Raw genomic sequence first — 107,467 nt, 5'->3', positions numbered from 1 at the left:
CGGGTGAATCTGCTCCGGTTGCTCTGCAAGCTCCTGTTATCAACGGCTAGGTTGCAAAGTTAATTTAAGATTTGTCTCCGCTAGGACAATCTAATTAAAGCCTCCTATTTGGGGGGCTTTTTTGCTGTGCGATCGTGTTAGTTTAACAGAAAATCGAGAGCTAGAAGTTTGTTGAAATTTCCCAACGTATGCTCTCTACTTTTCTCTTTCCTTGTCACCTCTTGAGATAGAATCCAATTTATCCAAAATTCTTAAGCCTTCTTCTCGGTTTCCCATAGTTGCCAAGGCTTTAAAGCGAGTATGAGCGTCGAACTCTACTAAAGCAATGGTTGAAAGTTCTTCCATCAATTTATTAACACTCATTCCTCTCGCTTTCGCTAATTCTTTTAACCGCAAATGCTTGTCATCGGGTAAGCGAATTGTTAATGTTGCCATTGTCATCTAACTCCTAATAATTTCTTCAGGTCTTAAAATCGATAAGTTGGGAAAGAGCAAATCTGCATCTTGAAAATCCCTAATATTGTTTGTTGCAATCAGAGAAGCATTACCCGCTACAGCTAACTCAATTATATGGTTATCCGCTTCGTCTCTTAAATTAGGTCGCCACAAATAGTAAATGGAAAACCATTCACTCACGCTCATTAAAGCTGCCAATAAACTCATGATTTCTGCTTCTGAGAGAGGACATCGATTCATTACATCAGTCCTGTTAATCACGGATTCATACTCAAAAAATAAACCATTACTCATTAAAGGTGTATATTCTTTCTTCAAACAACGCCGAATTAATTCGCGACTTGCTCCAGTTTGAGCAATAAGAGCGCTAATAAAAACATTGGTATCGATAACGATTTTGATTGCCATAGTAAGATGATAGCATATAAGCAATCAATTTTACAAAAACAAATTCTTGTAACCTCTTGACTATTTGTAAAAATGCGAATACTATGAAAAAATAGATATATTGAGAGGTAGCCAATGCCTAGAAAGAAACAAACAGAAGATAAACCGATTCGTCTGTCCCCCTTGGATGAGGACGTTCTCACAGTATTGATGGGAGGTCGAGAACTCTACGGGTTAGAGGTTTTAGACGAGTTGAACCTCGATGAACGTCCGGGGGGTGAGTTGGGGTTTGGTTCTTTGTACCCTGCGTTAAACCGCTTGGATAAAAAAGGTCTCATCGACTGGCGATGGGGCAATGAGGATGAGGAAACAGGAGGTGCGCGACGCAAGTATTACAAAATTAATGGCTTGGGTGCGAGGGTTCTCAGCGAAGTTCGCGAGTATCGGAATGCTTTGGCTGCAAAATCACAAGGACAAACAGCGTAAGGAGGAATTTACTATGAATAATGAAAACAAAAGGACAGAAGAGATATTTTGGGTAGAGTTTACTCGCTCGTTTGAACAAGTCAAAGAACGTTATCTATTAAAGCTACAGAAAAGTCTAGAAGAAGATGATTCGACTGTTTCCTTGCAAGAATTATCATTTCTTGGAGATATCTCCATATTTTTTGATAAACAACACAAAGATTTTAAAGATTCTTTTAAGGAATTATCTTTGTTTATCAAAATCCTTGTTATTTTTGTGTTCCTTTTGGCTTTAGGGTTATCATCTTTTTCAAGACTGAATCCTTTTGCGCTTAAAATTTTTTCTACAGCCCTAGCACTGACAACGTTGCTAACAAGTACAGTCCGAGTTAAGAATAATGTAAATATTGTGGAAAATTCATCAATAATCAAAAATTTATTTTCATACTTACCTGAAGATTGGCGAGGAAATCTTGACTCAAAGCACAAAAGATTATTGAGAAGAAAAGTATCTACAAGAAAAATCCGATGGGAGTTATTCAAAACGTTACTAGGGATGTTTTGGGGAACATTATGTAGCAAAATCGAAAATATCCACTTACCCAAACGAAAACCTAAACGAAAAAGCGATGATTAAGAAAAACTTGATTTTATAACTTTAATTAACTCACAATCAACGGAGCAAGAAAATGCAAAACTTTACACCTTCTCAACAAACTCAACCCAAAGAGAAAACTCAAAATTTGCCGATACCCGATCGCACATCTATCCCTATCCTATCCCCACAAAATCCAATGAGTCCGATATCAGACTCATATCAAGAATCCGTGCAAGCATTGCTAGAATTAACAAAAGGGCGTAGCGATTCTACCGCTCATATTGTAATTTTGTCAATCGTTTGGATGTTCACATTACTTGTTATTTCTGGAACTTCTATTGTTATTTTTCTGAATACTCCCTGATTTTAAGCTAACTGTTCGACTCGCTCTTCAGAAGTCAGCAAACCCGACATTTCGAGAATGCGATCGCACTCAAAATCTCTTCTCACTCCTTCTCATTCTTCTTCAGATTCTCGAGCCAAATAATCAGGATTTAACGCATCCTCGGGGCGAAAAGGAGACTCAATAGGAAAAGTATCTAAAAGCAATCCCGTTTCATCTGCGGCGGCTTCTCGTGCGTCTTGATAGCACTCTGCAAAGACTTCCTCTAGATAATTTTTCAGACTGGGACTGGCTTGCAAATCTTTGCGCAGACGACGGCGATGTTCTCGGATACTAGCCTTCCAACTACGCGATCGCAATGCGGGTTGATAGTTCCATTTTAATAGATGGAGTAACACAATAACGAGATTACTTTCAATTGCTCTTTTTTCGCGCTTCCCCATACTGACAATTTCTTCAATTAAGTTTTCGAGATCGAGTTCGGTAAAATTTTTGTTCTGAAGATAGTTGACAGTCTCTTGCAGCCAGAGATAATAATCGCGATCGTACAAAGCTGATGATTTTTGCTGCCGTAATTGAGTCACCATTGTTCAAACTGTTCAGTTAAAAGTATTAAGAGAATTTTGCGATCGCTTATCGCCCATTAGTCATTATTCTAAGACTTCTAATAATCCCACTGTGCCTGTAAAAAAGATGTAGATTCCGGTCGCGATCGCATTTTTCTCTCGGCGAAAAGCAACCAATGTACCGATAATCCCTTCAACTAAATGACTAACCAGTGCAAAAGTCGCAAACCAAAATATCAGTACGAGAAAATGAGGAAATTCTTGCCATTGAGAGCGGTTATAAAACATCCACACCTCTAATGCGATCGCTCCTGCTATTAAAATAGTAGAAAGTACTTTAATTGCCGTTAAAAATTTGCTGTCGATCGCTTTAAGATTCATAGTTTTAAGATTCATAGTTAATTTGAGCAGTTTGCTAAAATCAATCTATCATCCAATTGATAACTGTTCACTGATAACTGCAACCGCATCGCCATAATCCCAACCTAATCGATCGCGAGCGCTACCCCCATTCACGGCAATTTCTACCCATCCGTGACTGCCAATCAGAGTAATTAATTCTCCCACAGCCCGATCGCTATAGGTGTAACCCGCCGGAATTTCTCCCTCCTGCCATTTTACTGTCCAAGATTTCCCTGCAACAGAGGACGCGGGAATATTGCTAATTAAATTACCAAAGCGATCGATATACTGAACGCAACCACGAATCTCTGCACGGATGAATTGTAAGGGAGGAAACTCTAAACGTGCCAAACTGCGAGGATCGATCGCTGTGCCAACTTCCTCTAAGGGTACGCCATTCGCTAAATGCGCCCCGACTGGAGCAAAAATGTCCCGTCCGTGAAACGTATAACTCGGGGATGCAGTGCGCCAATATTTGGGGTTATCCAGTTGTACTACCGCGATCGCTTCCTCCTGTTGCAAAATTCCGCTCAACAGTCCGTTATCGGGGGCAACAAAATAGCGATCGCCAATTTGTAGCGCAATTCCTCGGCGATCGCCACCCACCCCCGGATCTACCACCGCAACGCAAACAGTTTTTGAAGGAAGATAAGGAGAGGCATTCAACAAGCAAAAACGCCCCGCAGCGATATTTTGAGGGGGAATTTCGTGAGTCAGATCGATCGTTATGATTTGAGGGTTAATTTGCGCGATCGCTGCTTTCATTACCCCGACGTAAACATCTTGCAATCCAAAATCGCTGAGCAAGGCAATGATTCCTCCCGCTTTCAATTTCTCCACCCCCCAACTTCGTAAATTTTTTGTAACAATCGATACTCTTTCTTGCAAAGTCACAGTATCATAACAAATAAGCAATCAAACACTTTTCATGCAATCGGACGGACAAATCATGAATAACAATCGCAAAGAAATCTTAAAACAAGCTGCTGCTAACCATCGGGATAGTTTGCGGAAAAGTTTGCAACATCGTATGGAAGCTGCTCGGAGTACGGGTGACGATCGATTATTAAAGAATTTGGAAGCTGAAGCCGCTTATTTAAGAATGAATTAATATTTTCAGAATTCATTTTGCATTGAAAATTTTGTCTTCCAATTTTACCTGCACAGAGGTATTTTTGAGGAAAAGAAGAAAGAGCGATCGCAAGTCTTTCTTCTTTTTCTTTTGCGTATTTTCATTTCTCCTTAACAGAATTGCAGCGAATGGTTCTGATGCCATCGCCTGCGAGTTCGAGATAAATTTCTAAATAAGTGGGCGGCTTATAAGGTAAGCGCTGCGCCCATTCAATGGCGGTAATTCCAGGTGTAACTTCAAGACCTTCCCAATAAATTTCCGGGTTAATTTCCATGACCTCCGCAGAATTTAAACGATATAAATCCAAATGATAAAGAGGCAAACGTCCCTCTAAATATTCATTAATTAAAGTAAAAGTCGGACTGACAATCGGATCGTGAATTCCTAAACCTGCGCCGATTCCTTGGATTAACGTTGTTTTACCGGCTCCCAAATCGCCAATGAGTAGAAGAGTCGTATTTGCAGGTAGCGATCGCCCCAACTCTTGCCCTAACTCTAAAGTTTCCTCAGCATTTTTTAATGTTGAATTTTCCATTATGATTCTTTAAATTTAAAACCATGAGTTCTGCCATACCAGCGTAATAAAACTTTAGCCAGTCGTTGATGATCGTGGCGCACATAAGCCGTTTCGGGATCTTCATCCATAATATTAGCAAGAACGATCCGCCGTCCCAATTGAGTCACGGCTTCGCGATCGAGGTAAACGGGGTGCGAATTATCGCCAGCATAGCGAATTAAAGCTTGTGCCGAAGGAGAGCGACCGTGAACGACAACGGCATCAAATAAGCGGCGATCGCAGATATTATCAATCGCGCGAATGTGATCGGCAACCGTATAACCCCCAGTTTCGCCGGGTTGGGTCATGATATTGCAGACATAGATACGCGGGGCTTTGGTCTTGGCGATCGCGTTACAGATTTCGGGAACGAGTAAATTAGGAATAATACTGGTATAAAGACTCCCCGGACCCATAACAATAAAATCAGCTTCTTCAATGGCTTTGATCGCGGTGGGAAGGGCAGGAGGGTTTTCGGGAATGCAGCCGACTCGCACGATTTTCCCTCCTGCTTCGGGAATATTTGACTCGCCTTCAATGCGCCGTCCGTCGGCAAATTCTGCCCATAAGCGCACGTCAGAGAGGGTGGCAGGCAAAACTCGCCCTTTGACCGCTAAAACCTTAGAACTGGCGGCGATCGCCGTTTCCAAGTCTCCCGTAATTTCACTCATGGCTGTGAGGAATAAGTTCCCAAAACTATGACCGGATAAACCATCTCCGGCATTAAAGCGATATTGAAACAACTCCGTGAGTAATTTTTCCTCTGCTGCCAAGGCCGCAACACAGTTACGGATATCCCCCGGAGGCAGTACGCCAATTTCCCGGCGCAATCGTCCAGAAGAGCCGCCATCGTCCGCTACAGTGACGATAGCGGTAATATTGGCACTATATTCCTTTAATCCTCTCAACAGGGTTGATAGCCCCGTTCCTCCCCCGATCGCAACGATTTTTGGACCTCGGTTCAAGCGACGAGAAGCAGTAAGAACATCGATCAATTCCTCATTGCTTTCTGGTTTGAGGACTTCGGTAATGGTTCCAAAACTGCGGCTTTGTCCCCAAAATACGAGGAAGAGTCCCAAGGCGATCGCAAGGGGTCCAGAGATATAACTGGGAAGAAAGCGGGCGATCGCCTCCAAAATATCGGAAATTAAACCCATTAAACGGTAAATGGGAGTCAGTCCCACCCAAATCGAAAGCCCTAAAACCGTACAGAGAATTCCCGTGACGCTAATCAATAACCAACGCTTGATAAAGAGACCGGGAGCCAGCCATTTAAACCAATGATGCAGGCGTTTGGGAGTTTTGCGACTCACTGCAGCCCAACTGGATTTTTCCATTTTGAAGGAGCGTAGTGCTTGTTCGAGAATATCAACCATTTTGTTATGGGTTATGGGGTTATTCGTGATGGGTTATGGGTCGATCGCGGTTATTTTAGCAATTCCCACCCGCGATCGCTGTTGATTTGAAGATAGCGCGGCACAGTTGTTAAAGTGGCACAAAAGATTATAAAGTTCTCTTGTACTGCGATCGGTTGAATGGTTTTTATGCGAATTTTAGGACTCGATCCCGGTTTGGCGAGTTTGGGGTTTGGCGCGATCGCTTGTCCAGTAGAAACGAATGAGACAACGATACAATTGTTGGAGTTTGGCATTATCGAAACCCAAGCAAAAACACCTTTTGGGGAACGTCTCTGTACGATCTACGAGGACTTGCAGGAGTTGATCCGGGAAGTTCGTCCCGATTTAGTTGCGATTGAAAAATTATTCTTTTATCGTATGGGCAATACGATCGCTGTGGCACAAGCGCGAGGAGTAATAGTATTAGCGTTAGCGCAGGCAAAGTTACCTTATGTGGAGTTTACACCAGGTCAGGTGAAGCAATCTTTAACGGGATATGGTAATGCAGATAAACAGGATATTAAAGAGGCCGTTGCGCGGGAATTTTCTTTAGAATACTTACCTCAACCCGATGATGCTGCCGATGCGATCGCAGTAGCTTTAACCGCTTGGTTTCATCGAGATTAATGAGACTAGAGAAAATCGGATCTTTGCAACGTTTCTGCTAATTTATCGGCAATGCCTTCAATCCATTTTTCGTCTTTTTTGGTGTAGCTGCGAGGCGCATTTGCCCCTAATATTAATACTCCTTCCTTGCCCAAAGGCTGGCAAATCATACCTTGAGTATTTTCCGGTAAATAGTCAAATTCAATGCGACCGGGATACACTTTTAAATCGACTAAATAAACGGGTTTTTGTTTTTCTAAAACCCGCTTTAAAATTACTCCCGGTTGAATTTCTTTTTGCTCGGGCAAAATACCTCGACGCATTAAAACTTTACCTTGATAATAGATAATAATAACTCGCGTTACCGTATTGGTGAGCAATAAATGGGAAGACCATGCGAATTCAATTTTAACATTTTCGGGTAATGTTTCTTCCAGTTCAAATCGTTCTTTCCCAATTAATTCAACCACATCGGGCGATCGCGGTTGGACTTGCTGCCAAATTAATCCCACCAAAATTAATAACGCACTCAGTAAAATCCCCAAAGCATCGGAACGAGATTGAGTTGAAGTCAGTTCTATGGTTAGCGATCGGTTAACCACCAGTAAAATGCCTCCTAAACTGCCCACAACTAAGGGCAATAAACGTAGAATGCGATTGGGATCGGATTTAGCCATGTTTGGATAAAATAAAGTAGAGTGTGTAGATGCGATCGCGTCGCGTGGCTTTAGCCATATTCCTAAGCAGTAACTAATTCATTTAATTGCAACTCGCATTGTTGAAAAATATAGTTTACAGCAGCAAATAAATTATCTAAATCTTGAATAAAATATCGATTTGTATTTTGAGTCAATACTTGTTCTGCTAACTTACCAAATTCCCAATCTTTACCATTAGAAACAATTCCAACATATAGGGATTTTAAATTCGTCATTTAGTCGTTGGGCTGCTACCATTTCAGCCAGACATTGCGCCCATCCTTCAGAAATTTATCTTGTTTGGCTTCAACTAATAAAAAATAAGGCTTCTCAAACACAAATTTTCCGAGAGGAGAACGTTTTGCGAGAATATATTCAGGAAACCCTGAAAGATTCTCATCGTAATTTAGAGATTTATGACCCCATAAAACAAAATTGCTGCGATAACTTTTCCAAACTTCTTTCAGTATCGGATAAATAAGATTCTCGCAAATTGAGAATTCTGAGGAATTCGGAACTCCATCCCGCATAACAGTTTGTAAGTCTTCTCGGAAATAGTCGGAGATATTAAACTCAACTTCATCCATAAAATTAGCTTCAGTATAAGTAATCTGAAATTCTTTGAGAACTTCACCAATATCTTTATAATGAGATGAGTTTGCCAAGAGTTAAACTGTAAGGAATTTGTCACTTTTTTGATATAAGGCGATCGCCGAATTTTTTCAGCAAATTCTTGTCGCAAATCTTTTCCGGGGTCGTCTCAAATATTAATCGCGTTCTGACATCGAGTAAATTTTTCTGACAAATACTGGTAATGAAATTCATTTCAGCACCACAGAGGCGATTCGAGTTATTCGAGAATTCATCTACCGAGAAAAAGATGAAGAATGAGAAGATTTACACCTTCTCCTCTTCTCTTCTTCTTTAAGTTATAACTCTTCTCCTAATTCGAGAATGCGCTGAAACAAATACCCCGTACCCCGTGCCGTGAGAATCAATTCCGGATTGCTGGGATCGTCCTCTAATTTAGCCCGCAAGCGAGAGATATGCACGTCCACTACGCGAGTATCTACATGACGTTCGGGAGTATACCCCCAAACCTCCTGCAAAATCTCCGATCGCGAAAAAGCCTCCCCAGAACGACTGACCAATAATTCCAAGAGACTAAATTCCATCCCCGTCAAGCGGATGCGTTCGTCCCCTTTGTAAACTTGTCTCTTATTGGTATCGATGCGAATCGATCCCACTTGGATTACCCCAGAACTGGGAATCCCCGAACCACCATTTTTATCGACCCGGCGCAGTACCGAACGAATTCTCGCTTCTAACTCTTTGGGAGAGAACGGCTTGACGACATAATCATCAGCCCCCAGTTCTAATCCCGTGATGCGATCGGCCACATCCCCCAAAGCCGTTAACATGATGATGGGGATGTCTGATTCTTTGCGTAACTCTTGGCAAACCCCATACCCGTCGAGTTTAGGCATCATGACATCCAAAACCACCAGATCCGGTTCCATATTGCGAAAAGTTTCGATCGCCTCTTCTCCATCGGCTGCCGTAACGACATCGTAGCCAATCATAGAGAGGCGGGTTTCCAAAATTCGACGAATACTGGCTTCGTCATCAACAACCAAAATTCTTTCTTTATGAGTTTCCAAGGAATTAAGGCTCCTTCTCGATCGCAAATTGATATTGTTTAAACGTAAAAGTTAGTGCGCCAAACACTATTTTTTGCCTAACTTGTTTTTCTAGAATATCCCCGATCGGTACGATCTCAATCGAGACAGCCTCAATTTTAAGAATGATTTCGGTAGTTTTTAAGGTTTGCTTAATTGTTAAGATTTGTTTTATTTTTCCAATTTGCGTTAAGAAAATCTGAGTGCGGTTAAATAGTGATAGAAAGTTTGCCCTCGATCTGCTATGGCTAAGGCGAAAACAATTTATGTTTGTAACGAATGCGGTGCGGAGTCTCCCCAATGGTTCGGAAAATGCCCCAACTGCAGTACCTACGGCGCTCTAGAGGAGGAGATCGTGCCGGCGGGAAACGCCAACAAAAGAACGGGATGGCAGTCTCAACAACAGTCAAATCGTAAAACCAAAGGAGTCTCTGAACCGCGCTCGTCACGGCGCTTCTCGGATATTTCTGATGCGGGAAAAATGCGCTTTCCTTCCGGCTATGGAGAGTTCGATCGCGTTTTGGGAGGGGGTGTGGTTCCGGGGGCATTAATTTTAATTGGTGGGGATCCAGGGATTGGCAAATCGACGCTTTTATTGCAAACAGCCAACCAATTAGCCAGAGAACGGTGTGTGTTATATGTAAGTGCAGAAGAGTCGGGACAACAAGTGAAACTCCGGGCATCGCGTCTGGGGGTAGGTCTTGAAGATATTCTCGAACCAGAACAGGCGGAGTCTAACGGTCATGGGCAGAAGTCCCAACAAACGGCAACAGCAGACAATCTCTATGTGTTGCCAGAGACGGATTTGGAGGAAATTCTCAGGGAATTAGAGTCGCTTAAGCCTAATGTTGCCGTGATTGACAGCATTCAAACCCTTTACTTTGCATCTCTGACTTCTGCTCCCGGTTCTGTGGCACAAGTCCGCGAATGCACTTCAGCCTTGATGCAGGTGGCAAAACGGGAGAATATTACTTTGCTCATTGTCGGTCACGTGACCAAGGAAGGCGCGATCGCAGGGCCGAGAGTCTTAGAGCATTTGGTTGATACCGTCCTCTATTTTGAAGGCGATCGCTATGCCTCTCATCGGTTGTTGCGATCGGTGAAAAATCGTTTCGGGGCGACTCACGAAATCGGCATTTTTGAAATGGTGGAAAGCGGATTACAGGAAGTAACCAACCCGTCGGAGTTATTTCTGGGCAATCGGGAGGAGTCGGCACCGGGGACGGCAACAGTGGTGGCTTGTGAGGGGACGCGACCGATACTATTGGAGTTACAGGCTTTAGTGAGTCCTACCAGTTATTCCTCACCTCGGCGCTCGACCACAGGAGTTGATTACAGTCGCCTGCAACAAATTTTGGCCGTATTAGAAAAGCGAGTCGGGGTACCTTTATCCAAGTTAGATGCCTATGTGGCTTCGGCGGGAGGATTAGTTGTCGCAGAACCTGCCGTAGATTTGGGGATGGCGATCGCGATTGTGGCGAGTTTTCGCGATCGCATTGTCGATCGCCGCACGGTATTAATTGGCGAAGTGGGATTAGGGGGACAAGTGAGGCTTGTATCGCAAATGGAACTACGATTAAAAGAAGCGGCAAAACTAGGGTTTAAGCGAGCAATTGTTCCTCACGGGCAGGCTTATGCCGACGATCTGGGCTTGGATGTCATTCCCGTGAATAAAGTCATCGATGCGATCGTGGCAGCAATTCCCCCGCAACCGCGTTTTGGTAGCACTCCCGAGTTAGAAGAAGAAGAAGAAGAAGAATTTGAGGAAAATTGAATTATTCTTGGGGGTCTCCGAAGCGATCGAGCAATTCCTCGCGGGATAATTGCAAAAGGAGAGGCGTAAATTCTTCTGAGGGGAGTTTCATGATGGGTTTGGCGATCGCAGCTAATTCTTCATCAATTTCCCCAAAACGAACTTGGAAAATATTTTCAATCAAACAGCGAGTCGCTTCTTCTCGACTTTCTTGTTTTCCTTGTTGAAGAAATTCTTCGCGAACTTCTGCCATTGCTTCTTCATACACTCGAAAGGAGAATAGCAAAACTTGACCCGTCCTTCCTACAAAAATAATGGGTGAAGAATGAATTTATTCGGAAGGATAAGAGATAGAGGAGAAAGATGAAGTATGAAAGAGAGGAATGCTCAATCCTTGATTCTTTTCTCCCAACTATCTACCCGTCAATGCCCTAATGACTCACTGGCTCGTCCAAACCGAACGACAAAGCAAACTCTTCCAAGCCATACTCGATCCCCAAGATTTTACAATTCTGTATGGCAATGAAGCATTTTGTCATTTAACCGGATCGATCGCTCCCAATGGGGAAATGAAAGCGCAAAATATATGTTTGTTCGATCTATTTGCCGATTTTGACGCGATCGCCCGAGAAAAACTCGATCGCTTGCATTTATTGCCTTTAGTCTTGCGAGATATTTACGGGATCGAACCCGATCGCTGGCGATCCCTCGAAGAACCGCAAACGGCAATTGTCAAAAGCAACCTCAGTCTCGAACCTCGCATCATTCAATTTTGGCTGCGATCGCAGTATCTCAAAGTCGAACGGATCGATCCCGATCTCGATGAATTTGCCGATATGAATTTGTCAGCAGGACACATCCCCTCTCAACAAGTTTTAGAGGAACAACTCGAACGGGAAAATTATCGCCTGACGGGTAAATTACTCTGGGAAGGATTGGATGTTACCGAAGAAGAAACCCTACGGAATTTAACCCAAACTCTGATTACTTCTCGCAATCTCATCGGCGATCGCGACACTTTTCGCACGGTTTCGGAGTTAATGCAATCGCTTTTTGGCGCTTCGATAACAGCAATTCTCACTCGTACCCAAGGAAGACTACAACTGTCGATTTGTCAGGGCGATCGCGTGGAAATGCTGGAAAACTTAACATCGGAGAGCTGGCAAGATTCCCACCTACAACGGGCAATTCAAGCCAAGCGCATTTGGAATGTTCCTCATTTACAAGCCAGTTGCACCTCGGCGATCGAAATAGAATTACGCCATCGCGGCTGTGAATCTTTACTTTTAATTCCTTTGTTCTGGGAAAAAGAGGTGCAAAATGACAGTCATTTGTTCGGTGCGGTTATTTTGGGCAGCGATCGCCGCGATCGGTTCGATCAAATCGATGCGACTCGCGCCGAAAGTCTGATTCCCACCCTCAAAACAGCGCTGCGTCAGGGCGATCGCGATCGTTTCAATCGGGTGCATCCTTCGGTGACATGGCGTTTCACCCAAGAAGCAGAACGGCGCAGCTTGGGACTCCCCCCCGAACGCATCGTGTTTAAAGGTGTTTATCCCCTCTACAGCATCTCTGATATTCGCGGCTCCTCTAAGATTAGAAATCAAGCCATTCAGAAAGATTTATTGGCACAATTTAACTTAGCCTTGGCGATCGCAGATGCCGCTTTAGTTGCGCGAGAAATTGCCTTTTTGCAACAGTTGCGAACGGATTTACTCGCCTATATGGATCGCCTTGCCAAACAGATTTGCGTTGAAGATGAAATGACCGCCCTAAAATATTTACAAGAACATATTGAGGTTTATTTTCCCTATTTTCGACAGTGCGGGGAGTTGGCGATCGTTGCCGTAGAAGCTTACGAGAAAGCATGCCAAAATACCCATCAATGTATCTACAGCGCTCGAGAAGACTACGATCGCGCCATCGGTCAAATTACAACTCACCTGCGAGACACATGGGAAAAATGGCAAAAACAAATGCAAGAGATTCTCCCTCATTACTGCGATGTCGAAGTGAGCGATGGGATTGATAGCATGCTCTATGTTGGTAGCGCGATCGCAAACCCATTTTCCCTCTTTCATCTCCACAGTTTGCGCTACGAGCAATTACGGGCGATTTGCGATTGCGCTCGTACTTGTTTTAAGATTCAAGACCGCGAGAATCTCCTTTTAGCAGTTTCTCATTTAGTCTTAGTTCAAGACACAACAGTGGATATTTTTCACGACGAAGGAACTGAAAGACTTTTTGATGTGATGGGAACGAAAGACACGCGTTATGAAATTGTTAAAAAGCGCATTGATAAAGGAATTGATGCCAAAAATGGGACTCGCATTACTCAACCCGGAATGTTGACGATCGCCTACTCAACCGAGCAAGAATGGTCGGAATATCATCATTATTTACGCTATTTAGTTCGGGAGGGTTGGATCGACTCTCAAATTGAGTCCGGCACGATCGAACCTTTACCCGGGGTGACGGGGTTGAAGTTTGCGCGAGTCACCATTCTCAAGCCCGATAAATAATAGATAATGCGATCGTCTATTATTGCACTGAATAACATGATAATTTATTTCACTCGTTTGAGACGATTGAAAATACGATGGGCTAATTCTTGTCCGATAATAGGTTTGCATACAAAATCATCACCACCGATCGCAAAAGCACGCTCTCGAGTCGTTGCATCGGTACTCATGCTGAGAAATAAAACGGGTAAATGCTGCCAATACGGATGGCTGCGTAGGACTTGACATAATTCAATGCCGCTAATATGAGGCATTTCGATATCGAGTATTAATAAATCTGGCACGATCGCCCCCAAAACGTCCCAAAATTGTCGAGGATCGTCCAATGTGGTCAGCTTAAATCTCCACGGATGCAGAAGAGAAGGCATGGATTTTAACAACTCGATATCATCATCAACAATCATGACTTTATATTCCGTGCGAGAATGCTGTAAAATCTGCCCAATTGATGCGATCGCTTGCTCGGGAGTCGCGGGTTCTCGGATAAAAAAATACCCTCCTCGACGGGCAACTTCTAAACGATCCTCAAAGGTATCGCGATCGGCAATCGTCAGAATGGGCAACGAAGGCGATCGCAACGCAATTTCTGAAATTTTTGATAGTTTTTCTGCTAAAGTTGGCAAATTTCCTGTCAATTCAGGAGATTCGAGAAAGGATAATTTGAACAAGATGGCATCGGGAAATTGAGGTGCAAAGGGATCGAGAAAAGGTCGAATTTGTCTGGGATGTAACGCGATCGCGGTGCGAATTCCTCTGGCTCTTGCCGCGATCGCTAAAGATTCCGTAAAATGAGTATCGTTGTCGGCAATTAATAATAAAGGCGCATTATCTAAACAATTGTCTGGCTGTTTTTTTTGGGTATTATTCTTGACAAACTCTTGTTTTAATGCTTCTAAGATATTAGGAAACTGAGACAATCGAGGATAATCACCCTGCAAAAAATACTCTAATTTCTGCGCCAATTGAGCGCCTTGTTCCAAACCAAAAATCCCTAAATTTCCCGCCAAGCTGTGAGCTGCCAATCTAGCTTGTTCTTGTTGTTTGGCGTTTAAAGAACCTGTTGCGATCGCATTGGCAACTCGTTCTAACAGTTCTAATTGTTCGCCGCTTTTTTGATGATAGTTTCCCCAAATCACGCCTAACTCTTCGAGATGTCTAATTTGTCGATCTGACCCGGTATAAATTTCTGATTCTAACGGCATTTTTAGACGATACCCGTGTCCTCGCACGGTTTCTATAAAGTCGCGAGGCGCTCCGGCTTGTTGTAGTTTTCGGCGCAAACCTTTCAGATGCGATCGCACGGTTGCTGGGGAAGGTTCTTCTTCGGCATTCCACAAACTCTCAATAATTTCGTGGACATCTAAAACGCTGCGATCGTGATGTAAAAATAATTCTAATAAAGTATATTCTTTGGCAGTAAGAGAGAGTAATTGTTGCTTATAAGTCACTTCCAGACTACAAGTATTGAGTTGTAAATCTCCCCAATGTAAAACCGAGAGAAAATTGCCATTTTCTCTTCGCAATAGAGCGCGAATACGAGCATTTAACTCTTCAAAATCAAACGGTTTAATGAGATAATCATCGCCCCCTGCATCAAGTCCTTGAATCTTATCCGTGCTGGTATTTTTTGCAGTTAAGAAAAGAATGGGCATCTGATAGCCATTTTCTCGGAAGTGCCGACACAAACGAATCCCATCAATATCAGGTAAGATAATATCTAAAATAATGAGATCGTAAGCATAAGTCGAACCATAAGTCCAGCCTTGTTCGCCATTCAAAACAGCATCAACAACATAGTTGTATTCTGTTAAGCTCCTTTTGAGAATTTCAATTAATATTTCATCATCATCAATTAATAAAATTCGCATAATCGATTCTGAATCTATAAATGTTGCCAAGCAAGTTGAATGCGAGCGCGGACGACAAGTTCGGGTTCGATCGCTTGCCAAGTTTGCAAATTTTGGCGAATTTGTTCGGCAAATATGGGTTGCTGGACTGCCAATCCTTGCAATCCTACGATCGCCGCATAACGTACAACCCATTCCACATCCTGCGAGACAATCATCAACGTATCGAGGACTCGAGTTTGTGCGGGTTCTCGTGATTCGGAAGAGAGTTCTGACCAGAGAATATTACCCAACCCTCGAGCGGCAGCGCGACGGACGCTAAAGGAAAAATCTTTTCGAGCGGCTTGTATCAGGGTATCCAGTCCTCGAGGATCGCCAATTCCGGCCAAGGCGCGGACTGCCCAAGCCCTTGCCCCGTAATTATAACCGTCGAGTTGTTCGAGGAGAGAAGAAACGGCTGGAATTCCCACATTAATTAAGCCTTCAACAGCAGCAACAGAAGCTCCGGGGTTATTGTAACCGAGAACCTCAATTAAAGTCGGAATGGCTTCTTTGTGGCACAAGTCCGCCAATGCTTCCACTGCGTCCAATAAACCTTCTGAAGAGTCAGCGAGATCGACCGCTTTAATATAATCTTGAACTGTTATGGGTTGTTGATTGTTAGTGATTAATTGTTGATTACTCATCGATCGCCGTGTATGGGTTATTTTTTAGGTGTTATTGATAACTGATAACTGATAACTGATAACTGATAACTGTTATAAAAGGGAATCCATTAACTCCATGACGCGAATATTATCTTCAGATAGTTGAAGAGATGAGGGAGAAATCTCTTGAAGATGAGATTCTAAAACACCTTTGAGGGCAATTAACTTGAGACTGTTTTCGGCTAGGGTCTCTGCGATCGCTTCGGCTGCGGGTAAATAGCCTACAGCCCCTAAGTCCATTAAAGCAGAACGGCGCAATTGTAGGCGATCGTCTTGCAGTGCCTCGATTAAACGCTGTCCGTATTTATTTTCTCTTGTCAGTTGATACAATGCCCGAGCGGCTGCATATTGAACTTTCTCGACGGGATGTTTGAGAAAAGGTGAAATTGCTACGATCGCTTCTGTTGCTTGTAATGTTCCCAATGCTTCGATAATGGCTTCGTAGGGTTGAACGAGATGAGGTTTTCCCGGTACGAATTGGGCCACTTCGACTCCTCCCTCGAGGAATTTGAGTAAGTGGGGAATGCAACTGCGATCGCCGATCGCTCCCAAGGCTTGAGCGGCAGACTCTCTGACATAAACATCATCACATTTTAAACAGCGCAAAAGTGAGGGGATGGCTGCTGTTGCTTTAAGTTTACCTAGGGCTTTGGCGGCATTGCGGCGTAAGGGATAGCCACCATCGGGAGTACGGCGATCTTCATCTTCGAGGGCTTCAATTAATGCTGCGATCGCTTCTGTTTCTCGCACCCGAAATCTTCCTAGCCACCAAGCGGCATAGTAACGCAAACCCGTATCTGCTTTTTGCTTCAGGTTGGCGATCGCTTTTTCAATCGTGAGGGGTTCGCCATCGGGAGGTGTTAAATTTTCTTCACCAAAATATTCTTGCATTATTCAAGTATCAGTTAATTTAAGGAGAATCAAAAAGCATCGTATTCATGTAGCGATCCGCCCAAGATTCTCCAAAAGAACGTTCTAATACTCGCCGAGTTTTGTCATTTTGACGCTGCTGGCGGCAATAATAATTTTGTCCTTCGAGAACTTCTGCGATCGCTTCTGAATTCGATAAGGGGATGCTTTCCCGGGCAATTTGGCAGTGTAGGGACAAAAAGCGATCCACTCGTTCTAAAAACGCTTCTTCTTCTGACTCGCCAACGGGACGCACGAATAAGCAAAACTCAGAAAAAATATGAGCCCATTCCGGTAACACTCGGGGTTGTGAAAAAGTCGTGTCGGGTAAATCCGCCAACCCTCGACGGTATGCTTCCGACAACGACCGATCGCGAGTCATTGGAGAAAGATCCGCGATCGCTGCACTCACGCCTTTCGTGCTGCCCACAATATCCGTTCCAAATACAGGCAAGGGATAATGTACGCGGGGAAACATTACGCAATGTAAAATATCAACCCGGTTTCCCACCCGTGCCAACTCTAAATGTAACTTGCGAAACTGAGGTGTTTGATAGCAACGATTTTCAATAACGATTTTTTCTGACTCCAAACCGCCTTCTACATAACCCAAATCTTCGGGGATAAGATAAGGCGATAAGGTTAGTGATTCCCGCCATCGGGATTCAATACAATCTGCGAGCTTGCGAACCAAAATATGTTGGCGTTCTCTTAAAGAATAATGAAGTAAATTTACCATTTTCTAGGGATGTATTCTGAGAAGAAACAATCGGATTCAAGCGATCGGAAGCAAAAAACTAATTTTTACTTTTACTCTCATCCGTACAACCTCTCAGAATTTTAACTCATAGTGCTTTCTTTTGTTCCGAGAGGATAAATCTCAATAACAATTGAATTGTTTATCTGAGATTGACTCTACTTTTCCGCCATCTTGCGATCGCACCTCCAATTTTTTCGCATTAACGCAAATTTGTCTAAATTTGACTTGTTTTCAGACGAGGGTGATGCTAGCAATTTTACCGCCTTGGCGATCGATCTGTTGGAGTTTGCTTGATAACTCTTCACAAGGAACGAGAAAAATATCAATCGGCTGGTTGTTATGGGGATAGCGCGATCGTTTTAATCCTGAAACTTCAAGACGATAAAAACGCCGTTCCGAACTCATCCTCTTCCCTTTAGGGTCAGAGGAAATGCGTTCCTCAGAAAAATGATGCGTGGGAGAGCGATAAGCCCATCCTTCCAGACTGCCCGAAGGAATGACAATCGCTGAGGCTCGGTTTTCTGCGAGTTCGTTGACCAATCGAGCCTCACTGCCTTCAAATTGAGCGCGATCGCTATTGGCATAACCGCGATAGAGGCGAAACATCCTAGTGAAACCGACGGTTCTCTGGCCGTGCTGGCTGGCAAAACTTCGATAGTACGGTACGATCGCTTCCCCAAAACTGTCTGCATACTCCACCGAATTAATATAAGAATCAATATCAGCTTCAAAGCCTTCTTTCTGATAGCGATCGAGGTGTTCGGTTACTTCGGATTTGTCGTAGGGAGCGCGTCCCAATAAATGCTTGAAATTCAATTCGACTACGCGAGTTTGCAAATTGCCGTACAAGAATTTTGATTTGTAGAGTTCTGACTTGGCGATCGCCCGCACGAATTCGCGAACGTTTAAAGCGCCATTATATAAATGACATTCACAGTTCGTTAGGCGTTCGGATGCCATAATATAGTCATTGCCGAGAACCTGACGATAAGTTGCTTTAATTACAGCTTTAACATCCTCTTGACGACTATGAGGATGCAATTCGATGGGTTTATGTTCGCTAAAAGCAGTCGTACCAAGACGAGAAGCTGCTACTGTAATGGTCACGAATTTTCCTCTCTCATAATATTCTCCCCAAAATCTTCCTCTAGACAAGGCTCAATTGCTGAAAATATCGATGCGGCGATCGCTGCGTTTCTCTTGTTCTTCCTAAAATATTGCTCGGAACGAGAGAAAACAGTTAACCTTTTGGCTCAACCGCCTTCTGCCATTCCGAGCAAGAGAAAACCCTAGCTCAGGGCATTAATAGCATAGTCAATGTAGGAGTTGGCTTCAACAGCAGGTTGTCCGCTCAATCCATGATTGGCTTTGATGTAGCTGAGAGCTTCAATAAACCAACTGGGAGATAATTCAAAGCTGCTGTTGATTTCATCCAATCCAGCAATGAGGTATTCATCCATCGGACCGGTACCGCCAGAAACGAGGCAGTAGGTGACCATCCGCAAGTAATAGCCGATGTCCCGTACGCACTTGGCTTTACCTTCAGGGGTAGAAGCATAGGTCGGCCCCTGCATCGTGGTGGTGTAGGGGAACTTTTGGTAAACGGCATTAGCAGCACCAGAAGTTAAAGCTGCAGCTTTAGCACTCAGGTTTTTAGCCGCTTCTAAGCCGGCACTAGCACGATTAAAACGACCAAAAGCAGTTTGAACTTCCGAACCGCTTAAGAAACGTCCTTGAGAATCAGCGCTTGCAACAGCTTCAGTCAGGGGAGTTTTCATGGAAAAATTGACCTCTTTAACAATGGTTTGCGAAAAATGTAAAAGAATTTAACAAGTTCTTAACTTGATTAAATAGCAGGCAAATTGCCGGAATATCTCAAAATCGAGAGGCAATCTAAGCAACTGCAGCTGCAGCGCGATCGAAGTAGCTCGCAATTTCAGCCATGAGAGCGCTGCAATCTCCGGAGGTGATACCGGATTTGTCGTTAGCGATCGCAACAGCAGCTTCTTTCATTTTGCTGACACCAGCAGCAACGGAAGCACCGGGGGTTCCTAATGCCAAATAAGTTTCGCGTAAACCATTCAAGCAGCGATCGTCTAAAACGCTTGCATCGCCAGAAAAGATAGCGTAGGTTACATAACGCAAGACAATTTCCATGTCCCGCAAGCAAGCAGCCATGCGACGACTGGTGTAAGCATTTCCACCGGGCGCGATTAATTGAGGCTGTTCGGCAAACAAAGCGCGAGCGGCATTGGTGACGATGGCAGAAGCATTACTGGTAATGCGATTAACCGCATCCAAACGCTTGTTGCTATCTGCAACCATTGCGCTGAGAGCATCGATTTGATCTGCGCTGATATAAGCGCCCCGAGCGTCGGCTTGGGAAACGACCCGCGTAAATGCGTCAAACATTAAAGCATCTCCTAAAACTTGACTGAATAGTAATTTGATTCAGTTTTTTATGAACCAAGATTATTGAAACAAATCAAACGTGCAGATTTTGTGCAGTTTTTTGTAATCTTCTTAAACATTAATGGCGTTTTGTAACGAAAATTTAACAATTGTCATTTTTGTCAAAGTAATGGGGAAAGTTTCCCTCTTTCCCCATTACGCCATTATCCTTTTAGGCCTGCCTTATCTTGGCTGTATTCTTCAATTTCCACTTTGACGGGTTGGGCGCGCCAAATTTCCGTTGCGTATTCGCGAATGGTGCGATCGCTGGAAAATTTACCCATGCGTGCGGCATTGAGAATAGACATTTTCGTCCAATTTTTGCGATCTTTATAAGCCGCGCTGACTCGGTCTTGGCATTCAATATAAGCGCGGAAATCTGCCAAGAGCATATATTGATCGTGATGAAGCAAGGAATCCAGCAAGGGCTTGAATAACTCGCGATTACCATAGGAGAAATAACCCGAGGCAATGCGATCGAGGGTTCCTTTTAACTCCAAATCGCGATTGTAATACTCCATGGGGTTATAACCAGCGGCCTTCATTTCTTTAACTTCCTGTGCGGTTAACCCAAACAAGAAGAAATTCTCGGCCCCGGCTTCCTCGCGAATCTCGATATTCGCACCATCGAGCGTGCCGATAGTTAAGGCTCCATTCATGGCAAATTTCATATTTCCGGTTCCCGAAGCCTCTTTCCCTGCCGTGGAAACCTGTTCTGAGAGTTCTGCTGCTGGATAAATACGCTGTCCGAGAGAAACGTTGAAGTTTGCCATAAAGACCACTTTTAAGCGTCCTCGTACATCGGGATCTTTATTAACCACTTCACCGACGGCATTGATCAACTTAATCACCAACTTGGCCATGAAATACCCCGGTGCTGCTTTGCCGCCAAAAATAAACGTGCGCGGTACAACTTCCATATCGGGATTGTGCTTAATGCGGTTGTAGAGGGCAACGATGTTGAGTACATTTAACAATTGCCGCTTGTATTCGTGAATGCGCTTCACCTGCACGTCAAACATGGAATTGGCATCCACTTCAATATTATTGTGCTTCCAGATATAATCGGCGAGAGCTTGCTTATTGGCTTGTTTGATTTCTTGCCAGCGAGCGTGGAAGACCGGATCTTCGGCATAAGCCTCCAGTTTCCGCATCTGGTCTAAACTTTTCAACCAACCATCGCCGACTTTTTCGGTAATCAGATCGGCTAACTTGGGATTGCACAATAAAATCCAACGACGAGGGGTGACACCATTGGTTTTGTTGACGAATTTTTCCGGCCAGAGTTTGGCAAAATCTTTCAGGGTATCGCTTTGCAGGAGTTGGGTATGTAAAGCGGCTACCCCGTTAATGGCATGGGAACCCACGCAGGCTAAATGCGCCATCCGCACGGATTTTTCGTCACCTTCTTGAATGATAGACAAACGCTCGAGGAGTTCGGGTTCATTGGGAAACCACGTACTGACATCTGCCAAGAAGCGATGATTGATTTCGTAGATAATTTCGAGGTGACGGGGCAGAATATAGCTGAATAAACCGACAGACCAACGCTCTAAGGCTTCGGGGAGGAGGGTGTGGTTAGTATAAGCAAAGGTCTTTTGCGTGATATACCAAGCCTTATCCCACTCCATATCGTGTTCGTCTACCAACAGGCGCATCATTTCGGCAATACTGACGGCGGGGTGAGTATCGTTGAGTTGGATGGAAAAATGCTCGTGCAGGTTGTCGAGACTGGGATGAAGGTGCAGGTGATTGCGAATGATATCTTGTAGGGATGCCGAAACGAAGAAATATTGCTGTTCTAAGCGCAACTGTCGGCCTTGAGGGGTGTTGTCGTTGGGATAGAGAACCTTGGAGATGGTTTCCGAGGACATTTTGCTGGCCACTGCGCCATCGTAGTCTCCTGCGTTAAAGGCATCGAAGTTAAAATGCTGGTCTTCTCCGGCTTCCGATCGCCATAACCGCAAAGGGTTAACGGTGTTGGTGTTGTAACCGGGGACGGGGGTATCGTAGGGAATGGCGGTGACGGTGCGATCGTGTACCCATGTCACTTTGGGGCGACCGCCTTCGTCGTGATAAACTTCCGTGCGACCGCCATATTTAACTTGTACTGTGGCTTCGAGGCGGGGAATTTCCCAAGGATTGCCATAACGCAGCCAGTTATCGGGGATTTCTGCTTGCCAGCCATCGCGGATCTGTTGGTGAAAAATACCGAATTCGTAGCGAATGCCGTAGCCGATCGCGGGAATTTCGAGGGTGGCAAGGGAGTCGAGGAAACAGGCGGCCAAGCGTCCCAAACCTCCATTTCCCAAGCCGGGATCGTGTTCTTGTTCGATGATTTCGTCGAGGTCGAGACCCGCTTCTTTTAAGACTTCGCGGATTTCATCATCAATGCCCAAGTTCACGAGATTGTTGCCCAAATGCCGCCCCATGAGAAATTCGGCGGAGAGATAGCAAACTACCTTGACATTTTGTTCGAGGTAGGTATCGCGGGTGTTGATAAACCGATGCAGGAGGCGATCTCGCACTGTATAAGCCAGTGCCATATAGAAATCGTTAGGAGTTGCCCATTTCTGGTATTTTCCTTGTCCATAAAACAAATTATCGGCAAAGGCACGTTTGAGGGTTTCCAAACTCATGCCCGTGCGATCGTCTTCTACTTTTATTTGAATGTTCTGGGGAGATGAATTTGTCTGAACCACGGGGTCACTCCGCTCCTATAGTAGTTTTTCTGTTTGGTATTGTGACCCCTGTTCTCCTCAATCCCCCCACTTCTTAATAAAATTGTCGCGATCGATCTCCAATGGCGAATCAAATTCGCGATGCTTCGACCTGTTGTTAGTCCACATTCCACCAGCCAAAACCCGGGCCGATAAAGCGGATGGTAATCCAAGCGGCGGCGAGCAGACCAATTCCGAGCCAACTGCCTCGAGTGGTCCATTTCATAAATTGGTCGGCTTGATTTTTGGTGATGGGAATCCACGGCAGAATATTTTTGTCTTTGCCGTATTTATCTCCGAGTGCTTCCTGACGGCGTTTTGATTCACCCATGATCTGTTAGTTGTCTCCCAAGATATAGAGTGTGTATGGAAATTATGATAGCGTTCCGAGTCAATTGCTCGTGCAACAAATCGTGAAGCATCTAACGACAAATTTTTATGACTCAATCCGACTTGCTCGCTTTGGCCAAACAGGGACATCCTCAAGCGATCGCAACATTACTGACCCGTCAATTTCAACCCAAGGGAATTACTGTGGAGGTCACATTGCACGAAGATTGTTTGTATCTGGCGATCGCAGCCCCCCGAGTTCCCAAGCAAACCACGTTTAGCACTTATATCCGCGAATCCTTCAGCAAACTTGCTCCCAAAGGGATCGATCGCATTGAAGTCTTGGGGTATCAACAAGGGGATTCTCAGCCAACGTGGCACAAGGTATTTTCCTTGATATCTCCTTTAACTTCTCCGGTGTCCCCAAGACCCTCATCCTTATCTCAAAAACCGTTATGGTTGCAATGGACGCTCGCTAATCTCAAGGGAATCTTAGTTTTTGTTATCTTGCAGCACATCTTTTGGTTTTTAGGCGTTATTCCTCAACTCTATCGCTCTACGACCCTCGGACTTTTTGGCAGTACTCTCCTCATTGCGATCGTTCAATCCTCGTTTTTACAAAAACGACTTCCTCTTGGGGGTTGGTGGCTGCCGGCCACTCTTGGAGGCTTGGGGGTGGGGGCGATCGCTAATCCTGTTTTATCGCCTTTATTTGATATTGGGATAACGATTGTTGCCAGCACTCTCATGCAGTGGTGGGTGTTGAGGAAATTTCTCCGACAGGATTTACTCTGGATTTGGGGAAATTTAGGCGGGTTGGTCGCGGGGGTTGGGATTGGCTCTATTGTTGTGAAGGTTTTGACGATTGCGAGTTCTGTGGAGGCGATCGCAAATTGGCAGTTAACTTTAGCGATCGCGTTTGGATTTCTTGCCTTTAGCTGTATTCAAGGGGCTACCATTGCTCGCTTGTTGCAGAATCCCAAACGCGGAAAAATGCCACCGCGATCGCGCAAAGATGCTGGCTTTGCGACCCTCTGGGGTTTTGCTGTTGCCTTCGGTTTTTTGCTCTTCATTACCCTTGCAGAGATGGGAGGATCGGGTCTGGATGCTTTATTAGGACATGGATTCTATGGATGCGTTGTTGGTTTGGTGGCGGGGGGATTGCAATTTTGGCTTCTCCAACAAAAATTAAGGAAAACTACTGCCATCTCGGGCGATCGCTGGATCTGGGCAACGATGACCGGATATGCTCTCTTTTTTGGGTTGTCGGGACTGGTGGGAATGAATTTGGATTTCTTTGCTCTTTTTTTGGCAGGAGGTGGGGCGATTGTGGGGACGGTGCAATGGTGGTGGGTTTTGCGAGGACGACTGCCACGATCGCACTGGTGGATTGCCGCGATGAGTTTGGGGGGGTTGCTGACGGGATGGAGTCGTAATGGTTTAAGTGGGGGTTTAATTGCGGCGGGAATGATGCTTTGGTTGTTGCGGAAACGATCGGATTTGAGCAAGGAAATCGGCGATCGCTAATCTTAATGCGTGTTACAACTGCGATGCGATCGCGGGAAAAGTTAAAGAAATATGGAGTTATGGCGAGTAATGTAAAGTTTCCTATTGTTTGTGGCGCGATCGCTCAAAGGAATTGCTAGTATTTTTCCTACTTGAAGCAAAATTATCAATATTTTGTGGCTTTATAGTTGTTCGTACTTCTTCAAAATCTACTCACAAATTGAAAATGAGACATTATCAAGAACAATGGATTGATGAATGGTGTATGGAGAACGGTTGGACGGAGTTATATCGAGAGCGATCGGGGAATTATTGGGCGTTTCCTCCAAATGCGGTAATGCCTCAGCCGATTCCTACTTCTATTCTCAAAACAATTAAGACACATAAGGGATGGTGCTGGCAAGAACAAATAGTCATCGGCACTGCTGTACTCTCTACGTTAGGCAGCATTGGCTTAAGTTTTCTGTTTAAATGTCCCATTCCTTTAGTTTTTGCTTTTGGGATCGGTGCAGTTTCTTCAGCATTACTGGAAATGGACTAAAGAGAGTTTAATCGTTGTTAATTTGGAGAGCGATCGCATTGTTTAGCGATCGCTTTTTTCGAGATTAAGTCTCATCGGGATCGATACCGTTTTCTCGCAGCAAACGAGCGAGGCGATCGGCTCTTTCTCGCTCCTGTTGTGCGATTTGGCGCTCCTGTTGTGCAATTTCACGTTCCTGTTGTGCAATTTGGCGTTCCTGTTGGGCTACTTCTTGGGGGAGTAAAATCAAATTGAGATCGCGATCGTAAAAGCGCAACCATGTTGCTGTTTCTCGGGTTAAGGTTCCTTCCCACGTTCCCAACCACAAGCCCAAACTTTCACACCACAACCATCCTCTCTCGTCTGGCGCGATCGCTTCGTAGCGTTGATTTCTTTCTAAATGCCAGCCTTGTAAGGATTCGCGATCGAAAGGATTATAAACAAAGTAATCTTGCGTTCTGAAAGTTTGTTCGTACAGTCGCTTTTTATTACCGATATCTTCGCTTGCGGTCGAAGCAGACATGAGTTCGACAATCACATCAGGATAACGCCCTTGTTCTTCCCAGACAATCCAACTGCGACGTTCTAGATTACCATCCACATCTAGCACGACAAAAAAATCGGGTCCGCGAAAATCTCTATTTCGCACCTGTTCGCTACTGTAATAGATGAACATATTCCCGCCAGCGAAATAGTTTTCTCGTTCTTGATAGGTTTGATGGATAGAGTCGATCAGAACATTCATGGCGATGCGGTGGCGGTTGCTTTCCAAGGGTTCTCCGTCGTCGTAAGGTAAATCTGTGGGGGGTGTTGGGTGGGTTTCCTCATTGAGGGGTTGAGTTTGCGGGGGGTGTTCTTGAATTGATTCGACTGGCATGGTGGCATTCTCTCGAGGCGATCGGGCAATAACAAGGCTTTTTTATCGTATCGCTTTTTTCGGGGAAAGTTTGGATATGAATACGATATCAATATGATGATCGTTGAAAATGCAAAATTTTCTATAAAAAAAAGTTTTTGTTTTAACAACTATTTTTATCTTTTGCCAAAACAAGAGAGGTTAATTCAAAACCTCTCTTGTTTTAGGTTAAGTTAGAAACAGCACATATTTGCCTGTAATACTCTAGAGAATTCCCAGTTCTTTGCACCGAACCAGGATTGTTAGAGCAGCCGCAGTTATTTGGGCGACAAAAAGTATGGCTGCGATTCGATTATTTGGCATTCGATTATTTAGCATTTTTGTCTCTCCAATGAATTTACATTTGTAACCTTAGAGAGAAGATCGGAAAATTTTGACTCATATCAGAATGAGTTTGAATATTAATCTATGCTCGATCTTCTTTCTGGAGATGGGCATTTTTTTTGCCTTTCTCTCCCAAACTGTGGATTATACTGGGGAGTATGAAAAAAATACTCTGAAAATTATTTTTATATTGGTATTTTATAGTTGGTATAAGTCTTGAGGGACAAGGATCTCAACTGTCAGTCCCCGACAAAGATGTAGCCTGCAATTGCTTTCTTGGCGCAACTAGAGACCTGTCAGGATGGTGAATCTACTTTGCTCAAAGTTGCTCAAAGTTGCTCAAACGGGATGGAGTCGTAATGGTTTGAGTTGCTCAAAACCATACCTTACGGGTCTTTCAATTTACTTGTCTCCAGAGTCTATCGTAAGACTGGGTTTTTTCTCCCAATGCCATTAATTAGCGATCGCCTTCTCCTAAAAAATGATAGGATTAGAAAGAATGTTCTCCTTTTCACGCTATGGTCAACCTCTCCCCAAAGCAGAAAACTCCTTCTCCAAAGGCGGAGAATCTGCCGACAATGTACGATTTACCGAGCGAATTTCCAGAGGAACCCGGTTTGCCAGACCTTTTTCATTGCTTCCAACCTGTCCTATTGAGCCAAACCTGTCGATCGCCTCTCTACTCGAGAGAAAATTATTTAGTTGCCAGTGACTTTAATATCTACTACGATCGCGAACATACATTGTGGCACAAGCGACCGGATTGGTTTGTCGTCTTGGGGGTCGATCGCGGCACGCAACAGCGAGAGTTGCGCTGGAGTTATGTTATTTGGCAAGAATTAGTCAACCCGTATTTGGTAGTAGAGTTATTATCCCCCGGCACCGAAGCAGAAGACTTGGGACAAACCGAACGAGAACGCGATCGCCCTCCGACCAAATGGCAAGTATACGAACAAATTTTACAAATACCGTATTATGTCATTTACGATCGTTACGAGAATCAATTGCGAGCCTTTCATTTGCAAGGCAATTTTTATCAACCTGTAGCACTCCCCGATAATCGTCTCTGGTTGGAAGAATTAGGCCTAGGTTTGGGATTATGGCAAGGAAGCTATGAAAGCATTGAGGGTTTATGGTTGTGCTTTTATGATGCTTCGGGAAATTGGATTCCAACTCCTGACGATCGCGCCGAACAAGAGCGAGAACGTGCCGAACAAGAGCGAGAACGTGCCGAACAAGAGCGAGAACGTGCCGAACAAGAGCGAGAACGCGCCGATCGTCTTCGACAATTACTCCTCGAAAATGGCATCGATCCCGATTCTCTACCCGATAATAGCTAAGTCAACAAGGGAAGAGGAATCGCGATCGCCATTCTCTTCCCTCAATTGCAGCGAAGTTGTTTAGAAAGTAAAAGTCGTTCGCAGGGTAATAATACTCGCTCCCGACTCAATTTGATTAGGACTGGGGAAAAAGATAATCCCCGGAGTAATCGAGACATAATCCGTAATGGGGTAGCGATAAAAGATCTCCAAGTGATAGGGAACCGTACTGTTCCGGAAAGTCAGAGTCGGCGCATCAAAACCCGCAACATAGGGTTGCGCTCCAACGAAAACCCCTAATAAGGCATTATCTTTAAATAAATCGGGGAAGGCGACTCCTAAACCATAAGTCCAAATCTCATAGTTTCCGGCTTCCACTGCTGGCGCGTGAGCATCGATATAGGTAAAAAAGCCACTGAGAGACACCGCATCGCTAATTTTCCAAGCCATTTCAATCCCGTAAGCATTAGTAATTTTAGGGATCGTTGAGCCAGATGATGCGGTATTGGAAAGGGCGCTTCCTACCACTCCTTGACTGCCCAAACCTCCCATATCAAATACGGCGGTATTGCTGGGATGATAGCCGTGATTGTAAGTGAGACCAATCGAGAGATCGTCTGTCACGTCAAAATCCAACTGGGCTAACATGGCATAGTCCCCCCCGAAGAGACCTTCTCTATTTTTCGTGCTTGACGGACCCGCGAGATAGCCCACGGATAGACGTGCAGGTCCGAGGAAAGATTCCAGAAAATCTAAGTCGAAGTTGAAGCCAACCCCTGCACCGCCACCAATGCGATAAATGGGGTTGCGAGATGCAAAAGTGGATAATGCTCCATTACCTCCGTCATAATCTTCAAAATAGGGGTTCAAGGTAGGAACAAAGTCACTCCAAAGTCCGCCATTGGCGAAAACATAAGCATGAATATCCTCTCCAAAAGGCCGAGAATAGGAAACAGAAAAATTGTTAGTTTCAAAGGTGGGGGTATTGAAACCAATATTGAAAGTTTGCGTTGTTTCCCCGGTTAAAGAGTCTGCACCAGTTACACTAACTCCCGTTAATTCGTTGGCATCTTCCAACATCGCCAAATTACTAATATCAAAGCGGATGGTGAGCAGATCTTCTCCCGTAAAACTCGTTCGCAGCCATAGTCGTCCCTTTCCTCCAAAGACGGCATTTGCACTATTATTATCTGTCAGCCCAGCCAATTCAATGCCGTTTAATGTTCCCCGAGAGAGGAAGACGGGATTTTGATTAATGGCGAGATCGCTGAAGGCAAAGGTTACTTCTCCGGTAAGTTTGGTGGTTGTGGAAAATTGATGGTCTTCGAGGTTAATAATCCGGGCTTCGAGATCGTCAACGCGGGTTTTAAGGGTATTTAAGGTGGCGGTTTCTCCTTGTAGGATGGCTTGAAAATCAGCCCATTCGTCTTGTTGTACAAAATCTTCGGTGACTTGAGCCAGTATCCCTTCTATGTTTTGCAGGCAGGCATTGAGGGCGGCGGCTAGTTCGTAGCGAGTGAGGGCGCGATCGCCGCGATAGGTGCCGTTGGGATAGCCCTGCAAGCAGTTGTAGCGTCGTATTAGGTCGTCTAAGGCTTGATAGGCCCACTCTTCGGGGGAAACATCGCCAAATTGTTCGGCTCCTCCGGCTTGTTGTTCGAGTGCCTGTTTTAAAAGCCAATCTTCTTTGATGCCATCATATAAATCTTGCTCTCCTTGCTCGTCGTTGGACAGGGTGGGTAAATCGGTTGCTGAGGTAGACGATGAGGGTAAGGTGTATTCTTGTGCGATCGCTGGACTTAAAGGAAGTAACAACGCAGACAGGGCGAGACCTGTAAGAATACGATGAGTTCTGAACATTTGGACAACCTCCCCACACTTTGGATCTAAAATAGCCCCTGAATTATGGCAAGGAAATGTCAAGATTTAGTCAAGATTTTGGAAAAGTTATTATTTTGAATGCAATGGGTGCAATATTTATATGGCGATCGCTCAATCGATACTGGAATGAGTGAGGAATGTAAGGTTTTGGCGGCGATCGCGGCTTGGTGATTTTCTCCTCAGCCGAAATAACAAATCTCTTCGATCGCTTTACTCAACAGATAGTTTGAGAAGGAAAGCCAATCTGGTCTGGATTGATTCAAGAAGGGACGATCTGCTTTTGGTAACGCTTGCGACTTAAAAACAATAGCCAAAAGGCACTCAACAATAAGAGAACAATATCGCACCTTAAAAGCAGTAAACTCCAACGAGGAATACTAATAAAACGAGGAACAAAGTTGGCTAAGACAACCCAGATTAATAGACCGACTCCGAGAATTTTTTGCCTGTCAATATAAGCCTGAGAATGAGAAAAATGTCGCCAAAATAAAGGGATTAAAATATATAGTAACACTAGATCGTAATAATTGCCAAATCCCAAAATGAGAGAGAAAATTAAGAGAATTCCAAAAATATCTTCAGAGAGGATTTGTTTGCGAGATGTCCAGAGAAATAGTGTCAAAATACATCCTAACAATAATAAATTGGGCAGCGCAAAACCCGTGAGGAGATAAATGAAATTTTGTAAGCGCGTTTGACCATACCATCCCAAACGATTGAAGGATTGTGATTTATACAGTTTTAAAGCAGATAGCCAATGATTTGTTAAGCCGATGGGATTATCGATCGCTAAGGGAACAATACACAATGCGATCGATGTCGCCACAGCAACGCCCAAAATCCCCCAACAACCTTCTAAAGCAAACCAAAGAAAAATAAGTACGCATAATTGAGGTTTAATCGTTGCAACCCCTAAAAACAAACCCGATATTACCCATCTTTTGCGACGATAAAAATACCATCCTCCCATCAAAGCGGCTCCAGCAATTAAACTGGTTTGTCCCATCCAAATCACTTCGGAAGTAAAGGGAGCGCCAATAATCAAAGTGGGAACATACCATCTCAGCCCTAAATCCTTTTTTGAGGCTTGAATAAAATTAATGCTAAAATAGACGATTAGACCTAAACAAATGAGGTTTAATAATGTAAAAATAATCTTAGCTTGTTCCCACGGAAATGAGCCGAGAAACATCGCTAAAAGTGAAATTTGGGGAGGGTAAGCAAAATCATAAATGCGATCGCTTGCTGGCAATCCTGTAACGACTTGCAAAGCCAGTGAAGGATCGTAAGCATTTGTGCCTCCAAGCCAAAGTTTTCCAGCGATGTAAAGAAAGCGCATATCGAATTGACTCCCTAAAGGTGCGCTTCTTCCCCATCCAAGAATGCCAAATCCCAACAAAAAAAGGACGCTAGATGATAATAAAACAATCCGAAAGATAGGATTCCTTAAAAGGCGGTACATTGTTACATAGGTGCATCTTAAGTTTTGCAACAACACTAAAATTGGAAGCGAAAACCTTAATTCTACTGTTGTCTCAATTATCGATTTACAAATTTGAGATGCACCCTGTTACATAGCCGGCTTATTTTATTCTAAAAAAGAATTTTGTTAGCGGCGAATTTCACTCATTCTACCATGACCATTGCCTCATATTTATTCGCAATTTCTGCGACAGTCACTTGTTCGTAATATTCAAAAGGCTGGTGAATCCAAGGATTATCGGGAAGATAACTGACGTAATAATCTGGCGCGATCGCGGAACAGTTTTTATACCAAAGAACACTTGTACGAATCTCTTCAATCTCTGCACAATTCTCTTGCAGCCATTTCACTGACTCGATCAAACTCACCCCAGAATCTACCAGATCGTCCACCAATAGCACTCGACTCCCCAAGGAAGGCATGGTCATGGAAAGATGCTGAGAAAAGGAAATCTCGCCGCGAATGCGATTTTCTTCCCCGTGATAGGAAGCAGCCGAGAGAATGGCTAGGGGGCGATCGTACAAGCGACACAGTAAATCTCCAACGCGCAACCCTCCTCTCGCAAGGCAAACAATACTATCAAACTGCCAACCCGATCGGTAAACTTTCGCAGCTAAGCGTTCAATGGTTTCGCGGTATTCCAACCAAGACACATACATTTCTGGCATAGGGTAGATGGGGATTGAGGGACTAATAATGTTACGACTTATGAAGTTATGGCTCATTTTACGGCAAAAATCTGCTAACTGGGAACTTTTCCTGCTAAAAAGGAGCGTTACAACACTGGAGTCACGATCGTGAATGATGTTTCGAGTCCGAAGAACGAAGGCGAAACCCTTCACCCCCCCGCAACAGAAACGCTAAAATTTACGACTAAATTAGCGTTTGGTGCAGGAGATTTAGGTCCCGCCGTAGCAACAAGCATACTGGTTTTTTTCTTGTTGTATTTTTTTACCAATGTAGCCGGATTATCGGCCGGATTGGCGGGTCTCATTTTAGCAATCGGCAAAATTTCCGATGCGATTAACGATCCCATTATGGGGCTTTTAAGCGATCGCACTCGCACAGTTTGGGGCCGGCGCATTCCTTGGATGTTAGGTGGAGCAATTCCTTTTTGCTTATTATTTCTCTTGCAATGGGTGGTGCCTCAATTTAGCAGCAATCCCGATCTCAATAAATGGTATTTATTCGCCTATTACATTACGATCGGCATTCTTTTTAATTTAGCCTATACCGCCGTTAATTTACCCTATACCGCACTCACGCCAGAATTAACTCAAGATTACAACGAACGCACGGGTTTAAATAGCTTTCGCATGGCTTTCTCCATTGGCGGGAGTATTTTTGCTTTATTTTTGGCAAACATAGTTTTTCTATCTTATGATGACGCTCCTCTGACTCAATATTTCCTGTTAGGTTCAGTAGGTTCTCTAGTGGCAGCGATCGCAATTTTGTGGTGTACATTTCGTATTCAAGAACGGGGCGCACAACCTTTAATCGCTTATCATTGGCGTAAAATGTTAGGGAGAGTACTGGCCTTTGTCGGTTTATTCTTCATCCTTTTTATTGGTATTGCCTTACAAGGAGGGTATTTTAATCTATTTATTAACATTTCTAGCTTATTTTTAGGAGGCTTGATTGCGGCCTTTGGTTGGACATTAATTTTCTCCCAACCGGAATCCCATTTAGTGGATGACAATGCCATCAAAGCGCGATCGTTCTCTCAAAGCGTTCCCACTATTCCTTTTACCGAACAATTAAAGATTGTTTTTAGTACCAAACCTTTTCTCTACGTCATTGGTATTTATTTATTTTCTTGGCTGGCCATTCAGCTTGTTGCCTCCATTTTAATCTACTTTGTCGTCAGTTGGATGGGCATGAAAGAGGGAGATTTTTCTCTCGTTGCTATTGCTATCCAAGGAACCGCCTTAATGATGCTTTTTGTTTGGAAAAAAATTAGCGATCGCGTTGGCAAAAAAACCGTTTATTTCTTAGGGGTATCCATTTGGTTAGTTGCACAAGCAATTTTCTTCTCCATCCAACCCGGTCAAGTTGGCTTATTATATTTCTGTGCGGTTTTAGCTGGACTTGGAGTGTCGGTCGGTTATTTAATTCCTTGGTCGATGATGCCAGATGTTATCGAATGGGACGAGTTAAAAACAGGTCAAAGACGAGAAGGTATTTTTTATGGATTTATGGTTCTGCTGCAAAAAATAGGTTTGGCCTTGGCGTTATTAATGGTCGGTCAAACCTTGGATTTTGCTGGTTTTATCGAACGTTTACCCGGACAACCTATTCCCGTTCAACCCGACAGCGCATTGTTAGCCATTCGCATTGCTAATGCCATCTTTCCAGCTATATTTTTAATTATGGGAATGATTTTGACTTATTTCTATCCCATTACCCGAGAAGTACACGCTCGCATGCGCTTACAATTAGCAGAACGCAAAAAAGAAGAAAACAATTAAATTGATAGTTGCAGTTGCTCAGATATAATAGGTTTACTGATTCTCTTTCTAGCATGAATGACTTTGCCATTGTTTTTTCAACCAGTGAAAAATATCTTTCACAAGCATTGGCTATGTATGAACAACTGCGTGTTTATGGTCTCGAAAAATACGCTTGGGTTGTTCCTCTAGAATCTCTCCTACCAGAACATATAGAATGCTTACATACACATTTTGGCAGTCAGGTAACAGATCCTTTACAACTTCCCAAAAATATTAAGTGGTCAGGGAATAAGATTTTTCTGCCAACAATGATACCAGAAGTCAAAAAATATGTTCTGATTGACACAGATATTCTCATCGTAGAGCGTAAATTTATTGATACGTTTCTTGATTCTCCTGACGATCGCATCGTCCTCGTCAAGGATTCATTTACTTGGCAAGATTGGCTTTCACTCAGCAGTTTAGCGGATCGAACTAAGTTTAACCCGGAAGTTCAACACTTATTAAATCAACCTTATATCCAAACTGGAAGTATTGGCATATCAAGCCAAGTTCATAAAAGTATATTCGATTCTTTTGTGCAAGATTTAGTCAATGAAAATCATACTTATCGAGGCGATATTGTTATCTGGAATGACTGGGTAAATAAGTTTCCTCATCTTTTTCATTTAGTTCCTCCTCATATTTGTTTGATTCTCAGACCCAATGCTTCCGGTCCGAGTTCAACGTTACACCTTCCAAACTTGAGTTATCAAGAAGAGATTTTACACTATCTTAATCTACCTATTATGTCACTTCATTTTACAGTAAGTCAAGGCAGTGTAACAAGTTGGCAAGACTACGAACAACTTTTGAGTGGAATTCGCGATCGCAATTAAATCTCTAAACATTATTGAATAACATCTTGACTGATAACTGATAACTGAATTGTGTTAAGCTAATTGTATTAGCAATGATGCCGGACAGTGGGTGTTGAGTGAATATGCTGGAGAAGAACCCACGCTCGCTTTAAATTCCATTGAGTTTGAGATTACCTTTCGCGATCTTTACGAAGGGGTGGATTTTAGCGATCGCAAAGAAAGCGATCGCAACTGAAACGTTCTAGGATGAGAATCCCTGCTCTTCGATCGCGATTAAACGGCTAAGAATTGTTGAATGACATCTTGACTCAATTCACTCGTGCTGCCTGAAGCAACAATGCCACCTTTTTGCATGGCATAATAGCGATCGGCTTGACGGACAAAATGTAAGTGTTGTTCGACTAACAAAACAGAAATTCCTGTCGTTTCAATAATTCCCCGCACGGCATTTTCAATCTCTAAAATAATGGAGGGTTGAATGCCTTCCGTGGGTTCGTCTAAGAGTAATAATTGAGGCTGTCCCATCAAGGCACGAGCGATCGCGAGTTGTTGTTGCTGTCCACCGCTTAAATCCCCTCCCATCCGATGTAACATGCTTTTGAGGACGGGAAATAGTTCAAAAATTTGCTCGGGAATTTGTTGTTTTCCCTTGCTGCCTTGGGGACGTGCCTCTAAACCTAAGAGTAAATTCTCCTTGACGGTAATGCGAGGAATAATTTCTCGACCTTGTGGAACGTAACCAATGCCCATTTTCGCCCGGCGATCGGGGGTCTTTTTCAAGATATCTTCTCCTTTGAGTTGAATCGTTCCCAGACGAGGTTTAAGCAGTCCCATAATGGCTTTTAATAATGTTGTTTTACCAACACCATTCCGACCGATCAAACAGACCATTTGTCCGGGGGCAACGTTCAGATCCACATTCCGCAGAATGTGACTTTCTCCATAATAAACATTGAGTTGAGAAATACTTAGCATTATTGTGAGTTATTTTTGGTTTTATTGAATCTTAACTGGTTATTTCATTTTCTAAGCGTTGAACAGTTTCTTCAGAGAACTCTAATAGTTGTATTAAATTTGCATAAGCGGCTGCCTCTTCTTCATTAATTAAATTCTCTCGGGGATTTCTGGCACTGGAACTAATAATTTCATAGCTCAGTTTGAGTACCATTTCTCGCTCAGCCACAGTTTCGAGTTGGGGAACCAAACTTGCGATCGCAATATTCGTCCCCAAATAATCTCGCAATTCTTGACGTAATTCTTGCTGTTGCTGGCCATCGTCTGAAAACTGACGACTTAACCGCGTTAAAATCACGTCAATTTCTTCCGAGGCAATATTACCATCAGCCCAAGCCATTGATGCGGCAATTCGCAAAATAATCATTTCTTTTTCGCCGATCGAAGGGGTCTGACCCAAGTAAACTTCGATAACGCGAGGGTCATTTTGTACGCGATCCATATTCCCTTCGCATAATACCGAACCTTGATGTAAAACTGTCACTTGTCGGGCAATTTGACGCACGAATTCCATATCATGTTCGATGACGATAATGGAATGACTTTCTGCTAAAGCTAAAAGTAAATTGCCAACATTTTCAGTTTCTTCATCGGTTAGTCCTGCGACAGGTTCATCAACTAATAATAATTCGGGAGATTGAGCCACTAACATGCCAATTTCTAAACGTTGTTTTTCTCCATGAGAAAGCAATGCCGCTTTGAGATTGGCTTTGGCTGTTAAACCAACTGTTTCTAATAAGCCTGCAACATTCCGTTTATCGGTAGATGGAGGGCGTTTAAACAGTGTTGCCAATACATTTTTATGACGATTGCAAGCTAAATCTAAATTGTCGCGGACGGATAAATTGAGATATACTCGCGGGGTTTGAAATTTGCGCCCAATGCCCAAGCGAGAGATGTGATGTTCGGCAATGCTTCGCAAATTTTTCCCTTTAAATCTGACGGTACCTTCTGTAGGTTGAACCTTACCTGTAATCACATCTAAAAATGTTGTTTTTCCTGCACCATTTGGACCAATAATAACACGTAATTCTCCTGCATCCATACTGAAAGTAAGGTTGTTTAAGGCTTTAAACCCGTCAAAACTAACAGTTAAGCGATCGATTTCTAAGATTTTGTCTGTCATTTTTTACCTTTGACTATCTTGTACAGATTCTAATTCTTCGCGTTCTTGTTGAACGAAGGGATCTTTTTCTAAACTAGGATAGGTAACTATTGGATCTTGCCAGCCAAGAAGCGATCGCAGCTTCGGCCAAAGCCAATTTTGTACCCAACCGACAATTCCATTGGGCAAAACGGTTACCACGATTAAAAATAATGCCCCTTGGAAAAATAACCACACCTCCGGAAATTGTTCGCTTAAAAAAGTTCGGGCGAATGTTACGAGTAATGTACCGATAATTGCACCGATTAATGTGCCACGTCCGCCAACAGCAACCCAAATGACCATTTCAATAGAGAAAGCAACCTCCATAAAGCTCGGGGTAATAATTCCCGATTGAACGGTATATAATGCTCCTGCGACCCCAGCAATTCCCCCAGAAATTGCAAAAACCAACACTTTAAACCATGTCGGATTGTAACCGGAAAAGCGCACTCGATTTTCATCATCGCGGATGGCAATAAGAATGCGACCAAAGCGCCCACTTGTCAACCAACGACAGAGTAAATAAATGATAATAACTGCTAAGATTGTGACCTCGTAGAATGCTAATTGCGCCCCCGACGAACTGACAACTGTTCCGAATAAGGTTTCCGTATCTGTCTTTAATCCATTCGTTCCATTAATGAGCTTTTGCTGTCCGTTAAAAAAGTTAAAGAAAACCAACAAAGCGGCTTGGGTCAAAATAGAGAAATAAACGCCTTTAATCCGGTTGCGAAAAACGAGATATCCCAATAAGCCAGCGACAATTGTTGGGATAATAACGATCGCAATTAAGGTAATAGGAAAAGAGTAAAATGGATACCAGAAAAAAGGTAGTTTGTCAACCCCGTAAAGGGTGAAAAAATCAGGGATTTGTCCTTCTGGCAATTGCAATTTTAGGTGCATGGCAAAGCCATAACCCCCGAGAGCGAAAAAGATGCCATGTCCGAGGCTTAATAACCCCGTATAGCCCCAAATTAAATCGATGCCTAACGCGACGATCGCCAATGATAAGAAGCGCCCCAATAGCTTAAGGCGAAATTCCGGTAAAATTGCCGGGAAAAGCAGACAAAAAATGAGACCGATCGCAGCAATTGTTATGCCTTCAATCCAGAACTTGCGTTGTTTTTTGCGTTTAATTAATGTGACCTTATCGAGATTCATCCTATTAAATTATCCTTGTAACTGTCTATCAAAGATCTGAGTTTCGTCCTTTCTGGGGGAAAATTCCGGCGGGTTTGAATTGCAAAAAGGCAATAATTAAAGCAAATACCATAACTTTTGCCATACTGCTGGTGGCAAAAAAGTTGAAGAAATCAATAAGGTATTGAAGTACGATCGAGATCGTTCCCGAACCAACTAAATAACTTATAGTTCCGATTACCATTGCAGCAACAATACTACCCAATAAATTACCGACTCCACCGACAACAACAATCATAAAGGTATCGACAATATAATTCTGCCCGGTATTGGGACCGACAGAACCGAGTAAAGTAATGGCAACTCCTGCTACTCCAGCCAGTCCCGACCCAAGGGCAAAAGTTAAGGCATCAACCTGATTGGTGGGAATGCCCAAGCAAGAACTCATCTCGCGATTTTGAGTGACGGCGCGAATCCGCAATCCCCAATTTGAGCGATTTAAAAAAAGATAAATTCCGACGACACAAGCGATCGTTAAAATGATAATAAAAATTCTGGCGTAGGGAATTTGAAAATTACCAATTGGAAAACCTCCTCGCAACCAAGCTGGGGCTGTAACATCAACATTTCTAGCACTAAACCAAGGTTTTTCTAAAGCCTTTTGACTGCTTAAGAATAAGCCTGTGATTATGGAAATCCCCGATGACAGAAACACAAACACACTTAATACAAGTTTGCGGATTTTTTGCCAATCAAGACGACGACTGAGTAAAACCCAAGACCCAAAGAATAACAAGCAAAAAATAACCAATTCAATCGCTAAAATCCAATTAACACTACGGACGAACTGACGCAAAATTAAACTGACTCCCCAAGTGGCTAAAAGCGTTTCTAAAGGTCGTCCGTAGAGAAAGCGAATGACACCCCTTTCTAAGGCCAATCCTACTAGTGCTGTGACAATAAATGCCGCCGGTAAAGCGACAAAAATATAGGCACCAAACCACGGATCTCCGAGAAGTTTAAAGCCATTTTGCACGACAAAAGTCGTGTAAGCTCCTAACATCATGAGTTCTCCATGAGCCAAATTAATTACGCCCATGAGTCCGAAGACAACCGCAAGACCCAGTGCTGCAATTAACAACACTGAGCCAATACTAACTCCATTAAATAAACCGATAAATAATTGCAACACTTTTCAACTCATGCCTACAAAATAATGAAGAGTCACCAATCTCAATAACTGGTGACTGGTTCGATGTGTGTTCCCTTGGCGAATTTAATTCGCCGAGGTCGCATTGCTGTTAACGATTGAACGATCAGGCTTCTATTTTGTACTTACCACCTTTTTCGGCATCACTCCAATCGCAACCATATCCTTTTGTTTCAGGAACGAATTGATTCCACGGTAAAGGAGCAATAGGACCGTCAGTTGACCAAACAATATCAAACAGGCCATCTTCGCGAATTTCGCCGATCCGTACTGTTTTAGAGATGTGATGGTTGGCATTCATGGTGACTTTACCTTCTGGTGCGTCAAATTCCTGTCCGATCGCAGCCGCGCGAACTTTTTCGAGGTCATCTGCGGTTCCTGCTTTTTCGACGGCCTGTTTCCATAAATAAACCATAATGTAAGCCGCTTCCATGGGGTCGTTGGTGACGCGATCTTCGCCATATTCGGCTTTAAAATCTTCTACCCATTTTTTGTTTTCCGGACTATCAACGGTTTGGAAGTAATTCCAGGCTGCGTAATGACCTTTGAGAAAGTCTGGTCCAATTTGTCGCACTTCTTCTTCGGCAACGCTAACAGACATGACTGGATATTTATCAGGGGTGAGTCCTGCACCTTGCAACTGTTTGAAGAAAGCAACGTTACTATCTCCATTTAAGGAATTGAAGATTACGCCGCCATCAGGTAAAGCTGCTTGGATTTTGGTAATAATTGGCGTAACTTCTGTATCACCAAGAGGTAAGTAATCTTCGCCGACCAATTCTCCGTCTTTAGCTTTGAGTTGCTCTTTGATAATCGTGTTGGCGGTACGAGGGAAGACGTAATCCGAACCCACTAAAAAGAATTGTTTACCCTTATTTTCTAACAGCCAATCGACAGCCGGTTCGATTTGCTGGTTGGGTGCGGCTCCGGTATAGAAAATATTTTTAGAGCATTCTTGACCTTCATATTGAACGGGATACCAAAGCATATGATCTTTGGATTCAAAAACATCTAAAACTGCTTTACGGCTGGCGGAAGTCCAACAGCCAAAAATCGTAGCTACTTCATCTTGATCGATTAATTTAGCGGCTTTTTCTGCAAAGGTCGGCCAGTCCGAATTTCCGTCTTCTACGACTACTTCAATTTGTTTGCCGAGAACGCCACCGGATTCATTAATTTCTTTGATTGCTAATTTCTCAGCATCAACTACAGTGGTTTCGCTAATAGCCATTGTGCCGCTTAGAGAGTGGAGAATTCCCACTTTAATTGTATCTTCGCTGCTCGATGTTTCTGAGGAGTCTTCGGCAGCCTCTTCGTCAGAATCTTCTGGTTCGGCAGTCGTACAGGCTTTGAGCAATAGACTTGTTCCCAAAGCCGCAGAACCATACATTAAAAATTTTCTTCGTCCTAATCTTTCGATCATGGTTGTGTTGTCTACCTCACGTGATCAATTGTTGCGATCGCTCTTTAAAAATTAAAGAGTCGAGGTGTGTATGGTACTGCTCGGGTTCGCTTTCTTTTGTAGCGAGGAATACAAAATCCATGACTTCTTATCAATTCCTGAATTTTTTTCTATCAAGAGAAACATAAGATTAAACTCAAACATCTAATTCGGCTAATTCTAACCATCGTTCGGTTGTTTGTTCGATCTCTTCATTAAGTTTTGCGAGGCGATCGGTGAGTTCTTGTAATTTCGTGTATCCTTCGGGAGGATTGTTATAAATAATATGTTCTAACTCGCTCTTTTCGTCCTCGAGTGCGGGGACTTTCTGTTCGAGTTGTTCGAGTTCGCGACGTTGATAATTAGAAAGACGACGAGGACGATTTTGAATTTTAGATTGTTTTTGTGATGTTTCTTTTTCTGTCTTGACAGTGGGGGATTTTTCTGATTTCGCTTCAATTTCTTCGGCTTGCTTGTAATCTAGGTACAGAGAATAATTTCCCGGATATTGACGTAGCTTTCCATTGGGTTCGATCGCAAAGATAAAATCCACCACGCGATCGAGGAAATAGCGATCGTGAGAGACGGCGATCGCGCAGCCATTAAAATCTTCTAAATACTCTTCTAATACCCCTAAAGTTTGTACGTCAAGATCGTTGGTGGGTTCATCGAGAATCAATACATTGGGCGCACCCATCAATATCTTAAGCAGAAATAAGCGCCGTTTTTCACCCCCTGAAAGTTTGTGAATGGGTGCATATTGCTGGTTGGGTGGAAACAGGAATCTTTCTAGCATTTGCGAGGCGCTAATTTGCGTTCCATCTGCTGTTTGCACATAGGATCCTATATCTTTAATGTAGTCAATAACGCGCTGATTTTCTTCTAAAGCCGACCAGAGATCGTCGGAGTGTTGGTCGAAATAACCGATATGAATGGTACTGCCGATCTCTACCGTTCCTTTGTCTGGCGTAATGCGTCCGGTCATCATATTCATTAACGTTGATTTTCCTGCACCGTTACCGCCAATGATGCCGATGCGATCTTCTGGGGTAAACTCATAGGAAAAATCTTGGATGAGAAGGCGATCGCCATAAGATTTGCTCACGTTTGCCAGTTCGATTACTTTTTTACCAATGCGTCGCCCCGGAGTATCGATATCTACTTTACCGCGTGCGTCTTTAAAGGAGGTATCCTGCATCGCATGAATGCGATCGATTCGTGCTTTTTGCTTGGTACTGCGTGCTTTCGGTCCGCGTTTCAACCATTCCAATTCTCGCCGCAAAACCCCTTGATGTTTGCGTTGGCTGCTGACTGCGGCTTCTTCTGCAAGGGCCTTTTTCTCGAGGTAATAGGAATAATTTCCCGCATAATTGTAGAGATCCCCGCGATCGATTTCGACAATACGATTGGTGACGCGATCGAGGAAGTAGCGATCGTGAGTGATGAGCAACAATGCCCCGCGAAAGCCCTGTAAGTAGTTTTGCAACCATTCTACTGATTCTGCATCGAGATGGTTGGTGGGTTCGTCTGCCAGCAATAAATCGGGGTCTGAGAGCAAGGCTGTTGCGAGGGCGATGCGCTTGCGATATCCTCCAGATAAGTCTCCCACTCGCGCCTCAAAGTCGCTAATTCCTAATTTTGTGAGGATGATTTTCGCTTTAGTTTCCAGTTCCCATGCTCCTGTTGCTTCCATTTTCTCACCGATCGCCGTCAAGCGAGACATGAGGCGATCGATGTCTTTGTCTTGGGCTTGGGAGAGTTGGAAAGAAAGAGCTTCATATTCTCGCACCAATGTCATTTCTTCGCTACTATCGGCGAAAACTTGTTCGAGAACGGTACAATTTTCATCAACTTCGGGTTGTTGGGGTAAATAAACAATTCTTGCTCCCGATCGCGCCATGCGTTTTCCTGCATCGATGGATTCTATTCCCGCAATCATTTTTAAAAGGGTGGATTTTCCCGAACCATTCACTCCGATCAAGCCTACTTTATCGCCTTCTTCAATACTCAGACTGCCTTCTCGCAGAATTTCCTTAATACCAAAATCTTTTTTAATCCTTTGTAGGGTGAGAATGCTCATAGTTGGTCAAAAACGGGAAAATTGCCATAACTTTAATTATGACATTATTTCGCCATTTTTACCGTTTTGAGAAAATAGCGATCGCAAACTCACTCATGTTGACAGGCTGCTCTGTGAAGTTAGATAATTGCTGGGAAAGTTTTGTCGCATTTTTAGCATTGAGGTCTAATGAATTCCCATAACTCCCCCTGTATTCATCTTCAAGAAAAGGTCACAATTTTATTGCAATTGTTGCAACAAGAACCCGATTTGCGAACGCAACAAACAACAACGGCTGCAGAATCTTCTTTAAAGAAAGCGATCGCGCCGAAGTTTGAAATTGTTTTTGCGGGAGCATTTAGTGCGGGAAAATCAATGCTTATTAATGCTCTCTTAGAACGAGAATTATTATACAGTGCCGAAGGTCACGCGACGGGAACAGAATGTTCGATTGAATATGCCGAACTGGATGGGGAACGGGTAGTATTAACCTTTTTAAGCGAAGCAGAAATTCGCGAACAAGTTACGCTGCTTTGTCATAAATTAAATTTAAACGCATCGGCAAATATTAATCAACCGGAAATTTTCGAGCTTCTCCAGCAAGGATGCGAGACGATAATCGCCACAGAAGGTGGAGAAAGTAAGTCGGAACGCGCCAAACAAGCAAAAGCACTTTCATTACTTTTAGAAGGATATGTTAACAATCGCGATCGCATACAAACTTTACGCAATGCGACTTATTCGATGGAGCAATTTAACTTTTCTAATTTGGCAGAAGCCGCAGGATATGCCCGTCGGGGAAGTAATAGTTCGGTTCTCAAGCGCTTGCAATATTACTGTCATCATCCTCTTTTAGAGGATGGCAATGTTTTAGTGGATATGCCGGGGATTGATGCTCCCGTGAAGAAGGATGCAGAATTAACGTATAACAAAATTGAAGACCCGGAAACGTCGGCAGTCGTAACCGTTTTAAAGCCTGCGTCGGCGGGAGATATGACGACGGAAGAAACGGAATTGTTAGAGAAAATGCGGGCAAATTCTGGTATCCGCGATCGCGTTTTCTATATTTTCAATCGCATTGATGAAACTTGGTATAATGCTCAACTACGCCAGCGTTTGGAAGGTCTAATTTCTGCTCAATTTCGCGACACCAATCGCATTTATAAAACGAGCGGTTTATTGGGATTTTATGGCAGTCAAATTAAGGAAACCCGAGGCAGCGATCGCTTTGGGTTAGACTCTCTGTTTGCAGAAAGCGTGAAGGGAATTGGAGGAGAGGAGGAAACGCCTCAATTTGTGAGCGAATTTAACAATTATTGTGCTAATTCTGGCAAACTTTCAGGCAGTGAGTTTCGCGTTTCTGTGAATGGTTACGAGACTCCCAACGAAAATTACGTTCGCATTCTCAGCGAATGGGGCAGTCCTCTCCTCGATCGCTTAATTAAAGATAGCGGTATCGAAGAGTTTCGCAGTGCAATTACGCGCTATTTAACGGAAGAAAAACGACCGGAATTATTTAAAAATCTGGCAGACGATCTACAGCCATTATGTATTGCTTTGCGGAAATATTATATTGCCAATCGTCAAGAATTAGAAAGCCAGCCTCGCGAAATTGATGCCATGAAAGCGCGAGAATTAGATCGCTTAAATCAACAATTACAAGCGGTAGGACAGGAATTTCAGGAGTATATGGAGGAAGAAATCAATCATATTGTTGTTAATGAAGATTCTGCGTTTGAATCTGATTTTGGTATTCTCAAGGCAAAAATGGTCAGCCGCTTGGATGAATTGTTACAAACTTTTTCGGTTCAAGAGGCATATAAACGCGCAACAAAAAGCCATCCTCGCAATGCCACGGCACCGTTATTGGCGGTTTTAGTGGAGGCGCTATATTATTTGGCCAATCAATTAGAAGATGTTTTAACGGAAAATGTGAAAATAGTAGCAGAAAATTTTTGTCGGCGCTTGTTGGAACGCTTGCAAACAACAGAACACTATCGTCAACTCTACCGTTTATTAGGCAATGATGGGGGAATTGAAGAGAAAATCCAGCACTTGCAAGAAGTATTGTGTGAGACGTTGAGTAGCGAAGCACGCACGGAATGCGATCGCTATGTTCGCGAAAGTCCTCGCTTTTACGACGAAGGGACATTTTCGATTTATCAATTCCGGCAAACATTACAACAAACTTCGCAAGGATACGATGCCGAGAGTATTCTTGAAGCAGAACCCGCGATACGGCAATTATTAAAGTTAGATTTTGAACCTAAGGTCTCAATAACGATTCGCCGCAACTTCCGTCAAACCGTCAATCAAACCTTGAAAACTCAGATTTTACCGATGGCAAAACAGCAAGCTGATGATATTTTACAACAGTACGATCGCGCTCGAATTTATTTAGAACAGACGCTAGAACAAGAAGCTGAGGAAAAAATTGCTCGTAATCGTCGGGGATTGGATACAATTGAAGCAAAAATTGCTGAATATAATGATTCAGTCACAGATATTAATTCTTGTTTGCAATTCATGCAGTTGTATGACAAGCAGTTACCTATTATTGCCGATACAGAATTTGCTACACTTTCTGAGGAAGAGAACGCAGTAACAAAAAATTCAGAAATTCAAGAAGGAGTCTAATTACCCAGAATAAACTCGTAGGGGTGTAATGTTTGCACCCTTTCTTGATGAATGCAACATTTTTGAACCCTCGAATAATTGGCAAAAATATATTCGATTTAGGCTTGACTTTATTGACTTGACAATGGTATTCTAACAGAGTGGTAGTTTGTGCGTTCCTGTAACCTCTTTTTCAATTGATAAAATAAGTAGAAGAAAAATAGAAAAAATGAGAGAAAAAACACCCAGAATTCCGATACCTCCCGCCGTCCGTCAATATGTTTTTGAACGGGATAACTATCAATGTCGCAGTTGTGGCAAAACTCATAAAACTGTAAAATTACAAATCGATCATATTATTCCCCTTGCGAAAGGGGGCAGTAATGATATGAGCAATTTGCAAACCCTGTGTCGTGGCTGCAACCAACAAAAAAGCGATCGCATCGATCGCCGATTCAAAAGACATTTTACCTAAGCTGCATTCATAACTATTTAATCTTGAGGAAAAATAATTTAATCTTGGGGAAAAATATCCATCAAGATATCATTGGCAACCTCTTCTGCTTCAACTTCATTAAATTCAGAAGGGAAAGAAACAGTAACATCGACCCGATTATCCGAACAAATGAGTTCGATAAAACCAACAGGATCTTCATAAAATAATTTGCGGGACGCGTCTTCCGTCACGATCCTGTTATAGTATTGATTTTGTTGCGAGATCGCATTATCAATGGTAGCCAGACACTCTTGTGTCGTATGATTGGGTAATTCTTTAAATTGAGAAGCGCTTCCTTCCGCATTAACCCGTCCTCCCAGTAAGGAAATACCTAATCCCAAAAGCATTGCGATCGCAGTTTTTTTCATCATTTTTCTAGTCATGGTCGGCATTTTCATTATATTCAACAGAAAACTTCTCTCGCCGCACGATGTAACAAAGAATGACGATAAATTAAATCCTGCACATTCTTCGCATATCCGCCCCCAATAACTGCCGCAACGGGATATTTTGACGCTTTACAACTGCTTAAAACCATGCGATCGCGGCGATAAATTCCCCGATCGCTTAAAGCCAATTTTCCCAAGCGATCGCCGACATGAGGATCGACTCCTGCGTCGTAAAGTACCAAGTCAGGTTTAACATCATAAAGCAGAGCAGGTAAATGTTTGGCGAGGATTTGCAAATATCCTTCATCATCCAATTTTTCTGGAAGCGGGACATCGCGATCGCTGATTTGTTTGCGGTGGGGAAAATTAGTCTCGCAGTGCATAGAAAAGGTAAATACAGTATCATCGTCTTGGAAAATAGCCGCAGTTCCATCGCCTTGATGCACATCAAGATCGATAATTAGGATATTGGTCGCGAGATTGAGAGATTGGAGGACGCGAGAAGCGATCGCGAGGTCATTAAAAATACAAAACCCCGATCCATAGCTGGGAAAAGCGTGATGGGTGCCGCCAGCAGTATTGCAAGCAATACCGTATTGTAAGGCGAGTTGGGCGGTTAAAATTGTCCCACCCACAGCAGTTTGGGTACGAGTCGCGAAACCCCGACTCCAAGGTAAACCAATGCGCCTTTGCGCCTCGATCGGTAAAGTTCCTGTTAGATAAGCATTGATATAGTCGCGATCGTGTACCAATTCCAACCAGTTTTGCGAGGGAATTTCTGGAGTATGCACCCATTCTGGCAAAATGATTCCTTCTTTTAAAAGATACTCATAGAGCAGTTTAAATTTGGGCATGGGAAAGCGATGCTCTTCCGGTAAAGGAGTCACATAGTCAGGATGATAAGCGATCGGGAGAATCATCGAAGTCTAATCAATCTGTGAGAAAATTCAGGCAAATCGGAGTGCTATATCGTTTCTTGGAGGTAAAGCCCAGCAGCGAATAAAAAGTCTTCTTGTTGGGCTTTATCCTTTTTATTTAGGTAATCACTGTCGGGCGATCGCGTCCGGTTAATTCCTTAATTTTTGCGACTTCATCCGCCAAAGCGATCAGATCGCCGAGGGCTTCTTGGGAATCGCGATCGTGTTGGCTCGAATCGGGTTCGTAGCGTTCCAAATACACGCGTAATGTTGCCCCTTTCGTCCCTGTTCCCGATAAGCGAAAAACGATGCGAGAACCATCAGTAAAGCCGATACGAATGCCTTGTTTTTGGCTAATACTACCATCAATCGGATCGGTATAGCTGAAATCATCGGCATATTCGACCTCATAAGCGCCGAGTTTTTGCCCTTTCATTCCTCCTACAGCCGATCGCAAATTTTCCATTAATTGCATTGCCGGTTCTGTTTCGACGGCTTCGTAGTCGTGGCGAGAATAGAAATTACGTCCGTAGGCTTGCCAATGTTCTCGGACAATTTCGGCAACCGATTTACCCGTCACAGCGAGAATATTTAACCAGAAAATAACCGCCCAGAGTCCATCTTTTTCTCGGATATGATTGGAACCCGTCCCGAAACTTTCCTCACCGCATAACGTCGCTTTATCGGCATCTAATAAATTGCCAAAAAACTTCCAACCCGTGGGAGTTTCGTAACAACCAATTCCCAGTTTAGCCGCCACCCGATCCACCGCCGCACTGGTGGGCATCGATCGCGCCACCCCCGCTAAACCATTTTGATAACCGGGGACGAGGTGAGCGTTAGCTGTCAGAATTGCTAAACTATCGCTCGGGGTGACAAAGAAATTGCGGCCTAAAATCATATTGCGATCGCCATCTCCATCGGAAGCGGCACCAAAATCCGGGGCATTGTCACCAAAAAGAATATCTACTAATTCTTTCGCATAAACAAGATTGGGATCTGGGTGTCCTTGGCCGAAATCTTCCAAAGGAATCCCATTAATAACCGTACCCGTTGATGCCCCTAAATGCTGCTCGAAAATAGCTTTAGCATAGGGACCCGTCACCGCGTGCATGGAATCGATGCACAGTTTAAATCCTTTCTCGGCAATCAGTTGGCGAATGGCATCGAAGTCAAACAAAGATTGCATTAACTCCACATAAGGTACCACAGAATCGATGACTTCCACCTCCATCGTTCCTAATTTAAAAGAGCCAACGCGATCGAGATTCACATCTGCCGCTTCGAGAATTTTATATTCAGAAATGGTTTTGCTGCGATCGAACATGGCTTGCGTGACCTTTTCTGGGGCAGGTCCGCCGTTGCCGATATTGTATTTAACCCCAAAATCGCCATCGGGTCCGCCGGGGTTGTGACTGGCGGAGAGGATAATACCGCCCAAGGTTTGATACTTGCGAATAATACAGGACGTGGCCGGCGTAGAAAGAATGCCTCCCTGTCCCACCAATATTTTTCCGATACCATTGGCTGCCGCCATTTTCAGAATAGTTTGAATAGCTTGGCGATTGTAATAGCGTCCATCTCCTCCAAGAGCTAGAGTTTGTCCTTCACAGCCTTCTAAGCTGTCAAAAATGGCTTGAATGAAATTTTCGAGATAATGGGGCTTTTGGAAAGCAGGAACGGACTTTCTCAGGCCAGAGGTGCCTGGTTTTTGATCGTCAAAGGGAGTTGTGGGTATCGTGCGTAGATTCATGGGTTCGTTCTGCGAATTTCAAGAATATCTTAATCTTTTGTCGTTCGTTATTTGCGATTCGACCCAATTGCCAAGAATGCCAGATTGAGGTGATAGGCGATCCGAGTAATATGTTTGCTTGTCCGACGCAACCAGCGAATGGCTTCAAGGCGTTCCGTACCGGTCATGACATCGATTTGACCGTTGGCAATTTGGTTAACTGTAGCTATGCGATAAGGGCGGACTTTGCGATGGATTTGTTTGGACGTGGCACTGGCGCGATCGGCGGCGGCCTGCCAGCGATTTTCTTGCATGAATACTCTAATTTCTCGGACGCTCTCGATGAGAAGATGACGCTCTTCCTCCAGTTCCATTGTTGCCCGGACGGTCTCGGCCCGATCTTCATCTTCTTCGCAACGTTCGTGGATGCGCTGAAGATGATCGAGGGCATGAATCAGATTGATGAGTCGCTCCCACGTCAGCCCCGCACCGGTTTTGAGATGAATTCGATCCAAATAAGTCGAGGTTTCATCGAGGGCGGTCTGAAGCTCGGTTAAATCAACGCGTTGACCGTTGGTATCGCCTAAAATCGCCGCTACGTGACGCAATAACGCCAAGAGTTCGGCTTGAATCGAGGCTTGAGCGGCATTCAAAGCCAAGACAGGCTGTTCTAAGAGTCCATCGCTCAATCTGTCCGTGTAGACCGGCCCATTGCTGGGCAATAACCTGATAATGAGACGGGCAAACTGTCGGGTAAAGGGCAGGATTGTCGCGACCCCGACTATATTGAAACAGGTGTGAAACGCCACCAGAGCGATTTCTGCATTTTGGGTCAACTGGCCGGGTACTATCCAGTCCCAGAGCCAAGTGTAGGGGGTGATTAAAATTAGTGCCAAGCAAGCAGTCCAAAGATTATAAACCACATGAGAAAGCCCCGTTCGACGTGCATTCACCGAACTCCCTAGGGTCGCCATGACTGCCGTAACGGTGGTGCCGACATCCATGCCGATCGCTAAGGCTGCTGCTTGTTCAAAATTGACGAAACCTGCGTGCAGGGCTGTTAAAGTGGCGGCTATTCCAGCACTGGAGGCTTGGGTAATGACAGTGGCGATAATGCCCAAGGCAACCAGTTGCAGCCGACCGATGAGGGTATCTGAGGGGAGGCGATCGGGGGAGATGGCATTTCCTAAGCTCCCCATTGCATCCTGCATCGCGGCGATACCCACAAAAATCAAGCCAAAACCTGCGATCGCATAGCCCAGACTCCCCCATCGTCCTTTGCCAAATAGTTTCAAACTGGCCCCGATAAAGATGAGGGGGAGTACCAAAGTCCCCAGTTTAAATTTAAAACCCAAGGTGGCGACCAACCAGCCCGTAACGGTGGTACCGATATTCGCCCCAAAAATAATCCCCAGTGCTGCGGAAAAACTAATCAGTCCGGCACTGACAAACCCCACCGTTGCCACGGTCGTTGCACTGGAAGACTGCAACATGGCCGTGGTTGCGGCTCCGGTCAGCACGCCCGAAAGGGGATTGCGGGTAAAGCGCATCAGAACCCTTTGCATGGCGTTTCCCGCCAGCGATCGCAGTCCGTCGGTCATGACAATCATGCCCAAGAGAAACAACCCCAAGCCTCCGATCGCATGAATGATGATAAGCGTTTTTTCGATGGCTCCCTCCGATCGCTTTTCTTTGTTTTTTAGCATTTTCTGCTAACTTTCAACAAATGCCAGCGCGCGATCGTATTTCTCAGTCATTCCCGATTACAATATTTTGCAAATCAATCTTGTTTGTTTTTGGGCTTGTTCGTCATTCAGCACTAAAACAGAAGGAGCAGATAAATTCCAAGCAGCTACTGTCGGTTTGAGTGCTTTATTGAGTGCTTCTTGTAATGGTGGAAGCCACGACTTTTCATGACCGCGAATTATCAGGATTAAGCGAAAATCAACGTGTTTGAGATCGAGATTTTGAAAAGGTTCTGGTAATTCATTCCCTGTTAAAGGATGGCGTTGCAAGCAGATTGCCATATATAGAGCTAGTGCATTTGCTAGTTTTTCTCGAATATCTTTGATAAAATCTTTAAATTTCTGTTTTTTTGTTGGCTGTGGCGAGCTTTTTTTAGCTTCAATAATCCATATCACTGGCGGACTAGAAGAATGCAGTAACAAAAATTCTGCCATTTTCATACCTGCCTTTACGTTCCGATAGGTTTTACTTTCCTCAATATAGAAACAATGTCCCTCTGGATAAGGGCCAAAACTCATCTCAGATTCGATAATCGATTCAGTTATCATTGCAATGCTAGCTCAAATTCTTCTTCATGAAGTCGAATTGACTCATCAATAATAGGATTATTGGGTAAACCTTCACGCAAGTTTGTGGTATTCCAACAATTGTTATCTACAGAAGTCACTGTAATCAATAGATTCTGTTCTTTTTGAGCAAGTAAAAATAGTTTTTTAATGACAAAATAAGAGTGACTGGCTATAAAAAATTGAATGCCACATCCTGCTAACATGGCTACAATATCGAGGAATTTTGAAATCGCACTTGGATGCAAGGCTGATTCCGGTTCATCGATAAAGATAAGTGACTCTGGATCGAGATAGCGATTTCCCAGTAACGTATCGAGAATAGCAATCTTCTTGATACCTTCTGCGGTAACACCAATAGAAAATTTTTGATTACCTTTTTTAAATTGCCAATTCCCTAATTTTTCATCGTATTCAATTTTTCCGTCTAAAATTTCTTGTAAATGTTGTCTAGAATCAGAAAGTTGTCGATATTTTTTTCCTTTTTTAGGAGTTTGACGTAATGCTCGTGCTAAATCAAGATAGGTATTATCAAAACCAAATGTCTTGTCTCGCTCACGAGATTCCAAAATGATGTGATACAAAGAGAGAACTTCTTTAGGGGGCAAAAAAATTGAATTACTCTCTCGACGAGAAACATTATTTTCTATATTTTGTATACTTTTAACTGTATCTTTTCCAAATTCAAAGGAAAATTCTTGGTGATTAAATTCAAGGTTTAGTGCTAATGGCTCGCTAGCTCCTTTCATAACAAGATCGCCAATTTTTGCCGTTTCAAAAGTCCAATAGAGTTTATCTGCAAGGATTTCAGCCTCGCTACGAGGTTCGTTACCTCGCCTATATTCTTCTAGTGTTTTTATTGAGCTATAAAGCGCTTTCAGTAGAATCGTTTTACCTGTCGCATTTCCACCAATAATTAGATTAATCTCACCTGTAGCATTACAGGTGAGATGATGTATGGGACCAAAGTTCTGAAGTTCAAAATTATTGAGCATAAGCTATTGTTGTAAAATTTTACATTTCTTGAGTTATTTTTGCAGAGAGTCGATCGCACTCCCTGCCAACTGCTGGCCTCAAATTTATTGTTTCATTTTCTTTTACCCAATTTTAATATACAAAAGACCCCGATCGCGCCCAATAATGCCCAAGAATCCCCCATAAAAACCAGAGGAGAAGGCGCGATCGCAACACTTTCGCTCTCTAATAATTGAGAGACCGCCCCACCCTTCACCTGTGGATTTCCCGGCCGCGGATGAGTGGGGACTGCCCCGCCGTTATCCGTACAAGCACTCAATTGCGGATCGATTAACTGCACTCCTGCGGTTATTTTAGTATCGTTAGCATTAGGTTCGGGTGATTGCACATTTCCCCCGCCATCCCCAAAGGACTGCCCTGTATGATGATGGACGTTATAGCCGTTGATACCGCGATTGTTGCTCAAAATCGAGTTAGCAATGCGGACATTGCCGCCGCCCCCCCAAAACCCACCCCCCTGAAAGGCTGCGGTGTTGTTAGCAATGGTGGTGTTATCAATGCGTCCCGGTACCCCTGCAAGAAGCATTGCACCCCCCAAATTAATCCCGCCGCCTTCAGCCATCGCTTGATTGCCGCAAAAGGAACTATTCGCGATCGCAAAAGAAGAATTATCCCCGATCCAAAACCCGCCGCCTTGAACGTGGGCGCGATTGTTCGCAAACATCACATTTGTAATCTTTAACTCAGCACCACCGCCAACTCGCAACCCGCCGCCAAACGATTCACCCTTGCGATCCCGAATGACTTCATTGTTAGCGATCGTGCTATTTTCCACAATTATTGTATCGCCGCGATAGCCATAGAGAAATACCCCGCCTCCTTGTCCAGCCCCGCGACTGCCTGCAATGCGACTGTTGCGAATGATAATTTCCCCTCGGGTGCTGGCATTATTCGTCGCCGAGGCACCATCTGTATAAATCGCTCCCCCGTACCCGCCGCTACTAATGCCTCCCAGTCGTCCCCCACCTGCCGAAGCGTTATCGGTAAAGGTGGAATTCTCAATGGTGAGATTGCCCAAAAGACTATTTATTGCCCCACCGATAGAGCCGCGATTATTGGTAAAGGTGCTATTTTTAACGATGAGATCCCCCTCGCTTGCTCCCGCGATCGCACCTCCGCCTCGCTCTTGCGTCCCCGACGTGCCATCATTACCCACAAAAGTGCTATTCAAAATCGTGGTTTTACTTTGATATCCCGTCCAAATTCCGCCGCCGCCTTCTCCTGTTGAAATATTGTTGCGTAAAGTGCTATTTTCTACAACAAGAGTAGTTCTCGCTTCTGTGCGAATGCCACCGCCCAAACCATCTCCTCCTGCTTTCCCATCGGCAATGGTTAAGTTGCGAAGCGTAACTCTTATATCCGGTTGGCTAATATTAAAAACTCGGCTGTTTTGATTGCCGCTCAAGGTAATTTCGGGTGCATCTTTGCCATCAATTGTCAAGTTTTTAGGAATGATTAATTCCTCCCCGAGGGTAATGGTTTTCCCTGATAGATTCGGTGCAAAAGTAATCGTTTCTCCGGATGCAGCATTGGCGATCGCTTCTCGCAAACTTCCCGCACCGCGATCGGCTGCACTGGTGACAATACTCATAAAATAAAATACTTGAGGGTAGATTTCTCAATTATTGACTGATGAAGTGACTTAAAGTTCCTTAAATGCTTTAAAAAAATTAATCCTCAGTTTACTTGCCTCTCCAGATTTTACCGGATATGTTGAAGGTTAAGGACAGCACTACTCAATTACTGTTATGGATACTATCGAACGCATGGCGGCTCATTATCAAAAGCTGCCTCATCAAAAAGAAGCCCTAGAGTATATTGAAGAACAACTCGGAACAGAAAAAACTAAACAAGCTCTCGACCTTTATCGCTCTCCCCAAGAAGCAGAAATAGGAGAACCATTACCCGGAGAAGTTCCTTATTCTGGCGTACAATTAATTAAGCGATTTGAAGGTTGCCATCTCGAAGCATACCCCGATCCGCTATCGGGAGGTGAACCCATTACGATTGGTTGGGGAACGACGAGAAAAAGAGATGGGGGTAAGTTTCGCCTCGGTGAAAAAATAAGCCAACAAGAAGCCGACGATCTTTTGGAATACCAACTTGAAAAAGATTATCTTCCTCCTCTTGAAAAAATTCCTGTTTGGCCGGAATTAAATGAAAATCAACACGGGGCGCTATTAAGTTTTGGTTATAATTTAGGAGCGCATTTCTACGGTTTAACTGGGTTTGAAACCATAACGAGAAACCTTAAAAATCGCGATTGGGGAGATATGCGACGCGCCTTTTTACTCTATGTTAACCCCGGTAGTAATGTCGAAGCTGGATTGCGAACGAGAAGAACCGCAGAAGCTGATTTATTTCTCTCGGAAGCATCTTATCCTAAGCCTATCATCAATGCAGGCATCAATTGGCAAGATGATAACGCAAAAATCTCGAAATTTTTTACAGTGGGAGAAGTGACTCAGCGAGACGTTCGACGCATTCCCAAAGATCCCAAAATTATTCAAAATATTCTCAATCTATCCAAGGAACTCGATAAGATTCGCGGGGAATGGGGTACGCCACTTTTGGTTACATCTTGGTATCGTCCTCCAAGAATTAATCGAGAAGTGGGTGGGGCAAAAAATTCTCAACATTTGTATGGAGGAGCCGCCGATATTAAACCAATTGGCAAGGATGTCTATTACCTACAAAGTTGGTTGGACAAGAATTGGCATGGTGCTCTTGGATATGGTGCAAAAAAAGGGTTTGTTCACCTCGATATGCGGAATGGTAAAGGTTGGAAGTCTGGAGGAGAAAAAGAGCGACGCTGGAATTATTAAGCTCAATCCTTTTCAGTTATCAGTTATCAGTTATACATGATAACTGATAACTGTTCACTGTTTTCCCAGTAACCAATAGGTTGTCATTTCTCCTTTTCCTTTGACAGCGATCGCGCCGCGTTCTTCAAAGACAAACTTATCTTTTAACTGTTGGTAAATTTTCTCTGTCACTTGAATTTTTCCCGGTTCTCCGGTCGATTCCATACGGGAGGCAACGTTAACGGTATCTCCCCAAAGATCGTAAATAAATTTCTTAATGCCGATCACCCCTGCAACGACAGCCCCAGTATGGATGCCGATGCGAATGCGACAGGGTTTTTCCGAACTGATTCTAAATTGGGCGATCGCTTCTAACATTTCTAAGGCCATTGACGCGATCGCTTCGGCGCGATCGTCTTCGGGATCTCGCAATCCTCCTGCTACCATATAAGCATCGCCAATGGTTTTAATTTTTTCGATATTGTGGGTATCGGCCAAGCGATCGAAAGCTGAGAAAATATCATTGAGAAGATCTACTAAGTCAATCGGAGAAAGTTGGGTGGAAAAAGGTGTAAATCCAACGATATCGGCAAATAGAATGGTAGTGGTTTCGTAATGTTCGGCAATTAAAGTTTTCACGCCGGGCTGAGGAATCATATTGTGTTGTTTTTTCAAACGTTCGACAATACGAGAAGGGAGAATATTGAGTAACAAGGCTTCCGATTTTTCTCGTTCTTGTTTGAGAGCTTCTAGGGCTTCTTTGCGAAGGGTAATATCATCAATGACTCCAATCAAACCAATAACATTGCCGTGAATATCGTGAAGAGGAACTTTACTAATATCCAGCCAAATCGCTTGACCATCTTGGCCGAGGCGTTCTTTTTTGGCAATTTTGTGTAGAACAGGTGCATCTTCTTCCATCACTCGCCGATCTTCGCGACGAAATAAATCCGCAACGTTCTCGGGTAATCCCATGTCATAATCTGTCTTGCCGATCGCTTCTTCGGGATTGTTTAAATGGGCGGCGGCGGCCCAATTTTGATTGCAACCGAGAAAAACAGAATTGGTGTCTTTCCAGAAAACTTGTTGGGGAATCGTATTGAGAATTAAGCGCAAATATTGTTCTTTTTCTTGTAGTGCTGCTTCCATGCGTCGGCGATCGGTAATGTCATTGGCCACCATTAACAAACAATTTTCGCCGTCTAGTTCGATTTTCTCTGCCGAGAGACGAACGATGCGAATGTTACCCGAAGCAATGCGAAAAGAAAATTCTTGATTGCGAATTCTGCCTTCGGTTTTCAAGGTGGTCAGCATCTTGGCGCGATCGCGAGCAGTTCCCCAAAATCCCAACTCAATCGCGGTTTTGCCGATAATTTCTTCTAAGGTATAGCCCGATATTTCTAAAAAAGTGTCGTTGACTTCGAGAATGCGTCCTTCACTTAAAGTCGTAATGCCCATCAAATACGGACTCGAGCGAAAGGCTTTGGCAAATTTCTCTTCCGATCGCCGCAATGCTTCCGTTCGTTCCTCGACCAGTATTTCTAAAGAGATATTGGTATCTTCCCAAGCCGTAAAGGCTTCGTGTAATTGAACGGCCATGAGATTAAACGATCGCCCCAGACGTTCTAATTCTGTGATGCCATAAGGAGGGATGCGGTGTAATAAATCCCCACGAGCAACAGCAGAAGCGGCTTTGGCAAACTTTAACACTGGTTCGGCAATTAAACGCGAGGTGACGATACCTAACCCCGTGGCCAAAACGAGAGCGATCGCGCAGATAATCATAGTCGCGCGAGTATTGGCAGTAATTTCGGCTTTAAAATCCTCTTCGGGAATGACTACGCCTAAAAGCCAATCAATGCCGCGATCGTTGCGAAAGGCTTGCATTCTCACAAAATAACGATTTCCCTTGGCATCGGTGATGGTGGTGCAATCGTTTTCTAAGGTAGCGAGGCGATTTTCTTGGGCTTGCCAGTATTTTACGGTGGCCTGAATCATCGGTTCCCCACTGGCGATCGCGGGCAATCTCTCCCGACCTTCTGGCGTTTCGATAAAAAGATACTCGCGAATGGAACTGGCGACAATTTCTCCCGATCGCTCGATAATAAACGCCTCTCCCGATGTTCCCACTTCCAATCCTTGTAAAAATTGACTAATTTGCCCCAAAGTGAGATCGATCGCCATCACTCCTTGTAGTTCTCCTTCAGTGCCGTAAATAGGAATGGCAGGGGTAATACCCAAGACGGGAGGTTGAGTAAAGACATAAATCGGCGACCAAATCAGGGTTTTAGCGGCTTTGGCAGCACTATACCAAGGACGACGGCGGGGATCGTATTCTTTCTTTTGCACCTGTTCTTGACGCTCTCCTTCGGCATTGAGGCGATAAATGTGCCAAAAGGGTGCAGTATCGGCGGTGCGGATGGACATCGTGGCCGGATCTCCCTGTTCGATTTGCAAAAAATCTCCGGTTTCGCTGCCATAGTAAAGCGTGGCTCCCGCATCGCTGAGTTGCGTTTGTTCCCAAAAATAGCGCTGTAATTCGTCAAAATCCTTCAGATTTAACCGTTCTTGTCGGGCGGAGAGTTCGTTGATTTTCAGAACCAGTTCGGCAGTTTCTAAGTAATTGCGAACGTGGGTTTCCATGCGATCGCTGGTCTGTTGGCTCAGTTGTGTCGCCAAATTTGTTACGGCCTGCTGTCCGTTGCGCCACGATAAAAATCCCGTTAACCCTACGGCGGCAAAAATTTGCAGCAGTGTAGGAATAACGATAACCAACCGCAATGGAAACTTTCTGGGCACGGAGGGATGTTTAAAGCCGAGGGAACTTATCAATTTTACACGCTGAGAAGTTTTTGGCAATCTGCACCGTTCCCATTCCTCATTTTAATTAATAATCCGGAAAAATCTAACCGCGTTCGTCGAATCGAGTATAAAATCCGCCATATTTAATCCAATATTCTTTGAGATCGTGGTGCGGTGTATGCAAACTTGCTTTAGCACGATAAAGAATGATTTGTCGATGATTGCCGATCCAAATTTTTTTCAGAGGATCGACACAAATTAATGTTCCTCCCAAGGTCTCCACGCATTCAGTAAAGCGTTCAAGGGTGGAATATTCTAATGTATCAAACAGGTAAAAATTGCCAGAACAAATTAAGTGCCGACTCCGAACCCAAGTTTTTAACTTTTTTTCTGCTTGCGGGGGCAACATTATCAGTTATCAGTTATCAGTGAACAGTTATCAGTGAATAATTATCAATTAATTACACTGATTTTATTTCATTGGCAAAACTGCGGACTTTGGTAAATTCTAAGGGTCCGGCTGCGGAACCCCAAATTTGTTTGCGCGTTTCGATATCGAAGCCGCGATCGCGACTGACCCAAGTGGTTTCGGTTAGCTCGACTTCGCTGACTAAATACGTCTGATGACCATTGCGGGGAATCAAGCAACACTCCCCGGGTTCGACACTCCCGAAAAAGCGATCGCCTTCCCATTTAAAGACCATCGAACAGCCTTGCCGACGTTGCAGGCATGCGGGGGAAATCGTGGCTAAAATGCTGGCTTCTCTGGATGCACCAGCATAGAGGATAGGGTCGTCTAAACCGTAATTTTCAATATAGATTTCTCCTTCTTTTTCCACCATGCGATGAATACCTTGGCGATAGGGACTCCAAAGATCGTAATCGTAAACCTGTTCCGAATAAAACCCAATTCCCGAAAAGAATTCCCAAGGCAGGGGACGAAAGAAAACGCGAATGTGAGCGTATTGTGCGGGATTATCCCATGCCTGTTGTTGATTGCTAAATTCTCCTGCCATCCAGCGAGCAAGTTGTAATAAGTTGGAATTCAAAATATAAAATTTACACTTTAAAAATGGACGATCGGAATTTAAAAATCAAAAATCAAAAACGGATAACTGAGCTATTCTGAAGGTGTTTTGAGCGAGCGAATTTCTGAGGCAAAAGAGGCGGTGAGAATTCCTTTTCCGTCGCTGGTTTTAATCAGAGAGACCCGAAAGCGCAGATTTTGCGTTCCAAACCAAATTCGCTCTTCTGCTGCGGCGCGATCGTAAGTGGTTTCGAGAATAAACATATTCTCTTCTGTAATCCGATAATGACCGATCGCGGGAATGGTTTCCGCATAACCTTGCGATCGCAAGAGTTGTCCTTGGTTGGGGCGATCTCGATCGGGGACGGGAACGAGAATGCAGCTTCCTTGCATCGTCTCGTCATCATCCCAGTCCGATTCCCCTTCCCATTCCATTTTAAAGGGACTGGCGACATTTTCTGGCCCGATTTGGGACGATTTACAAAGTTCGCCTAGGGCAGGATCTTCAAGGGCTACGGCGGTAATAGCAATGGTGGAGCGGACTTCTTCAAAATGTTGAAAAGCTAAATTGTGACCGCTACGCTGCGATCGCCAGAGACCGAGGGAATTTTGGACGAATTCATCAATGTTCATAGACTGGACGAGCAAGGATTTCTCAGATAAACGAGCAATCTTCATTCACGCAAGAATGAAGACTGCTCGCAAGCATTCTTGGACTTAATTTAATTAAGCAACTTCGGTAATATTGAGGATTTTACCGCCGGTTTTCTGAATGCTTTGAATGCGTTTGGTTAGTTGAGCAAAACTCACTTCATAAACAGTGTTGCTGCGCTTCATCACGGGCGTTACACCGCCTTGGCTAACTTCAATGCGGAAGCGTTTGCCCGTGTTGTCGTAAGCACCAGAAACCCCAGCCGGTAAACCGATTTTGGTGGCAAGATTGCCGGCAATATCGCCAGTTAAAACGGCTTTCGTACTGCGATCGCTACCTGCAGAGCCAGACATTAAAGCAAAAGTCCGGTTGTAGGTAGAATTTTTCATTCCCACTTGAGTACTGGTGCTGCAAGGATAGGGAACGATATTTTCGCCAAATTTGCTATTGTATTCGTCGCTATCGATATAAGAATCGATATCGGCTCCGTAGCCTTCTGCGTTGTAACGTTGGACGTGTTCGGAAATTTCCGCTTGGTCTTGAGGAGCGCGTCCCAATAAGTGCTTGCAGTTGAGTTCGATAAAGCGGTAGGCAGAAGATGCTTCAAAAAACAAAGAGCGATACAACTCCGACTGAGCTACCATACGCACAAAACCTCGGACAGTGGTATTGCCATTACGAAGCATCGATTCGGCATTCTCGAGGGCATCGCCTTCTAAAATGTGCTGGTTTCCTAAAACTTGTTTGTAAACGGCACGAATGACAACTTGCAGGTCATCTTCGGTAAAGTTCGAACGCAATTCTACCGGCTCGGTATCGGTAACGCAAAACATAGTCTCAAATTCTCCCAATGCTTGATTTTGTTAATGATGTATCTGAATATTTGCAGTGCAAAAAAAACCTGTTAAAAACGGGGTTAAACAGCCTAATTTGAGTCCTTAGCTCGCCCGAGGCAAGGTTAATACCCCAAAGCAACTAAGGACTCAAAAAGTTCTAGTTGATTTCGGTAATGCTCACGATGGTGCCGCTACTGCGATTGATTCGCTGAATTTGCGGGGTCATGCTGCTACCGGAAACAATATATTCGGTGGTGCTGCGACGACGGCGCTTGCAATCGAATTTCCCACCTTTAACCACGATTTTAAACATTTTTTCCGTGGCATCTTTATAACCGCCCAAACGTCCGCCCGAGAGGGGAGGAACGATTTTGCTGGTGGCGTTGGTGGCAATTTCTTCCACTAGTTGAGAGGATTTGGTGGCATAATCGGCTTCTGCGGGTCCCCGGAAGAGGGAGAAGATGCGATTGTAGCTCACTTGTTTCCAACCCACTTGGCTGCTCGTTGCCACGTTATAAGGCACGATATTTTCGCCAAAGTTAGTGGCATATTCTTCGCTATCGATATAAGAATCGATCTCTGCATCGTAGCCGGCATCAATGCAACGGCAGATATGCTCGCTAAGTTCGGCTTGGCTGAGAGGAGCGCGTCCCAACAGGTGTTTGAAGTTCAACTCGACAAAGCGATAGGGGGCAGAGGTCGAGAAGAAGCGATCGCGATACATCTCGGATTTGGCTACGGCACGCACGAATTCTCGCACGGTGTAGCTGCCATCGCACAGTTGAGATTCTGCATTTGTCAAGCGTTCGCTTTCCATCATGTGAGGATTGCCCAAAACTTGACGATAAACAGCGCGAATGACGACTTGCTTGTCGTCGGCATTGCTCGTCGGCCAGAGTTCTACCGGTCCGTCAGCCAGAGCATCGATACCGAATTTAACGGCTGGTGCTGTACTAACCATTCTTAATTTGTCCTTACTTTGTTAAAAAATTTGTGAATTGGTTATTGGTTATTGGTTGTTAGTTATTGATGATTAATTCGACGAACAACCCTTCGATTTCCCTCGGGGCAAAGCGAATAACAAATAACTAATTTACAATGGCGTGATACTAGAAATTACGCCACCTTGCCGATGAATGCGCTGATACTCTTGGGAGAGTTTTTCAAACGGCACGATATAAACTTGGTTGCTGCGACGGAATTTGGAAACTCGGTTGAGAGTTTTCGCACGATAACCGGTGACTTCAATGCGGTAAACTTTGCCTTCCGCACTGGCTCCCACGCCATGACGGGTGCGAGCGCCCACGGGGGTATCTCGGAAAGACCAACCGGCAGAACCACCAGAAGGAGGAACGATGGCCACTGGAGTTTCCTGAATGACCAGTTTATTCAATGCGGGACTCTTACCGGATAAACTGCCCTTAAAGTCGCTGCTAGACGCGCCGCGCAGCAGTTGGAACATATGGGTAAAGCCGACCATTTTCTTCCCGGTTTGGGTTTTGTAGCCCTGATAGAAAGGAACGGTATCTTCCCCAAAGACTTCTTGATACTCATCGCTGTCGAGATAAGAATCAATATCGGCCTCAAATCCAGCTTCATCAAGGATTTTGCTGTGAGCTTTCATTTCTTCAAATCCATCGGGAGCGCGTCCCAACAAGTGTTTGAAGTTCAATTCAATTGAGCGATAGCGGGGGCAGGTATCGAAGAAACGGGAAAGATAGAGATCGGATTTGGCCACCCGGCGCACGAATTCGCGAATGCTAATTTCGCCGAGCTTGAGTTGGGATTCCGGAACGACTAAGCGTTCGCTTTCCATGACGTAGGCGTTCCCCAATACTTGCCGATAGACGGCTTTAATGGCTGCTTCTGCGTCTTCGTCAGAGCGTCCGGGCCACCACTCACAAGGTGGAGTATCTTCAAATAGGGCAACCCCAAGTTGGGATGCGGGTCCAAAAACCATTCAAATTGTCTCCTACTAAGTTAAGCAATTCGCGCGATCGCAGAGATCGGGAGAGTTGATTTTAAAAAATTCAGTTTTAACAATGCAACTGGTTAAAATGCAACTTTATCCTTATTTTTTGCGATCGCTTGTCATTACTACAGAAAAACTGCACAAAAAGTGCTTCTGGAAGATCATCATAGGGATAAAGCGTTACATTATGAGAAAAATTAAAGATTTGTAACGCTCGAGACTTCCTTGATGACACTTTGACATAACATCTTGACAAGCAAGCATCACGAGGAAATTTTTCCGATCCTCTTTTTCCTCTCTTCTAGAGGGAAATAATGCCCCAAGCCGCAAGAGCGATCGCGATAACACCAGCTGTAAGAACACCTCCACCAGCCAGAGCGACTGCAATCCAAAGTTTTTCGACAATGGGAGGAAGTGGAACGCTTAGAGTTTCTATCGGCGGGAAATAGCCCATTGCTTCAAGTTGGGCGCGATGATCCGCTCCGTAACGGGGCATATGGGCGAAAGTTACATCTCCAAGAGTTCGTTGAGACAAAATTCGCCGCCGTTGATACGGGACGGTGTTATCGCCGAAATTATCTAAATATTCGTCGCTGTCAATTAAGGCATCGATAAAACCTTTCAAGCCTTGGGTAGCAATAACAATCGACCAAGCCAATTTTTCACGCTCGTCGTAAACGTCGCGACCCAAGAAACGCTGCACGCACATTTGTGCAAAGCGATAGTTGTTACTACAATCATAGTTGCGGGTACGGAAGTTTGACGAGAGTGCCAGTCCCCGCACGAATTCCCGCACGGTGATTTGACCGAATCGCAATTGCGATTCTAAGCCAGTTTGACGATTGCTGGCAATAACTTGCTGTTCGTTGTAAATCTGACGATATGCCGCTTGAATTAAGCGATCGAATTCGTCGGCGGAGGGTAGCGTTTCTAGGGAGTAATTTTTGGATTGCTCGTCTCCAGGTACTTCATAGCCCGCAACTCTCTGGTTTTGAGTTTTGGGGGCGTATTCTAACAAAGGAATTGCCATATTCTTGTTTAAGTATTCTCGTTTAAGTGTTAAACAAACATTGTCAAAACAGTTTAAGGGAGTATTTCCTTGTTTTCAAGGTTTAGTAAATATACCTACTCCGTTAACCTAAAAACACCATATCAACATTAGGGCAATGCTTTCACGAGCCAGTCACAAACTGTAAAATTAGTTCAACAATTTGTAATAATTCTCAGCAACGAGGTCAGGTTTCTTAATTTTTTCTGCTAATGTAAAGTTATATTGCATATTTTGCCCGAGCCCATGGAACTTGAAGAGATTAAAATCCAGCTAAAGAGCGAAAATCCCCAAGATCGGCTTAGAGCTTTGACGGCTTTGAGAGAATGGGAAACTGAAATTGCGGTTCCTTTGCTGCAAAGCAAGCTGCACGATCCAGCGTTTTTAGTGCGTTCTTTTGTAATGATGGGGTTGGGAAAGAAGCAAAATGATACAGCTTACGATTGTCTGCTCGAGGCGATCGCTCATGATAAAGATCATAATGTGAGAGCGGAGGCAGCAAATTCTCTCGCGAGATATGGAGAAAAGGCCACACCTCAACTTATACAAACATTTCGTCAAGATTTTCACTGGTTAGTACGACGCAGTATTTTAGCCGTATTGATGGAAATGTCGGACTCAGAAGCGATTTATGAAATTTGCTTGATGGGACTTGCCGATAAGGATCTGACCGTGCGAGAATCGGCGATGTCTTGTTTGGGGCTTTTGGTGGGATCGAATCGAGAGGAAGAGGCGTTAGAAAAACTCTTAACTTTTGTAGATGCGGAATTCTGGCGCACTCGCTATTATGTTGCTCGTACTCTTAATGCTTTCGATCGTCCTCAAGCTAAAGCTGCACGCGATCGCCTCCGTCAAGATGAAGATTCTCGCGTCGTTGGTGCAGTTTTGGAAAAATTGTTACCGTGAATGATTAGAACTCAATATTAAAACTAATGGTAATAATCTTCTTTCTTGGTGCTGCGATCGCAACGCAAAACGCCTTCAAGTCGATTATTGGGGACGAGAATGATCATCATCGTTTTGACATTTCCATTCCTCGCAATTCTCTGTTTTTTTATTAAGATATATTTTGAATTTTAAAAAAATATTACAAGAGTACATAAAAATTAATTTCCCAATGAGAGGATTTCGTTAATATCGAGAATTAATATTAAACCTATCTCTAACTTTTTCCTCTCAATTATTGATGCTGTCCCTTCTTAATCATCTTCGCTTAAAATGGTTTCTCGCTACGAGAGCCTTAGATTATAGTGCGGACTTTGTAGAAACTCTGTATAAAATTTATCTCAATCACAATAAAATTATTCATTTTCGTAACGGTTATCCTGTTTATTCTCTCTCAACTCCAGCTTTATTTAGCAAACCCGCCGCTCATTTTATCGCCCGTGCCTTATATCGTACCATTCAAAACAAAAACTTACCCAACTTAATGAGTTTTGCCGTGAATGATGCCTGTAATGCGGTCTGCGAACATTGCAGCTTTTTTGAAGGAGTAGAAGAAAAAGGACGCGAAATTTTAACATTACCTCAGGCCCAAAAACTTATACAAGATGCTCAAGAACTCGGGGTTTCTGTTATTAATATAGTAGGTGGCGAACCTTTACAGCGAGAAGATTTAGGCAATATTTTAAAGAGCGTTGATAAAGACTTATCGACAACAGTTTTATTTACCAATGGCTGGCATTTACAAGACCGCGCTAAAGAACTGAAGCGATCGCATTTGGACAGTATCTACGTGAGTCTTGATGCCAGCGATCGCACCAAACACGACACTTTTCGCCAAAAACAAGGACTCTTCGATCGCGCCATAGCCGGTATTGAAAAAGCAAAACGTGTCGGCTTTTCTGTAGGCATTTCTACTACAATGACACCCGAATCCTATCAAGCGGGAGAATTACAAAATATTATTCAGATGGGAAAAGAAATTGGCATACATGAAATCTTAGTATTCGATGCTTTACCGACAGGAAGATACCAAGATCGGACAGATTTAATTGATAATCCCGACTGGGTAGAAGAAATGATGCGATCGGCAAAACGATACAATCAAAAAGAAGATTATCCGGGGATCATTTTCTTTGCTTATTTTACCAGTCATCGTAGTGTTGGTTGTTCTTGCGGCACGAGTTATTTTTATGTTTCCCCTTATGGCGATATCATGTCTTGCGATTTCAATCACGCCAAATTCGGCAATATTTTAGAAGAACCACTCTGGAAAATCTGGGAAAAATTAACCACATTACCCGAATTTTGTCAAGCCAAATGGGGGGGGTGTAAAGTAAAAGACAATCAATTTTTGCAAAAGGAAAATATATTAATAACCAATAACCAATAAAAATGCTGTATCCAATTCTAGCACATTGTACCTTTGATAAATCGCCGACAATTCCGATCGTTGCCTTTGAAATTATCGTGCTTGTCGGTACGGGAATCGCTATTTTTTTCTTGAATAAAATCAAAGATAAGATTTTACCGAGATTTCTGATTACCGCGATCGGAGTGCTAATCTTTGAACTCTTTACTGCTCCCATGTGGCATAATTATCGCTTGGGAGGATGGGCGTATTTATATCTCGATGTTAGTTGGATTTTAACGATCGGTTGGACGGCATTAATATTAACTGTCACTCTCCTCGTCGATCGCTTTTTGGCAAAATGGAAAGCAGGGAAAAGATTTCTGATTTATCTCGGTATTCTTACGGTTTTTGTTACGATCTTAGAAGCGATCGTGGTTAATTTAGGCATTCGCAGTTACGCACCGGAAGTTTTAGCAGATATGACAGGAATCTTTATTTTTGGCGTTCCTATTATTGAAGTTTTTTACTATACTCCCGTCTTTACAGGTTTAGTCATCAGCTTTTATAAATATTGGGAATTTGCCCTCGATGAAGAGCCTTTAATTCCCAGCAAGCGGCGCAAATGGTTGCGAAGTTTATCGATTGCTTTTGTCGCCGTATTCTTGTTTGAAGTGATGATACAGCCTATGGTTAATAATGAAAATTTACCGCAGTGGTCGTATTTATTTTTTGATATTAGCTGGATTCTTATAGGTTTATGGGTGTTAATTATTGGTGTTGCTGCGATCGTCGGCGAATGGTTTTTCTTACAGTTGCCCATTTTCTATCGCTTTTTAATTGCCTTGGGCATTACTGGCGCGATCGCATTACCTTTAGAATCATGGTTAATTGTCAATGGCTATCGAGTTTATGGAGAGAGTGCATTACAGAGTTTTATCGGTATAGAAATGCCGATTACAGGCGTTCCTATTGAAATTGCCTTTGCGATTCCTTGTTACATGGCACTAATTATTACCTTTATTCGCTATTGGGAAACGATTTTGGATAACCGCTTATGAAATTTTTCCTCAAAGTTACTGTTGGTTTTCTTATCACCTTCCTATTGTTGTGCATTAATGGCATTAATAATGCGATCGCCATTGTCGGTTTGTCGATTATTTGTACGGCAGGTGTTAGCTTAGTGATGTGGATTCCCCTTTGGTGGTTGGTGGGATGGATCGCCTTCGCTATTTATGGCACCATCGCAAAACCATCTCAAGACTCTCCCGCACGTTCCGAAAGCATGAAAACCACCACAAATCAACAAGCACTGCTAAACTATATTAAACTGGCTAGAAGTAAAGGATTCAGCGATAGTCAAATTAGCACTCGCTTGCGAGTTGAAGGATGGAACGAGACAGAAATTGAAGCAGCACGACAACTCGCAAGCGAGAATGCAGGATGATATTGAGAATAATGCTAAAACGATGGTGGATTTATCAACAAGAACGGTTTCCCATACTTCAGCATGGGATGCTAATTTTCGTTTTTAGTAGCGCGACGGTTTTTTATTCCGCTTTACTTCGCGATCGCACTCCCGATCCGCGATCGCTTCTGGTGGCTTTTCTGACCCTATTTTTATTTTTTGTGCAATTAAGAATTATTGATGAATTTAAAGACTATGACGACGATCGTCGCTATCGCCCTTATCGTCCCGTCCCTCGGGGTTTAATCGACTTGAAAGAGTTGGGAATTGTGGGGATTCTCAGCGCGGCAGTACAATTATATCTCGCTTATTCGTTGTGTATAGACTTAGCAATTTTATTGGGATTTGTCTGGATCTATATGCTTTTAATGAGCCAAGAATTTTTCCTGAAGCCTTTACTAAAAACACACCCTATTTTATATTTAACCAGCCATAATTTAATTGTACCGCTTATCTGCTTATATGGAACCGCTTGCGATTGGTTAGTGGTTGGAGAGTCTCTGCCTTTAGAAATATTTTGGTTCCTTGTTGCCAGCAGTAGCACTGGGTTAGTGATAGAAGTCGGGCGTAAAATTCGCGCCCCTCAAGATGAAGAAGTTGGCGTAGAAACTTATAGTGTTTTATGGGGACGAGATAATGCTGTTTTAGTTTGGTGTTTTGTTATTTTGTTAAGTTCAATTACTTCTTATTTTGCTGCGGAACAAATCGGTTTTTCTCGCCCTTTTGGGTTTTTACTTTTTATTTTAGGGATGGGAGTGAGCTTAATTGCTTACGTTTTCTTCAACCGTCCCAGCCGCAAAGGTGCAAAATTAATTGATATAATGTCCGGGTTATGGACATTATCAATCTATCTGAGTTTGGGTATCATTCCTTTTTTCCTCCATTATGAGGTATATAGTTTCTTTGCGGGATAAACCCCAAAAATCAATTATGGGAAGCAAAGGTTGCGCGATCGCACAACTCCAGCAAAAAGGCTTCCTCACTCCTCCCGGTTTCATTCTCGCACCCGAGGCATTTACAGATAGCTTATCCTCTCCAAATTATCGCCTCTACCAAGAATTATGCCGAGATAAAACGGCAAAATTTAGCGAAATTGCCGCCCTTTTAAACAGCTTACAACTCAGCGAGCGAGTTCAACTAGAATTGCTCCAAAATTTAGCCGATCGCTTTCCTTATGGAGGACGATTTGCTGTCAGATCTTCCGCCATAGAGGAAGACACCCCTCAAGCATCTTTTGCAGGACAATTAAAAACGATTTTGGGCGTTCCCGTCGAAGATTTAGGGGAAAATATTATTCAAGTTTGGCGTTCTGCTTTTAGCGAAAATGTTATCAACTACCGCAAAAATCGAGGATTATTGCCTATTTCTTGCCCTCCTGCCATTTTAATTCAACAAGCGATTGAACCGATTGTTTCTGGGGTTGCTTTTGGTGCAGATCCAGTCACGGGACGGCGCAATATTATTGTCATTAGTTCGGTATATGGTTTGGGAAGTTCTTTAGTATCTGGAGAAAGTAATGCCGATACTTTTTATTTGGATCGCCACGATCGCATCATTCAACGTCAAATTGCAACCAAAGAAAGGCAGCATCAACTTAAATCTGGACTAGAAGTCGGTATTATTGTTACCGAAGTTCCTGCAAAATTAAGTACAAAATCGAGTTTAAATGATGCACAAATCCAAGAAATTGCTAAGTTAGTGCGTCGCTGCAATCAAACTTTTGGTAGTCCTCAAGATATCGAATGGGCGATCGCCAACGATCGCTTGTATATTCTGCAATCTCGTCCTATTACCGCTCTCCCACAAATCTCTCAACCGACAGGAACTTATAATCTTTGGGACAATAGTAATATTGCCGAAAGTTACAATGGCGTGACAACACCTCTCACTTTTTCTTTTGCCCGTCGTGCTTATCAAGAAGTTTATCGCCAATTTTGTCTTTTATTGGGCGTTTCTCCTCAAGTTATTACGCAAAAAGAGCGTGTTTTTCGCAATATGTTGGGCTTTATTCAAGGAAGAATTTATTATAACTTATTAAATTGGTATCGGGTTTTGGCTTTACTGCCGGGATTTCGTATTAATCGTCAGTTTATGGAACAGATGATGGGGGTTAAAGAATCCCTCCCTGATGAGATTATAAAAGAATTACAACAAAGTAATTGGCACGATCGCTTGCAAGATAGCTGGCGAATTTTCATAACTGCGATCGGGTTAATCAAAAATTATTTTCTCCTGCCCCACAAAATCCGCAAATTTTACAAAAGATTAGAAAAAAGTTTACAGATAAAAAATAATCAATTACCCGAAAACACTGATGAGTTAGTTGCTTACTATCGCCAGATCGAACAAGAATTATTAACGCATTGGGATGCTCCTTTAATTAATGATTTCTTTGCCATGATTTTTTATGGGGTGTTGCGTCGCTTAACTGCAAAATGGTGTGGAGATGAAGCGGGGACAATGCAACACGATTTACTGGCAGGACAAGGAAATATTATTAGTACGGAACCCGCAAGAAGAATGCGAAAAATGGCAGCGATCGCAGCCCAAAATGAGGTATTTGTTCAGATTCTCTGTCAAGGTTCCTTAGAGACGATTTTAGAAGCAATAGAGACAATACCAGAGTTTCGCTCGCGATATCGAGATTATTTAATTCGGTTTAGCGATCGCTGTTTGGATGAACTGAAATTAGAAAGTCCCACCCTGAATGATAATCCTTTACCCTTGCTGCGGGCGATCGGCATTCTTGCCCAATCGTCCCCCAACCCTCAACCCCCAACCCCTAACCCCACGTTATTAAAAATTCGTCGTTCCTTGCGATCGCACCCTTTGCGACGATTGATTTTTCATTGGGTATTGCAAAATGCACGGAAACGAGTGCGCGATCGCGAAAATCTTCGCTTTGAAAGAACGCGAGTTTTCGGTCGGGCGAGACAGGTCTTTTTAGCCTTGGGACGATGCTTTTTTGTAGCAGATCTGCTCGAGAGTCCCGATGATATTTTTTATCTCGAAGTTGAAGAAGTTATGCGTATCGTGGAAGGTACCGCAACCTGTACGAATTTAAAAGGATTGGTTGCCCTTCGCAAGGCCGAATTTGCAAGTTATCAAGAAGGGAAAACTCCGAGCGATCGCTTGGAAACTTACGGGATTCCTTATCAGAAAGGACAGCTTTTAGAACAACTTTTCACCCCGATTTCATCAGAGAATTGTCAACAAGGAATCGGTTGCTCTCCGGGGATCGTTCGCGGTTCGGTGCGCGTCATTAAAAACCCTCAACAAGTTTTAGAGCAAGATAATTCTTCCACCTTACAACCCGGTACAATTTTAGTGGCAGAACGCACCGATCCCGGTTGGATTCTTCTTTTTCCGGCTGCTGCGGGATTATTAGTCGAACGTGGCAGTGTTTTATCTCATGCAGCCATTGTTTCTCGAGAATTGGGTATTCCTGCGATCGTTTCTATTCCGGGGGTTACACAATGGTTGAAAGATGGCGATCGCGTCGAATTCGATGGTAGTACGGGAAAAGTTTATAAACTGCAAAATTAGTTGGTTTCTCCTTAATAACGCGATCGTACTGACTCTACATAACTACTTATAATTTGTTCGATAATAACCACAGAATTTGCTTTTTATTGAGAGTTTTGCGAAGAAATCGCGCTCTTTTTTTGCACCAAAAAGAAGAGAACAAAAATGAGCGCAATTAAAATTTGATAAAAAGTTTAGAGATTCCCTTGACAAGTTCTAATAAAAACGTTAGAATATATTTTGGCAAACTCTATATAGAGTTTGCCAGTTTACATCCTTATTAAGGATAAAGCTAAAGTTTTCTTTTTTAGCAATGTAAGTAATTAGCAGTGTAACGAAAAAGGTGGTACAAATGAATACTGCTGTATTAAACAATTATTTAGGAGAATTTACATTTCAAAAAGTTTCTAAAATTAAACAACCGTATCCCATTCACTCTTCTCAACTCCAAAAATTGACCACTGTATTGGAACAGTTAACTATTTTAGTCGAACAACAATGGGAGCAACTCTCAGAGCGCGATCGTGAGGTTCTTGTCGCAATTGTTTATGGTACAATTGAGTCATCGGCAAAGAATCAAAACAAAATTTTAAATCTCTGGAGGAAATTATCATTTGCTTGGCTGTTAATCAAAAGTGGAGAAGAGTCTTTTGTTACTTACCGTAATGCGGTACGCCGTTTTATCGATAGCGTACTAGATCGAGTTGAGCGCTCTCATCCTGATTATGAAGCACAGATGTTTGAAGTTTTACAAGATGTATTGTCTGAACCTGATGATTACCCAGCAATGACACAAGATGAATTTGGAGAGTGGCTCTCAAGTCTATAAAATTAAACCCTCAAAAAAGTTTCAATCCTCTTTCAAAAAACTTAAAAAGCGTCATTATAAAGGGAAAAAATATCAGGAAACTTTTACGCAAGCTATCAGGCAAGTTGGTAGAGACTTGAGTAATAATCCTTTTCTCTCCAATTCTAAGCTCGAAACTCTTCCTAAAAAAATACAATTGGAAGAAAACTTAGAGTTCCGCAAATATTCTTTTAGAATGCCTAAGTTACAAGGTGCATCCGAGCAAGGAAGACTGATGTATCTCGTCGATCGCGAGAAATATGAAATAGAATTGGTGTGGATTTATACCCACGAAGAATTTCCCAAACGCCCGAGCGATCGAGACTTAAAACAAATTCTTGAGGAAATTCAACAAACTCGAGAAGAGAGCGATCTCATCGAACCCGAAGAGAATGATACTGAACGAGAATAATCTCAGAAAGAGCGCGGGAGAAATTTGCTCTCAACTTCGCATTGTGGAACATTCCAAAATCTAGAGAAGAACGACACGCGCCAGAACAAGGATAAAATTGGCGGATAGAGGAGCATTTTGGCCGAAAGACGATTAAACTAGCTGTTGAGGAGCGACGCGATCTCGTACATCAAACCCATGACAACTGCCACCCAAAACGACTTTAAATACAGCCTTGAAGATTCCATCGGCCAAGGCATCTTCAGCACCACCTATCCAGCCCTTGAAGTCAATTCCAATCAACCCGTCACCATCAAAACCTTAGCGGCAAATCTCCACGATCATCCCAACTTCGATCGCTTCTGTCAGCATTTTCTCGACCTCAGCCAACGCTTTTCCCAAATTTCCCATCCTCACTTGCCCGGAATTTGGGAAAGTTTCGCCGAAGAAGGCATTCCCTATGTTGTCTACGATCGCATTCTCGGTCAGAATCTTGCTGATAAAATCGCCGCCGAAGGACCCGTTTCTGAATCTCGTGCTAAAGGTTGGATCGAGCAAATCGCTTCTGCTCTCTCCACCCTTCATGATGCCGGACTACAACATCTCGACATTCAACCCCGCAATATTATTTATCGTCCCGAAACCGATGATGTGGTGTTGGTAGACTTGGGAATGACCTGCGACCTTACCCCCGAAATTCGCCAAACCCACGCCAACCTAATCGCCCCGGGATATGCCGCGATCGAACAGTACGATCCCAAGGGAAAAACTTCCACAGCCACGGATATTTACGCCCTCAGTGCTGTCTTTTACTTCCTACTGGCAGGAAATCCCTTACCGCCGGTTCCTTTACTAGAACATATTCCCCCGGAAAAATGGCAAAAATTCCCCGAAGGTGTCACCCCAGAAATTAAAGCCGCGATTTTACAAGGATTATCCGCCCCCGAGCAGCGATCGCAAACCGTAGAATCATGGTTATCTCAGTGGCATCCCGCTCCCGTTGTCGAACCGACTCCTGTGGCACAAGAAGTTACCCCAGAAAGCCCACAATCCGAAGATATTCCCGTTCGTGAAGAACCTTCCTCTGCACAACCTCCCACTGTCGAACTGCCATCTTTCTCGGCTTCGCAAAAAAGCAATTCTCCGGCATCTTTGGAAGAACTCGAACCCGCAGCAACACCTGCTCCTCAGCCAAAATCAGAGAAACGCCAAAAAACCAAACCCAAAACTACAGAGGTCGTCGGGAAAACCCCTCGTCGGCAGAAAAAAACACAAAAATCTCGCAAAAAATCCACTAAAGCCGATCGCACCAAACCCAGCGAAAAACTCAGATTTCCGGTTGGTGCATTATTGATGACCAGCGCGATCGCGGCTTCAGCAGGGGCGGGTTTTGGTTTATCCTTACGACTCAACCGCCCCACTGAAGCGGGTTCAACTTTTTGGCACAACGAGCAATCTTTCCCTCCGATCGAGGATTGGAAGCAAGAGTAACGCTTTGGCTGCCCTCGACTCAGGAGGAAGCGAAGGAAAGCGATCGCTAAAAAACTCAGCCCATCTAGAAAATACTCCTCATTCCGATCCGGTCTTGATTTAAGTTATAATTTTGTTACAAAATGTCAAGAAGAGCCGCCCATGAGCAATCCTGTTACTCGTTCCTTTTTTATTGGTAGAGCCTTTGCAGAAGTCTTGGGCGAAAAAGCCGAACATGCTTTTACCAATGCCCTGAGCGAACTCGGTAAATTTGATGCCGAACAGCGCGAGAAATTTCGGCAATTGGCCGAAGAAACGATGGCCAGAGCCGATCGCGAAATGGCCGAAGCCAATACGGGAGGTATGGCAACGGGACAAACCGGCAATGGCGAGAGTTCCGGAGATCTGCAAGAAACTATCGACGATCTGCGAGCGGAAATTGCCAGCCTGCGATCGGCCCTGAATGCCCATCGGAATCCCCCGACTTAAGGCGCACTTAAAACTCCTTGCCAGTTTATCTGGTCTTTTTTTTAGTTTTTTTAACTCTTTTAAATCCTCCTTTTAACTTAAAAAGTGTCTGCCCTATCTTCCCCTCCAACTGAAAACCAATATTCCGCTATTGTTGAACCGAGCGATCGCCTTGCCCGTCCAGAGCGAGGGAAAAGTAAATACCGTTGGAATCGCAAAAATTACTCTCGTTTTCGTCGGCGTGCCGATATCTGGCGAGCAGTTCTCACTTTCTTAACGGAATTATGGTGGGATAGTAAAAAATGGTCTTATCCCGGGGGCTACAGCGAAGAAAAACGGCAAAAACGCCGCCAAAAACAAGCGGTTTGGTTGCGAGAGACTTGTTTGGAATTGGGGCCGACATTTATTAAAGTCGGTCAGCTTTTCTCCACTCGCGGGGACTTATTTCCGACAGAATATGTCGCTGAACTCAGCAAACTGCAAGACCAAGTTCCCGCCTTTTCCTACGAACAAGCCGCCGCCATCATTCAGGAAGATACGGGAAAATCGGCGAACGAACTTTTCCGCAGTTTTGAGCCCACTCCCCTCGCCGCCGCCAGTTTGGGACAAGTTCACAAAGCTCAACTCCATAGCGGGGAAGAGGTGGTTGTTAAGATACAGCGACCGGGCTTAAAACAGCTTTTTACCATCGATTTAGCCATTCTCAAACGCATTGCCCAATATTTCCAAAATCATCCCTATTGGGGCAAGGGACGAGATTGGATGGGGATTTATGAGGAATGTTGCAAAATTCTTTGGGAAGAAACGGACTATCTTAACGAAGGGCGCAATGCCGATAACTTTCGGCGTAATTTCCGGCATTTGGATTGGGTAAATGTACCTCGGGTGTACTGGCGTTATGCTTCTCCCCGCGTCCTCACCCTCGAATATATGCCGGGGATTAAAATCAGCCACCACGAAGCGATCGAAGCGGCAGGACTGGATCGCAAGCTCCTCGCCCGTTTGGGGGCGGAGGCGTATCTCCGGCAGTTGTTAAATGATGGCTTTTTCCATGCCGATCCCCACCCCGGTAATATTGCCGTCGCACCGGATGGGGCGATGATTTTTTACGATTTTGGCATGATGGGACGCATTAAGGCCAATGTGAGGGAAGGTTTGATGGAAACCCTCTTCGGTATTGCGGAAAAAAATGCCGATCGCGTCATTGCCTCTTTAATTGAATTAGAAGCCCTGCAACCCACAGGAGATTTATCCCCAGTGCGGCGATCGATTCAATATATGCTGGATAACTTTATGGATAAGCCTTTTGAGGATCAGTCCATTGATGCGATCGGGGAGGATCTCTACGAAATTGCTTACGATCAACCCTTTCGTTTTCCCGCTACTTTTACCTTTGTCATGCGAGCATTTTCGACCTTGGAAGGCGTGGGTAAGGGTTTAGACCCAGATTTTAATTTTATGGAAGTCGCCAAACCTTTTGCACTGGATATTATGACCAACACCAACGGACAAAACAGCAATCTCCTCGATAAATTGGGACAACAAGCTGCCCAAGTGAGCAGTACGGCATTGGGACTGCCGCGACGGATTGAGGATACCATCGAAAAATTAGAGCGGGGAGATATCCGCGTGCGGGTGCGATCGACGGAATCCGATCGCTTGTTACGAAAATTAAGTGCGGTTCAGCTGTTGACCAACTATACTTTATTAGTTGGGGCATTTACGCTATCTGCTACTATCCTCTTAGTAAACGATAAAATTATTTTGGCAGTCATTGTTGCTGGGGTTGCCGCCGTGCTGAGTCTCTTAATTTTGAGGCTGATGCGAAAACTCGACCGCACCGATCGCCTGCCGTAATCCTCGTCAAACTTGTTTGAGATTCAATCAATATGAAACGTCGCTTCACGGGGCTAACCGATACTGGAGTTCTTCGATCTGTCAATCAGGATGATTATTACATCGATCCACAAGGGCGCTTTTTCATCGTCGCCGATGGAATGGGAGGTCATGCTGGCGGTCAAGAAGCCAGTCGTATTGCCACACAATCCATTCAGGCTTACCTGAACGATCGCTGGGATCGTAAAATCGACTCGGAGGAATTATTAACAGAGGCGATCGAGGATGCCAATCAAGGAATTTTAGACGATCAAGAGGAGCATCCCGAGCGATCGGATATGGGGACGACGATTGTGATTGTTATGTTCCGCCGCGATCGCGCTTGGTCTGCTCATATTGGCGATTCTCGCTTATATCGCCTACGCGGAGAAGAACTCGAGCAGGTGACGGAAGATCAGACTTGGGTGGGACGGGCGATGAAAATGGGGGATTTGACCCCAGAGGAGGCGCGGATTCATCCTTGGCGGCACGTTTTATCTCAATGTCTCGGGCGCAAGGATCTGCAACATATTGAAATTCAAAAGATAGAGGTTAAGGGCGGCGATCGCTTGTTGTTGTGTAGTGATGGATTAACGGAAGAAGTCCCAGATCCTTCGATTCAAGAGTTTCTCATGGAGAGCGAAAACTGTGAGGAAGCTGCGAAGGGATTGGTAGAACAAGCTAAGGAAAATGGCGGCTCTGATAATATTACCGTGGTGGTAGTGGTTGAAGATTGAATAATTTAAGCATAATTATTTAACTTGGAAAAATGCGATCGCGTTGCCATATTGTGAGTGCGATCGCATTTTTTATAGCATGACCAATGAGGACATCTTCCTCTCTCTGGGTTCTCTGTACCTCTGTGGTGAACTTTCTTCAAACCAGCGCAGGAACGTCCAAAAGTTCTCCTGTCAAACTAAAGGCTCGAATTTCTGTAATTTTCACTCGCACGATCGCCCCCTTCAACGCCTCGATATCTCCCTCAAAAAATGTCAAACGATTGCCTCGCGTCCGTCCCATCACCTGAGAAGGATATTTAGGATTGCGATCTTCGACTAAAACCTCCTCGATCCGTCCGGCATAGCGCTGAGTTCTTTCGGCGGCCTTCACTTCCACCAAGCGATTTAACCGTTGTAAGCGATCGCGTTTCACATTCTCCGATAATTGATTGTCCCATAACGCGGCGGGAGTCCCGGGACGAGGGGAATAAGCTGCCGTATTTAATTGGTCGAACCCAATATCTTCAACTAATTTTAACGTATTCTCAAACTGTTCTTCCGTTTCTCCCGGGAATCCTGCGATCGCATCGGCACTAATGGACGCATCCGGCATATAATCGCGAATTTTAGCAATGATGCGGCGGTACTTTTCGTGAGTATATCCCCGTGCCATTGCTTTCAGGAGGGCATTATCTCCCGACTGAAAGGGAATATGAAAATGTTCGCAGACCTTGGGTAATTCGTAACAGGCACGAATCAATCGTTCGGTAAAATAGCGGGGGTGACTGGTGGCAAAACGAATGCGATCGATCCCCGGCACGTCATGGACGAAATAGAGCAAATCCGTGAGGGTATGCTTGTTGCGACCTTCCGGGGTGCTTCCGGGTAAATCGCGCCCGTAAGCGTCGATATTCTGTCCCAAAAGCGTGATTTCCTTATATCCCTGTCTTCCCAACTCTTCCATTTCCGCCCGGATCGCCTCGGGGGTGCGAGACTGTTCGACTCCGCGCACGTTGGGAACGACGCAATAGGTGCAGCGTTCATTGCAACCATAGATGACATTCACCCAAGCGGTCACGTTGCTATCTCGGCGGGGTTTAGTAATATCTTCGACAATGTGGATCGGTTCTGTGGCAACGACTTGATTCCCTGCAAACACCTGTTCCAATAAATCCCGCAAACGGTTGGCGTGTTGGGGCCCCATGACTAAATCTAATTCCGGTACCCGTCGCAAAAGTTGCTCTCCTTCTTGTTGGGCGACGCATCCCGCGACAATTAAAGTTAAATCCGGCTGTTTGTGCTTGCGTTTCGCCTGTTTGCCTAAATAAGAATAAACCTTCTGTTCGGCATTATCCCGAATCGTACAGGTGTTGTAGAGAATTGCATCTGCACCGTTAGGATCTTCGCACCATTGCCACCCCATGTCCTCAAAAACGCCAGCCATGCGTTCCGAGTCAGCTTTGTTCATCTGACAGCCAAAGGTTGTAATGTGGTATTTGCGGGATGCAGTCATTTCAGTTATCAGTTATCAGTTCGGATTGTTAAAGCGGGAGGCTTGAGACCTTATTGTTTTGGTTCTGGTTTTTGAGTTTTTTGCGAAAACCTTTTTATTGTAGCGCTTTTGCTAAAGCGATCGCGACGAAAATGCAGATTCTTGTGACGATAACGATCGATCTTCTTGACGAATTTATTTCTATTGCGTTAGATTTTATATAACAAGCGCTCGATATTAATCAGATGCCTAAAGTCGTTGATGCCGAACAATATCGCCGCACTCTCCTGCAACAATGCTTCTTTCTCTTTGCCGAGAAAGGATATGCGAATGTCACTACTCGTCAAATTGCTGAAGCCTTGGGGGTGTCTACAGGAACGCTTTACCACTACTTTGCCAGCAAAAAAGACCTGTTCGCGCAATTGGTGGAAGAGATTGCCGATCGAGATGTATGGGCAATGCAACAGCAGATCGATCGCGATAAAACGTTGTCAGAACGGATTACAGTTTTCGGGCAAATTCTGGTTGACAATGCGGAATATTTAATTGCAGCAGAGGCGATTTGGCTGGATTTCTACCAACATTACGATGTTGAGGAAAAGCAAAACGCTCTGATTCTCCACAGGATTATCGGGCAATATCAACAAGCGATCGCCAATTTACTCGGCATCGACGATCTCAAAATTGCCCGTTTTATCCGCACGGCGATCGATGGAATTCTCTGCGAACAGTTGTCTGCACTTGACTTGGAACTGTTTGCCGAACAAGTGGATTTCTTGATGGCGATGTTAAGCGCCTATTTCGAGAAACAGGCGATCGTCAGTATCGAGTCAGAGGCGATCGCGTAAATATTTTTTTTGCGCTGATATATAACGAGCGTTTGATATAAAAAATTGGAGTCAAACCCATGACTTGGATCGACTATCCCAAAACTCAATCAAATCAAGCGATCGCGCAAACTTCTATCCTCAAGGAACTCATGCAAAACTTAAATAATGACTGGCAAATGATGCGAATCGGTAAGGCTTTTTTGGCCATGTTATGGGGAGACGAGAGTTTAGCAACAGTGGGAGAACTGGATGATGCGTTACTGCAAACTCCTTCCTTCGACTTGGCCGCTCAATTTCTCGCGCAAGATCCCGATTGTGCTGCTTTAATTCAGGAACGGTATCTTCCTCCAACCCATGACTTGCCAAAGCTTTTGTCTTACCCAAAAGATTCTCTCGGCTATATTTATGCTACTAACGTAACGGCACAAGGATTCAATCCTAATTTACATATTGGCATGGACATTAACTCTGATGCCAGCTATATAGAAGCCCGATTGAGTCAGACTCACGATATTTGGCACGCGATTACAGGATTCGATGCGTCTTCTATTGGTGAAATTGGCTTGCAAGCCTTTCATTTGGGACAATTTCCCTATCCTCTCGCAACCATGTTAGTTGCTAATAGTTTAATCGGGATAACGCTCTTTGAACCGGAGAGCCTACCGCCTTTACTCGAGGCGATCGCTCGGGGTTGGGAAATGGGTCGTCAAGCGAAATCTCTGTTTGCTCAAAAATGGGAGGAGAGTTGGGAGCGATCGCTGAGCCAATGGCAGCTTGAGTTAAACGTAAAACCAATTTAGATGAAAAGTGCGATCGCGAGACGCTAAACCCATATGACAGAATCTGAGGGAATTACAGAAAGAAATCCGCGATCGCGCCAATCTCCATCGGGATTCAGTAAATACGCTAAATCTCTCAACCATTTATGCAAGCACCTTCCTCGAAATATGAAGGTGTCCTTCTTGATTTGTGTATTTTTAAGTTTATAATCTTCAACAAAAAAACTCAAACAGACAAATAATAATCGCTCTGAGTATCTTTTCCGAATAAATACTAAGAGAAAAAAACAATATTTCGTCAAAATCAATTGTGTTGTCGTCAATTTTCACCGATGTGAAAGTTTACAAGAGCTTTACTTTAATTAAGCACTGTATAAAGATTGCATCAAGAATTGAATTTTGGGATGGACATCAATATTCATCTTCTCTAGGATAAAAAAGTAACGAAATCGAGAGAAAAAGTAACAACCTACAACGATTAGTCAAAAAAACACTTATTAATATCAGCTTCTCTCTTGCACTCAAACTTTAATTTGTACGACAAACCAACCGGGTAAAAAATAATGAAAGCGACCTTCCCCAAAATCATCAATTCTTCTCTCTTTACCGCAAGTTTAGCAGTTGCTGCTGCTACGTTTGCCGCTCCAGCCGAAGCCTTTACCCTTGGTTACAATGGTTACTTTGGCAGCACCAATGACCCAGCAACCGGCGCATCAGCTAGCGTAGACTTTACTTTTACCGACTTGGCAGATGGTAGCATCCAACTGGACTTGCTCCTAACCAACACTACCGGACAAGCCAATATGACCGAAGGGCTGACAACAGATGGGGCAAATGAGTCAGAGTTTCTGAGTGTGGGTTTTGATTTTGCCGACGGAGATTTAACCGACAAGTTAAACATTGTCAGCTACAGCCTTGGGGATCCGGCTTTTGATGAAATCGTTTATGACGATACCTCTCTAAGTGGCGGGACTTCTTCTTCAACGGCGATAGATGGCGACGGCTGGGGAAATGTTAGCTTAAATGACATTACTTTCGATATTGGTTTGATTACGAGTGGAAATTTATTGTCCACAGGCAACCCGAGAGATGGTTTAAATGCAGGTGCTTCTGAAACCGTAACTTTCAATTTGAATCCTACCGATTTTGCCAGTGCTGCGGAACTCGAACAATGGTTTACAGATGGCTTTGTTGAAGATGGTTATTTAACGACTGCTGCTCGTTTCAAAGCTGTTGATGGAACAAATATTAACGGCGGAAGCGATAAACTTATCGGCGGCAATCTGCAAGAGTATTTTGACTATAATAACGACGGTGGCGGCGACAGTGGTAGCGGTGGTGATGGTGGTAACAGTGGTGATGGTGGTAGCGGTGGTGATGGCGGTAGCGGTGGTGATGGCAGTAGCGGTGGTGATGGCGGTAGCGGTGGCGATGGCGGTAGCGATGTCGTTGATGTTCCCGAACCCGGTACGCTTCTCGGTTTAGCTGCGTTTGCCTTCGGTGGTTTGGGTTTTCGTCGCAAAAAGCAATAAACTATCAACTCTTTAACTTTTTCTTTTCCTAGGAAGTCAAATGGCGATCGCATCATTTCGAGGCGATCGCTTTTTTTGTATTACCCTATTACCTATGACACGTAACTCAAACAATGAAACTCCCCGAAGAAAGCGATCGCCCGTTTTCCTTGAACATTATTCCCGCCATTGATGTTATCTTTGCAATCTTGGCATTTTTTATCATCTCCAGTCTCAATCTAACTCGTTCGGAAAGCCTACCCGTGAACTTACCTGAAGCCGTTACCGCATCGGTTCAAAATGAGACGCGAGTGACCTTAACCATTAACGCCCAAGGGGGAATTTTTCTCAATCGCCAACCCACCTCCCTCGCAGAAATTGAAAATGCTATCCGTCCCTTGCTTGCATCCGACGAAACTACAGTGTTAATTAATGCAGACGAACAAACCAACCACGGACGGGTTGTCGAAGTGATGGATCGCCTGCGACAACTGGATGGAGTCAAACTTGCGATCGCAGTGCAACAAGACTCCTAGCGATCGCGAGTTGTTGCAGCCAGCAAGGCGATCGCTTGTGAGAGAAAGAAACTCATCCTCGGTAAGAATTTCTTTCAAGCGTTTCGATTAATAAATTATGTGTTACGGTTTAGAGATAAGCAGAATTGATTAATTTACCATGACCATAAAATGGCGATTGAAAGCAATGATGGCAGATCGCGAGTTGGACTACAAGCAACTAGCCGAACAAGCGAGCCTGCATCCCGTCACCGTTAACAAGCTTGTGAATACTTATGAAATGCCTCCCCGCTTGGATAGGAATACGCTGGGGAAGTTTTGTCGGGTTTTAAAGTGTCAGCCGGGAGATTTGTTAAGGTATGAAGAAAACTGATTATTCAATTGATAAAATAGGTGGCTACTGTTTGGTGGCAGGAATGGCACTCGAATAGATTAAAAGTGTGAGAAGTGTGAGAAAAAGGTGGGGACAGTGAAATCTATTCAATTTAAAAGACAAAAATTTTTGATAATTTTCATCCTGACGCTTGCTGTTTTGCTCTCGTTAGGAAGGATTGTATCGGTCTCTGCTCAAACGACTCCGGCTTTGATTCCCTGCGAACAACTGGAAATAGATATTCAAACTAGAGCAAACAAAGATGCTAAAGTCGATCGCTTTAACTTTTTCAATACTGATAAAAAGAAAAAGAAGATTGTTGATATTAAAAACTTGTATCAAGATCGAAATTCTAAGAGTTCTTGTTTTCAAACAGATGAATTATGGGATATCTACGAAACGGAATACGATCGCCATAAATTCCCCACTTGGATACCTTTTCTTGTGATGCTTCTCCTCAGTGGTGTTGTAGGGGCGGCTATTAGTGAAAACCTAAGAAACTGGTTCAATCAGTCTTTAGAAAAAATTGGTAACTGGGTTTATAAAAAATTTGCTGGAACGCGATTTTTTGAGGATATTGCTCTCAAAAAGTATAGACAGGCATTAATTGATAAATATCAAAAACTTAAAATCCCTTTTCGTCCGAATCTTCCCTTAGAAATGCGGGAAGTTTATGTTCCTTTAAAAGTATCGAGAACGAATAATAGTTCTTTGATTGAAGCGGAAGATGCGGTGCAAAAATACCGTCGCTTGATGGTTGAAGGTGCGCCAGGTTCAGGGAAATCGATGTTATTAAAGTATCTAGCACTTTCATATTCTGAAGGACGGCTAAGCCATTTACCGGATCGTCCCGTGCTAATCTTACTGGAATTGAACCGCCTCACCGATGCCAATCTGACGGTAGAAAAGTTAGAGCAACATTTAGTAGATACTTGCGATCGCAATGATTTTCCCAATGCTAAGCGTTTTGTCTCTCACAGCTTAAAACAGGGGCGGTTAATGTTGCTCTTGGATGGGTTGGATGAGGTGAATAGCAGCGTGCGCTCTCGCGTTGTTCGGTGTCTGAAGGACTTGCTAGACAAATACAAAGAATGTCGAGCAATTATTACCTGTCGGACGGCAGTTTATAATAATGAGTTTGTCAATATTGTCGAGCAAACCTTAGAAATTGTCGAATTTACGGATCGAGACATTCGCCGTTTTTTGCAAGCATGGAAATTGCAAATGCCACTGGATAAGTCAGTGGCGCAATTGATTAAAACCTTACGCGATCGCCCGAAAATTATGGCTCTTGCAAGGAATCCCCTACTGTTAACCATTATTGCTTATCTTTACACGGATACGCCCTTTGTTTTGCCACACTCGAGAGCAGAATTTTATACGAAAGCAACCGATGTTTTATTAGAGTTGCGCGACCAAGAAAGAAATATCCCCAATCAATATAGAGGAGTCAATAAGCGACGGGTTCTCCAACATTTAGCCCTCTATGCTCAGGATAGTGCGAATCGTCAACAACAAGATCGCCGCGATCGCCCCCGTCCCGAACTCTTAGCACAGGTCAAACAGGTCTTACCTCAATTAAATCTGAAGCCAGAAGAAGCCGACTCCCTCTTTGATGAAATTGTCGATCGCAGTGGATTATTATTTTCTGTTGATGGTGGAAAGAGTTATCGGTTTACTCACCTCACCCTGCAAGAATATTTTGTAGGAGCAGCCTTGATAGACAAGCAAGATGAGTTAATTCAACGATGGAACGAGGCTCCTAGCGACTGGCGAGAGATTGTCAAGTTATGGTGCGGGTTGGCGAACAATAGTACCGCTTTAATTGAGGCGGTATATCAACAGGATCCTCTGACTGGATTTGAGTGTTTGGCAGATGCTCAAGAAGTAGACGAGCAACTTGCTCAACAGATTATAGATCGCTTTAAAGCACAACTGGGACAAGATGAAGGAGAGATCGGTGCTTTTGGGTCGGTCGCCGCCGATTTGCTTCGTCCCAGAGGGAAAGAATTATTTGAGTTTTTAACGGAACAGTTAGCCAATGGAGGGAGTTCAGATATCAAAAAAGCGGCGGCTAAAGCCTTGTCCATGACTAATTTACCCCAAGCCGTAGAAAAATTAGCCAGTTATTACGATCCAGATCGGCCTCATTTTAAGGAAATACGGGAAGCGTTAATCAAAATGGGAGGGTTAGCAGTTGCTACGCTCGAAATTGTGGCTCAAAGGGTCTTTTTAGAGGCAGTGGACGATCTGGGCGACATTGCTTTACCTGAAGCGGCTGAGGCTCTCGAACGGCTACAGAACAATCCCCAATTAAAAGGACGAGCCGCTTACCGGTTAGCCGGCCTTTTGGAGCAGTTAGAAGCAAGTCAATCTGAACCGTAATCGTCCCTCATCCTGAAAGAAGACCGATGTTATCAAGATTTATTCGCCAACTCAAAAATCGAGTCTTCGGGCAGGAGAACAAGCCAGAAGAGGGTATCGAGACGGACTTGGATTGGATTTGGCAACCGTTTGAAACTTCAGAAAATTCGGGGTTCTCTGTCAGAGTTAAGAACATTGCTTTTGCAATTATTGAAAGTTCTCCTGATGATATTCCCAAAATCCCTTTGAAACTCGATCCTCGCTTAGTTATTCCCTTGTGCGCGATCCAGTTGCGAAACGAAATTAACCAGACCCGTTTACATTCCTTTAACGAGGAATTAGACAGTGTTTTACTTGAAACAGATTTAGACGCTCGGGAAAAGTTTAGCGATCGAGTTGTCGGTCAAATCGAGCCGACTGAACGTTGGCAATATCTTTTTAAGAGTCTGACACCCGAGTTACAATTTGCACTATTATCTCGTTTAATTAAATATCGTTCTCCTTTCCCTAATGACTGGCGTAATATTTATGAAGAAATAGAATATAAATTTCAAAATAGTCGAGAATATAGGGTCATTTTAATCATCGTTGTCTTAATTTCTTTAGGGGCTGTTTTTGAAATATTCACCATTATGATTAGTCAGCCAGAAAAGTGGCTCAATAGCTTAATGGCAATGGCAATCGTCGTTGTCTTATCTTTTTTGATAGTTTTATGGCAGGAAATCCGATTGGAGCGGGATAAATCAGAGCCAACTTCAAAGTTATTGATAAAACTAGGTTTCTTGGGATTTCTGACTTTTGGCAAGGAATGGCTACAGCTATTCAGAAAAAACCGAGTTGGGGAAGAGGTAACAGCTTTATTTATGGCTGTAGCTTTGGCTGTGTCTGTGGCTTTGTCTGTGGCTTTGACTAGGGCTGAGGCTGAGGCTGAGGCTGGGGCTGGGGCTGGTGCTGGGGCTGGGGCTGGGGCTTTGACTGTGGTTGGGGCTTTGACTGTGATTGGGGCTTTGACTGTGGTTGGGGCTTTGGCTGGGCTTGAGACTTTGGCTTGGGCTTTGACTGTGGCTGTGGTTGGGGCTTTGGCTGCGGTTGGGGCTGTGGCTGGGGCTTTGACTATGGCTTTGACTGTGGCTGAGGCTGAGGCTTGGGCTGAGGCTTGGGCTGTGGCTGGGCTTGGGGCTTTGATTGTGGCTGGGCTTGAGACTGTGGTTGGGACTGGGGCTTTGACTGTGGCTGGGGCTTTGACTGTGGCTGTGACTGTGGCTGGGGCTTTGGCTTTAGCTTTTGGCTGGGGTTTGGGAATTTGGTATAAAGCTGAAGAGGGAGCAGATTTAGGATGGATACGATTCTTTTCGATCTTGGCTTTTCCTTGGTTTTGTTGGTTGCCAATTGTCGTGGGTTTTATGTCCTTTGCGCTGTACGATCGCTTATCTTTGGAATGGTGGCAAATATCTCTATTTTGGCTATCGATCTTCGGATTTTGTACTGTTCTCTGGGTACGGGGCAAAAACTTAGAAGAAAAAGCGCTTAACCCCCTCAAAGGGATTTTAGGTACAACAGCTAATCGATCTTAGCGAGAGGTGCAGGATCGATCGCTTTACCTTGAATGTGAATTTCAAAATGTAAATGAGGACCCGTCGAATTACCGCTATTGCCCATCGTGGCGATTTCCTGTCCTTGTTCGACCCATTCTCCTTTCTGCACTAATAACTTACGATTGTGGCCGTAGACCGTCATACTGCCATCCTTGTGACGAATTTTCACCGATTCTCCCAATCCCCACTCATCCCATCCCGAAACAATCACTTCTCCTTCCGCAGAGGCAACGACAGGGGTGCCGATTTTATTAGCGAGATCGATCCCTTCGTGATAGAGGTGAAATCCTTGAGAAAGAACGCCTTCCGTCGGTGGGATGAACTCGGGCTGAAGATAGGGCTGTAGGAAAGATTGAATTGCTCTGACGCGATCGCGTTGTTGAATCAGCAGGCAATCACTCTGGCGTTGTTCGGGAGGGCATTGTTTCTGAGCCAATTGCCGATCGAAAGGACTGCCGTTACTGAGGATGCGAACTCTGGCACGAACTAAAGCCTTAAAGCTATTTTTGCCTTGTTTCTTCGCCGCAACATAGGCTTGAGGGAAGCGACGACTGCCATTACGAACTCCCGACTGGTACAAATCGAGGGCATTGAGAACCGCGTGAGGATCGCTGGCAGGATTAATGCCCGCCTTGCTCAAATCTTGATAAATTAACGATAAGCGCCGTCTTAAATCCTGCAAGCATTGTTGGGGGAATTCAAGAGTACACCAGACTTGACCCTCTTGGCGAGAGGCAGAAATTAAGGCTTGAATGCCGGGAGATTCGAGGGTGTCAATGAGTTCTCGCGTTTCCTGAAATTGTTCGCTTGCCAGCGTTTGGGGTTGAATCCAGAGATATTCCGTCCGCATCCAACCCACAGAAGAATACTGAACGGCACGGAGAAAATAACCGACGGGTTTGGCGACGATCGCAAAGATAAGCCAACAAATCACCAAGAAGATTAGCAGCGATCGCAGGCGTTTGCGAAAGAGGTGCTTGCGACGAACTCTGCGCCGACGAACGCGAACGGGATAGTCAAAATGAGGGGATGCTGCCATCCTACCGGGAGGGAGAGAGGGTGGAGGAAGGGCGGGTCGTTTGCGTACCCTGCGCTTGGGACGAGAGGGCGAGGAGTAGCGCGGCTTTCTCATGTCGTTCGATTCAAGATAGAGCGATAATAGCATCGATCGCGAAAACTTTGCTATTTCCGGCGCGATCGCTTCTTTTCCTGAGACTTCCCTGAACTCTGCCTAAATTTTGCTTCGGTATTTTTCTAGGCATTTATGGGAATCTCTTCAGTTCTTTCCCAAATGTTGTGCTTATTCTTATGAGTGTCGGACAACGCAATTAGGAGATTCACTGATGAAATTTAACGCTTTTTCTGCTCTCGCGATCGCTTCTACTTTACTCATCGGGACGACGGTGGAAACAACTTTTAATCCTGCCCTCGTCCGGGCTGAACCCTCTCAACAAGTCGCTCAAAATCAAAACGTTTTAGCTTCGGGTCAATTCGTCACCGTCAAGCAAGAAAAAGCCACGACAGGAAACGTTCGCATTGTCCGCGAAAATGGCAAAAGTTACCTCGAACTCGATGCCGCTTTTAGCACAGCACAAGGTCCCGATGTTAATATTGTTCTCCATCGTCATAATACTGTTGGGGTCAATCTCAATGAAAATGATTATTTTACCCTTTCTGCTCTGAATAGTTTTAATGGAGCGCAACGCTACGAATTACCGGCATATCTCAATGTAGAGGATTATCAATCCGTTGTGATTTGGTGTCGTAAATTTAATGTGAGTTTTGCTTATGCCGCTCTCTAAGATTGCCATCGCTTCAGAGCGCACGATATAGCATTACGCAAATTACGTTAGGACATGAAGAAAATGAACCACAGAGTCACAGAGAAACACAGAGAGAGAAATACGCCATCGTAGTGCGATACAAACTCAATATTGATTGGTGAGAATATCGGGGTAGAGCTAACCACTCTGCCCTTTACTTTTGTTGAGAAAGCGCGATCGCCCCTTTAAGGGGATTTTTCGTTGATAATTGATCATCGACCGTCGTTTCTTGATACCCGTGACTTCATCAACCTCTACCCCTTCTTTACCCGATCTGGCTCGAGACTGGCACACCTCCAGTGCAGATGATACCCTGAAAACTTTGGCGAGCGATGCCGATCGCGGCTTAAGCGCAACAGAAGTCGAAGTGCGATCGCGCTACTACGGACGTAACGAACTGCAAGAAACCGTCAAACGCACGCGCTGGCAAATTTTTCTGGATCAGTTTAGCAATATCATGCTGTTAATGCTGATTGCCGTGGCCATGATTGCCGGGGTTTTGGATTTTCTCTCCCTGCAAAGTGGAGAACTCACGAGCGGTCTGCCGTTTAAAGATACGGCGGCGATTCTCTTTATCGTTATTCTTAACGGCATATTGGGATACGTGCAAGAAGTTCGCGCCGAAGCGGCTCTCGCGGCCTTGAAGAAAATGGCTTCTTCCCGAGTGCGAGTGTTGCGAGAAGGACAACCCCGAGAAGTTGATGCCGCCGAACTCGTCCCGGGGGATATTCTTCTGATCGAAGCTGGAGTCCAACTGGCTGCCGATGGGCAACTGCTCGAGGCTGCCAATTTACAGATTAAGGAGTCGGCGTTAACGGGAGAGTCGGAAGCGGTAAATAAGCGCATGAGCATTCCTTTAGCCGCCGATACCCCTCTCGGCGATCGCGTCAATATGGTCTTTTCCGGGACGGAAGTGGTGCAGGGGCGCGGGAAAATCATCGTCACCGGCACGGGAATGGTGACAGAACTGGGGAAAATCGCCGAAATGATTCAAGGGGTAAAAGATGAGAAAACCCCGCTACAGAAGCGCATGACCCACTTAGGGAACGTTCTCGTCACAGGCTCTTTGCTTTTGGTCGCCTTGGTCATTGCGATCGGGGTGCTAAAAGCGGGAAATTGGAGTCCCCTGCGAGAATTGGTGGAAATCTCTCTCAGTATGGCGGTAGCGGTAGTGCCGGAGGGGTTGCCCGCCGTCATTACCGTCACCCTCGCCCTCGGTACCCAGCGCATGGTCAAGCGTAACGCCCTCATCCGCAAACTCCCCGCTGTGGAGACTTTGGGCAGCGTTAACACCATTTGTTCCGACAAAACCGGAACCCTGACGCAAAATAAGATGATCGTCCGAGAAGTCGCAACGGTAGGAGGGACGGTTGCGGTTATGGGGGACGGTTACGAACCGGTGGGGGAGTTTTATCAAGAAGGAGAGGCGATCGCAACGCAAGATCGGCCGGAATTACAAGCCTTACTCGTAGCCGCCGTCCTCTGCAATGATTCTCTTTTGCGTTATGAAGATAATGAATGGCATATTTTAGGGGATCCCACAGAAGGCTCGTTACTGGCTTTAGGCGGAAAAGCGGGGTTAGAACAAGAAAGCCTCAAATCTCGCTTTCAGCGCGTGGCTGAATTGCCCTTTTCCTCCGAACGCAAGCGCATGAGTGCGATCTGTTTGGATAACGAGTACGGGGAATCTTACAGTTTATTTTCTAAAGGATCGCCGGAAATTCTCCTCGGTCGCTGTCAAGAATATCAGTTGGGGAATGAAACTGAACCCCTCACCCCCGATCGCCGTCACGCTATTCTCAACGCTAACAACCAAATGGCGGCACGAGGGTTGCGGGTTTTGGGGTTTGCTTACAAGGTGGTTGACGAACTTCCCCAAGTCAATTCAGAAGAAGATCCCGAACAAGAGATGATTTGGTTGGGGTTAACTGGAGCGATCGATGCGCCTCGCCCGGAAGTCGCCATTGCCGTCCAGCACAGCCGAGAAGCCGGCATTCGTCCGATTATAATCACGGGAGATCACCCGTTAACAGCACAGGCGATCGCGAAGGAACTCGGCATTGCTGACGCAGGAACTCTCACATTAACGGGACAAGAGTTAGAAAAACTGTCTCAACAGGATTTAGAGTTAGAAGTAGAACGAGTTAGCGTCTATGCAAGGGTCTCCCCAGAACACAAACTTCGCATCGTCCGCGCCCTGCAAACCCGCAATCGTTTCGTGGCTATGACAGGGGATGGGGTTAACGATGCCCCCGCTCTCAAACAGGCGGATATCGGCATTGCGATGGGTATTACCGGGACGGATGTGAGTAAGGAAGCTAGCGATATGGTGTTGCTGGATGATAACTTTGCCACCATCGTCGCAGCGACGGAAGAAGGACGGGTGGTTTATACCAATATTCGCCGCTTCATTAAATACATTTTGGGGAGCAATGTGGGGGAGGTGATTACCATTGCTTCCGCGCCAATTTTGGGGTTATCGGGAGTCCCCCTTACCCCTTTACAAATTCTCTGGATGAATCTCGTTACCGATGGTTTGCCGGCTTTAGCTCTTGCGGTAGAACCCGCTTCTCCTAATGTTATGAAACAGCCGCCCCACAATCCCAATGAAAGTATTTTCGCCCGAGGATTGGGGTCTTATATTGTGCGAATTGGCATTATTTTCAGCATTTTTACCATTACCTTGATGGTGTTATCTTATCACGAAGCGCTGGGTACGGAGCATCCGGAAAGTTGGAAGACGATGGTGTTTACGACCCTTTGTTTGGCACAGATGGGACACGCGATCGCGGCACGGTCTTTTTCTCGCTTGACGATCGAAATGAATCTCTTTAGCAATCCTTCTTTGTTATGGGCGGTGGTGGTAACGACGGCTTTACAATTGGCGATCGTCTACGTCCCTTTCTTGCGAGAATTCTTTGGCACGCAAGTCTTAACAGGGGAACAATTATTGATCTGTTTAGGATTTAGTAGTTTGATGTTTGTTTGGGTGGAAATGGAAAAATTATTTGTACGGCTTTTTTTGCGAGGCAGAATAAAAACAAATTAGCAGAGAGGGATGCGATCGCCTTATCTCCCAAAGAGTTTATTGAGTTTGGTTTCTGTTAATGTAAGGATATTATTAGGTATAAGTTATGCTTTCTGAAGCGTGTTCTAACAATGAATAACAGAAACCGAACTCGAACACTGAATGATACAACTTTTGCATCAGATCCCGGCCAAATTATGCTCTCGCACGATAAATTACGAGTGCTGCGTCCCGATTTATATGGCTTGCGTGGATTATGGAAGTCCTCAATGTCGATCCTTCATATTGGCTGGCCAGAACGCATCTATATTGAAGAACAACTTCAAAATGGTGATAGTCGTGCTGCGGTTGTCGTTTCTACATTTCCGCTCCTCATCGCTGCCTATACTGACGAACTTGATTGTATTGCAATGCTTCATTTCCCTAATAATTTCGTTCATCAGTACCACTTGTCTGATGGAGCGCGGTTACTAACAGTGAACTGCTATGATGATTCACCAACCTACGATTCAGATCTGATTTTGGGGCCTAACAATACGGGACAATGGTCGGGTTTTCACCCGATTATCGCTGAATTTGTCACCAATGATTACAAACGTATTAAAGCCCGCAAGCAAAAAATCTTAGAAGATGAATGGCAGCGTGCTTACACGATGGGCAAGGACTATCTGGTACGTTATCCTAGGGTTGCACGAGACGGACGACCTGTTTACTCGTCAATTCCAGTAACTATACACTGAAATATTTTGCCACAGGATGATAAGTAATCAGCGCTGTGGTGGATTGTTCGGGATATAATTGTTCGCTTTCATCCATGTATAAATTAATGCGATCGCATCCCAACAATTCCAACTGTTTATATTGATCCTGAATATTAGGACAAGCAGGATACCCAAAACTGTAGCGAGAACCTTGATATCGCTGTTTTAAAACATCACGAATATTATCCGGTTCTTGGTCTGCAAATCCTAATTCTTTCCGAATCCGAACATGAGACCATTCTGCAAGCGCTTCTGCGGTTTGTACTGCCATACCGTGATAATAAAGATAGTTGGTATAGTCATCAGAATCAAACAGCTTTTTCGCGTATTCCGTGGCAATTTCTCCCATTGTCACCGCTTGCATGGGGAACACATCAATGATTTCCGATCCTTTCGGTGCAAAAAAGTCAGCAATGCACAAACGTCGCTTATCTTTTTGTCGGGGAAATTTAAACTGAGCAACTTCTTGTTTTTGTTCGGGATTCTCCGGATCGTAGATATAAAGAGTATTGCCTTCAGATTGACAGGGAAAATAACCGTAAATTAAGGTCGGATGTAAGGATTTTTCCTCTAAAATGCGCTGTTTCCATTCTGCCAAAATTGGCTGCACTTTTTCTTGTACAAAAGCATCGTATTCTTCCTTGGATTGGTCTTTAGTTTTGCGGAATTGCCACTGTCCCACAAATAGTGCTTGTAAATCTAAATACTCAAAAACTTCTTCTAAGGGAATCTCGTCTGGTTGTAATATTGTCGTTCCCCAAAAAGGAGGTGTAGGACGGTTAATATCAATATCGACAGCTTCAGAACGTCGCGTATCAATAATTTCAGGTTCTTGACTTTTCTCGTCTTTTTCTTCTGTTGTTACAATATCGATATTAGATCCTTGAGAACCATTTTTGAGGATATGGTTTTCTTCTGCAAATTCCCCCAAAAAACCCTTGACATTATCCCAATTTTGTGCATTTTTGGCGGGCATTAATTTATCCATGAAATGCAGATCGGAAAAAGCATCTTTTCCATAAACAACCCGACCTTTGTAAGCATTTTGACAATCTTGATGAACAAATTTAGGCGTTAATGCCGCACCCCCTAAAATAACGGGGACGGTAATGCCGCGATCGCTAAATGTTTCGAGATTATCTTTCATGAATGCCGTAGATTTGACCAATAATCCGCTCATGGCGATACAATCGGCATTACTCTCTTCATAGGCTTGAATAATATTTTCAACGGGTTGTTTAATGCCGAGATTAATAACCTCATAGCCATTATTTGAGAGGATAATATCAACCAGATTTTTACCAATATCGTGAACATCTCCTTTGACAGTCGCAATGACTACCGTTCCTTTGGCATTCCCTGCACTTTCTTCCTTGTCCATAAACGGCTCTAAATATGCAACGGCAGCTTTCATGGTTTGGGCAGATTGTAAGACAAAAGGAAGCTGCATTTTCCCAGAACCGAATAATTCTCCGACGACTTTCATGCCATCCAAAAGGAAAGTATTAACGATCTGTAACGGTGGATATTGCTGTAAGGCTTCTTCTAAGGCGGTATCTAAACCGATGCGTTCTCCATCAATGATATGCTGTTTCAGGCGTTCTTCAACGGGAAGATTGAGATCGATCGCTTCCCCTTTCTTAACTTTCTGACCGGCAAACAGTTCCGTTAATTTCATCAGAGGGTCATAGGTGCAAACATCGCCGTCAAATTCTCGGCGATCGTAAATTAAATCCCAACAGATTTTCTGATGCTTGTCATCAATTTTAGCAAGGGGTAAAATCTTACTGGCGCTAACAATGGCAGCATCTAATCCGACTTGCATGGCTTCGTGCAAGAAGACAGAATTAAGCACTTGACGCGCGACTGCATTCAAACCAAAGGAAATATTAGAAACCCCTAAAATAATGTGACAATCGGGCAATTCTGTGCGAATATGACGAATGGATTCAATCGTGGCTTTGCCATTGGCTCGATCTTCTTCAATCCCGGTTGAAATCGGTAAAGCGAGGGAATCAAAAAATAACTCGCGTCCGGGAATTCCGTGCTCAACGGCTGCATGATAAGCTCGTTTTGCGATCGCAAATTTCTTCTCTGCCGTCCGTGCCATGCCATCTTCATCAATTGTTCCGATAACGACTCCCGCACCATATTTCTTTGCTAATTCTAGCACTTTATAAAAACGCGGTTCGCCATCTTCATAGTTGGTGGAATTGAGAATACATTTTCCCCCCGCAACTTTTAAACCCGCCTCCATTTTCTCCCATTCTGTGGAGTCTAACATCAAAGGCAGAGTGACATTATTAACGAGGCGAGAAGCAAGTTCGTTCATATCTTTAACCCCATCTCGCCCGACATAATCTACGTTAACATCGAGGATATGTGCGCCTTCTTTGACTTGAGCTTTAGCTAAAGCAATTAACCCATCCCAATCTTCTTTATTTAACAAAGTTCGGCATTTTTTTGAGCCACTTGCATTCAGTCTTTCGCCAACAATGAGGAAAGAATTATCTTGAATATAAGGTTGAGAACTATAAATTGAGGCAGCAGAAGGTTCGTAATTTGCAATCCGTTCTTTTGGGGTCAGCGTTTGAGCAACTTCTGCAAGTTGTTGAATGTGTGCGGGACGAGTACCGCAACAACCACCGATAATTTGCACGCCAAGGTCTTCAATAAAGTGCATTAATGACATTCTCAATTCCATCGGCGTTAATTTATAATGCGCTTGTCCGCCAACATTTTCGGGTAAACCCGCATTAGGAATACAAGAAACAATAAAGGGAGAATATTCTGATAAATATTTAATATGTTCTTTCATTAAATCGGGACCGGTCGCACAGTTTAGCCCTAAAATATCAATAGAATAGGGTTCTAAAATCGTTAAGGCTGCACTAATTTCCGTCCCAACCAACATCGTTCCCATTATTTCTACTGTGATGGAAACCATGAGAGGGAGGCGCTTTTTCTTATTTTGAAAAACTTCTTCGATCGCATTTAATGCCGCCTTAATTTGCAAGACATCCTGACAAGTTTCTATGAGGAGTAAATCTACACCACCATCGATTAATCCTTCTACTTGGACGAGATAGGACGCTTTGAGGGTATCAAAATCAATATGACCCAAGGTCGGGAGTTTTGTCCCCGGTCCCATCGAGCCAGCAACAAACCGGGGTTTTTCAGGGGTTGAATATTCTGCGGCGACCTTCTTGGCGAGTTCTGCGGCAATTTTATTGAGATGATATGCTTGGTCTGCCAGATCGTACTCTCCCAGAACAAATGGTGTTCCCCCGAAGGTATCCGTTTCGATAACGTCTGCACCTGCTGCCAAAAAGTCGCGATGAACCGTTGCTACGGCTTCTGGTTTAGTCTGAACGAGGTATTCGTTGCACCCTTCATATTTTTCCCCACCAAAATCTGCTGCGGTTAAATTCTGAACTTGCAGATTTGTTCCCATTGCACCGTCAAAGACAATAACGGGACGTTGAGGACTGTTTAGGCGATCGAGGAAAGGGCTATTCATGGCAAACGGCAGAGTTGAATGGAAGAGGCTATATTTTACTCTAGATTGCTCTCTATTATTGCGTATTTGCGGAGGGATGGGGAGAGAGGCTTGCTTTCTTTGGATCTCGTTTGATAAGGTAATACACCAAAGACTCAATCTATCGGTGCATGACCTTATCGTGTATTCCACCCGATCTCATTCAATTAAGCAAGATCGAAGAGTAATATTTCTGCATCTTTTGTTGCTTCAAGATATAATTCTGTTTCTTCACTAATGGCAACCCCATCGCCGATTTTGAGAGGCATTCCTTGGAGATTAATTTCACCTCGAGCGATTTGTAACCAAGCGTGACGGTTGGCAGCCAGAGAATGGGAGATGCGATCGCCAGTTTTCAAAACTCCTGCATACAATTCCATATCCTGATGCACGGTAACTGCATCATTTTTTCCATTTTTTGCTGCTACAAGATGCAGTTTTCCGGGGTCTTTTTCGAGATAAAATCTCTTTTGTTCGTAACTGGGTTCAATTCCTTTTTTATCAGGTAAAATCCAGATTTGCAATAAATGAGCGTCTTCTCGTTGAGAGTGATTGTATTCGCTATGAGAAATTCCCGTTCCTGCACTCATACGCTGAACTTCCCCGGGTTGAATAATTGACCCATTCCCGAGACTATCTTTATGCTCTAATGCTCCATCGAGAATGTAGGTAATAATTTCCATATCTTGATGGCTGTGAGTCCCAAAGCCTGCCCCCGCAGTAATCCGATCTTCATTAATTACTCGCAGACTTCTAAAACCCATTTGTTCGGGATTGTAATAACTGGCAAAAGAAAAGGTATGATTCGCATCCAGCCAGCCATGATTAGCATGCCCTCTTTCTTCAGCTTTACGAATTGTAATCATTATCGCCTCCAAATTGTTAAAAAAGTACCCTCCAAATTGCCTCAAAAGGCTTATTTTCTTGGCAAATTAAACAACTGCAATTTTGACCATTTTCGATCTCCAGAGATTAATGTGATTTTAGCGGAAAGTGGGAATATTTATTTTCCTACTTTCCGCTTGAGTGATTGTTTAGAGCTTGCTATGCGCTCCATCACAAAACGGTTTGTTTTCTGTTGCCTCGCCATTTTAAAATTGAATGGGCGAATAAGTTTTGGCTAAGTTTTCTCAGACGATCTACAGTTTGTTTTTCGTCTATATAAACTTTATACTGGGTACAGTGATTTTGAAAAGTATGCACTTTAAAGTAAGGTAGTACCCAAAAAGATACTATGGCACAGGCAACCGATAGGAAAAAAGTTAATTGTCCTGTTGAAATAACCTTGAAAGCGATCGGTGGACGCTGGAAAGTGTTGATTCTGCGGGAGTTATTTATCGAAGTTCGGCGTTTTGGCCAATTGCAACGCGCTTTAGCAGGAATAACCCAAAAAATGCTCACTCAGCAATTGCGAGAGATGGAAGCTGATGGCATCGTACATCGAGAAGTTTACGCTCAAGTTCCTCCTAAGGTTGAATATTCTCTCACTCCGTTGGGCCAAAGTTTAAAACCTGTCATTGATTCAATGCACGAATGGGGCATGAAACAGACCGTTATCAGTCACCAGTCACCAGCGATGCGCGTTCCCTTGGCGAATCGAACCAGTCACCAGACAAATAACAAATAATAAAGATGCAAAATACTCGTTTGAATAATATTGCGAATGCGTTGGGCGATCGCTTATTTCAACTCATTAACAACCCGTGGCGACGCATTTCTGTTATTTTCCTCGCCTTATTTGTTGGCTTTTTTGCTGCGAGTGCGATTACCAGTACTACGGGACAACTGGCAATATTAGACGTTTCGGCTGCCGCAATGAGTGCTTTAATTGTCGAAATGATTAGCCGTTTTGTTTACCGTCGAGGAGGGGTGCGATCGCCAGTCGCAATGAGGCAAACATTCTTTGGGGATGCTCTCAATGCTTTTAAAATTGGTCTTGTTTTTGGCTTTATTCTAGAAGCCTTTAAGCTCAATTCGTGAGATAAAAGAGAATAAGTTTTATTATACTTTAAGTACTGGCCGATTATTGAAACCGTGGAAACATACAACAAAATTATTGCCGAAGAATTGGCCAATGCCAATCACAATCAAGCCTTTGGGTTAAGTCAGCAGGGCGATCGCCGCCGGGTTGAAGAGCGATCGCAACTCTTCCCAACCATTGCCCCGGAAGTGCTGCAATTGTGTCAAGAGATGGGGTTAAGCGATCGCGAAACCATTCTGCGGACGCTTTGGAATCTCTGGTTGCCCCTCTCCCTCGAACTCGTCGCCGAACGCCAAAAACTGGATCGTCCGGTGGTTCAGGGGATTTTAGGGGGACAAGGAACGGGAAAAACAACCCTTGCAACCGTGGTGCGTCTGATTTTGGAAGAATTAGACTATACGAGTGTCACTTTTTCTCTTGACGATCTCTATAAATCTTATATCGAACGCCAGCAATTGCAACGATACGATCCTCGCTTGGTTTGGCGAGGACCCCCGGGAACCCACGACGTTGAAATTGGGGTCGATCTCTTAGATAAGTTACGTCAAGATAATCGACGCAAACCCGTCGTTGTTCCTCGCTTTGATAAGTCCGCTTGTCAAGGTGCTGGAGATAAAGCACAACCAGAAGTAATTAACCCTGTCGATATCGTTATTTTTGAAGGTTGGTTTGTTGGAGTGCGTCCCATTCCCGATAATAATATTTTTGAAAATGCTCCGGATCCGATTAATAGCCCGGAAGATATTCAATTTGCTCGAGATATGAACGATCGCCTTATCGATTATGTGGCATTATGGCATCGTTTGGATCGTTTGATGGTGTTATATCCTGAAGATTATCGCCTGAGCAAAGAATGGCGCAAGGAAGCAGAACAAAAGATGAAAGCGACAGGACGAGGAGGCATGAGCGATGAAGAAATCGAGCAATTTGTTGAATACTTTTGGAAGGCATTACATCCGAAATTATTTATCGATCCCTTGATTCGCAATCCTATTCTAACGGATGTCGTGGTGGAAATTAAACGCGATCGCCAAATTGGTCGTATTTATCGACCGGAATCGTGTTAAAATAGTCCCATTAGCGAAATTGGGAAAAGTAATAAAAAACATCCTCTGACGACAAATTTTAGGTTCTGAAGCATGATGACCCAAGCAACCTTCAAACCCAGTAATTTGCTTCCCCCTTTAGAAAATGGGGATAAATTAACGCGCTACGAATTTGAAACTCGTTATGAAAAAATGCCTCATCTGAAAAAGGCAGAATTAATCGAAGGAATTGTTTATATAGGATCGCCTTTACGCATTAATCAACACGGAGAACCTCACGCTAATATCATTCTCTGGCTTGGCTTTTATAAAAGCCTAACACCTAACCTACAATTAGGGGATAATTGTACGGTGATTCTTGATGAAGAAAATGAACCTCAACCCGATGCTTTACTGAGAATAAAAGAAGGTGGACAATCAATAATTACCGAGAAAGGCTATGTTAAAGGTGCGCCAGAATTAATTGCTGAAATTGCAGCTTCTACGGTTTCTATCGATCTACACGATAAACAAAGAGCATACCGACGCAACCAAGTTCAAGAATATTTAGTGTGGCGAGTTTACGATCGTAAATTCGATTGGTTTAGGCTGAGAGAAGGAAAATATATAAAATTGCAACCCAACGAACAAGGAATTATTAAAAGTGAAGTTTACCAAAGTCTGTGGTTAGATGTGTCTGCATTATTATCAGGTAATTTAGCTCAAGTTTTAGAGGTTTTGCAACAGGGAATTGGGAGTCGAGAATAAGAATTAACGAGTTATTGAGTATGCGAACCTGCGGAAAATATTTGCTCTGCTGTTAATTTTAAATCGGGAAAGATTGAGGATTCAATGCGATCGCTTCCTCGAAACATTTTAACCTCATATTCACCCTCGATGATTTGGTAAACTGAAATTGTCGGTTGTTTGGGATTGCCGATATATCGCTTTCCTCCCAAACCCAAATAATCAACAATCCAATATTCAGCAATGCCTAATTTTTCATATTCAAAGACCTTCATTAAATAATCATCTTGCCAGTTGCTACTCACGACTTCAATGGCTAATTTAATCGTTTCGCCTTGCACAAGAGTCGATCGCTTTTCCCAGAGAGGTTCGTTTTCAAGAGCATTGCGATCGAGAATGGTAATATCGGGGTTAAACCCAGAGCGATCGCTATCGATTGATTGAATTAGACAGCGAGTCACAGAGAAGTAAGAGAAATTGGCAGACCGAATTTCTATGCCTAACTCAAGAGCTAAAAAACTAACAACTTGTTCGTGGGTTCCTCTAGGCTGCATTTCGACGATAACTCCATTATGTAACTCGTAACGACGATACCCATCAGGATACCAGTCGAGAAATTCATCTAGCGTCATCAATTTCGGTTGAGTTTGTGCTTGAATCATGGAAACCTCCGATCGCAACTTTTATTTATTTTACCAATCGTCTTCTTCTTCGACTTTGTTCTCGAGGCGAGAAATAGCCAACGCGATCGCTTTTTTAACTCCTTCCTCGGTTTCGCGTTCTAATGCTGCTTGTAGGGACTCTAAGATATTGCGATCGCCCAATTTCATCAAAGCCAAAGACGTATTTTTTCTCACCTCTCCGTCCCGATCTTGCAAACAAGAAAGCAAAGCCGAAATCACCTCGGGAGATTCATCCAATTGACTCAAAGCAGTTGCTGCTTCTGCTCGTACCATTGCATCAGAATCTTGTAAAGCGGAAATCAATAAACTTAACCCTTTTTCATCTTTCGTTTCTTGAACGAGATTGCCGATCGCCGCCACGATCGCGCAGCGCACTTCCCCAGAATCAGAAGCAATGCCAGTGTATAACTGTTCCTTGATCTGCGCCCCCATAAAAGCCAACGCCCACGCTGCGTGACCCTTAATACTTTGAGGGTGTTCTGAGGAAGCAATAATTTCCAGCAAAACCGGGACAGCTTTCTTACCCATGCGAGCGAGGGCTCCCACCGCCGACCCTTTGACCACGGTATCGTCATCGTAGAGTAGGGCGCGGATTAATACAGGAATGGCAACAGGATCGGCAATCAGGGTAATCGTTTTCCCACTTGCCCGCCGCACGACCGGATTAGAATGATTCTCTAAGGCAGTCATGAGAAACGGGAGAGCGGGTTGGCCGATTTTTCCGAGAGTTTCCGCGATCGCCAAACGCACCATACCCCGAGAATCCGCAAAACTTTCCACCATTTGCTCAATTGCTTCCTTGTTATTCGGGTCAAACGCTTGTTGGGCAACTTGTTCGCGAACTCGAGCGAGTAAAACATCTGTTGCTTTTTGTTGAAGAGCGATCGCATCTCCTCCTGATAGAGATTCGGTGTTGGGGGTACTGGTCATAACCAATCGTGCAAATGACTTACACCTAAGTTTTGACGATCGCGCAACCCATTGTCAAAGGAAGGGCAATATCCGCGAGTATTAAGACTTATCTTCTCAGATGACATCGTGACTGGTAAACTGACAGAAGAGTCAATGCAACGATAAAAACTCGAGGGCGATCGTAAGAAATTGTGCCGCTTAAAGTGCTTTGTAGATTTTATATATAGCCGAGGGAGTGGTTAGACTATGCAATTGATTTCATTATCTCTCAAGTTTTCGAGTTGGATTGGATAATTTTCAATCTCTTTCAACAAATATTTCGTTTAACACTAGATTGCGATAACAATGATTAACTTTATTTCACCCGTTATCAGTCAAGCTGCTCGCCTAGGGGTGAGCCTATTTCAAGAGACCGATCCCATTGAATTGCGATCGAATGCTTCGGAAGCCGAACTTGAATTAGTAATCCGCGGTGTTTATCGGCAGGTACTGGGCAATGCTCATGTGATGGAGAGCGAACGCCTTACCGTTGCCGAATCTCAACTCAGAAAAGGAGATATTAGCGTGCGAGAATTCGTGCGCCAAATCGCCAAATCAGAACTGTATCGTTCTTTGTTTGTTTATAGTTGTTCCCGCTTGCGAGCGATCGAACTTAATTTTAAGCATCTTCTCGGTCGCGCTCCCGAAAGCTATGAAGAGATTCTCACACAAACACACTTGCTTGACGAATCTAGTTTTGAAGCTGAAATTGATTCTTACATTGACAGCCAAGAATATCAGCTTGCTTTTGGCGAAAATATTGTCCCATTTTATCGCGGTTATAAAACTCAACCCGGTCAAAATATGGCAGGGTTTACGCATTTCTTCCCTCTCATGCGCGGTTCTGCGAGTAGCGATGCCTGCTATGGCAATAAAAGTGTTTCTCGACTGACGCGATCGCTTTTAGCCGATCGCCCCAGCACAATTACCCTCTTGCCCATACTCCGGAAATACGCTGCACCGAGTTATCATTACACTTCTCCTCAAACTCAACAAGTTTTTTCTCCTCGGGAAAAACACGAACAACTTCGCAATGAAGTTCTCCAAAGCCAGTATCGAGCTTTTGAAGAAATCGATCCGTTTGAAGTCCATCCCAATGCTTCCGAAGCCGATCTCGAAATTATTATCCGAGCAACCTATCGTCAGGTTTTAGGGAATGCTCACATCATGGAAAGCGAGCGCATGGTCGTTCCCGAATCCCAATTTAAGCGAGGAGAACTGAGCGTGCGCGAGTTCGTGCGTCGGCTTGCCAAATCAGAGTTATATCGTTCTCGTTTCTTCGATACTTGTCCGCGCTACCGAGCTATTGAGTTGAACTTTAAACATCTCCTCGGTCGGGCTCCCGATGACTACTCGGAAACAAAAGCACATAGCAAGATTCTCGATGAAGCTGGCTTTGAAGCCGATATTGATTCTTATCTCGATAGCGATGAGTATCAAGAAGTTTTTGGTGAAGATACCGTTCCCTTTGCTCAAGGTTACAAAACGCGAACCGGTAAGAAACTGTTAGGCTTCCTCAATACGTTGCAAATTCAGCCGAGTAATTCGAGTAGCGACAAAGACAATAAGCCTCGAGTGGCTGAAGCCATTATGGAGAACATTCCCTTTGGAGACCGCAAACCCACAGATGTTAAGAAGCTACTGGCTTGGGTACTGCGACCCAAAATGGAATCCACTGCACCATTACAAGGCGATTCTCGTTCCCAGGACTACCAAGACTTAAAACGTCAATGCAGCGAACAGGCAGAAGTATTGACGACGTTACAAAAGCAATTGTCAGAATTGCGTCCTTTTGCGTCCTTTGAGTCGAGCGTAACCAATAAATGGGAAACCCTTGCTCCCTCTGCTAACACGAGTTTCCCGGCGGAATTGACGAGGGAAACGGGATCGACCAATGGACAGCTAGAAACTTATGCCGATTTGCAGGAACGCTCCGAGCAGCAAATTTCGGAAATTGCAACCCTGCGAGAGAAAGTCGCCGATGCACAACGATTAGCAACGGTTGGTAGCGCTCGCTTGAACAAGTGGCGCAGTCGTGTTTTTAACGGCTAGATCGAGAGAGAGAATTGATAAGCAACGAATGTTTGTCAATTCTCTATTAATTTCTGAATTTCTGATTTTCTCTTATCAATAACCTAAAACAACATGGATCGAAGATTTTTCAATATGTTTCCGGGATTGAGCGAAGAAAAGGCGATCGCCATTTTAAGAACGCCTTTTGCAGAGTTAGAAGATCCTTCAGAACTGTATATCGCCGCATCCCATCTCATTAATTTTCCCTCAGAAGCCTCCATCGATGCCTTAATCGATACCATTCGCGATACGAACCCCGAGCAAGCGCATCATATTGCTCGACGCAAGGCGATCGAAAGTTTGGGGCGTTTAAACGCCAAAAGAGCAATTCCGACTATTCGCACTTGTTTGCAAGAAAGCGATCGCTACATGGTAGAAAATGCTGTTTGGGCGATCGGTGAAGTTGGCACGGATGATGAGGAAATTAAAGCAGAAATTGCTCAATTATTAAACAAACCCGAACAAAGCTATCGAACGATTATTCAAATCCTCGCTAACTTTGACTATAAACCCGCTTTAGAACGCATCGAACAACATATCGACGCTGAAGACGAACTCATCGCCACCGCCGCGATAACTGCCACCTGTCGCCTGACCGGAGACTATGCGAGAATGGAGAAAGTGATTGAATTTCTCCAACATTCTAATGTGATGGTTCGGCGTTCTTGCATTCAAGATCTCATCGATGCCAAGTTTTATACCGCCATTCCTCAGATTGCTCGCTGTCCCGTTTCCGTGGCATTTCGCCTACGAGGAATTCGTCTTTTGGCAGCCGAAGGCATTGCGGCGGGAAAAATCACTTTTGCCGAGATAGAATCCCTTTGCGATCGCGTCGTCAGAGACTATCCCAACGATCTCGAATTCGTTCACGAATACGATCAACCCCCCAGCTTAGAATTTGTTTTAGGCGAGTTATATCATACAGATTTTGGGCGGTGCTATCTCGCCAGCCAAACCCTTCTCGATCGCTACTCAGAACAAGCAGGAGAAGCCTTACGAGAAACCTACGATCGCGAGGCAATTAATGACTATGGGGCGCACTATCACGTACTGAAATTATGGGGATGGTTGCAATATGCTCCCGCCTACGACACGATTGTCGAAGGTCTTTATAATACCGAACCGCAATTTATGAAATCTCGGGCGGCTGCAGCGATCGCTTTAGGAAATCTTGGCGACAAAAAAGCAATCCCATTATTAGAAGAACACCTGAAAACACCGATTTTCCATCTCAAATATGCCTGTTTATTGGCCTTAGAACAATTAGGCGCAAAAGATCGCTGGCAACTTGTCGCGGACGATCCCGATGTGCTTATTCGAGAGAAAGTGCATTCTTAGGGATTACCTCCGGTTTTTTGTTTAAGAGAAGTTGAAGATAACTTTTACTTCTCTGTGTTCTGTGGTGCATCTTCTTCATATTCTTATATTTTTGCCTCATGCTACCTCCCTTCGCTCAAAATTGTCTAACTCAAAATTGTCCGTGCGATCGCAAAATAAATCAGAACCCCTAACACATCCACCGCCGTCGTAATAAAAGGAGCCGACATCAACGCCGGATCGAGACCTAAAGTCCGGAATAAAAAAGGCAGAGAAGACCCCGAAACCGAAGCCAATAGAGAAATGACCACTAAGCTGCTCCCCACAGATATCGCCACAAAAAAGGTTTTTTGCATCAGATAATGCGCCCATAAAGTCGCCATAATCCCCAAAGAAGTCCCCAACAATAGCCCCGCCATTGCCTCGCGAAAAATGACTTGTAAAGGACCCAAAGCTCTTAACTCATCCGTATTTAAACCTCGAATCACCACCGTTGAAGACTGAGCCCCAATATTTCCCCCCGTCCCCGTTAAAAGGGGAATAAATGCTGCGATCGCGATCGCCTGTCCCGTATATTCCAACAAAGACCCTTGGGTTTGAATAATTGCCCCCGTTACCGTATTGGTCGCCAACAAAATTAACAACCAAAAAATACGCTTGCGGGCGACCGCTAATAAACTGGTTTGAAAATAATTATCCCCATCCGCTTGAACTCCTCCAATTGCATAGATATCTTCCGTCGCTTCCCGCTCTAAAATATCAATGGTATCGTCCACCGTCACCACCCCCACCAAACGCGCCTCTTTGTCCACCACCGGTAATGCCAAAAGATCGTAACGTTGAATCGATCGCGCCACTTCTTCTTGATCCATATCCGTCGTCACGCTAACCACATCCCGCGTCATAATTTCCCCAAGGGTTTTTTCTGGAGAAGAAATCACTAAATCCCGCAGCGAAACAATTCCCGTTAAACGACGAGCATTATCTGTCACATAAAGATAGTAAATGAGTTCCGAAGCCTTCGCTTGAGCGCGAATGCGATCGAGAGTTTGCGTAACTGTAATATTTTCCTTAAGAGAAATATACTCGGGGGTCATAATTCTCCCGGCAGTATCCTCTTCATATCCCAGCAATAATGCCGTTGCTTGACGTTCTTTTGCACTAAGTTGAGCCAATAATTGACGGACGACTTTCGCCGGTAATTCATCAAATAAACGGGCGCGATCGTCCGGGGACATATTTTCCACAATCTCGATCGCCTCTTGTCGTTTAAAATCTTGAATGAGATTCTGTTGTACCGAGGAATCCAAATGCTCGTACACCTCGATCGCCTCATCCTTCGAGAGCAAGCGAAAAGCGATCACCTGCATCGAATCTGGCAACCCTTCAATCGCTTCCGCAATATCGACCGGTTGCACGGGAATGAGTAACGCTTTCGCCCCCTCCCAATTTTCTCGCTCCAAAAGCATATGCAATTGGCTGCAAACCAACTGGCGAAGCTCGTGACGCGGAATTGTTTGTACGGAAGTCCCATTCTCCATCAAGATAACCCGTTGCAGTAATTTCCCTCAATCTAAATTTAATATTAATGGGGATTGGGATATTATTGGTTTCCCATTGCTCATTGCTCCTTGCTCATTGAAAAGATGGATTTATTGCGATCGCTCCCTCTCGGACTCTATCTCGAACATCCCGTAACATGGCTGCACCGCCTCGATCCTCGGATCAAACTGGTTTGGTTACTGAGTTTTCTCATTACTCCGGTGATGTCGAGTTCGAGTTGGCGCATTATCCTCGCCGTACTCTTAATTATCATTACCTTAACCGCACGCATTCCCCTGAGAGCATGGCGACAGCAAGCCGGCTGGCTTCTCATTGTCTGTACGATCTCCTTTGTTGTCACTTGTATTATTAACGACGGGGTAGCTGTAACCTCGCAACCGCGCTTGCCCGAATCAGTCTTTGAATTTGCTCCCGAAACCGCTTATCAATATATTGTGCTGGTGGTGGGACCCTTTCAAGTCACTCGTCAATCTCTCGATCTGGCGATACGCCTGAGTACCATTCTTTTCGTGCTGATCTACAGTAGCAGCCTTTACCTGCTTGTGACTGCCCCCGAAGAAATTACTGCCGGTTTGGAAGACCTCATGCAGCCCTTGCGTCGTTTTAACGTTCCCGTTACCGAGATTGCCCTAACTTTAACCCTCTCTCTCCGTTTTATCCCCCTCGTATTAGAGGAAATCCAGAATCTTTTCCGGTCCGTCACCACTCGCGCCATTAATTGGAAAAAACTCGGCCTGCGTCAAAGTTTTAAAATTTGGCTCATTGTCGCCGAACGATTATTGGAAAACCTGCTCATGCGTGCCGAACAAATTGCGATCGCCATGGAAGTGCGCGGCTTTACCAGTCCCGATCGCCACCGGGTTCAATGGCATCAACTCCGCTTGGGATGGGGTGATGGCATTGCCCTAGGAATTTTGCTACTTTTGTTATGGGGACGCTTGCTTTGGGGATGGGCAGTTTAGCAAATGAACAATGAGCAATGAATAACAGGTCGGTTGGATTTGGCGAATTTAATACTTCAACTGCACTCAGTATAAATGTGCCGTATAAATGTGCCGTCTCTCGACCTCAACAATCGATGAAGGCGGGAAAGACAAATTTGAGCTATGATGGCTAAGGGCAAATCCCTTGGTAGCAAGAATTTTGGCCAATTTCTTTCATTGTTTTTTCTCTTCACTATTTCTTCAAAACGGGTAACTTATTTCGCGATCGATGGATAACAATAACGAAACTTATCTCAATCACCCTACATTTGGTTTGCTCTTCAAAGTTTGCCCTATTGAAGACAATCGAGAATTATATACGACCCTTTACGCTCAGCGTTTATTTTTTTTTGTGACTTACCATCGCGAGAACTTGAGCTTTGAACCCGTTAAACGCTCTGATGCCCGTCTGGTGGTCGAAAATCGTTTGCGCCAACTGCGTCGTATTAGAGCCGAGGCGGAATATAAAGACCTGCAAGCCATTCATCAGCGTACATTCCAATAACGCCCTTCATCGTTCACTGAAATGACTGATTCTATTACCGATCGCCTGCATCGAATTCGCCAGCAGTTGCCCTCGGGGGTCAAAGCGATCGCCGTCACAAAACAAGTGACCGTAGAAGCCATGCGAGAGGCATACCAAGCGGGAATACGAGATTTTGCCGAGAGTCGCATTCAAGAAGCATTACCCAAACAAGAGCAACTTCAAGACTTAGAAGATATTTGCTGGCATTTTATCGGCCGCATTCAGAGCAATAAAGCCAAAAAAGTTATCGAAGGATTTGAATGGATCCACTCTTGTGATAGTCTCAAACTCGCTCAACGCCTCAACCGCCTCGCCCGAGAAAGACAACGCACTCCTCAAATTTGCCTACAAGTCAAAATCTTGCCCGATCCCAATAAATCCGGCTGGACGCGATCGCAATTACTCACCGATCTCCCAGAACTCACCCGCCTTGACCATCTCAAAATTCAAGGTTTGATGACAATTTTACCCAAAGGACTCTCAGAGGCTGAACAAGTGGCAGCCTTTCAAGCCACCCGAGCATTCAGAGACGAGATCGAACAAAACGAGGCGATCGCCCTAACCCTACCCGAGCTTTCGATGGGAATGTCCGGCGATTATCTCCTCGCCATCAAAGCCGGAGCAACGATGATAAGACCGGGACGCATTATTTTCAATGAACAATGAACAATCTCGATTTATTCCTAACATCCTACCTTCCGTTTCTTAACTGGTGACTGGTGACTGGTGACTGGTGACTGGTGACTGGTGACTGGTGACTG

At 44.1% G+C, this 107,467-nt stretch carries 99 protein-coding genes and 1 pseudogene; 48 read left to right on the top strand and 52 right to left on the bottom strand.

Features of this window, described 5'->3' with window-relative positions:
- Positions 1-195: 195 nt before the first annotated feature.
- Positions 196-435, bottom strand: a complete 240-nt coding sequence (locus AC6RV6_RS13335; protein WP_500241334.1) for a toxin-antitoxin system HicB family antitoxin — start codon at positions 433-435, stop codon at positions 196-198.
- A 6-nt stretch (positions 436-441) separates the two neighbouring features.
- Positions 442-864 carry a putative toxin-antitoxin system toxin component, PIN family gene (locus AC6RV6_RS13330; protein WP_500241333.1) on the bottom strand — a complete coding sequence of 141 codons (423 nt, stop codon included), beginning with the start codon at positions 862-864 and terminating at the stop codon, positions 442-444.
- Positions 865-978: 114 nt separating this feature from the next.
- On the opposite strand from AC6RV6_RS13330, the gene AC6RV6_RS13325 reads away from it, so the two are divergent.
- From AC6RV6_RS13325 to AC6RV6_RS13315, 3 genes are read left to right on the top strand one after another with little or no spacing between them, the layout of a single operon-like run.
- Complete coding sequence (locus tag AC6RV6_RS13325) at positions 979-1,329, top strand: PadR family transcriptional regulator (RefSeq protein WP_500241332.1); 351 nt, start codon at positions 979-981, stop codon at positions 1,327-1,329.
- A gap of 13 nt (positions 1,330-1,342) precedes the next feature.
- Complete coding sequence (locus AC6RV6_RS13320) at positions 1,343-1,945, top strand: hypothetical protein (RefSeq protein ID WP_500241331.1); 603 nt, start codon at positions 1,343-1,345, stop codon at positions 1,943-1,945.
- Between the two features lie 52 nt (positions 1,946-1,997).
- Positions 1,998-2,270, top strand: coding sequence for a hypothetical protein (locus AC6RV6_RS13315; protein ID WP_500241330.1), 273 nt, complete (start codon positions 1,998-2,000; stop codon positions 2,268-2,270).
- A 92-nt stretch (positions 2,271-2,362) separates the two neighbouring features.
- Here the strand turns inward: AC6RV6_RS13315 and AC6RV6_RS13310 are convergent, their stop codons facing one another.
- From AC6RV6_RS13310 to AC6RV6_RS13300, 3 genes are all read right to left on the bottom strand, one after another.
- Positions 2,363-2,836: a DUF29 domain-containing protein gene (locus AC6RV6_RS13310; RefSeq protein WP_500241329.1), complete on the bottom strand. Its 474-nt coding sequence runs from the start codon at positions 2,834-2,836 to the stop codon at positions 2,363-2,365.
- A gap of 63 nt (positions 2,837-2,899) precedes the next feature.
- The gene (locus AC6RV6_RS13305; protein WP_500241328.1) at positions 2,900-3,211 is read right to left on the bottom strand and encodes a hypothetical protein; all 312 of its coding nucleotides are present in this window, start codon (positions 3,209-3,211) and stop codon (positions 2,900-2,902) included.
- 33 nt (positions 3,212-3,244) lie between these two features.
- Entirely contained in the window at positions 3,245-4,048 is an 804-nt protein-coding gene (locus AC6RV6_RS13300; RefSeq protein WP_500241343.1) for an SAM hydrolase/SAM-dependent halogenase family protein, read from the bottom strand.
- A 118-nt stretch (positions 4,049-4,166) separates the two neighbouring features.
- Between AC6RV6_RS13300 and pirA the strand changes: the two genes are divergently transcribed.
- Entirely contained in the window at positions 4,167-4,328 is a 162-nt protein-coding gene (gene pirA / locus AC6RV6_RS13295; RefSeq protein WP_500241327.1) for an arginine synthesis PII-interacting regulator PirA, read from the top strand.
- A gap of 121 nt (positions 4,329-4,449) precedes the next feature.
- On the opposite strand, the gene tsaE is transcribed toward pirA, so the two are convergent.
- Both tsaE and AC6RV6_RS13285 read right to left on the bottom strand, forming a co-directional pair.
- On the bottom strand, positions 4,450-4,884 hold the full coding sequence (gene tsaE / locus AC6RV6_RS13290; RefSeq protein WP_500241326.1) for a tRNA (adenosine(37)-N6)-threonylcarbamoyltransferase complex ATPase subunit type 1 TsaE: 435 nt from the start codon (positions 4,882-4,884) through the stop codon (positions 4,450-4,452).
- Positions 4,884-6,281, bottom strand: coding sequence for a gluconeogenesis factor YvcK family protein (locus tag AC6RV6_RS13285; protein WP_500241325.1), 1,398 nt, complete (start codon positions 6,279-6,281; stop codon positions 4,884-4,886). The genes tsaE and AC6RV6_RS13285 overlap by 1 nt, the downstream gene beginning before the upstream one ends.
- On the opposite strand from AC6RV6_RS13285, the gene AC6RV6_RS13280 reads away from it, so the two are divergent.
- A complete protein-coding gene (locus AC6RV6_RS13280) occupies positions 6,244-6,366 on the top strand; it encodes a hypothetical protein (protein ID WP_500241344.1) in 123 nt (40 codons plus the stop codon). The genes AC6RV6_RS13285 and AC6RV6_RS13280 overlap by 38 nt on opposite strands.
- Positions 6,367-6,440: 74 nt before the next feature.
- The gene (gene ruvC / locus AC6RV6_RS13275) at positions 6,441-6,929 is read left to right on the top strand and encodes a crossover junction endodeoxyribonuclease RuvC (protein WP_500241324.1); all 489 of its coding nucleotides are present in this window, start codon (positions 6,441-6,443) and stop codon (positions 6,927-6,929) included.
- 5 nt (positions 6,930-6,934) lie between these two features.
- Here ruvC and AC6RV6_RS13270 read toward each other — a convergent pair whose 3' ends face one another.
- The 3 genes and pseudogenes from AC6RV6_RS13270 to rpaB form a co-directional block, all read right to left on the bottom strand.
- The gene (locus AC6RV6_RS13270; protein ID WP_500241323.1) at positions 6,935-7,585 is read right to left on the bottom strand and encodes a cofactor assembly of complex C subunit B; all 651 of its coding nucleotides are present in this window, start codon (positions 7,583-7,585) and stop codon (positions 6,935-6,937) included.
- A gap of 62 nt (positions 7,586-7,647) precedes the next feature.
- A pseudogene (locus AC6RV6_RS13265) lies at positions 7,648-8,271 on the bottom strand (hypothetical protein).
- 264 nt (positions 8,272-8,535) lie between these two features.
- Positions 8,536-9,267 (bottom strand): response regulator transcription factor RpaB, encoded by a 732-nt coding sequence (gene rpaB, locus AC6RV6_RS13260; RefSeq protein WP_500241322.1) that lies wholly within the window; start codon positions 9,265-9,267, stop codon positions 8,536-8,538.
- 262 nt (positions 9,268-9,529) lie between these two features.
- On the opposite strand from rpaB, the gene radA reads away from it, so the two are divergent.
- Entirely contained in the window at positions 9,530-11,059 is a 1,530-nt protein-coding gene (gene radA, locus AC6RV6_RS13255; RefSeq protein WP_500241321.1) for a DNA repair protein RadA, read from the top strand.
- A 1-nt stretch (position 11,060) separates the two neighbouring features.
- On the opposite strand, the gene AC6RV6_RS13250 is transcribed toward radA, so the two are convergent.
- Positions 11,061-11,291: a hypothetical protein gene (locus tag AC6RV6_RS13250; protein WP_500241320.1), complete on the bottom strand. Its 231-nt coding sequence runs from the start codon at positions 11,289-11,291 to the stop codon at positions 11,061-11,063.
- Positions 11,292-11,472: 181 nt separating this feature from the next.
- On the opposite strand from AC6RV6_RS13250, the gene AC6RV6_RS13245 reads away from it, so the two are divergent.
- Positions 11,473-13,560, top strand: coding sequence for a GAF domain-containing protein (locus AC6RV6_RS13245; RefSeq protein ID WP_500241319.1), 2,088 nt, complete (start codon positions 11,473-11,475; stop codon positions 13,558-13,560).
- Positions 13,561-13,604: 44 nt separating this feature from the next.
- Here AC6RV6_RS13245 and AC6RV6_RS13240 read toward each other — a convergent pair whose 3' ends face one another.
- From AC6RV6_RS13240 to AC6RV6_RS13200, 9 genes are all read right to left on the bottom strand, one after another.
- Positions 13,605-15,428 (bottom strand): response regulator, encoded by a 1,824-nt coding sequence (locus AC6RV6_RS13240; RefSeq protein WP_500241318.1) that lies wholly within the window; start codon positions 15,426-15,428, stop codon positions 13,605-13,607.
- 14 nt (positions 15,429-15,442) lie between these two features.
- Complete coding sequence (gene cpcF / locus AC6RV6_RS13235; protein WP_500241317.1) at positions 15,443-16,093, bottom strand: C-phycocyanin alpha-cysteine-84 phycocyanobilin lyase subunit CpcF; 651 nt, start codon at positions 16,091-16,093, stop codon at positions 15,443-15,445.
- A gap of 72 nt (positions 16,094-16,165) precedes the next feature.
- Complete coding sequence (gene cpcE, locus AC6RV6_RS13230) at positions 16,166-17,005, bottom strand: C-phycocyanin alpha-cysteine-84 phycocyanobilin lyase subunit CpcE (RefSeq protein ID WP_500241316.1); 840 nt, start codon at positions 17,003-17,005, stop codon at positions 16,166-16,168.
- Between the two features lie 19 nt (positions 17,006-17,024).
- Entirely contained in the window at positions 17,025-17,762 is a 738-nt protein-coding gene (locus AC6RV6_RS13225) for a phycocyanobilin:ferredoxin oxidoreductase (RefSeq protein ID WP_500241315.1), read from the bottom strand.
- 252 nt (positions 17,763-18,014) lie between these two features.
- A complete protein-coding gene (locus tag AC6RV6_RS13220; RefSeq protein WP_500241314.1) occupies positions 18,015-18,890 on the bottom strand; it encodes a phycobilisome rod-core linker polypeptide in 876 nt (291 codons plus the stop codon).
- A gap of 182 nt (positions 18,891-19,072) precedes the next feature.
- Entirely contained in the window at positions 19,073-19,561 is a 489-nt protein-coding gene (gene cpcA / locus AC6RV6_RS13215) for a C-phycocyanin subunit alpha (RefSeq protein WP_500241313.1), read from the bottom strand.
- A 115-nt stretch (positions 19,562-19,676) separates the two neighbouring features.
- Positions 19,677-20,195, bottom strand: a complete 519-nt coding sequence (gene cpcB / locus AC6RV6_RS13210; protein ID WP_500241312.1) for a C-phycocyanin subunit beta — start codon at positions 20,193-20,195, stop codon at positions 19,677-19,679.
- 203 nt (positions 20,196-20,398) lie between these two features.
- Complete coding sequence (locus AC6RV6_RS13205) at positions 20,399-22,873, bottom strand: glycogen/starch/alpha-glucan phosphorylase (protein ID WP_500241342.1); 2,475 nt, start codon at positions 22,871-22,873, stop codon at positions 20,399-20,401.
- A 199-nt stretch (positions 22,874-23,072) separates the two neighbouring features.
- On the bottom strand, positions 23,073-23,285 hold the full coding sequence (locus AC6RV6_RS13200; protein WP_500241311.1) for a DUF2839 domain-containing protein: 213 nt from the start codon (positions 23,283-23,285) through the stop codon (positions 23,073-23,075).
- A 107-nt stretch (positions 23,286-23,392) separates the two neighbouring features.
- Here AC6RV6_RS13200 and AC6RV6_RS13195 point away from each other — a divergent pair, with 107 nt between their 5' ends.
- Together AC6RV6_RS13195 and AC6RV6_RS13190 are read left to right on the top strand one after the other, a co-directional pair.
- Positions 23,393-24,811 (top strand): hypothetical protein, encoded by a 1,419-nt coding sequence (locus tag AC6RV6_RS13195; protein WP_500241310.1) that lies wholly within the window; start codon positions 23,393-23,395, stop codon positions 24,809-24,811.
- A gap of 205 nt (positions 24,812-25,016) precedes the next feature.
- The gene (locus AC6RV6_RS13190) at positions 25,017-25,331 is read left to right on the top strand and encodes a slr1957 family protein (protein ID WP_500241309.1); all 315 of its coding nucleotides are present in this window, start codon (positions 25,017-25,019) and stop codon (positions 25,329-25,331) included.
- Between the two features lie 64 nt (positions 25,332-25,395).
- On the opposite strand, the gene AC6RV6_RS13185 is transcribed toward AC6RV6_RS13190, so the two are convergent.
- Entirely contained in the window at positions 25,396-26,187 is a 792-nt protein-coding gene (locus AC6RV6_RS13185; protein WP_500241308.1) for a Uma2 family endonuclease, read from the bottom strand.
- A 941-nt stretch (positions 26,188-27,128) separates the two neighbouring features.
- Between AC6RV6_RS13185 and AC6RV6_RS13180 the strand changes: the two genes are divergently transcribed.
- Positions 27,129-27,890 (top strand): Uma2 family endonuclease, encoded by a 762-nt coding sequence (locus tag AC6RV6_RS13180; RefSeq protein ID WP_500241307.1) that lies wholly within the window; start codon positions 27,129-27,131, stop codon positions 27,888-27,890.
- A 60-nt stretch (positions 27,891-27,950) separates the two neighbouring features.
- Here the strand turns inward: AC6RV6_RS13180 and AC6RV6_RS13175 are convergent, their stop codons facing one another.
- The 3 genes from AC6RV6_RS13175 to AC6RV6_RS13165 form a co-directional block, all read right to left on the bottom strand.
- Entirely contained in the window at positions 27,951-29,729 is a 1,779-nt protein-coding gene (locus AC6RV6_RS13175; protein WP_500241306.1) for an iron uptake porin, read from the bottom strand.
- A gap of 280 nt (positions 29,730-30,009) precedes the next feature.
- Positions 30,010-31,212, bottom strand: a complete 1,203-nt coding sequence (locus AC6RV6_RS13170; RefSeq protein WP_500241305.1) for a glycosyltransferase family 87 protein — start codon at positions 31,210-31,212, stop codon at positions 30,010-30,012.
- 164 nt (positions 31,213-31,376) lie between these two features.
- Positions 31,377-31,901 carry a phosphoribosyltransferase gene (locus AC6RV6_RS13165; protein ID WP_500241341.1) on the bottom strand — a complete coding sequence of 175 codons (525 nt, stop codon included), beginning with the start codon at positions 31,899-31,901 and terminating at the stop codon, positions 31,377-31,379.
- Positions 31,902-32,030: 129 nt separating this feature from the next.
- On the opposite strand from AC6RV6_RS13165, the gene AC6RV6_RS13160 reads away from it, so the two are divergent.
- The 3 genes from AC6RV6_RS13160 to AC6RV6_RS13150 all read left to right on the top strand — a co-directional run bounded on the left by AC6RV6_RS13160 (position 32,031) and on the right by AC6RV6_RS13150 (position 34,778).
- The gene (locus AC6RV6_RS13160) at positions 32,031-33,701 is read left to right on the top strand and encodes an MFS transporter (RefSeq protein ID WP_500241304.1); all 1,671 of its coding nucleotides are present in this window, start codon (positions 32,031-32,033) and stop codon (positions 33,699-33,701) included.
- 53 nt (positions 33,702-33,754) lie between these two features.
- Complete coding sequence (locus tag AC6RV6_RS13155) at positions 33,755-34,561, top strand: hypothetical protein (protein ID WP_500241303.1); 807 nt, start codon at positions 33,755-33,757, stop codon at positions 34,559-34,561.
- Between the two features lie 94 nt (positions 34,562-34,655).
- Complete coding sequence (locus tag AC6RV6_RS13150) at positions 34,656-34,778, top strand: hypothetical protein (protein ID WP_500241302.1); 123 nt, start codon at positions 34,656-34,658, stop codon at positions 34,776-34,778.
- Positions 34,779-34,816: 38 nt separating this feature from the next.
- Here the strand turns inward: AC6RV6_RS13150 and urtE are convergent, their stop codons facing one another.
- From urtE to AC6RV6_RS13120, 6 genes are all read right to left on the bottom strand, one after another.
- Positions 34,817-35,518 carry an urea ABC transporter ATP-binding subunit UrtE gene (gene urtE / locus AC6RV6_RS13145; RefSeq protein ID WP_500241301.1) on the bottom strand — a complete coding sequence of 234 codons (702 nt, stop codon included), beginning with the start codon at positions 35,516-35,518 and terminating at the stop codon, positions 34,817-34,819.
- Between the two features lie 31 nt (positions 35,519-35,549).
- Entirely contained in the window at positions 35,550-36,683 is a 1,134-nt protein-coding gene (gene urtD, locus AC6RV6_RS13140; protein ID WP_500241300.1) for an urea ABC transporter ATP-binding protein UrtD, read from the bottom strand.
- Positions 36,684-36,686: 3 nt separating this feature from the next.
- Complete coding sequence (gene urtC, locus AC6RV6_RS13135; RefSeq protein ID WP_500241299.1) at positions 36,687-37,865, bottom strand: urea ABC transporter permease subunit UrtC; 1,179 nt, start codon at positions 37,863-37,865, stop codon at positions 36,687-36,689.
- Between the two features lie 28 nt (positions 37,866-37,893).
- Positions 37,894-39,036 (bottom strand): ABC transporter permease, encoded by a 1,143-nt coding sequence (locus AC6RV6_RS13130; RefSeq protein WP_500241298.1) that lies wholly within the window; start codon positions 39,034-39,036, stop codon positions 37,894-37,896.
- 124 nt (positions 39,037-39,160) lie between these two features.
- Positions 39,161-40,474 (bottom strand): urea ABC transporter substrate-binding protein, encoded by a 1,314-nt coding sequence (urtA, locus tag AC6RV6_RS13125; RefSeq protein WP_500241340.1) that lies wholly within the window; start codon positions 40,472-40,474, stop codon positions 39,161-39,163.
- A gap of 178 nt (positions 40,475-40,652) precedes the next feature.
- Positions 40,653-42,575, bottom strand: a complete 1,923-nt coding sequence (locus AC6RV6_RS13120) for an ABC-F family ATP-binding cassette domain-containing protein (RefSeq protein WP_500241297.1) — start codon at positions 42,573-42,575, stop codon at positions 40,653-40,655.
- A gap of 168 nt (positions 42,576-42,743) precedes the next feature.
- Here AC6RV6_RS13120 and AC6RV6_RS13115 point away from each other — a divergent pair, with 168 nt between their 5' ends.
- Together AC6RV6_RS13115 and AC6RV6_RS13110 are read left to right on the top strand one after the other, a co-directional pair.
- Complete coding sequence (locus AC6RV6_RS13115) at positions 42,744-45,191, top strand: dynamin family protein (RefSeq protein WP_500241296.1); 2,448 nt, start codon at positions 42,744-42,746, stop codon at positions 45,189-45,191.
- A 208-nt stretch (positions 45,192-45,399) separates the two neighbouring features.
- Positions 45,400-45,645: an HNH endonuclease gene (locus AC6RV6_RS13110; RefSeq protein WP_500241295.1), complete on the top strand. Its 246-nt coding sequence runs from the start codon at positions 45,400-45,402 to the stop codon at positions 45,643-45,645.
- 38 nt (positions 45,646-45,683) lie between these two features.
- On the opposite strand, the gene AC6RV6_RS13105 is transcribed toward AC6RV6_RS13110, so the two are convergent.
- The 7 genes from AC6RV6_RS13105 to AC6RV6_RS13075 all read right to left on the bottom strand — a co-directional run bounded on the left by AC6RV6_RS13105 (position 45,684) and on the right by AC6RV6_RS13075 (position 53,642).
- Complete coding sequence (locus tag AC6RV6_RS13105) at positions 45,684-46,037, bottom strand: hypothetical protein (protein WP_500241294.1); 354 nt, start codon at positions 46,035-46,037, stop codon at positions 45,684-45,686.
- Between the two features lie 32 nt (positions 46,038-46,069).
- Positions 46,070-46,975 carry a histone deacetylase family protein gene (locus AC6RV6_RS13100; RefSeq protein WP_500241293.1) on the bottom strand — a complete coding sequence of 302 codons (906 nt, stop codon included), beginning with the start codon at positions 46,973-46,975 and terminating at the stop codon, positions 46,070-46,072.
- A gap of 115 nt (positions 46,976-47,090) precedes the next feature.
- Positions 47,091-48,725: an alpha-D-glucose phosphate-specific phosphoglucomutase gene (locus AC6RV6_RS13095; RefSeq protein ID WP_500241292.1), complete on the bottom strand. Its 1,635-nt coding sequence runs from the start codon at positions 48,723-48,725 to the stop codon at positions 47,091-47,093.
- A gap of 47 nt (positions 48,726-48,772) precedes the next feature.
- Positions 48,773-50,410 (bottom strand): Na/Pi cotransporter family protein, encoded by a 1,638-nt coding sequence (locus AC6RV6_RS13090; RefSeq protein WP_500241291.1) that lies wholly within the window; start codon positions 50,408-50,410, stop codon positions 48,773-48,775.
- Positions 50,411-50,467: 57 nt separating this feature from the next.
- Positions 50,468-50,968 carry a hypothetical protein gene (locus AC6RV6_RS13085; RefSeq protein WP_500241290.1) on the bottom strand — a complete coding sequence of 167 codons (501 nt, stop codon included), beginning with the start codon at positions 50,966-50,968 and terminating at the stop codon, positions 50,468-50,470.
- A gap of 26 nt (positions 50,969-50,994) precedes the next feature.
- Positions 50,995-52,011, bottom strand: coding sequence for an AAA family ATPase (locus AC6RV6_RS13080; RefSeq protein WP_500241289.1), 1,017 nt, complete (start codon positions 52,009-52,011; stop codon positions 50,995-50,997).
- 92 nt (positions 52,012-52,103) lie between these two features.
- On the bottom strand, positions 52,104-53,642 hold the full coding sequence (locus AC6RV6_RS13075; protein ID WP_500241288.1) for a right-handed parallel beta-helix repeat-containing protein: 1,539 nt from the start codon (positions 53,640-53,642) through the stop codon (positions 52,104-52,106).
- Positions 53,643-53,799: 157 nt separating this feature from the next.
- On the opposite strand from AC6RV6_RS13075, the gene AC6RV6_RS13070 reads away from it, so the two are divergent.
- Positions 53,800-54,876 carry a glycoside hydrolase family protein gene (locus tag AC6RV6_RS13070; RefSeq protein WP_500241287.1) on the top strand — a complete coding sequence of 359 codons (1,077 nt, stop codon included), beginning with the start codon at positions 53,800-53,802 and terminating at the stop codon, positions 54,874-54,876.
- A 54-nt stretch (positions 54,877-54,930) separates the two neighbouring features.
- Here the strand turns inward: AC6RV6_RS13070 and AC6RV6_RS13065 are convergent, their stop codons facing one another.
- The 8 genes from AC6RV6_RS13065 to AC6RV6_RS13030 form a co-directional block, all read right to left on the bottom strand.
- On the bottom strand, positions 54,931-57,654 hold the full coding sequence (locus AC6RV6_RS13065; RefSeq protein WP_500241286.1) for an adenylate/guanylate cyclase domain-containing protein: 2,724 nt from the start codon (positions 57,652-57,654) through the stop codon (positions 54,931-54,933).
- A 106-nt stretch (positions 57,655-57,760) separates the two neighbouring features.
- A complete protein-coding gene (locus AC6RV6_RS13060; RefSeq protein WP_500241285.1) occupies positions 57,761-58,066 on the bottom strand; it encodes a CpeR family transcriptional regulator in 306 nt (101 codons plus the stop codon).
- A gap of 52 nt (positions 58,067-58,118) precedes the next feature.
- Positions 58,119-58,706, bottom strand: coding sequence for a chromophore lyase CpcT/CpeT (locus tag AC6RV6_RS13055; protein WP_500241284.1), 588 nt, complete (start codon positions 58,704-58,706; stop codon positions 58,119-58,121).
- Positions 58,707-58,777: 71 nt separating this feature from the next.
- On the bottom strand, positions 58,778-59,317 hold the full coding sequence (locus AC6RV6_RS13050) for a phycobiliprotein lyase (RefSeq protein ID WP_500241339.1): 540 nt from the start codon (positions 59,315-59,317) through the stop codon (positions 58,778-58,780).
- Positions 59,318-59,410: 93 nt separating this feature from the next.
- Positions 59,411-60,169: a phycobilisome rod-core linker polypeptide gene (locus AC6RV6_RS13045; RefSeq protein WP_500241283.1), complete on the bottom strand. Its 759-nt coding sequence runs from the start codon at positions 60,167-60,169 to the stop codon at positions 59,411-59,413.
- A gap of 160 nt (positions 60,170-60,329) precedes the next feature.
- Positions 60,330-61,133, bottom strand: a complete 804-nt coding sequence (locus AC6RV6_RS13040; protein ID WP_500241282.1) for a phycobilisome rod-core linker polypeptide — start codon at positions 61,131-61,133, stop codon at positions 60,330-60,332.
- Positions 61,134-61,265: 132 nt separating this feature from the next.
- Positions 61,266-62,132, bottom strand: coding sequence for a phycobilisome rod-core linker polypeptide (locus AC6RV6_RS13035; RefSeq protein ID WP_500241281.1), 867 nt, complete (start codon positions 62,130-62,132; stop codon positions 61,266-61,268).
- 313 nt (positions 62,133-62,445) lie between these two features.
- Positions 62,446-63,174 (bottom strand): phycobilisome rod-core linker polypeptide, encoded by a 729-nt coding sequence (locus AC6RV6_RS13030; RefSeq protein WP_500241280.1) that lies wholly within the window; start codon positions 63,172-63,174, stop codon positions 62,446-62,448.
- A gap of 264 nt (positions 63,175-63,438) precedes the next feature.
- Between AC6RV6_RS13030 and AC6RV6_RS13025 the strand changes: the two genes are divergently transcribed.
- The 12 genes from AC6RV6_RS13025 to AC6RV6_RS12970 all read left to right on the top strand — a co-directional run bounded on the left by AC6RV6_RS13025 (position 63,439) and on the right by AC6RV6_RS12970 (position 76,266).
- The gene (locus tag AC6RV6_RS13025; protein WP_500241279.1) at positions 63,439-64,098 is read left to right on the top strand and encodes a HEAT repeat domain-containing protein; all 660 of its coding nucleotides are present in this window, start codon (positions 63,439-63,441) and stop codon (positions 64,096-64,098) included.
- A 280-nt stretch (positions 64,099-64,378) separates the two neighbouring features.
- Positions 64,379-65,527: a radical SAM/SPASM domain-containing protein gene (locus tag AC6RV6_RS13020; RefSeq protein WP_500241278.1), complete on the top strand. Its 1,149-nt coding sequence runs from the start codon at positions 64,379-64,381 to the stop codon at positions 65,525-65,527.
- 2 nt (positions 65,528-65,529) lie between these two features.
- Entirely contained in the window at positions 65,530-66,546 is a 1,017-nt protein-coding gene (locus tag AC6RV6_RS13015; RefSeq protein WP_500241277.1) for a hypothetical protein, read from the top strand.
- Positions 66,543-66,932 (top strand): hypothetical protein, encoded by a 390-nt coding sequence (locus tag AC6RV6_RS13010; protein WP_500241276.1) that lies wholly within the window; start codon positions 66,543-66,545, stop codon positions 66,930-66,932. The genes AC6RV6_RS13015 and AC6RV6_RS13010 overlap by 4 nt, the downstream gene beginning before the upstream one ends.
- Positions 66,933-66,943: 11 nt before the next feature.
- Entirely contained in the window at positions 66,944-67,867 is a 924-nt protein-coding gene (locus AC6RV6_RS13005; RefSeq protein ID WP_500241275.1) for a UbiA family prenyltransferase, read from the top strand.
- A gap of 16 nt (positions 67,868-67,883) precedes the next feature.
- Positions 67,884-70,499, top strand: a complete 2,616-nt coding sequence (locus AC6RV6_RS13000; RefSeq protein ID WP_500241274.1) for a PEP/pyruvate-binding domain-containing protein — start codon at positions 67,884-67,886, stop codon at positions 70,497-70,499.
- Positions 70,500-70,830: 331 nt separating this feature from the next.
- A complete protein-coding gene (locus AC6RV6_RS12995; protein ID WP_500241273.1) occupies positions 70,831-71,307 on the top strand; it encodes a hypothetical protein in 477 nt (158 codons plus the stop codon).
- A gap of 214 nt (positions 71,308-71,521) precedes the next feature.
- Positions 71,522-71,737 carry a hypothetical protein gene (locus AC6RV6_RS12990; protein ID WP_500241272.1) on the top strand — a complete coding sequence of 72 codons (216 nt, stop codon included), beginning with the start codon at positions 71,522-71,524 and terminating at the stop codon, positions 71,735-71,737.
- A 177-nt stretch (positions 71,738-71,914) separates the two neighbouring features.
- On the top strand, positions 71,915-73,207 hold the full coding sequence (locus AC6RV6_RS12985) for a serine/threonine protein kinase (protein WP_500241271.1): 1,293 nt from the start codon (positions 71,915-71,917) through the stop codon (positions 73,205-73,207).
- Between the two features lie 141 nt (positions 73,208-73,348).
- Positions 73,349-73,675, top strand: a complete 327-nt coding sequence (locus AC6RV6_RS12980) for a DUF6825 family protein (RefSeq protein ID WP_500241270.1) — start codon at positions 73,349-73,351, stop codon at positions 73,673-73,675.
- 129 nt (positions 73,676-73,804) lie between these two features.
- A complete protein-coding gene (locus tag AC6RV6_RS12975; protein WP_500241338.1) occupies positions 73,805-75,511 on the top strand; it encodes an ABC1 kinase family protein in 1,707 nt (568 codons plus the stop codon).
- Positions 75,512-75,543: 32 nt separating this feature from the next.
- Positions 75,544-76,266, top strand: coding sequence for a Stp1/IreP family PP2C-type Ser/Thr phosphatase (locus AC6RV6_RS12970; protein ID WP_500241269.1), 723 nt, complete (start codon positions 75,544-75,546; stop codon positions 76,264-76,266).
- Positions 76,267-76,405: 139 nt separating this feature from the next.
- On the opposite strand, the gene miaB is transcribed toward AC6RV6_RS12970, so the two are convergent.
- Positions 76,406-77,761 (bottom strand): tRNA (N6-isopentenyl adenosine(37)-C2)-methylthiotransferase MiaB, encoded by a 1,356-nt coding sequence (miaB, locus tag AC6RV6_RS12965; protein ID WP_500241268.1) that lies wholly within the window; start codon positions 77,759-77,761, stop codon positions 76,406-76,408.
- Positions 77,762-77,985: 224 nt separating this feature from the next.
- Here miaB and AC6RV6_RS12960 point away from each other — a divergent pair, with 224 nt between their 5' ends.
- The 7 genes from AC6RV6_RS12960 to AC6RV6_RS12930 all read left to right on the top strand — a co-directional run bounded on the left by AC6RV6_RS12960 (position 77,986) and on the right by AC6RV6_RS12930 (position 85,686).
- Positions 77,986-78,588 (top strand): TetR/AcrR family transcriptional regulator, encoded by a 603-nt coding sequence (locus AC6RV6_RS12960; RefSeq protein ID WP_500241267.1) that lies wholly within the window; start codon positions 77,986-77,988, stop codon positions 78,586-78,588.
- A gap of 131 nt (positions 78,589-78,719) precedes the next feature.
- Entirely contained in the window at positions 78,720-79,370 is a 651-nt protein-coding gene (locus tag AC6RV6_RS12955) for a Coq4 family protein (RefSeq protein ID WP_500241337.1), read from the top strand.
- Between the two features lie 542 nt (positions 79,371-79,912).
- On the top strand, positions 79,913-80,881 hold the full coding sequence (locus AC6RV6_RS12950) for a PEP-CTERM sorting domain-containing protein (RefSeq protein ID WP_500241266.1): 969 nt from the start codon (positions 79,913-79,915) through the stop codon (positions 80,879-80,881).
- Between the two features lie 113 nt (positions 80,882-80,994).
- Positions 80,995-81,396 (top strand): ExbD/TolR family protein, encoded by a 402-nt coding sequence (locus AC6RV6_RS12945; RefSeq protein WP_500241265.1) that lies wholly within the window; start codon positions 80,995-80,997, stop codon positions 81,394-81,396.
- Between the two features lie 139 nt (positions 81,397-81,535).
- Positions 81,536-81,748 carry a helix-turn-helix domain-containing protein gene (locus AC6RV6_RS12940; protein WP_500241264.1) on the top strand — a complete coding sequence of 71 codons (213 nt, stop codon included), beginning with the start codon at positions 81,536-81,538 and terminating at the stop codon, positions 81,746-81,748.
- A gap of 87 nt (positions 81,749-81,835) precedes the next feature.
- Positions 81,836-84,133: an NACHT domain-containing protein gene (locus tag AC6RV6_RS12935; RefSeq protein ID WP_500241263.1), complete on the top strand. Its 2,298-nt coding sequence runs from the start codon at positions 81,836-81,838 to the stop codon at positions 84,131-84,133.
- Positions 84,134-84,159: 26 nt separating this feature from the next.
- A complete protein-coding gene (locus tag AC6RV6_RS12930) occupies positions 84,160-85,686 on the top strand; it encodes a hypothetical protein (RefSeq protein ID WP_500241262.1) in 1,527 nt (508 codons plus the stop codon).
- On the opposite strand, the gene AC6RV6_RS12925 is transcribed toward AC6RV6_RS12930, so the two are convergent.
- Positions 85,673-86,839, bottom strand: coding sequence for a peptidoglycan DD-metalloendopeptidase family protein (locus tag AC6RV6_RS12925; protein ID WP_500241261.1), 1,167 nt, complete (start codon positions 86,837-86,839; stop codon positions 85,673-85,675). The two genes, AC6RV6_RS12930 and AC6RV6_RS12925, sit on opposite strands and share 14 nt — an antisense overlap.
- A gap of 211 nt (positions 86,840-87,050) precedes the next feature.
- Here AC6RV6_RS12925 and AC6RV6_RS12920 point away from each other — a divergent pair, with 211 nt between their 5' ends.
- The 3 genes from AC6RV6_RS12920 (at position 87,051) to AC6RV6_RS12910 (ending at position 91,298) form a co-directional block, all read left to right on the top strand.
- Entirely contained in the window at positions 87,051-87,509 is a 459-nt protein-coding gene (locus tag AC6RV6_RS12920) for a DM13 domain-containing protein (protein ID WP_500241260.1), read from the top strand.
- A gap of 259 nt (positions 87,510-87,768) precedes the next feature.
- Entirely contained in the window at positions 87,769-90,579 is a 2,811-nt protein-coding gene (locus tag AC6RV6_RS12915) for a cation-translocating P-type ATPase (protein ID WP_500241259.1), read from the top strand.
- A gap of 176 nt (positions 90,580-90,755) precedes the next feature.
- Complete coding sequence (locus tag AC6RV6_RS12910; protein ID WP_500241258.1) at positions 90,756-91,298, top strand: hypothetical protein; 543 nt, start codon at positions 90,756-90,758, stop codon at positions 91,296-91,298.
- Here AC6RV6_RS12910 and metH read toward each other — a convergent pair.
- Both metH and AC6RV6_RS12900 read right to left on the bottom strand, forming a co-directional pair.
- Positions 91,288-94,839, bottom strand: coding sequence for a methionine synthase (gene metH, locus AC6RV6_RS12905; protein ID WP_500241257.1), 3,552 nt, complete (start codon positions 94,837-94,839; stop codon positions 91,288-91,290). The two genes, AC6RV6_RS12910 and metH, sit on opposite strands and share 11 nt — an antisense overlap.
- A gap of 185 nt (positions 94,840-95,024) precedes the next feature.
- Positions 95,025-95,723 (bottom strand): pirin family protein, encoded by a 699-nt coding sequence (locus tag AC6RV6_RS12900; protein WP_500241256.1) that lies wholly within the window; start codon positions 95,721-95,723, stop codon positions 95,025-95,027.
- A gap of 368 nt (positions 95,724-96,091) precedes the next feature.
- Here AC6RV6_RS12900 and AC6RV6_RS12895 point away from each other — a divergent pair, with 368 nt between their 5' ends.
- The 4 genes from AC6RV6_RS12895 (at position 96,092) to AC6RV6_RS12880 (ending at position 98,631) form a co-directional block, all read left to right on the top strand.
- Positions 96,092-96,484 (top strand): winged helix-turn-helix transcriptional regulator, encoded by a 393-nt coding sequence (locus AC6RV6_RS12895; protein ID WP_500241255.1) that lies wholly within the window; start codon positions 96,092-96,094, stop codon positions 96,482-96,484.
- Positions 96,485-96,489: 5 nt separating this feature from the next.
- Positions 96,490-96,837: a DUF565 domain-containing protein gene (locus tag AC6RV6_RS12890; protein ID WP_500241254.1), complete on the top strand. Its 348-nt coding sequence runs from the start codon at positions 96,490-96,492 to the stop codon at positions 96,835-96,837.
- A 54-nt stretch (positions 96,838-96,891) separates the two neighbouring features.
- On the top strand, positions 96,892-97,905 hold the full coding sequence (locus AC6RV6_RS12885) for a glycerate kinase (RefSeq protein WP_500241253.1): 1,014 nt from the start codon (positions 96,892-96,894) through the stop codon (positions 97,903-97,905).
- Between the two features lie 75 nt (positions 97,906-97,980).
- On the top strand, positions 97,981-98,631 hold the full coding sequence (locus AC6RV6_RS12880) for a Uma2 family endonuclease (RefSeq protein WP_500241336.1): 651 nt from the start codon (positions 97,981-97,983) through the stop codon (positions 98,629-98,631).
- Positions 98,632-98,642: 11 nt separating this feature from the next.
- Here the strand turns inward: AC6RV6_RS12880 and AC6RV6_RS12875 are convergent, their stop codons facing one another.
- A complete protein-coding gene (locus AC6RV6_RS12875) occupies positions 98,643-99,272 on the bottom strand; it encodes a Uma2 family endonuclease (RefSeq protein ID WP_500241252.1) in 630 nt (209 codons plus the stop codon).
- Between the two features lie 30 nt (positions 99,273-99,302).
- A complete protein-coding gene (locus tag AC6RV6_RS12870) occupies positions 99,303-100,223 on the bottom strand; it encodes a HEAT repeat domain-containing protein (RefSeq protein ID WP_500241251.1) in 921 nt (306 codons plus the stop codon).
- 327 nt (positions 100,224-100,550) lie between these two features.
- On the opposite strand from AC6RV6_RS12870, the gene AC6RV6_RS12865 reads away from it, so the two are divergent.
- Positions 100,551-102,296 (top strand): phycobilisome rod-core linker polypeptide, encoded by a 1,746-nt coding sequence (locus AC6RV6_RS12865; protein ID WP_500241250.1) that lies wholly within the window; start codon positions 100,551-100,553, stop codon positions 102,294-102,296.
- 93 nt (positions 102,297-102,389) lie between these two features.
- Positions 102,390-103,655, top strand: coding sequence for a C-phycoerythrin alpha-cysteine-82 phycoerythrobilin lyase CpeY (gene cpeY, locus AC6RV6_RS12860; RefSeq protein WP_500241249.1), 1,266 nt, complete (start codon positions 102,390-102,392; stop codon positions 103,653-103,655).
- Between the two features lie 125 nt (positions 103,656-103,780).
- Here the strand turns inward: cpeY and mgtE are convergent, their stop codons facing one another.
- Entirely contained in the window at positions 103,781-105,175 is a 1,395-nt protein-coding gene (mgtE, locus tag AC6RV6_RS12855; RefSeq protein ID WP_500241248.1) for a magnesium transporter, read from the bottom strand.
- A 105-nt stretch (positions 105,176-105,280) separates the two neighbouring features.
- Between mgtE and AC6RV6_RS12850 the strand changes: the two genes are divergently transcribed.
- The 3 genes from AC6RV6_RS12850 to AC6RV6_RS12840 all read left to right on the top strand — a co-directional run bounded on the left by AC6RV6_RS12850 (position 105,281) and on the right by AC6RV6_RS12840 (position 107,372).
- Complete coding sequence (locus tag AC6RV6_RS12850; protein WP_500241335.1) at positions 105,281-106,159, top strand: energy-coupling factor transporter transmembrane component T family protein; 879 nt, start codon at positions 105,281-105,283, stop codon at positions 106,157-106,159.
- A gap of 250 nt (positions 106,160-106,409) precedes the next feature.
- Positions 106,410-106,685, top strand: coding sequence for a transcriptional coactivator PipX (gene pipX / locus AC6RV6_RS12845; protein ID WP_500241247.1), 276 nt, complete (start codon positions 106,410-106,412; stop codon positions 106,683-106,685).
- 21 nt (positions 106,686-106,706) lie between these two features.
- A complete protein-coding gene (locus AC6RV6_RS12840) occupies positions 106,707-107,372 on the top strand; it encodes a YggS family pyridoxal phosphate-dependent enzyme (protein ID WP_500241246.1) in 666 nt (221 codons plus the stop codon).
- The last annotated feature ends 95 nt before the right edge of the window (positions 107,373-107,467 follow it).

The organism is Spirulina sp. LEGE 11439 (assembly GCF_059821285.1).
This window is presented reverse-complemented; position numbering and strand designations above follow the sequence as displayed.

Excerpts from the sequence above, each read along its gene's own strand:
- pirA (WP_500241327.1), top strand. The coding sequence starts at position 4,167 with ATGAATAACAATCGCAAAGAAATCTTAAAACAAGCTGCTGCTAACCAT.
- AC6RV6_RS12920 (WP_500241260.1), top strand. The coding sequence starts at position 87,051 with ATGAAATTTAACGCTTTTTCTGCTCTCGCGATCGCTTCTACTTTACTC.
- AC6RV6_RS13325 (WP_500241332.1), top strand. The coding sequence starts at position 979 with ATGCCTAGAAAGAAACAAACAGAAGATAAACCGATTCGTCTGTCCCCC.
- cpcB (WP_500241312.1), bottom strand. The coding sequence starts at position 20,195 with ATGTTTGACGCATTTACGCGGGTCGTTTCCCAAGCCGACGCTCGGGGC.
- AC6RV6_RS13080 (WP_500241289.1), bottom strand. The coding sequence starts at position 52,011 with ATGCTCAATAATTTTGAACTTCAGAACTTTGGTCCCATACATCATCTC.
- AC6RV6_RS13095 (WP_500241292.1), bottom strand. The coding sequence starts at position 48,725 with ATGAATCTACGCACGATACCCACAACTCCCTTTGACGATCAAAAACCA.
- AC6RV6_RS13335 (WP_500241334.1), bottom strand. The coding sequence starts at position 435 with ATGGCAACATTAACAATTCGCTTACCCGATGACAAGCATTTGCGGTTA.
- AC6RV6_RS13120 (WP_500241297.1), bottom strand. The coding sequence starts at position 42,575 with ATGAGCATTCTCACCCTACAAAGGATTAAAAAAGATTTTGGTATTAAG.
- AC6RV6_RS13070 (WP_500241287.1), top strand. The coding sequence starts at position 53,800 with ATGGATACTATCGAACGCATGGCGGCTCATTATCAAAAGCTGCCTCAT.
- AC6RV6_RS13010 (WP_500241276.1), top strand. The coding sequence starts at position 66,543 with ATGAAATTTTTCCTCAAAGTTACTGTTGGTTTTCTTATCACCTTCCTA.
- AC6RV6_RS13005 (WP_500241275.1), top strand. The coding sequence starts at position 66,944 with ATGCTAAAACGATGGTGGATTTATCAACAAGAACGGTTTCCCATACTT.
- mgtE (WP_500241248.1), bottom strand. The coding sequence starts at position 105,175 with ATGGAGAATGGGACTTCCGTACAAACAATTCCGCGTCACGAGCTTCGC.
- AC6RV6_RS13285 (WP_500241325.1), bottom strand. The coding sequence starts at position 6,281 with ATGGTTGATATTCTCGAACAAGCACTACGCTCCTTCAAAATGGAAAAA.
- AC6RV6_RS13270 (WP_500241323.1), bottom strand. The coding sequence starts at position 7,585 with ATGGCTAAATCCGATCCCAATCGCATTCTACGTTTATTGCCCTTAGTT.
- tsaE (WP_500241326.1), bottom strand. The coding sequence starts at position 4,884 with ATGGAAAATTCAACATTAAAAAATGCTGAGGAAACTTTAGAGTTAGGG.
- AC6RV6_RS13200 (WP_500241311.1), bottom strand. The coding sequence starts at position 23,285 with ATGGGTGAATCAAAACGCCGTCAGGAAGCACTCGGAGATAAATACGGC.
- AC6RV6_RS12890 (WP_500241254.1), top strand. The coding sequence starts at position 96,490 with ATGCAAAATACTCGTTTGAATAATATTGCGAATGCGTTGGGCGATCGC.
- AC6RV6_RS12880 (WP_500241336.1), top strand. The coding sequence starts at position 97,981 with ATGACCCAAGCAACCTTCAAACCCAGTAATTTGCTTCCCCCTTTAGAA.
- AC6RV6_RS13100 (WP_500241293.1), bottom strand. The coding sequence starts at position 46,975 with ATGATTCTCCCGATCGCTTATCATCCTGACTATGTGACTCCTTTACCG.
- AC6RV6_RS12945 (WP_500241265.1), top strand. The coding sequence starts at position 80,995 with ATGAAACTCCCCGAAGAAAGCGATCGCCCGTTTTCCTTGAACATTATT.
- AC6RV6_RS12990 (WP_500241272.1), top strand. The coding sequence starts at position 71,522 with ATGCCTAAGTTACAAGGTGCATCCGAGCAAGGAAGACTGATGTATCTC.
- AC6RV6_RS12970 (WP_500241269.1), top strand. The coding sequence starts at position 75,544 with ATGAAACGTCGCTTCACGGGGCTAACCGATACTGGAGTTCTTCGATCT.
- AC6RV6_RS13030 (WP_500241280.1), bottom strand. The coding sequence starts at position 63,174 with ATGGCAATTCCTTTGTTAGAATACGCCCCCAAAACTCAAAACCAGAGA.
- AC6RV6_RS12955 (WP_500241337.1), top strand. The coding sequence starts at position 78,720 with ATGCAAAACTTAAATAATGACTGGCAAATGATGCGAATCGGTAAGGCT.
- AC6RV6_RS12960 (WP_500241267.1), top strand. The coding sequence starts at position 77,986 with ATGCCTAAAGTCGTTGATGCCGAACAATATCGCCGCACTCTCCTGCAA.
- AC6RV6_RS13180 (WP_500241307.1), top strand. The coding sequence starts at position 27,129 with ATGTACGATTTACCGAGCGAATTTCCAGAGGAACCCGGTTTGCCAGAC.
- AC6RV6_RS13245 (WP_500241319.1), top strand. The coding sequence starts at position 11,473 with ATGACTCACTGGCTCGTCCAAACCGAACGACAAAGCAAACTCTTCCAA.
- AC6RV6_RS13170 (WP_500241305.1), bottom strand. The coding sequence starts at position 31,212 with ATGTACCGCCTTTTAAGGAATCCTATCTTTCGGATTGTTTTATTATCA.
- AC6RV6_RS13090 (WP_500241291.1), bottom strand. The coding sequence starts at position 50,410 with ATGCTAAAAAACAAAGAAAAGCGATCGGAGGGAGCCATCGAAAAAACG.
- AC6RV6_RS12895 (WP_500241255.1), top strand. The coding sequence starts at position 96,092 with ATGGCACAGGCAACCGATAGGAAAAAAGTTAATTGTCCTGTTGAAATA.
- AC6RV6_RS12950 (WP_500241266.1), top strand. The coding sequence starts at position 79,913 with ATGAAAGCGACCTTCCCCAAAATCATCAATTCTTCTCTCTTTACCGCA.
- AC6RV6_RS13075 (WP_500241288.1), bottom strand. The coding sequence starts at position 53,642 with ATGAGTATTGTCACCAGTGCAGCCGATCGCGGTGCGGGAAGTTTGCGA.
- AC6RV6_RS12865 (WP_500241250.1), top strand. The coding sequence starts at position 100,551 with ATGATTAACTTTATTTCACCCGTTATCAGTCAAGCTGCTCGCCTAGGG.
- AC6RV6_RS13020 (WP_500241278.1), top strand. The coding sequence starts at position 64,379 with ATGCTGTCCCTTCTTAATCATCTTCGCTTAAAATGGTTTCTCGCTACG.
- AC6RV6_RS13110 (WP_500241295.1), top strand. The coding sequence starts at position 45,400 with ATGAGAGAAAAAACACCCAGAATTCCGATACCTCCCGCCGTCCGTCAA.
- AC6RV6_RS13155 (WP_500241303.1), top strand. The coding sequence starts at position 33,755 with ATGAATGACTTTGCCATTGTTTTTTCAACCAGTGAAAAATATCTTTCA.
- AC6RV6_RS12900 (WP_500241256.1), bottom strand. The coding sequence starts at position 95,723 with ATGATTACAATTCGTAAAGCTGAAGAAAGAGGGCATGCTAATCATGGC.
- AC6RV6_RS12995 (WP_500241273.1), top strand. The coding sequence starts at position 70,831 with ATGAATACTGCTGTATTAAACAATTATTTAGGAGAATTTACATTTCAA.
- AC6RV6_RS13250 (WP_500241320.1), bottom strand. The coding sequence starts at position 11,291 with ATGGCAGAAGTTCGCGAAGAATTTCTTCAACAAGGAAAACAAGAAAGT.
- AC6RV6_RS12840 (WP_500241246.1), top strand. The coding sequence starts at position 106,707 with ATGACTGATTCTATTACCGATCGCCTGCATCGAATTCGCCAGCAGTTG.
- radA (WP_500241321.1), top strand. The coding sequence starts at position 9,530 with ATGGCTAAGGCGAAAACAATTTATGTTTGTAACGAATGCGGTGCGGAG.
- AC6RV6_RS13175 (WP_500241306.1), bottom strand. The coding sequence starts at position 29,729 with ATGTTCAGAACTCATCGTATTCTTACAGGTCTCGCCCTGTCTGCGTTG.
- AC6RV6_RS13040 (WP_500241282.1), bottom strand. The coding sequence starts at position 61,133 with ATGGTTAGTACAGCACCAGCCGTTAAATTCGGTATCGATGCTCTGGCT.
- AC6RV6_RS13240 (WP_500241318.1), bottom strand. The coding sequence starts at position 15,428 with ATGCGAATTTTATTAATTGATGATGATGAAATATTAATTGAAATTCTC.
- cpeY (WP_500241249.1), top strand. The coding sequence starts at position 102,390 with ATGGATCGAAGATTTTTCAATATGTTTCCGGGATTGAGCGAAGAAAAG.
- AC6RV6_RS13305 (WP_500241328.1), bottom strand. The coding sequence starts at position 3,211 with ATGAATCTTAAAACTATGAATCTTAAAGCGATCGACAGCAAATTTTTA.
- urtE (WP_500241301.1), bottom strand. The coding sequence starts at position 35,518 with ATGCTAAGTATTTCTCAACTCAATGTTTATTATGGAGAAAGTCACATT.
- AC6RV6_RS12980 (WP_500241270.1), top strand. The coding sequence starts at position 73,349 with ATGAGCAATCCTGTTACTCGTTCCTTTTTTATTGGTAGAGCCTTTGCA.
- AC6RV6_RS13205 (WP_500241342.1), bottom strand. The coding sequence starts at position 22,873 with ATGAGTTTGGAAACCCTCAAACGTGCCTTTGCCGATAATTTGTTTTAT.
- urtC (WP_500241299.1), bottom strand. The coding sequence starts at position 37,865 with ATGAATCTCGATAAGGTCACATTAATTAAACGCAAAAAACAACGCAAG.
- AC6RV6_RS13320 (WP_500241331.1), top strand. The coding sequence starts at position 1,343 with ATGAATAATGAAAACAAAAGGACAGAAGAGATATTTTGGGTAGAGTTT.
- ruvC (WP_500241324.1), top strand. The coding sequence starts at position 6,441 with ATGGTTTTTATGCGAATTTTAGGACTCGATCCCGGTTTGGCGAGTTTG.
- AC6RV6_RS13050 (WP_500241339.1), bottom strand. The coding sequence starts at position 59,317 with ATGAACATTGATGAATTCGTCCAAAATTCCCTCGGTCTCTGGCGATCG.
- AC6RV6_RS13060 (WP_500241285.1), bottom strand. The coding sequence starts at position 58,066 with ATGTTGCCCCCGCAAGCAGAAAAAAAGTTAAAAACTTGGGTTCGGAGT.
- cpcF (WP_500241317.1), bottom strand. The coding sequence starts at position 16,093 with ATGAGTAATCAACAATTAATCACTAACAATCAACAACCCATAACAGTT.
- AC6RV6_RS13105 (WP_500241294.1), bottom strand. The coding sequence starts at position 46,037 with ATGATGAAAAAAACTGCGATCGCAATGCTTTTGGGATTAGGTATTTCC.
- AC6RV6_RS13025 (WP_500241279.1), top strand. The coding sequence starts at position 63,439 with ATGGAACTTGAAGAGATTAAAATCCAGCTAAAGAGCGAAAATCCCCAA.
- urtD (WP_500241300.1), bottom strand. The coding sequence starts at position 36,683 with ATGACAGACAAAATCTTAGAAATCGATCGCTTAACTGTTAGTTTTGAC.
- AC6RV6_RS13310 (WP_500241329.1), bottom strand. The coding sequence starts at position 2,836 with ATGGTGACTCAATTACGGCAGCAAAAATCATCAGCTTTGTACGATCGC.
- cpcA (WP_500241313.1), bottom strand. The coding sequence starts at position 19,561 with ATGAAAACTCCCCTGACTGAAGCTGTTGCAAGCGCTGATTCTCAAGGA.
- AC6RV6_RS12875 (WP_500241252.1), bottom strand. The coding sequence starts at position 99,272 with ATGATTCAAGCACAAACTCAACCGAAATTGATGACGCTAGATGAATTT.
- AC6RV6_RS13330 (WP_500241333.1), bottom strand. The coding sequence starts at position 864 with ATGGCAATCAAAATCGTTATCGATACCAATGTTTTTATTAGCGCTCTT.
- AC6RV6_RS12930 (WP_500241262.1), top strand. The coding sequence starts at position 84,160 with ATGTTATCAAGATTTATTCGCCAACTCAAAAATCGAGTCTTCGGGCAG.
- AC6RV6_RS12850 (WP_500241335.1), top strand. The coding sequence starts at position 105,281 with ATGGATTTATTGCGATCGCTCCCTCTCGGACTCTATCTCGAACATCCC.
- AC6RV6_RS13115 (WP_500241296.1), top strand. The coding sequence starts at position 42,744 with ATGAATTCCCATAACTCCCCCTGTATTCATCTTCAAGAAAAGGTCACA.
- AC6RV6_RS13190 (WP_500241309.1), top strand. The coding sequence starts at position 25,017 with ATGAGACATTATCAAGAACAATGGATTGATGAATGGTGTATGGAGAAC.
- cpcE (WP_500241316.1), bottom strand. The coding sequence starts at position 17,005 with ATGCAAGAATATTTTGGTGAAGAAAATTTAACACCTCCCGATGGCGAA.
- AC6RV6_RS12870 (WP_500241251.1), bottom strand. The coding sequence starts at position 100,223 with ATGACCAGTACCCCCAACACCGAATCTCTATCAGGAGGAGATGCGATC.
- AC6RV6_RS13085 (WP_500241290.1), bottom strand. The coding sequence starts at position 50,968 with ATGAGTTTTGGCCCTTATCCAGAGGGACATTGTTTCTATATTGAGGAA.
- miaB (WP_500241268.1), bottom strand. The coding sequence starts at position 77,761 with ATGACTGCATCCCGCAAATACCACATTACAACCTTTGGCTGTCAGATG.
- AC6RV6_RS13165 (WP_500241341.1), bottom strand. The coding sequence starts at position 31,901 with ATGCCAGAAATGTATGTGTCTTGGTTGGAATACCGCGAAACCATTGAA.
- AC6RV6_RS13035 (WP_500241281.1), bottom strand. The coding sequence starts at position 62,132 with ATGGTTTTTGGACCCGCATCCCAACTTGGGGTTGCCCTATTTGAAGAT.
- AC6RV6_RS13315 (WP_500241330.1), top strand. The coding sequence starts at position 1,998 with ATGCAAAACTTTACACCTTCTCAACAAACTCAACCCAAAGAGAAAACT.
- AC6RV6_RS13015 (WP_500241277.1), top strand. The coding sequence starts at position 65,530 with ATGCTGTATCCAATTCTAGCACATTGTACCTTTGATAAATCGCCGACA.
- AC6RV6_RS13185 (WP_500241308.1), bottom strand. The coding sequence starts at position 26,187 with ATGCCAGTCGAATCAATTCAAGAACACCCCCCGCAAACTCAACCCCTC.
- AC6RV6_RS12910 (WP_500241258.1), top strand. The coding sequence starts at position 90,756 with ATGCTCTCGCACGATAAATTACGAGTGCTGCGTCCCGATTTATATGGC.
- AC6RV6_RS13000 (WP_500241274.1), top strand. The coding sequence starts at position 67,884 with ATGGGAAGCAAAGGTTGCGCGATCGCACAACTCCAGCAAAAAGGCTTC.
- AC6RV6_RS12985 (WP_500241271.1), top strand. The coding sequence starts at position 71,915 with ATGACAACTGCCACCCAAAACGACTTTAAATACAGCCTTGAAGATTCC.
- metH (WP_500241257.1), bottom strand. The coding sequence starts at position 94,839 with ATGAATAGCCCTTTCCTCGATCGCCTAAACAGTCCTCAACGTCCCGTT.
- AC6RV6_RS12925 (WP_500241261.1), bottom strand. The coding sequence starts at position 86,839 with ATGAGAAAGCCGCGCTACTCCTCGCCCTCTCGTCCCAAGCGCAGGGTA.
- AC6RV6_RS13045 (WP_500241283.1), bottom strand. The coding sequence starts at position 60,169 with ATGTTTTGCGTTACCGATACCGAGCCGGTAGAATTGCGTTCGAACTTT.
- AC6RV6_RS12940 (WP_500241264.1), top strand. The coding sequence starts at position 81,536 with ATGACCATAAAATGGCGATTGAAAGCAATGATGGCAGATCGCGAGTTG.
- pipX (WP_500241247.1), top strand. The coding sequence starts at position 106,410 with ATGGATAACAATAACGAAACTTATCTCAATCACCCTACATTTGGTTTG.
- AC6RV6_RS13195 (WP_500241310.1), top strand. The coding sequence starts at position 23,393 with ATGACTCAATCCGACTTGCTCGCTTTGGCCAAACAGGGACATCCTCAA.
- AC6RV6_RS13225 (WP_500241315.1), bottom strand. The coding sequence starts at position 17,762 with ATGGTAAATTTACTTCATTATTCTTTAAGAGAACGCCAACATATTTTG.